This window comes from Nocardia sp. CA-129566 (assembly GCF_050956075.1).
Lineage (GTDB): Bacteria > Actinomycetota > Actinomycetes > Mycobacteriales > Mycobacteriaceae > Nocardia.
In genome coordinates this window covers 7172702-7287107 of sequence record NZ_CP192085.1, presented here as the reverse complement: position 1 = coordinate 7287107, position 114406 = coordinate 7172702, and the positions used below count along the sequence as shown (strand labels likewise).

The 114406-nt window shown below is 65.4% G+C and carries 108 protein-coding genes and 1 tRNA gene (1 of these 109 only partly in view); 55 read left to right on the top strand and 54 right to left on the bottom strand.

The genetic code is table 11. The features are described from left to right. On the top strand, positions 1 to 208 hold the final stretch of the coding sequence (locus ACQP0C_RS32245) for an HAD family hydrolase (protein ID WP_433726117.1). It extends 608 nt beyond the left edge of the window; the window shows 208 of its 816 coding nt (coding positions 609-816); its start codon lies off the left edge, out of view; its stop codon occupies positions 206 to 208. Between the two features lie 178 nt (positions 209 to 386). On the opposite strand, the gene ACQP0C_RS32240 is transcribed toward ACQP0C_RS32245, so the two are convergent. After that, entirely contained in the window at positions 387 to 794 is a 408-nt protein-coding gene (locus ACQP0C_RS32240) for a VOC family protein (protein WP_433726115.1), read from the bottom strand. 98 nt (positions 795 to 892) lie between these two features. Here ACQP0C_RS32240 and ACQP0C_RS32235 point away from each other — a divergent pair, with 98 nt between their 5' ends. After that, a complete protein-coding gene (locus tag ACQP0C_RS32235) occupies positions 893 to 1834 on the top strand; it encodes a helix-turn-helix transcriptional regulator (protein ID WP_433726113.1) in 942 nt (313 codons plus the stop codon). A gap of 178 nt (positions 1835 to 2012) precedes the next feature. Further along, complete coding sequence (locus tag ACQP0C_RS32230; RefSeq protein WP_433726111.1) at positions 2013 to 2453, top strand: hypothetical protein; 441 nt, start codon at positions 2013 to 2015, stop codon at positions 2451 to 2453. 88 nt (positions 2454 to 2541) lie between these two features. On the opposite strand, the gene ACQP0C_RS32225 is transcribed toward ACQP0C_RS32230, so the two are convergent. Together ACQP0C_RS32225 and ACQP0C_RS32220 are read right to left on the bottom strand one after the other, a co-directional pair. Beyond that, complete coding sequence (locus tag ACQP0C_RS32225) at positions 2542 to 3234, bottom strand: SGNH/GDSL hydrolase family protein (protein ID WP_433726109.1); 693 nt, start codon at positions 3232 to 3234, stop codon at positions 2542 to 2544. Between the two features lie 8 nt (positions 3235 to 3242). Continuing rightward, a complete protein-coding gene (locus tag ACQP0C_RS32220) occupies positions 3243 to 4664 on the bottom strand; it encodes an MFS transporter (RefSeq protein WP_433726107.1) in 1422 nt (473 codons plus the stop codon). A 106-nt stretch (positions 4665 to 4770) separates the two neighbouring features. On the opposite strand from ACQP0C_RS32220, the gene ACQP0C_RS32215 reads away from it, so the two are divergent. Beyond that, entirely contained in the window at positions 4771 to 5382 is a 612-nt protein-coding gene (locus ACQP0C_RS32215) for a TetR/AcrR family transcriptional regulator (protein ID WP_433726105.1), read from the top strand. 53 nt (positions 5383 to 5435) lie between these two features. Here ACQP0C_RS32215 and ACQP0C_RS32210 read toward each other — a convergent pair whose 3' ends face one another. Then, a complete protein-coding gene (locus ACQP0C_RS32210) occupies positions 5436 to 6386 on the bottom strand; it encodes a helix-turn-helix domain-containing protein (protein ID WP_433726103.1) in 951 nt (316 codons plus the stop codon). 218 nt (positions 6387 to 6604) lie between these two features. Between ACQP0C_RS32210 and ACQP0C_RS32205 the strand changes: the two genes are divergently transcribed. Further along, on the top strand, positions 6605 to 7009 hold the full coding sequence (locus tag ACQP0C_RS32205; RefSeq protein WP_433726101.1) for a hypothetical protein: 405 nt from the start codon (positions 6605 to 6607) through the stop codon (positions 7007 to 7009). A gap of 25 nt (positions 7010 to 7034) precedes the next feature. Next, a complete protein-coding gene (locus ACQP0C_RS32200) occupies positions 7035 to 7346 on the top strand; it encodes a hypothetical protein (RefSeq protein WP_433726099.1) in 312 nt (103 codons plus the stop codon). Positions 7347 to 7423: 77 nt separating this feature from the next. On the opposite strand, the gene ACQP0C_RS32195 is transcribed toward ACQP0C_RS32200, so the two are convergent. From ACQP0C_RS32195 to ACQP0C_RS32170, 6 genes are all read right to left on the bottom strand, one after another. After that, positions 7424 to 8245 (bottom strand): sirohydrochlorin chelatase, encoded by an 822-nt coding sequence (locus tag ACQP0C_RS32195; protein WP_433726097.1) that lies wholly within the window; start codon positions 8243 to 8245, stop codon positions 7424 to 7426. Positions 8246 to 8300: 55 nt separating this feature from the next. Next, on the bottom strand, positions 8301 to 9590 hold the full coding sequence (locus ACQP0C_RS32190) for a sulfate adenylyltransferase subunit 1 (protein WP_433726095.1): 1290 nt from the start codon (positions 9588 to 9590) through the stop codon (positions 8301 to 8303). A 465-nt stretch (positions 9591 to 10055) separates the two neighbouring features. After that, on the bottom strand, positions 10056 to 10985 hold the full coding sequence (cysD, locus tag ACQP0C_RS32185) for a sulfate adenylyltransferase subunit CysD (RefSeq protein WP_433726093.1): 930 nt from the start codon (positions 10983 to 10985) through the stop codon (positions 10056 to 10058). Next, complete coding sequence (locus ACQP0C_RS32180) at positions 10982 to 11716, bottom strand: phosphoadenylyl-sulfate reductase (RefSeq protein ID WP_433726091.1); 735 nt, start codon at positions 11714 to 11716, stop codon at positions 10982 to 10984. Before ACQP0C_RS32180 ends, cysD begins: the two co-directional genes overlap by 4 nt. A 14-nt stretch (positions 11717 to 11730) precedes the next feature. After that, entirely contained in the window at positions 11731 to 13530 is a 1800-nt protein-coding gene (locus tag ACQP0C_RS32175; RefSeq protein WP_433726089.1) for a nitrite/sulfite reductase, read from the bottom strand. 135 nt (positions 13531 to 13665) lie between these two features. Continuing rightward, positions 13666 to 13758, bottom strand: a complete 93-nt coding sequence (locus ACQP0C_RS32170; RefSeq protein WP_354952854.1) for an Ms4527A family Cys-rich leader peptide — start codon at positions 13756 to 13758, stop codon at positions 13666 to 13668. Between the two features lie 212 nt (positions 13759 to 13970). On the opposite strand from ACQP0C_RS32170, the gene ACQP0C_RS32165 reads away from it, so the two are divergent. Beyond that, positions 13971 to 14375 carry an SgcJ/EcaC family oxidoreductase gene (locus ACQP0C_RS32165; RefSeq protein ID WP_433726087.1) on the top strand — a complete coding sequence of 135 codons (405 nt, stop codon included), beginning with the start codon at positions 13971 to 13973 and terminating at the stop codon, positions 14373 to 14375. 181 nt (positions 14376 to 14556) lie between these two features. Continuing rightward, complete coding sequence (gene hemW / locus ACQP0C_RS32160) at positions 14557 to 15759, top strand: radical SAM family heme chaperone HemW (protein ID WP_433726085.1); 1203 nt, start codon at positions 14557 to 14559, stop codon at positions 15757 to 15759. A 146-nt stretch (positions 15760 to 15905) separates the two neighbouring features. Here hemW and ACQP0C_RS32155 read toward each other — a convergent pair whose 3' ends face one another. Continuing rightward, positions 15906 to 16517 (bottom strand): DUF3558 domain-containing protein, encoded by a 612-nt coding sequence (locus ACQP0C_RS32155; protein WP_433726084.1) that lies wholly within the window; start codon positions 16515 to 16517, stop codon positions 15906 to 15908. A gap of 253 nt (positions 16518 to 16770) precedes the next feature. On the opposite strand from ACQP0C_RS32155, the gene ACQP0C_RS32150 reads away from it, so the two are divergent. The 5 genes from ACQP0C_RS32150 to ACQP0C_RS32130 all read left to right on the top strand — a co-directional run bounded on the left by ACQP0C_RS32150 (position 16771) and on the right by ACQP0C_RS32130 (position 20873). Then, on the top strand, positions 16771 to 17475 hold the full coding sequence (locus tag ACQP0C_RS32150; RefSeq protein WP_433726082.1) for a hypothetical protein: 705 nt from the start codon (positions 16771 to 16773) through the stop codon (positions 17473 to 17475). Between the two features lie 29 nt (positions 17476 to 17504). Then, on the top strand, positions 17505 to 18755 hold the full coding sequence (locus ACQP0C_RS32145; RefSeq protein ID WP_433726080.1) for a hypothetical protein: 1251 nt from the start codon (positions 17505 to 17507) through the stop codon (positions 18753 to 18755). Next, positions 18752 to 19213 carry a hypothetical protein gene (locus tag ACQP0C_RS32140; protein WP_433726078.1) on the top strand — a complete coding sequence of 154 codons (462 nt, stop codon included), beginning with the start codon at positions 18752 to 18754 and terminating at the stop codon, positions 19211 to 19213. Before ACQP0C_RS32145 ends, ACQP0C_RS32140 begins: the two co-directional genes overlap by 4 nt. Positions 19214 to 19423: 210 nt before the next feature. Next, on the top strand, positions 19424 to 19642 hold the full coding sequence (locus tag ACQP0C_RS32135; protein ID WP_433726076.1) for a hypothetical protein: 219 nt from the start codon (positions 19424 to 19426) through the stop codon (positions 19640 to 19642). 427 nt (positions 19643 to 20069) lie between these two features. Continuing rightward, the gene (locus ACQP0C_RS32130; protein WP_433726074.1) at positions 20070 to 20873 is read left to right on the top strand and encodes an alpha/beta hydrolase; all 804 of its coding nucleotides are present in this window, start codon (positions 20070 to 20072) and stop codon (positions 20871 to 20873) included. Positions 20874 to 20975: 102 nt separating this feature from the next. On the opposite strand, the gene ACQP0C_RS32125 is transcribed toward ACQP0C_RS32130, so the two are convergent. The 12 genes from ACQP0C_RS32125 to ACQP0C_RS32070 form a co-directional block, all read right to left on the bottom strand. Beyond that, positions 20976 to 21752, bottom strand: a complete 777-nt coding sequence (locus tag ACQP0C_RS32125) for an ESX secretion-associated protein EspG (protein WP_433726072.1) — start codon at positions 21750 to 21752, stop codon at positions 20976 to 20978. Between the two features lie 28 nt (positions 21753 to 21780). Next, a complete protein-coding gene (locus ACQP0C_RS32120) occupies positions 21781 to 22929 on the bottom strand; it encodes a WXG100 family type VII secretion target (RefSeq protein ID WP_433726070.1) in 1149 nt (382 codons plus the stop codon). Then, positions 22926 to 23402, bottom strand: coding sequence for a hypothetical protein (locus ACQP0C_RS32115; protein ID WP_433726069.1), 477 nt, complete (start codon positions 23400 to 23402; stop codon positions 22926 to 22928). Before ACQP0C_RS32115 ends, ACQP0C_RS32120 begins: the two co-directional genes overlap by 4 nt. A gap of 39 nt (positions 23403 to 23441) precedes the next feature. After that, on the bottom strand, positions 23442 to 24020 hold the full coding sequence (locus ACQP0C_RS32110; protein WP_433726067.1) for a DUF3558 domain-containing protein: 579 nt from the start codon (positions 24018 to 24020) through the stop codon (positions 23442 to 23444). A 228-nt stretch (positions 24021 to 24248) separates the two neighbouring features. Then, positions 24249 to 24581, bottom strand: coding sequence for a hypothetical protein (locus ACQP0C_RS32105; RefSeq protein WP_433726065.1), 333 nt, complete (start codon positions 24579 to 24581; stop codon positions 24249 to 24251). Positions 24582 to 24784: 203 nt separating this feature from the next. After that, the gene (locus ACQP0C_RS32100; protein WP_433726063.1) at positions 24785 to 25195 is read right to left on the bottom strand and encodes a hypothetical protein; all 411 of its coding nucleotides are present in this window, start codon (positions 25193 to 25195) and stop codon (positions 24785 to 24787) included. Between the two features lie 2 nt (positions 25196 to 25197). Next, a complete protein-coding gene (locus ACQP0C_RS32095; protein ID WP_433726061.1) occupies positions 25198 to 25977 on the bottom strand; it encodes a hypothetical protein in 780 nt (259 codons plus the stop codon). Positions 25978 to 25992: 15 nt separating this feature from the next. After that, positions 25993 to 26304: a hypothetical protein gene (locus ACQP0C_RS32090; protein ID WP_433726059.1), complete on the bottom strand. Its 312-nt coding sequence runs from the start codon at positions 26302 to 26304 to the stop codon at positions 25993 to 25995. Between the two features lie 187 nt (positions 26305 to 26491). After that, the gene (locus tag ACQP0C_RS32085; protein ID WP_433726057.1) at positions 26492 to 27142 is read right to left on the bottom strand and encodes a hypothetical protein; all 651 of its coding nucleotides are present in this window, start codon (positions 27140 to 27142) and stop codon (positions 26492 to 26494) included. A 1154-nt stretch (positions 27143 to 28296) separates the two neighbouring features. Further along, positions 28297 to 28509 carry a DUF397 domain-containing protein gene (locus ACQP0C_RS32080; protein WP_433726056.1) on the bottom strand — a complete coding sequence of 71 codons (213 nt, stop codon included), beginning with the start codon at positions 28507 to 28509 and terminating at the stop codon, positions 28297 to 28299. Continuing rightward, the gene (locus ACQP0C_RS32075; RefSeq protein ID WP_433726054.1) at positions 28506 to 29390 is read right to left on the bottom strand and encodes a helix-turn-helix domain-containing protein; all 885 of its coding nucleotides are present in this window, start codon (positions 29388 to 29390) and stop codon (positions 28506 to 28508) included. Before ACQP0C_RS32075 ends, ACQP0C_RS32080 begins: the two co-directional genes overlap by 4 nt. A gap of 28 nt (positions 29391 to 29418) precedes the next feature. Continuing rightward, a complete protein-coding gene (locus ACQP0C_RS32070; protein WP_433726052.1) occupies positions 29419 to 29841 on the bottom strand; it encodes a hypothetical protein in 423 nt (140 codons plus the stop codon). A 26-nt stretch (positions 29842 to 29867) separates the two neighbouring features. Here ACQP0C_RS32070 and ACQP0C_RS32065 point away from each other — a divergent pair, with 26 nt between their 5' ends. Continuing rightward, positions 29868 to 30086, top strand: a complete 219-nt coding sequence (locus ACQP0C_RS32065; protein ID WP_433726050.1) for a hypothetical protein — start codon at positions 29868 to 29870, stop codon at positions 30084 to 30086. Next, positions 30083 to 30505, top strand: coding sequence for a DUF4254 domain-containing protein (locus ACQP0C_RS32060; RefSeq protein ID WP_433726048.1), 423 nt, complete (start codon positions 30083 to 30085; stop codon positions 30503 to 30505). Before ACQP0C_RS32065 ends, ACQP0C_RS32060 begins: the two co-directional genes overlap by 4 nt. Before the next feature lie 77 nt (positions 30506 to 30582). Here ACQP0C_RS32060 and ACQP0C_RS32055 read toward each other — a convergent pair whose 3' ends face one another. Beyond that, on the bottom strand, positions 30583 to 30738 hold the full coding sequence (locus ACQP0C_RS32055) for a hypothetical protein (protein ID WP_433726046.1): 156 nt from the start codon (positions 30736 to 30738) through the stop codon (positions 30583 to 30585). Between the two features lie 360 nt (positions 30739 to 31098). Here ACQP0C_RS32055 and hrcA point away from each other — a divergent pair, with 360 nt between their 5' ends. The 3 genes from hrcA (at position 31099) to ACQP0C_RS32040 (ending at position 34166) form a co-directional block, all read left to right on the top strand. Continuing rightward, positions 31099 to 32130: a heat-inducible transcriptional repressor HrcA gene (hrcA, locus tag ACQP0C_RS32050; protein WP_433726044.1), complete on the top strand. Its 1032-nt coding sequence runs from the start codon at positions 31099 to 31101 to the stop codon at positions 32128 to 32130. Positions 32131 to 32270: 140 nt separating this feature from the next. After that, a complete protein-coding gene (gene dnaJ / locus ACQP0C_RS32045; protein WP_433726042.1) occupies positions 32271 to 33422 on the top strand; it encodes a molecular chaperone DnaJ in 1152 nt (383 codons plus the stop codon). A 3-nt stretch (positions 33423 to 33425) separates the two neighbouring features. Then, on the top strand, positions 33426 to 34166 hold the full coding sequence (locus tag ACQP0C_RS32040) for a 16S rRNA (uracil(1498)-N(3))-methyltransferase (RefSeq protein WP_433726040.1): 741 nt from the start codon (positions 33426 to 33428) through the stop codon (positions 34164 to 34166). Between the two features lie 2 nt (positions 34167 to 34168). Here ACQP0C_RS32040 and ACQP0C_RS32035 read toward each other — a convergent pair whose 3' ends face one another. Further along, positions 34169 to 34783 (bottom strand): class I SAM-dependent methyltransferase, encoded by a 615-nt coding sequence (locus ACQP0C_RS32035; protein ID WP_433726038.1) that lies wholly within the window; start codon positions 34781 to 34783, stop codon positions 34169 to 34171. Positions 34784 to 34863: 80 nt separating this feature from the next. On the opposite strand from ACQP0C_RS32035, the gene ACQP0C_RS32030 reads away from it, so the two are divergent. After that, a complete protein-coding gene (locus tag ACQP0C_RS32030; protein WP_433726036.1) occupies positions 34864 to 35319 on the top strand; it encodes a MerR family transcriptional regulator in 456 nt (151 codons plus the stop codon). Here the strand turns inward: ACQP0C_RS32030 and ACQP0C_RS32025 are convergent. Together ACQP0C_RS32025 and ACQP0C_RS32020 are read right to left on the bottom strand one after the other, a co-directional pair. Next, entirely contained in the window at positions 35290 to 36477 is a 1188-nt protein-coding gene (locus ACQP0C_RS32025; protein WP_433726034.1) for a hypothetical protein, read from the bottom strand. The two genes, ACQP0C_RS32030 and ACQP0C_RS32025, sit on opposite strands and share 30 nt — an antisense overlap. After that, complete coding sequence (locus tag ACQP0C_RS32020; RefSeq protein ID WP_433726032.1) at positions 36477 to 37412, bottom strand: metal-dependent hydrolase; 936 nt, start codon at positions 37410 to 37412, stop codon at positions 36477 to 36479. The genes ACQP0C_RS32025 and ACQP0C_RS32020 overlap by 1 nt, the downstream gene beginning before the upstream one ends. Positions 37413 to 37660: 248 nt before the next feature. Between ACQP0C_RS32020 and ACQP0C_RS32015 the strand changes: the two genes are divergently transcribed. After that, positions 37661 to 38287, top strand: coding sequence for a TetR/AcrR family transcriptional regulator (locus tag ACQP0C_RS32015; RefSeq protein WP_433726030.1), 627 nt, complete (start codon positions 37661 to 37663; stop codon positions 38285 to 38287). Positions 38288 to 38355: 68 nt separating this feature from the next. Here ACQP0C_RS32015 and ACQP0C_RS32010 read toward each other — a convergent pair whose 3' ends face one another. Together ACQP0C_RS32010 and ACQP0C_RS32005 are read right to left on the bottom strand one after the other, a co-directional pair. Beyond that, on the bottom strand, positions 38356 to 38910 hold the full coding sequence (locus ACQP0C_RS32010; RefSeq protein WP_433726028.1) for a hypothetical protein: 555 nt from the start codon (positions 38908 to 38910) through the stop codon (positions 38356 to 38358). Positions 38911 to 39100: 190 nt separating this feature from the next. Continuing rightward, the gene (locus ACQP0C_RS32005; protein ID WP_433734717.1) at positions 39101 to 40363 is read right to left on the bottom strand and encodes an MFS transporter; all 1263 of its coding nucleotides are present in this window, start codon (positions 40361 to 40363) and stop codon (positions 39101 to 39103) included. A gap of 80 nt (positions 40364 to 40443) precedes the next feature. Here ACQP0C_RS32005 and ACQP0C_RS32000 point away from each other — a divergent pair, with 80 nt between their 5' ends. From ACQP0C_RS32000 to ACQP0C_RS31965, 8 genes are all read left to right on the top strand, one after another. Beyond that, the gene (locus tag ACQP0C_RS32000) at positions 40444 to 41361 is read left to right on the top strand and encodes a LysR family transcriptional regulator (protein WP_433726026.1); all 918 of its coding nucleotides are present in this window, start codon (positions 40444 to 40446) and stop codon (positions 41359 to 41361) included. A 220-nt stretch (positions 41362 to 41581) separates the two neighbouring features. Further along, entirely contained in the window at positions 41582 to 42670 is a 1089-nt protein-coding gene (locus tag ACQP0C_RS31995) for a PhoH family protein (RefSeq protein WP_433726024.1), read from the top strand. Positions 42671 to 42692: 22 nt separating this feature from the next. Further along, positions 42693 to 43247: an rRNA maturation RNase YbeY gene (gene ybeY / locus ACQP0C_RS31990; protein ID WP_433726022.1), complete on the top strand. Its 555-nt coding sequence runs from the start codon at positions 42693 to 42695 to the stop codon at positions 43245 to 43247. Continuing rightward, on the top strand, positions 43244 to 44596 hold the full coding sequence (locus tag ACQP0C_RS31985) for a hemolysin family protein (RefSeq protein WP_433726020.1): 1353 nt from the start codon (positions 43244 to 43246) through the stop codon (positions 44594 to 44596). Before ybeY ends, ACQP0C_RS31985 begins: the two co-directional genes overlap by 4 nt. Then, positions 44589 to 44948: a cytidine deaminase gene (locus ACQP0C_RS31980; protein WP_433726018.1), complete on the top strand. Its 360-nt coding sequence runs from the start codon at positions 44589 to 44591 to the stop codon at positions 44946 to 44948. Before ACQP0C_RS31985 ends, ACQP0C_RS31980 begins: the two co-directional genes overlap by 8 nt. Next, positions 44941 to 45852, top strand: a complete 912-nt coding sequence (gene era, locus ACQP0C_RS31975; RefSeq protein ID WP_433726016.1) for a GTPase Era — start codon at positions 44941 to 44943, stop codon at positions 45850 to 45852. The genes ACQP0C_RS31980 and era overlap by 8 nt, the downstream gene beginning before the upstream one ends. A gap of 205 nt (positions 45853 to 46057) precedes the next feature. Then, on the top strand, positions 46058 to 46366 hold the full coding sequence (locus ACQP0C_RS31970) for a hypothetical protein (protein WP_433726014.1): 309 nt from the start codon (positions 46058 to 46060) through the stop codon (positions 46364 to 46366). A gap of 118 nt (positions 46367 to 46484) precedes the next feature. After that, positions 46485 to 49337 (top strand): ABC transporter substrate-binding protein, encoded by a 2853-nt coding sequence (locus ACQP0C_RS31965; protein ID WP_433726012.1) that lies wholly within the window; start codon positions 46485 to 46487, stop codon positions 49335 to 49337. Positions 49338 to 49339: 2 nt separating this feature from the next. On the opposite strand, the gene ACQP0C_RS31960 is transcribed toward ACQP0C_RS31965, so the two are convergent. Further along, on the bottom strand, positions 49340 to 50770 hold the full coding sequence (locus ACQP0C_RS31960) for an amidase (RefSeq protein WP_433726010.1): 1431 nt from the start codon (positions 50768 to 50770) through the stop codon (positions 49340 to 49342). 163 nt (positions 50771 to 50933) lie between these two features. On the opposite strand from ACQP0C_RS31960, the gene ACQP0C_RS31955 reads away from it, so the two are divergent. Together ACQP0C_RS31955 and ACQP0C_RS31950 are read left to right on the top strand one after the other, a co-directional pair. After that, entirely contained in the window at positions 50934 to 51800 is an 867-nt protein-coding gene (locus ACQP0C_RS31955) for an alpha/beta fold hydrolase (protein WP_433726008.1), read from the top strand. Next, complete coding sequence (locus tag ACQP0C_RS31950; RefSeq protein ID WP_433726006.1) at positions 51787 to 52386, top strand: TetR/AcrR family transcriptional regulator; 600 nt, start codon at positions 51787 to 51789, stop codon at positions 52384 to 52386. Before ACQP0C_RS31955 ends, ACQP0C_RS31950 begins: the two co-directional genes overlap by 14 nt. A gap of 260 nt (positions 52387 to 52646) precedes the next feature. Here the strand turns inward: ACQP0C_RS31950 and ACQP0C_RS31945 are convergent, their stop codons facing one another. Genes ACQP0C_RS31945 through ACQP0C_RS31935 form a run of 3 tightly spaced genes read right to left on the bottom strand, consistent with a single transcriptional unit; the run spans position 52647 to position 53992 of the window. Beyond that, the gene (locus tag ACQP0C_RS31945; RefSeq protein WP_433726004.1) at positions 52647 to 53423 is read right to left on the bottom strand and encodes a M15 family metallopeptidase; all 777 of its coding nucleotides are present in this window, start codon (positions 53421 to 53423) and stop codon (positions 52647 to 52649) included. Positions 53424 to 53459: 36 nt separating this feature from the next. Beyond that, entirely contained in the window at positions 53460 to 53789 is a 330-nt protein-coding gene (locus tag ACQP0C_RS31940) for a type II toxin-antitoxin system PemK/MazF family toxin (protein WP_433726002.1), read from the bottom strand. Beyond that, a complete protein-coding gene (locus ACQP0C_RS31935; RefSeq protein WP_433726000.1) occupies positions 53786 to 53992 on the bottom strand; it encodes an antitoxin MazE family protein in 207 nt (68 codons plus the stop codon). The genes ACQP0C_RS31940 and ACQP0C_RS31935 overlap by 4 nt, the downstream gene beginning before the upstream one ends. A gap of 107 nt (positions 53993 to 54099) precedes the next feature. Between ACQP0C_RS31935 and recO the strand changes: the two genes are divergently transcribed. From recO to ACQP0C_RS31905, 6 genes are all read left to right on the top strand, one after another. Then, positions 54100 to 54885 carry a DNA repair protein RecO gene (gene recO, locus ACQP0C_RS31930; protein ID WP_433725998.1) on the top strand — a complete coding sequence of 262 codons (786 nt, stop codon included), beginning with the start codon at positions 54100 to 54102 and terminating at the stop codon, positions 54883 to 54885. Positions 54886 to 54928: 43 nt separating this feature from the next. After that, the gene (locus ACQP0C_RS31925; protein ID WP_433725996.1) at positions 54929 to 55753 is read left to right on the top strand and encodes an isoprenyl transferase; all 825 of its coding nucleotides are present in this window, start codon (positions 54929 to 54931) and stop codon (positions 55751 to 55753) included. 13 nt (positions 55754 to 55766) lie between these two features. Next, positions 55767 to 56195, top strand: a complete 429-nt coding sequence (locus tag ACQP0C_RS31920) for a hypothetical protein (protein ID WP_433734716.1) — start codon at positions 55767 to 55769, stop codon at positions 56193 to 56195. Positions 56196 to 56286: 91 nt separating this feature from the next. After that, on the top strand, positions 56287 to 57249 hold the full coding sequence (locus ACQP0C_RS31915) for an ABC transporter ATP-binding protein (RefSeq protein ID WP_433725994.1): 963 nt from the start codon (positions 56287 to 56289) through the stop codon (positions 57247 to 57249). A gap of 1 nt (position 57250) precedes the next feature. Beyond that, positions 57251 to 59419 (top strand): histidine kinase, encoded by a 2169-nt coding sequence (locus ACQP0C_RS31910; protein WP_433725992.1) that lies wholly within the window; start codon positions 57251 to 57253, stop codon positions 59417 to 59419. A 111-nt stretch (positions 59420 to 59530) separates the two neighbouring features. Beyond that, the gene (locus tag ACQP0C_RS31905; RefSeq protein WP_433725990.1) at positions 59531 to 60136 is read left to right on the top strand and encodes a response regulator; all 606 of its coding nucleotides are present in this window, start codon (positions 59531 to 59533) and stop codon (positions 60134 to 60136) included. A gap of 119 nt (positions 60137 to 60255) precedes the next feature. Here the strand turns inward: ACQP0C_RS31905 and ACQP0C_RS31900 are convergent, their stop codons facing one another. Continuing rightward, positions 60256 to 60876 (bottom strand): TetR/AcrR family transcriptional regulator, encoded by a 621-nt coding sequence (locus ACQP0C_RS31900; protein WP_433725988.1) that lies wholly within the window; start codon positions 60874 to 60876, stop codon positions 60256 to 60258. 102 nt (positions 60877 to 60978) lie between these two features. Between ACQP0C_RS31900 and ACQP0C_RS31895 the strand changes: the two genes are divergently transcribed. After that, complete coding sequence (locus tag ACQP0C_RS31895) at positions 60979 to 61959, top strand: hypothetical protein (protein WP_433725986.1); 981 nt, start codon at positions 60979 to 60981, stop codon at positions 61957 to 61959. Between the two features lie 83 nt (positions 61960 to 62042). On the opposite strand, the gene ACQP0C_RS31890 is transcribed toward ACQP0C_RS31895, so the two are convergent. The 3 genes from ACQP0C_RS31890 to ACQP0C_RS31880 all read right to left on the bottom strand — a co-directional run bounded on the left by ACQP0C_RS31890 (position 62043) and on the right by ACQP0C_RS31880 (position 63904). Next, complete coding sequence (locus tag ACQP0C_RS31890; protein WP_433725984.1) at positions 62043 to 63002, bottom strand: hypothetical protein; 960 nt, start codon at positions 63000 to 63002, stop codon at positions 62043 to 62045. Between the two features lie 114 nt (positions 63003 to 63116). Continuing rightward, positions 63117 to 63551, bottom strand: a complete 435-nt coding sequence (locus tag ACQP0C_RS31885; protein WP_433725982.1) for a Fur family transcriptional regulator — start codon at positions 63549 to 63551, stop codon at positions 63117 to 63119. Between the two features lie 2 nt (positions 63552 to 63553). Next, positions 63554 to 63904 (bottom strand): ArsR/SmtB family transcription factor, encoded by a 351-nt coding sequence (locus ACQP0C_RS31880; protein WP_433725980.1) that lies wholly within the window; start codon positions 63902 to 63904, stop codon positions 63554 to 63556. Between the two features lie 242 nt (positions 63905 to 64146). On the opposite strand from ACQP0C_RS31880, the gene ACQP0C_RS31875 reads away from it, so the two are divergent. After that, entirely contained in the window at positions 64147 to 65538 is a 1392-nt protein-coding gene (locus tag ACQP0C_RS31875; RefSeq protein ID WP_433725978.1) for a glycine--tRNA ligase, read from the top strand. A 192-nt stretch (positions 65539 to 65730) separates the two neighbouring features. Next, positions 65731 to 81186 (top strand): amino acid adenylation domain-containing protein, encoded by a 15456-nt coding sequence (locus ACQP0C_RS31870; protein WP_433725976.1) that lies wholly within the window; start codon positions 65731 to 65733, stop codon positions 81184 to 81186. A gap of 2 nt (positions 81187 to 81188) precedes the next feature. Here ACQP0C_RS31870 and ACQP0C_RS31865 read toward each other — a convergent pair whose 3' ends face one another. Together ACQP0C_RS31865 and ACQP0C_RS31860 are read right to left on the bottom strand one after the other, a co-directional pair. Next, positions 81189 to 81590 carry a DUF1707 domain-containing protein gene (locus tag ACQP0C_RS31865; RefSeq protein WP_433725974.1) on the bottom strand — a complete coding sequence of 134 codons (402 nt, stop codon included), beginning with the start codon at positions 81588 to 81590 and terminating at the stop codon, positions 81189 to 81191. A gap of 26 nt (positions 81591 to 81616) precedes the next feature. Further along, positions 81617 to 82342, bottom strand: coding sequence for a DUF899 domain-containing protein (locus tag ACQP0C_RS31860; RefSeq protein ID WP_433725972.1), 726 nt, complete (start codon positions 82340 to 82342; stop codon positions 81617 to 81619). 156 nt (positions 82343 to 82498) lie between these two features. Between ACQP0C_RS31860 and ACQP0C_RS31855 the strand changes: the two genes are divergently transcribed. Then, positions 82499 to 83419 carry an NADP-dependent oxidoreductase gene (locus ACQP0C_RS31855; protein ID WP_433725970.1) on the top strand — a complete coding sequence of 307 codons (921 nt, stop codon included), beginning with the start codon at positions 82499 to 82501 and terminating at the stop codon, positions 83417 to 83419. Between the two features lie 2 nt (positions 83420 to 83421). On the opposite strand, the gene ACQP0C_RS31850 is transcribed toward ACQP0C_RS31855, so the two are convergent. Further along, entirely contained in the window at positions 83422 to 84048 is a 627-nt protein-coding gene (locus ACQP0C_RS31850; RefSeq protein WP_433725968.1) for a TenA family protein, read from the bottom strand. Between the two features lie 72 nt (positions 84049 to 84120). Between ACQP0C_RS31850 and ACQP0C_RS31845 the strand changes: the two genes are divergently transcribed. Next, complete coding sequence (locus tag ACQP0C_RS31845) at positions 84121 to 85389, top strand: phthiocerol/phthiodiolone dimycocerosyl transferase family protein (RefSeq protein ID WP_433725966.1); 1269 nt, start codon at positions 84121 to 84123, stop codon at positions 85387 to 85389. Between the two features lie 22 nt (positions 85390 to 85411). Here ACQP0C_RS31845 and ACQP0C_RS31840 read toward each other — a convergent pair whose 3' ends face one another. Continuing rightward, complete coding sequence (locus tag ACQP0C_RS31840) at positions 85412 to 85807, bottom strand: PPOX class F420-dependent oxidoreductase (protein ID WP_433725964.1); 396 nt, start codon at positions 85805 to 85807, stop codon at positions 85412 to 85414. Positions 85808 to 85855: 48 nt separating this feature from the next. Here ACQP0C_RS31840 and ACQP0C_RS31835 point away from each other — a divergent pair, with 48 nt between their 5' ends. Beyond that, positions 85856 to 86278, top strand: coding sequence for a MarR family winged helix-turn-helix transcriptional regulator (locus ACQP0C_RS31835; RefSeq protein ID WP_433725962.1), 423 nt, complete (start codon positions 85856 to 85858; stop codon positions 86276 to 86278). 95 nt (positions 86279 to 86373) lie between these two features. Beyond that, a complete protein-coding gene (locus tag ACQP0C_RS31830; RefSeq protein ID WP_433725960.1) occupies positions 86374 to 87825 on the top strand; it encodes a molybdopterin-dependent oxidoreductase in 1452 nt (483 codons plus the stop codon). 251 nt (positions 87826 to 88076) lie between these two features. Here the strand turns inward: ACQP0C_RS31830 and ACQP0C_RS31825 are convergent, their stop codons facing one another. Both ACQP0C_RS31825 and ACQP0C_RS31820 read right to left on the bottom strand, forming a co-directional pair. Continuing rightward, a complete protein-coding gene (locus ACQP0C_RS31825; RefSeq protein ID WP_433725958.1) occupies positions 88077 to 88895 on the bottom strand; it encodes a MerR family transcriptional regulator in 819 nt (272 codons plus the stop codon). Positions 88896 to 88939: 44 nt separating this feature from the next. Then, positions 88940 to 90922 (bottom strand): TPM domain-containing protein, encoded by a 1983-nt coding sequence (locus ACQP0C_RS31820; RefSeq protein WP_433725956.1) that lies wholly within the window; start codon positions 90920 to 90922, stop codon positions 88940 to 88942. 31 nt (positions 90923 to 90953) lie between these two features. On the opposite strand from ACQP0C_RS31820, the gene ACQP0C_RS31815 reads away from it, so the two are divergent. Then, the gene (locus tag ACQP0C_RS31815; RefSeq protein WP_433725954.1) at positions 90954 to 91628 is read left to right on the top strand and encodes an MBL fold metallo-hydrolase; all 675 of its coding nucleotides are present in this window, start codon (positions 90954 to 90956) and stop codon (positions 91626 to 91628) included. A 12-nt stretch (positions 91629 to 91640) separates the two neighbouring features. Here ACQP0C_RS31815 and ACQP0C_RS31810 read toward each other — a convergent pair whose 3' ends face one another. After that, positions 91641 to 92561: an NAD(P)-dependent oxidoreductase gene (locus tag ACQP0C_RS31810; protein WP_433734715.1), complete on the bottom strand. Its 921-nt coding sequence runs from the start codon at positions 92559 to 92561 to the stop codon at positions 91641 to 91643. A gap of 131 nt (positions 92562 to 92692) precedes the next feature. On the opposite strand from ACQP0C_RS31810, the gene ACQP0C_RS31805 reads away from it, so the two are divergent. From ACQP0C_RS31805 to dnaG, 3 genes are all read left to right on the top strand, one after another. Beyond that, complete coding sequence (locus ACQP0C_RS31805; protein ID WP_433725953.1) at positions 92693 to 93376, top strand: YdcF family protein; 684 nt, start codon at positions 92693 to 92695, stop codon at positions 93374 to 93376. A gap of 6 nt (positions 93377 to 93382) precedes the next feature. Next, the gene (locus ACQP0C_RS31800) at positions 93383 to 94645 is read left to right on the top strand and encodes a deoxyguanosinetriphosphate triphosphohydrolase (protein WP_433725951.1); all 1263 of its coding nucleotides are present in this window, start codon (positions 93383 to 93385) and stop codon (positions 94643 to 94645) included. Between the two features lie 67 nt (positions 94646 to 94712). Beyond that, positions 94713 to 96638, top strand: coding sequence for a DNA primase (gene dnaG / locus ACQP0C_RS31795; protein WP_433725949.1), 1926 nt, complete (start codon positions 94713 to 94715; stop codon positions 96636 to 96638). 417 nt (positions 96639 to 97055) lie between these two features. Here dnaG and ACQP0C_RS31790 read toward each other — a convergent pair whose 3' ends face one another. Beyond that, entirely contained in the window at positions 97056 to 97301 is a 246-nt protein-coding gene (locus ACQP0C_RS31790) for a hypothetical protein (protein WP_433725947.1), read from the bottom strand. 216 nt (positions 97302 to 97517) lie between these two features. Here ACQP0C_RS31790 and ACQP0C_RS31785 point away from each other — a divergent pair. Continuing rightward, a tRNA-Asn gene (locus ACQP0C_RS31785) sits at positions 97518 to 97590 on the top strand. Positions 97591 to 98249: 659 nt separating this feature from the next. Here the strand turns inward: ACQP0C_RS31785 and ACQP0C_RS31780 are convergent. Beyond that, positions 98250 to 98852, bottom strand: coding sequence for a DUF6461 domain-containing protein (locus ACQP0C_RS31780; protein WP_433725945.1), 603 nt, complete (start codon positions 98850 to 98852; stop codon positions 98250 to 98252). Positions 98853 to 99491: 639 nt separating this feature from the next. On the opposite strand from ACQP0C_RS31780, the gene ACQP0C_RS31775 reads away from it, so the two are divergent. Then, on the top strand, positions 99492 to 99995 hold the full coding sequence (locus ACQP0C_RS31775) for a nitroreductase/quinone reductase family protein (RefSeq protein WP_433725943.1): 504 nt from the start codon (positions 99492 to 99494) through the stop codon (positions 99993 to 99995). A 27-nt stretch (positions 99996 to 100022) separates the two neighbouring features. Here ACQP0C_RS31775 and ACQP0C_RS31770 read toward each other — a convergent pair whose 3' ends face one another. Together ACQP0C_RS31770 and ACQP0C_RS31765 are read right to left on the bottom strand one after the other, a co-directional pair. Beyond that, positions 100023 to 100409, bottom strand: coding sequence for a hypothetical protein (locus tag ACQP0C_RS31770; RefSeq protein WP_433725942.1), 387 nt, complete (start codon positions 100407 to 100409; stop codon positions 100023 to 100025). A 26-nt stretch (positions 100410 to 100435) separates the two neighbouring features. Next, the gene (locus ACQP0C_RS31765; RefSeq protein WP_433725940.1) at positions 100436 to 101275 is read right to left on the bottom strand and encodes a MerR family transcriptional regulator; all 840 of its coding nucleotides are present in this window, start codon (positions 101273 to 101275) and stop codon (positions 100436 to 100438) included. Between the two features lie 272 nt (positions 101276 to 101547). On the opposite strand from ACQP0C_RS31765, the gene ACQP0C_RS31760 reads away from it, so the two are divergent. Continuing rightward, complete coding sequence (locus ACQP0C_RS31760) at positions 101548 to 102318, top strand: hypothetical protein (protein WP_433725938.1); 771 nt, start codon at positions 101548 to 101550, stop codon at positions 102316 to 102318. Between the two features lie 114 nt (positions 102319 to 102432). Here ACQP0C_RS31760 and ACQP0C_RS31755 read toward each other — a convergent pair whose 3' ends face one another. Beyond that, positions 102433 to 103305: an aldo/keto reductase family oxidoreductase gene (locus ACQP0C_RS31755; RefSeq protein WP_433725936.1), complete on the bottom strand. Its 873-nt coding sequence runs from the start codon at positions 103303 to 103305 to the stop codon at positions 102433 to 102435. Between the two features lie 126 nt (positions 103306 to 103431). On the opposite strand from ACQP0C_RS31755, the gene ACQP0C_RS31750 reads away from it, so the two are divergent. Then, positions 103432 to 103875: a winged helix-turn-helix transcriptional regulator gene (locus tag ACQP0C_RS31750; protein WP_433725934.1), complete on the top strand. Its 444-nt coding sequence runs from the start codon at positions 103432 to 103434 to the stop codon at positions 103873 to 103875. Positions 103876 to 104538: 663 nt separating this feature from the next. On the opposite strand, the gene istB is transcribed toward ACQP0C_RS31750, so the two are convergent. Together istB and istA are read right to left on the bottom strand one after the other, a co-directional pair. Then, positions 104539 to 105330, bottom strand: coding sequence for an IS21-like element helper ATPase IstB (gene istB, locus ACQP0C_RS31745; RefSeq protein ID WP_433722103.1), 792 nt, complete (start codon positions 105328 to 105330; stop codon positions 104539 to 104541). Then, positions 105327 to 106826 (bottom strand): IS21 family transposase, encoded by a 1500-nt coding sequence (istA, locus tag ACQP0C_RS31740; protein WP_433722101.1) that lies wholly within the window; start codon positions 106824 to 106826, stop codon positions 105327 to 105329. Before istA ends, istB begins: the two co-directional genes overlap by 4 nt. A 282-nt stretch (positions 106827 to 107108) precedes the next feature. Between istA and ACQP0C_RS31735 the strand changes: the two genes are divergently transcribed. Beyond that, complete coding sequence (locus tag ACQP0C_RS31735; protein WP_433725932.1) at positions 107109 to 107387, top strand: hypothetical protein; 279 nt, start codon at positions 107109 to 107111, stop codon at positions 107385 to 107387. A gap of 13 nt (positions 107388 to 107400) precedes the next feature. On the opposite strand, the gene ACQP0C_RS31730 is transcribed toward ACQP0C_RS31735, so the two are convergent. After that, a complete protein-coding gene (locus tag ACQP0C_RS31730) occupies positions 107401 to 108960 on the bottom strand; it encodes an AMP-binding protein (RefSeq protein ID WP_433725930.1) in 1560 nt (519 codons plus the stop codon). A 53-nt stretch (positions 108961 to 109013) separates the two neighbouring features. After that, entirely contained in the window at positions 109014 to 109694 is a 681-nt protein-coding gene (locus ACQP0C_RS31725; protein WP_433725928.1) for an alpha/beta hydrolase family esterase, read from the bottom strand. A gap of 420 nt (positions 109695 to 110114) precedes the next feature. Between ACQP0C_RS31725 and ACQP0C_RS31720 the strand changes: the two genes are divergently transcribed. Further along, positions 110115 to 111149 (top strand): GAF domain-containing protein, encoded by a 1035-nt coding sequence (locus ACQP0C_RS31720; protein ID WP_433725926.1) that lies wholly within the window; start codon positions 110115 to 110117, stop codon positions 111147 to 111149. Between the two features lie 782 nt (positions 111150 to 111931). Further along, positions 111932 to 112366 (top strand): hypothetical protein, encoded by a 435-nt coding sequence (locus ACQP0C_RS31715; protein ID WP_433725924.1) that lies wholly within the window; start codon positions 111932 to 111934, stop codon positions 112364 to 112366. A gap of 64 nt (positions 112367 to 112430) precedes the next feature. Here the strand turns inward: ACQP0C_RS31715 and ACQP0C_RS31710 are convergent, their stop codons facing one another. Further along, positions 112431 to 113039, bottom strand: a complete 609-nt coding sequence (locus ACQP0C_RS31710; RefSeq protein WP_433725922.1) for a TetR family transcriptional regulator — start codon at positions 113037 to 113039, stop codon at positions 112431 to 112433. Here ACQP0C_RS31710 and ACQP0C_RS31705 point away from each other — a divergent pair. Further along, positions 113026 to 114066: a DUF1295 domain-containing protein gene (locus ACQP0C_RS31705; protein ID WP_433725920.1), complete on the top strand. Its 1041-nt coding sequence runs from the start codon at positions 113026 to 113028 to the stop codon at positions 114064 to 114066. The genes ACQP0C_RS31710 and ACQP0C_RS31705 overlap by 14 nt on opposite strands. The last annotated feature ends 340 nt before the right edge of the window (positions 114067 to 114406 follow it).

Below are 114406 nucleotides of genomic sequence, written 5' to 3'. Positions count from 1 at the left end.
GCGTCTACGCACCGCACTCTGCATCCCCCGCGCCGCCACCCTCGCCATCGGCGACGGCTACAACGACCGCGAAATGTTCCACTGGGCAGGCCATTCCGTAGCAATGGCAAACGCCCCACACGAAGTCCGCGACTGGGCAGACGAAGTAGCCGACGACGTAACCGACGACGGCGTAGCCAAAATCCTGGAACGCTGGTTCACCCCCTAACCCACCCCCAACCTGGACAGTCGCTCACCATGCGCTGGTGCTGGTAAACGTCGAGAGTGCACTGCACCAGAGCATTCTCGAGCGCTGGGGGTAGGTGCGAGTGGCGCTGACGTGGGCGGCGGGGTGGGTCTGCGTCAGCGCATTTCGCGGCAATGTGAGCTTCGGGGGCGCGGAGGGTCTAAGCGGGTTGGGTCTTGGCCAAGATGTCGAGGTAATGGGGGTTTTGCATGATGCCGAGGATGTTGCCGAAGGGGTCTATCACCGATGCGGTGATGAAGTCTCCGTCGCCGCGGGGGGTGATCGGGTCGTACTCTTTGGCCCCGAGTGCCAGGAGGCGGTCGAAAGTTGTCCGGAGGTTGTCGACGTGCCAGTGGAGGATGGCGCCGCCGGGGTGATTCTGGGCGCCGGCGGGGGCGAATTTGCGGTTGATGATTCCGAGTTCGTGTTGGTAGTCGCCGATGCGGAATTCGTAGTAGGCGCCGGGGACGGCGTAGTAGGGCTCGACGCCGAGTACCTCGGTGTACCAGGTCTTCGCGGCCTCGAGGTCGTCGGCATAGAACGAAACGGTGGCCATTCCTCGCAACATCTCGGTCTCCTCTGATCGGGTCTTGTTTGCCTTGTGCGATCCATCATTGCGTCCAAAGTGCTCAACGAATGAGCACTTTTTTCGGCAGAATTGTTCGCATGCGAGCGGACCGATTGGTGGCGACCCTGTTATTGATGCAGACGCGGAGACGGGTGACGGCCGCCGAGATCGCCGCCGAACTCGAGGTCTCGGTCGCGACCGCGCGCCGCGACCTGGAGGCGCTATCGGCCGCGGGTGTTCCGGTCTATCCGCAGCCGGGGCGAGGTGGTGGCTGGTCGCTGGTCGGTGGCGCGCGCACCGATCTCAGTGGGCTGACCGAACCGGAGGCCCGGGCGCTGTTCCTGCTGGCCGGACCGTCCGCGAGTGCGGTGCCCGAGGTGAAGTCGGCATTGCGAAAGCTGGTGCGGGCCTTGCCGCACACCTTCCGAACCGATGCCGCGGCCGCGGCTGATGCGGTGGTCATCGATCCCGCGCGCTGGGGTGAGCATGATCAGCAGCGGCCGAAACTCGTCGAGATGCTGCAGCGCGCGGTCGTCGAACGGCGCAGGGTGCGTATGGAGTACGAGCGGGCGGGGGAGCGCAGCCAGCGCATCGTCGACCCGTGGGGCCTGGTCGACAAGGATGGCGTCTGGTACCTCGTCGCTGGCACCGATCGCGGTCGTCGCACCTTCCGCGTCGACCGCATCGTCGGTGCCGCGATCATCGATGAAATCGCCCACCGTCCAACGGATTTCGATCTGTCGACCGCATGGGAGGAGGTGGTCGGCGAGGTCGAGCAACGTCGCGCCGCGACCTGCGCCACCGCACTCATCGCGCCACGACTCCTGCCGATTCTGCGCAAGCAGCAGGGCCGACACTGCGAGGTGGACGGTCCGGTCGCCGACGGTCGCGTGCAGGTCCGCGTGACCGCTCCGACGCCGCGCATGATCGCCCAGCAATTGGCGGGCTGGGGCGCCGACATCGAGGTGCTCGCGCCGCGATCGGTCCAGGCGGAGCTCGCCGTTCTCGGGGCGGAACTGGTCGAACGATATGGCGGGTGACGCGCGACGGATCGAGCTTGCAGATCGATTCGTGCACGGCGAATGATCACCGTGCGAGCCTCCTTGCTAACACATGAACAGTCCGCTATGAACTGGGATCGGCTGGTTCCCGATGAATCGGCCGGTCGATTCATAGGCCGTTCGAGTGATTCGGGATCAGGGAGGAGTGGGTATACATATGGTCCGTCGGACCTTCGAGAACGCAGGCCGCAAGATGATCGCCGGAATGCTGCCGCTGGCAATGGCGGTCGCACTCGCCGGGGTGGCTTCGGCCGACCCGGGAACCGCCCCTGCGCAACAGGCACCGGCCGCGGTAGTGCGGCTGGTCTCGGAGTCGGCTCCGGTCCTCGAGCCGATCGCGGCGGGGATCCCGCTGAAGGACGTCGCAACCAACCCGGATGCGGAGAACAACGATCCGCTGGCCAACGGAGCCGCCGCGGGCGCGCTCGCGGGCGCTGTCGGTTCGGGAGTTCTCGGTGCTGCCGCTTGCCTGCCCGGATTGTTCATGGTGGTTCCGTGCGGTATCACCAGTGCGATCGTCGGTGCGCTGTGGGGCACCGTCATGGGCCTCCTGGTCGGCGTCTTCGATCCGAATGCGGTGCCGCAGGTGCTGCCTTGATCGGGGTCTATTAGGGATTCGGCGATTGCGAACGAACACCGCCGGGCCGCGCCCCGAGCACATCTGCTCGGAGGCGGCCCGGTGTCGGTCAGTGTGCCGGTTCTCGCGTAGGCAGACGTTCGGCCAGCGCACGGACCATCTCGGTGGCCACCACCGCATGTCCGCTCATCGCGAAGTGAATGAGGTCCTCGCTCATGACCTCGGGGCGCAGTCGCAGCGGATGGTCCCAGAACTCCACCAGGATCGCGTCATAGCGCACGGCCAGTTCGCGCACGATGTCATTGAGCGTCGACATTCGTTCCCGCATCGGCCGCATCGGCGCCATCCGCTCCACTTCCCACACATCGGCGAGGGTGAAGGTGCTGATCTGGGCCCCGCCGCGGGCCAATGCGGCGAACAGCGCGTCGAGATTGGCGCGCAGCTCGTCGAGGCTGCCGCCCGGTACGAACAGATCGTTTCCGCCGCAGCTCAGATGCACCAGGTCCGGTGCGAATTCGAGCACGAGTGGCAGTTGGTCGGCGAGTACCTGCGCGGATGTCGCGCCGATGCGGCCGGTATTCAGATATGCCAGTTCGGGATTCGTCGCCCTCAGCACGCCGGCGATGCGATCGGCCCACCCGACGGTGTCATAGCCGGGACTCGGGTCGCCGACGCCCTGGGCGATCGAATCCCCCAGCACCGCATAGCGCTGCCATGGGGCATCGGCAAGTAGCTCGCGTGCCGCTGCGGTCGACAGCAGCATCGGATCATTGGCTTCGGTACGAATATCGTTGTGCGTCAAGATAACTCCTAGGTCTGGCTGGGAACGGCGACGGGAGCCGCGATGCGCGCCGGAATGGCCATCACCACCGCGGCCACGACACCGATGCCCGCACAGACGGCGAACAGCGTGTGGAAGGCGGTCAGCGCATCGTCGGCATTGGCGGCGAATACCGCGGCAAGTACCGCGACACCGAGCGCGCCGCCCACCTGCCTTGCGGTCAAATTCATTCCGATACCCGCCGCAAAGCGTTGCGGCGGAAGCGAACTCGCGGCCGCTGTACCGAGGACGGTCACGACGATGCCGACGCCACCGCCGCCGAGCAGTCCGGCGGGCACCCAGGCCGACCACAGAGCCGGTGTCGCGCCGAAGGAACCGGTGCTCATCCAGACGGTGGTGCCGGTGTACATCAGCGCGCCGAGCACGCCGAACCAGCGCCGGGTGGTCGGTGCCGTGATGCGTCCGGCGACGGTCGCGGTCACCATCGAGGACACCGCCCCCACGGTCAGCGCGGCCGCCGAGCCGAGCACCGAATACTGCCAGATCGCATCGAGGAACAGCGGACCGGCGAGCAGCCAGGCGAACATGGTCGCGCCGAAGACGAATGAGGCGGCATTGGCCAGCGCATAGGGCCTGCTCTGCCACAGTTCGACCGCGATGGCCGGATTGTGGTGGCGCGCCGAACGCAGCAGCGCCGCCAGAATCAGCAGTGCGCCGACGCCGAGTGCGGCGAGCGTGCCGGGCGCGGCCCAGCCCCACTGCTGGCCCTCGGTGACACCGGCGACCAGACCGCCGAGGCCGAGGGCGATGGCGACGGTGCCGAGCGGGTCGGGCAGCGCACTGCCCGGCTGTCGGGTATCGGGCACCGGAATACTCAGCCCCGGTGCGATCAGCACGATCGCCACCGGAATATTGATCACGAATACCGCCCGCCAGCCGAACGCCTCGACCAGCGCACCACCGATCGCCGGACCCACCACGGCGGCGAAACCGCCTGCGGCGGACCAGGCTCCGATGGCCGCGCCGATTTTCTCGCGCGGCGTGACGCTGAGCACCAGTCCCAGCGCGGACGGCACCATCAGTGCCGCCGTCGCACCTTGCAGCAGACGACCGGCGATGAGCCAACCCGCCGTGGGGGCGAGCCCGCACAGCAGGGAGGTCAGCGCGAAACCGGCCAGTGCGATCAGGAACAGCCTGCGCCGTCCGAGGGTGTCGGCGAACCGACCCGCCGGGGTGAGCAGGGCCGCGAAGGCGATGGCATATCCGCTGACGACCCAGGTGAGCGTGGTCGTCGCGGTATCGGGGAAGTCGCGCGCGATGGAGGGAAAGGCGATGTTGACGACGGAGAGGTCGAGAAAGGCGATAAACGCGGCACCGCAGGCGATTACGAGCGTTCGCACGGCGGCTTTCGCGGTCGGCGGACTATCGGTCCGCGTGGACACTTCGGTCATGGGGAGATCCTTCGGCAGGAGCGGCAAACAAAGCGTACGATCGTTCGTGCAATTAACGTACGACCGTACGTTCGTATTTGCAAGAGCCGAATGGAAGAATGTGGTCATGGCCGAGTCGACGAGCACCCCTGAGCAGGACCAACGCTTGGCGAAGGGTGCGCGATCGCGGGCATCGATCGCCAGACGCGCCGCCGATCTCGCCTCCGTCGAGGGGCTGACCGGCCTGAGTATCGGCAGGCTGGCCACCGATCTCGGCATCAGCAAGAGCGGCATCGCCACCCTGTTCGGCACCAAGGAGGCGCTGCAGGTGGCGGCGGTGAAGTCCGCCCGTGCGGCCTTCATCGAGCGCGTCATCGTTCCCGCCATGAACGAACCCGGTGGCCTGACCCGCCTGCGCGCTCTCATGGACCGCTGGTTCGACCACATCACCGACCCGACCTTCCCCGGCGGCTGCTTCCGCGTCGCCACCATTGCCGAGTTCGACAGCAAACCGGGCCCTGTCCGCGACGTCATTGCCGAAGACCACGCCGACTGGCTCACCTTCCTGGCCAAACAGATTCGCCACGCCCAAGACGAGGGGCACCTCACCGGCCGCACCCCCGACGCGGTTGCCTTCGAACTGGACGCCCTGCTCAGTGCCGCCAATACTGCTCAGCAGATGGGCGATGACCGCGGCGTTACTACCGCACGCGCCATTGTCGACGGCCTGCTCGCCTGAAGCGCAATAGCTTTGCGGTGCAACCGATTACCAGCGCATTCGCCGGGGCCGGGTCAGGATCGACGGATATCGCGCGGGGTGGCGCCGAAGTGGCAGCGGAAGGCGGTGCTGAAGGAGCTGGCGGAGTTGAATCCGAGTCCAGCGGCGACGGTGGCGATGGACCAGTGGCGGTATGCCGGATTTCGCAGCCGGGCGTAGGCGATTCGCAGGCGTTCTTCCCTGATGAGTTCGCGCGGCGTGGTGCCGCCGTGTTGCAGCGCGAGTTGAACCTGGCGCAGCGACCAGCCGAGGGCGCGGGCGACGGCGACCGGGGTCAGTTCGGGGTCGTGGGCATGGGTGCGAATGTAGTGGCGGACTCGGGATTCCACATCGGTGAGATGACTGTGTTCGGTGGGGTAGTCGCCGACGATATGCATGCACAGCAGCTCGACCAGCCGCTCGGATACCGCGTCGAACTGATGCGGGGTGAGGGTGTCGCGCTCGGCGACCAAGCCGGTGGCGAGGTCGGCGACCACGCGTCCGAGCCCCGAGGTGAGGTCCACCAGCGGTGCGGGTGGTGCGGCGCGGCTGAGGCGGTGGTCGACCTCACCTCTCGGGATGGTCATGGTCAGGCCCTCGGTGCCGTCGACCTGGGTGAATGCGAATGGTTGATCGATGGTCACCAGGGCGCCGATACCGGGCGGCATGGGTACGTGCTGGTCGTCCTGCCAGATGGTGACGTGTCCGGTCGTCGGCAGCATCAGGCGGTAGTCCCCGTCGGCGTCTTCGCGCACATGTCCGGCAGTGCGGTAGTAGGTGACGGCATCGGCGTGCCAGCCGACGATCTGGTAATTGTCCGTGCGGCGCAGCGCCACCCGCCCTTGGAAGTCGCATCGACGGGGGAATGCGTACCCCACGCGTCGGCGGTGGCACAACTGGATCAGTTCGCTCCAGTAGTCGGTGCGCTCATGGGGCGCGACGGCGCTGGTGGCGGCGGTCTCGATGAGGTCGATTCCATCTTTCATCGGCATCGTCTCCCGCCCATCGCGATCCATCGGTGCGCCAGATACCGGTTGGTCTGGTGCCTCCATAGAGTTGGCTCGCCCCGCTACGCGCTAAACGTGGTGCAGGACACCGACGACGTTGCGCTGGGCGACAACTTTGCTGCGCTCACCGGCAATCGGCGCCCGCCGACCGCCCCTAGCATCGTGATCTCACGATCACAGCAATAGAGGAGTTCTGCGTGAGCAACGCACTGAAGATTGTCGCGTCCGGTGTGGCCGCGGCCGGAATTGCCACCGGGGCGGCGTTTTTCGTTCCCGGTACCGCTGCGGCGGCGACGTATGGCAATCAATGCGGTGCCGGATACAACGTGATCGATACCCACGATCTGCGGGGCGGCACGATCTTCCTCACCTATAACGGCGAGAAGAACTGCGTGGTCACCGTGCGGGACCAGCCCGGTGCCGCGATGCGCATGGCGGCCGGATTGGAATTGTCCGAAGGCAAGAAGGACGTGACCATCGACGAGGGTCAGTTCACCGAATACGCGGGTCCGGTTTATGTTTCGGCGAAGGGTCGCTGCATCGACTGGGGCGGAATCATCGGCGACGACAAGTGGCAGATCTTCAACGTGCACTGCCAGTGAGCCACTGATTTCTGGAAAGGTCATCATGCGCAAAACGAATAGGCTCCTGGCGGGAATCGCCATTGCCGCCGCCTCGATCGGAGGCACCGTCGCGACCGCCGCCACCGCCTCCGCCGAACGCGGCGAAAGCGGTTGCTTCTCTTACTCGTACGAGCCCGGAACCTTCACAACCACCGTCTACTACCACAACCGCTGCGGAGTAACTCGCAAACTCACCATCTACCGCCAAAGCAACTCGCCCTGCAACGACGACAAGATCGAGCTCTACGTCGACGGCGGTGCGAAGGGCGATGAGGTGGTCCGCTGCGGCGATATCACCCAAGTGATCGGTGAGTGACCCGACTCGCACTCCGGAACGCGGGCGGCGTCAGCAGTTCGACGCCGCCCGCGGTCGGCCAGCACCCTGCCGCCTGCTCAGGCAGACAGCGCCAGGTCGTTCGCGATCGCGGCATCGTAGCGATCCCACACTACGTCGGTGAGCGCCGGATGCGGCCCGATAACGTCCGCGTGGACGAGCTCGGCCGCTGCGGCGATGAGGCGATCGGTGAGAAGTCCGGGTGCGAGGAACCAGGGTGCGACGAGCACGCGATCGGCCCCGCGCGCGTGCAGTCGAGAAATCGCCTGTGTGACAGTCGGTTCGGTGGTTGCAAAGCAGATCTCGGTGCGCCATCCGGTCAACGCGGCGAGTCGGCGGGCAACCTCGGCCGTGCGCGCGTTTGCCGCCGAGGACGACGACCCCACCGCTGCGACGGCGATCCCGATCCGGTCGTTGCGACCGAACGCTTGCCCACCGGGGATGCGATCGGTGTCGCCATCGCGCTCGACTATCGCGTCGAGCACGCGATCCCGCAGTGCCTCGATCAGCTGCGGATCCGGTCCGAGCACATCGGCTTGCGTCAGGCGCAGCTGCGGGTGGCGGGCACGGGCGGCAGCGAGTATTCCGGGCAGGTCTACCCGGGCGTGGAAGGCATTGCCGAGCAGCAGCGGAGCCACCACCGCATGTGTATATCGCTGTGCGGCAACGGCATCCACGACCTGTTCCACTGAGGGCGCATTCAGGTCCAGGAAGGCCGGTCGGACGTCGAGATCGGGCCTGGCCGCTGCGATGTCCGCGACCACGGCCGACATCGTCTCGGCCGAGCGCGGATCACGACTGCCGTGCGCAACGGCGATCAATACGGGCCGTTCGGTGCCGCCGTCCGACCCGGACTGGAGCAGTTCGAGCTCCGCCCACATCGATCGAGCGCTCGGCAACCGAGCAATCGAACCGATTTCGCCGGGCGAATTCACCTCAGGCACCGACCTCGACGGCGGTCAGCACATCGCCGACCAGACCGGCGGCCAGGGTATTGCCACCGGCCGGGTCGATGAGCAGGAAGCTGCCGGTGTGCCGGTTGACGCGGTAGTCATCGGCCGCGATGGGTTCGGCGACGCGCACCGAGATCCGGCCGATATCGTTGAGCTCCAACGACTCCGGATTCGCTGCCGCGGTCAGGTTCTGCTCGTCGAACCGCTCGACGAGCGCGCCGACAATGGCCTGCGTGGTGCGCGTGCCGTGCTTGAGCAGCAGACGCGCGCCGGGACGCAGCGGCTTATCGCCGAGCCAGCAGACGGTCGCGTCGAACGAGTCGATCGGCTCCGGGGCGTCGGTGGGCGAGGCGATGATGTCACCGCGCGAGATGTCCACATCGTCGGCCAGGATCAGCGTCACGCTGCGGCCCACCTGCGCGACGGCGAGCTCACCGTCGGGTGTATCGACGCGCTCGACGGTGGAGCGAATTCCGGAGGGCAGCACCACGATCTCATCGCCGGGCGAAACCGAGCCCGCCGCGATCTGGCCCGCATAGCCGCGGTAGTCCGGATATTCGGCGGTGCGCGGCCGGATCACGTACTGCACCGGAAAGCGCAGGCCGATCGCGTGCGCGCCCGAGCTGTCGGCATCGACGGGCACCGATTCCAGGTGCTCGATCAGCGACGGCCCGTCGTAGTACGGGGTGTTCTCCGAACGCGACGCGATATTGTCGCCGTGCAGCGCGGAGACCGGAATCTCCAGCACATCCTCGCTCGACCAGCCGAGAGTGCTGGTGAGCGTGTTGAATTCGGCCGAGATCTGCGCGAAGACGGTCGCCGGATCGTCCACCAGGTCGATCTTGTTGACCGCGAGCACGAGCTTGGGCACGCCGAGCAGTGCGAGCACCGCGGCATGCCGACGGGTCTGCTCGATGACGCCCTTGCGCGCGTCGACGAGCAGGATCACCAGCTGCGCCGTGGACGCGCCGGAGACGGTATTGCGGGTGTACTGCACATGCCCGGGGGTGTCCGCGAGCACGAAGGACCGCTTGGGCGTTGCGAAGTAGCGGTAGGCGACATCGATGGTGATGCCCTGTTCGCGTTCCGCGCGCAGCCCGTCGACGAGCAGCGAAAGATCCGGTGTGGCAAGGCCCTTGTCGACCGAGGCGCGGGTGACGGCGTCGATCTGGTCGGCCAGTACGGATTTCGTGTCGTAGAGCAGCCGTCCGACCAGGGTGGACTTACCGTCGTCGACAGAACCGGCGGTGGCCAGCCTCAATAGGTCGGACATATCAGAAATAACCCTCTCGTTTGCGGTCTTCCATTGCGGCCTCGGACACTCGGTCGTCGCTCACCCCGGATTCGACACTGTGCGCTGCGTTCGGTCCGGTGAGTGGCTCGGAACGCATCAGAAGTAGCCTTCTCGTTTGCGGTCTTCCATTGCGGCCTCGGACACTCGGTCGTCGCTCACCCCGGATTCGACACTGTGCGCCGCGTTCGGTCCGGTGAGTGGCTCGGAACGCATCAGAAGTAGCCTTCTCGTTTGCGGTCTTCCATTGCGGCCTCGGACACTCGGTCGTCGCTCACCCCGGATTCGACACTGTGCGCCGCGTTCGGTCCGGTGAGTGGCTCGGAACGCATCAGAAGTAGCCTTCTCGTTTGCGGTCTTCCATTGCGGCCTCGGACACTCGGTCGTCGCTCACCCCGGATTCGACACTGTGCGCCGCGTTCGGTGCGGTGAGTGGCTCGGAACGCATCAGAAGTAGCCTTCTCGTTTGCGGTCTTCCATTGCGGCCTCGGACACTCGGTCGTCGCCACGGGTCGCGCCGCGTTCGGTCAAACGGGACGCGGCCACTTCGGCGAGAATCGCCTCGTTATCGGCCGCATCGGAAAGAATTGCGCCGGTGGAGGATCCGTCGCCGACGGTGCGGTAGCGCACCGAACGGGTCTGCAACACCTCACCGTCGCGCGGACCGCCCCAGACGCCGGGCGTCATCCACATGCCGTCACGCTGGTACACCGGACGCTCGTGCGAGTAGTAGATGCTCGCCAGATCGACATCCTCGCGGGCGATGTAGCGCCAGATATCGAGTTCGGTCCAGTTGCTCAGCGGGAATACCCGCACATGCTCGCCCGGAGCGTGCTTGCCGTTGTACAGGTTCCACAGCTCGGGCCGCTGCCGCTTCGGATCCCACTGCCCGAAGGCGTTGCGCAGCGAGAAGATTCGTTCCTTGGCGCGCGAACGCTCCTCATCGCGGCGGCCGCCGCCGAAGACCGCGTCGAAGCGGTGTTCGGCGATGCCGTCCAGCAGCGGAACGGTCTGCAGCGGATTGCGGATACCGTCCGGGCGCTCGGTCAGGCGACCGTCGGCGAGGTAGTCCTCGACCTTCGCGACATGCAGTCGCAGGCCGTACTTCTCGACCACCTTGTCGCGGAACTCCAGCACCTCGGGCAGATTGTGCCCGGTGTCGACGTGCAGCAGCGCGAACGGCAGCGGCGCGGGCCAGAAGGCCTTGAGCGCCAGATGCAGCAGCACCGTGGAATCCTTGCCGCCGGAGAACAGGATCACCGGCCGCTCGAATTCGCCCGCCACCTCGCGGAAGATGTGGATCGACTCCGATTCGAGCGCCGCGAGGGTGTCGAAATCGGTGATGCCGAGGGAACGTGTGCTGATGGTTTCGGTCATGACTGATGCAACCCGCATTCGGTCTTGGCGAGGCCGGCCCAGCGGCCGCTTCGCGGATCGGATCCCGGCTCCGGCTTCCGTGTGCACGGAGCGCAGCCGATGGACGGATATCCCTCCTCCACCAGGGGATTGACGAGGATGCCGTGCTGTTCGATATAGGCCTGCATCTCGTCGTCGGACCAGGCGGCGATCGGGTTGATCTTCACCAGTCCGAACGCCTCGTCGAACGAGATGAGCGGGGCGTTGGCCCGGGTCGGGGCCTCCACGCGGCGGATGCCGGTGACCCAGGCGTTGTAACCGACGAGCGAGCGCTTCAGCGGCACAACCTTGCGCAACCGGCAGCATTCAGCGGCATCACGCGCGAACAAATCCTTGCCGAGCAGCTGATCCTGTTCGGCCACAGTATTTTCCGGCCGCACGTTGATCACGTTCACCCCGTACACGGCCTCCACCGCATCGCGGGTGCCGATGGTCTCGGCGAAGTGGTAGCCGGTGTCCAGGAACAGCACGTCCACACCCGAACGCACTTGGGCGGCAAGGTGAACCAGCACACCGTCCTGCATATTCGAGGCGACGATGTAGCCGGTGCCGAAGGTGTCCTCGGTCCATCGCAGCAGCTGCGCCGCCGAAGCGTCGGGTCCGAGTTCGGCCGCGCCTTTTTCGGCGATCGCCCGCAATTCTTCTTCGGACAGCTTCGCGGGCAGGTCCGCCGTTACTTGATCTGTTGTCACGCTTGATCTCCCGTTCACCTGAGGTCGGCCTCGTCGGCGCGAACAGCCCACTGAGCGAACCGTTCGCCGTCCTCGCGGTGCTTGATGAAGTTGCGCACCACCCGCTCGATGTAGTCGCCGAGTTCGTTGGTGGTCACCTTGTGCTGACGCAACTTTCGACCGAAGGCGCTGTCGAAGCCGAGGCTGCCACCGAGGTGAACCTGGAAACCCTCGACATGATTCCCGGAGCCATCGTCGATCAGCTGACCCTTGAAGCCGATATCGGCGATCTGCGAGCGCGCGCAGGAGTTCGGGCAGCCATTGATATTGATGGTCACCGGAACATCGAGCTGCGCATTGAGATCCGCGAGCCGTTCCTCCAACTCCGGCACCAGCGCCTGGGACCGTTTGCGGGTCTCGGCGAAGGACAGTTTGCAGAATTCGATGCCGGAGCAGGCCATCAGGTTCCGGCGCCACAGCGACGGACGTGCCTGCAGGCCAAGGGGTTCCAGCTCGTCGATCAGCGCGTCGACCTTATCGTCGGCGATATCGAGCACGATCAGCTTCTGGTAAGGGGTGAACCTGATCCGATCCGAGCCGTACTTCTCCACCGCCTCGGCGACCTTGGTCAGCACGGTGCCCGACACGCGGCCCGCGATGGGGGAGAAGCCGACCGCGTTGAGCCCGTTGCGCAGCTTCTGCACGCCGACGTGATCGATCGGCTTCTTCGGCTGCTCCGGCGCGGGACCGTCGATCAGCTTGCGCCCGAGATACTCGTCCTCGAGCACCTGACGGAACTTCTCGATGCCCCAGTCCTTGATCAGGAACTTCAGCCGTGCCTTGGTGCGCAGGCGACGGTAGCCGTAATCGCGGAACACCGAGACGACGGCCTCCCACACATCGGGCACCTCCGCCAGCGGCACCCACACGCCGACGCGCTGGGCCAGCATCGGATTCGTCGACAGACCGCCGCCGACCCACAGGTCCAGACCGGGGCCGTGCTCCGGGTGATTCACCCCGACGAACGCGACGTCATTGATCTCGTGCACCACATCCTGCTGGCCCGAGATCGCGGTCTTGAACTTGCGCGGCAGGTTGGAGTACTCCTTCTTGCCGATGTAGCGGCGCACGATCTCATCGATCGCGGGCGTCGGATCGATGATCTCGTTCAGCGATTCACCGGCCAGCGGCGAACCGAGCACCACGCGCGGGCAGTCGCCGCACGCTTCGGTGGTCTCGAGCCCGACGCCTTCGATCCGCTTCCAGATCTCGGGGACGTTCTCGACCTCGATCCAGTGGTACTGGACGTTCTCGCGGTCCGACAGGTCGGCGGTATCGCGAGCGAACTCGGTGGAGATCTGGCCCAAGGTCCTCAGCTGCGCGACATTCAACGCGCCCCCATCGCAGCGGATGCGCATCATGAAGTACCTGGCCTCGAGAATGTCGATGTTCTCGTCGCCGGTCCAGGTGCCGTCGTAGCCCTGTTCGCGCTGGGTGTAGAGACCCCACCAGCGGAACCGGCCGCGCAGATCGCCCTTGTCGATGCTGTCGAAACCCTGTTTGGAATAGATGTTCTCGATCCGGGCCCGGACATTGAGCGGGTTGTCGTCCTTCTTGGACTGCTCGTTCGGGTTCAGCGGCTCGCGGTAGCCGAGCGCCCACTGGCCCTCGGCCTTGCGGCGCACCGGCTTACCGGTGCGGACACGCGGGCCGGTCGGCGCCTCGCTGCGGGGACGGTCCGGGCGGACGCGCCGCTCGGAGGCCGGACGCTGCGGGCGCGCGTGCGGCCCGGAACCGGGCTGATCCGTGTGACCGGCGTCGGTGCTCGACGTCATGGGGGTCGCTCCTGCTGGGTGGGGGTACATCCGTGCTGAGGGCGTGAGGGTCTGACTCACGCCTGCGGTGTCAGCGGGCCGATGTCCGTCGAAATCGGGAGATGACCGGGAAATCCGGGAATGGGCGCCGCTGAGCTACCGGGAGGAACCGGGCAGACAGCAGGCGCTGCACACGCGCTTGTAGTCGACGTGGCGACGTGCCACAAGTCGTACTCCAGATCCGCGCATGCGCCTATTGTGCCATGTCAGGATGGCCGTTCCGACCGCGAGGCCGTATTTCCCGCGAAATCTAGGGAAATTCCCTGGACCGTGGGTGTCGATTGTGATGGCGGTCATAGTTAGTGGGCTGAATGCGTCGCATGATTCGTCATGATCACCGTCGGTGACCCGTCTCACGGCAGCTTGACCTCGAGCTACCTCGAGGTTGCACGCTCTGTGTCATGAGTACTACAGCCGCCGCCACCGATACCGACCTCGACGCGATCCGCGAGGTCGTCGCCACCGTCCAGCACGCACAGCAGAACGAACTCGTCGACGAATTCGTCGGCCTGTTCCGCGAAGACGCGATCTGGACCACCGGGGGCGGTAAGCGGCTGTTCGGCCGCGCGGCCATCGCCGAATTCACCGCGCAGGTGCTGCCGGGTGCGATGCGCGGCGGCACCGCGACCTACGAGGTCGAACATGTGCTGTTCATCCGCCCGGATGTCGCCGCGGTCAAGGTGGTCCAGCGGTATTTCGACGGTGACGGTCAACTGTCCGGGCAGGGGTCGCCGATGTACGTCATGTCGAAGGAGGACGGGCGCTGGCTGCTGACGGCCAACCAGAACACCGTGGTCGCTGATTGAACCCGCTCGCAACAGCCCGGGGAGTCGCAGTCACCGAAGCAATACCGATTACTGAACAGGGCTGGTTTCAACCCTGCTGGTGTCGAGAACGTAGGACCAGCGCGCTCGCTGAGCGTTCCGGCAGTTGAGCCAGGAATCCCCCGCCGTCAGCTTCAGGCGGGGGAGGGATCAAACTGGTGGGGTGAGTTCCGCCGCCCCGATCGAAGCCGAGACGCCCGCCCTGGTGCTGCGCGACTTCGGCGGCGGACCCTTCGGTATCTACATCCACGTGCCGTTCTGTGCGACACGCTGCGGATATTGCGATTTCAACACCTACACCGCGGGCGAGTTGGGCACGTCGGCATCGCCGCAGTCCTGGCTCGAGGCGCTGCGCGGTGAGTTGGCGACGGCGGCCGACGAGTTCGCGCAGCTGCCGACCGCGACGCCCGAGGTGGCGACGATATTCGTCGGTGGTGGCACGCCGTCGCTGCTCGGCGGTGACGGTCTGTCGGCCGTGCTGGACGCGGTGCGCACGAACTTCACCCTCGCCGCAGATGCCGAGGTGACCACCGAATCCAATCCGGAGTCGACCGCACCGCAGTTCTTCGAACGCATCCGCGCGGCCGGATTCACCCGGGTCTCGCTCGGCATGCAATCCGCGGCCCAACACGTGCTGAAGGTGCTGGATCGGACCCACACGCCGGGCCGTGCCGTGGCCGCGGCGAAAGAGGCGCGCGCCGCCGGATTCGACCATGTGAACCTGGACCTGATCTACGGCACCCCTGGCGAGCGCGACAGCGATCTCGACGCGAGTTTGGACGCGGTGCTGAGCGCTGGCGTGGACCACGTCTCGGCGTACTCGCTCATCGTCGAGGACGGCACCGCCATGGCGCGCCGCGTCCGCCGCGGTGAACTGCCCGCCCCCGATGACGATGTGCTCGCCGCCCGGTACGAGCGCATCGACTCCCGGCTCCGCGCGGCGGGCCTGACCTGGTACGAGGTATCCAATTGGGCCGCAAGCGATGCCGCCCGCTGCCGCCACAACCTCGGCTACTGGGACGGCGGTGACTGGCTCGGCGCCGGCCCCGGCGCACACAGTCATGTCGGTGGTGTGCGCTGGTGGAATGTCAAACACCCGGCGCGCTATGCCGATACGGTCGCTCGCGGCGGACTGCCCGCGGCCGGCTGGGAAACCCTCACCGCCGACGAACAGCACACCGAACGCGTCATGCTCACCGTCCGCCTGCGCACCGGCCTACCACTGAACGAGCTGGCCCCGGCGGAATCCGCCGCAGCGAACCGAATCATCGCCGACGGTTTGGCAATTCGCTCGGGCGAGCGGTTGATCCTCACCGACCGCGGCCGTCTGCTCGCCGACGGCGTCGTCCGAGACCTACTGACCTGAGCGGACATCCGCATCTATCGCTGCGGACAGGATGATCACCCAGACTGCACCGGCCTTGATGACGATTCGGCCGATGCTGCCCTGTAGGTCTGCCTCGCCCGATCCGAATCGCCCGCAGTCATTCTCAGGGTGCAACAGGGCGTTGTCTATTTGTCGCCGAGAACGGTGGCGAACTTTTCGGCCACGCCGCGAACCTGATCGCACGACGAGGGGGCCGGAGTCGATCCGGGGATGGCACTGAGGACGATCTCCAAGACTCCATCGGTCGAGGATATTGCCGCATTACAAAAATTGGGGAATGCATCATCAGTGAAGAGCACAGCCGGGCGGCCATCGACGGGATCTCTGTTTATTACCGTGTGGTGGCTGGAAGTGGCTGCCTCGGCGATGGGAGTGTTCTTCGACCTGACTATGACATCGCCGGTAACTTCACCACCGGCATTTTTTGGACGTTCGAAAGAACAGCCGATAACTACCACATCTCCGGTTACGAGATCGCTTCGCGTGCGGGTTTTCGGATCGAATCCAGCGCTGGTCACCATGGCATCATCAATTTCGAAGCAAGGATCGAAGCGGACCGGATTCTTGATGCCTTCGGGCTGTTTCGGCGCCGGAGGAATCTCTCCTGCCTTGGTGGTCAGCGAGGACGGTGAAGGCGAGGATCGGCTTGTGCCGCGATCATCCGCGTCGTCGTTCGCGCATGCGGTTAACAGTCCGATTGTGACCAGCATGCATCCGGCGGTGAGGGATCTGTTCATCACTGAGAAACTCCTGCTGCTTTGCGATTCGGTATGCCAAGAAGCGCTCGGGCAGCGAGGAGTATGCCACCTGCGCGGGCGAGTTTCATAGCGGTACCTTTTGACATGTCGGGCCGATCGTCGTAGTGTCGCCCTGTTCACAGGGGGAGGTTGAAGTCTGCGATTCGTCAAGCTGCTGCACCGCCACGGGATAATCATTCAACTGGGGAAGATTGCGCTGTTACTCTGCGTAGCCGCTGCGATCCTGCTGGTGATGACGTGGATCGGCAACCCGTACGCGGATGACGTGGAATCACCGGCCAAGGCGACGTCATCATGGGTTCTGCCCCCAGCGGGGCGACTCGATCCGTCGCCGCCATCCGGATTTCCGTCCCAGGAGTTTCCGCCACCTCTGGTCGAAGTGCCAAAGGGGCAGCCGCAGCCGGTACCCACGAGATTTGGGCTGACCTATACCGTGCCATCGAGTAATGGGTGGCGGCCCAGTAACGACACGGTAATCGGCTGGTCGGACAAGGACGGATCCGTCATTGCCGGATACGGTGCCGTGAGTGATTACGGCTATCGCTACTGTCCCCAGAACAAGAGTTCAACCCTTGCTGCAGTCGGCGTAAGAGGCCGCAATGGTATCGATATCGACGCAGCCGCCCGCGAGGAGGTCGGTAAGGCGGAGCGAATATTCACCGATGACAGCACTGGGCACCGACCGAATGTGGAAATTCGTGGTCCGTCGCAGTTCGAAATATCGGGACGTCCAGCGGTCCGGTACACCGCAATGGTCACGGGAGTACACCAAGAGTATTCGTGCGACCCCTCCGAACTGGAATTCGACATAGTAGCGACCGCGGCCTATTTCACTTCCGAGGTAGCGGTCTTTATGGTCGAGCATGTCACCGGGTCCGTGAAGGCGCTGCCCAGTAGCGACATCGACAGCATCATCAAATCATTTCAGAGAACATAGCTGAACAACCGAGTGGACGTGGATATTTCATGGGTGAAGAATTTCTGGCGAAGCCGTCTGAAATAGGAGGCCTGGCTAAAATTGTCTCCGAAATCGGCAATGATGCTACGGAAGCTGGAAAATTCATTAGCCGGCATGGACCGGCAGCGGACTGGCTCAGCGGTCCGATCATCGACCAACTACTCGCACCGGTTCGCATCGCCGCCGAAGCGACCCAGCGGCGAATGGGAGATATCGGCATCAAGACGATAGAAACCGGCAGCGAACTCAACAAGGCGGCCTGGCTGTATCACAACCAGGATCAACACACCTATGAGGCCCTCAACCAGCACAAGGTCAACCTCGGCCACCGAGATGTACCGGTGCCCGTGTATGCGGACAGGGAAGCTGACGGGCATGCGGTCGACTACGAGTCGGCCGCCGTCTATTCGAAGCCGGAAGAGTTCAAACTCGATGTGCCGCAAGCGAACAAGGAGGACACGGCGGCACTCATCACCGAGGTTGCGCCGGTGCTCGGCAATGTCAACGAGGCCATCAAGAGCATCACTCGCATGGCGGGTCATGAGGTCGATCCACTCGGCGAGGCGCTGAAGCCGATCCCGGGTAACTGGAACGAGGTGCGGCGCATCGGCGAGGCTTACAAGGCCGCCGGCAACGGTATGGAGGCATGCGGGAAGAACCTTGAAGCAGGCGTCAGCCGCGTCGATCAGCATTGGAACGGCAAGGCCGCCACATCATTCAGCGAGTGGGCACAACTGCAGATCGCGGCAATGAAGTGGGAGGGACCCGTGGGTCGCGTCGTCAGTGACGCTCTCGGTGTGGTCGCGGACAAGATCAGGGAGGCCGTCAAGACCATCCTCACAAAGGTGTGGGAGATGCTCGAGGAACGCGTCGATTTCAGGAGCGTCAAGGGCGCGATCAAGACGATCGCCCACAAGATCCCGGGAGCCGGCACCGCCGCGGAGATCGCCGATATCGGTCGCAAGTTGATCGAGATCATCACCACTGCAATAGATCTCGTAAAGAAGGTCGAAATACTGAGAGACCGCGTCAAATCGCTTCTCGAGATCGTCTCCGATCCGCTCGGAACCGCCCGCGACAAGGTCAAACAGAAGCTCGACCAGACCCTCGAGCCGATCACGTCCGCGATCGATGATGCGACCAAGAAGGCGGCGATCGCCAAGGACGTGTCGGAGATCGCTCAGCTCGATCACACCTTGGACCGGCCACAGCAAGACTACGAAATCGGCTCGGGCAACCAGCCGTGGGAGAACGCATGAATCCGATGTGGGGATCCAACCGCGAGCCGAACCTCGACCCCGAGGTGGACGCTGCTGTCCGCAACCTCATGGCCGCCGTCGCTGACCTGGACACCGCGCGTATCCAATTCGAGAACCTCGATATTTCGGCGCTGTTCGGCGAACCCACCACGGTTGACGAGGAATTCATGTCAGATCTCGCAGCCGTACCCACCGCCTCGCCGGAACTCCAGGCGTTTGCGGCTCGCGTCCATCACGGCGAGTGCCAGTGGCGTGAGATCGAGCAGCTTGCCCGTCCCCTGCCTCCAGAGGTCGCAGAGTTGAAGATCTCGCCGCGGTTCACTTGGCAGTGGGATCCGCAGCCGCCGCCACCGGCGGTGGAGCCTCGTCCGCGGCGACGGGACAACAACACTGTCGGGCCTTCGGACTGGCCCGACGATTTCGACGAATACCCGGCGAGCAGGTCCTGGTTGGTCTGATGCAGTCTGCGACGCAAGTCGAGATATGCGCCGGATGAGCCTGCGTCGACGAGGCAGTGCCGTATGCCCTCGGTCGGGTACCGGGCCGAGGGGGTGGCATCCGGTCTTGTGAGTTCTCCGAATGTCTGCGGTAGGCCCGCCGAATGATGTCGATTGCACTATCACAGATCGGTAAAGGCGCGTAGGCTGCGCAGCAACCCAAGGAGTCTTATGCCACCGGCACGACACATCACGCTGATCTCCGAACAAGGTGAATTCGCCGAGTCCCGCGCCGCTGAAAAGGCGGAAAACGCACGTCAGAGTGCGATTGCCGCGCGCACCGTGGCCAGCCATGCCGAGAATGCGGCAGACTGTGTGGCCCTACTGGCCATGCTCGGTCTGGACGCGATGGCGGGCAAGATGGCCAAGAGCGCGCAGGCCCCGCTCTAACCTCCAGCGACCGCGGCCGCCTGCCGTCATTCGCGCGGCGACATGCCAATATGCCGCGAGATCAGCGGGCGCTAGGCGATGGGTCGTGCACGCGCCAGCGGCGCGCGATCATCGCGATGGACCGATGTCTGCTGTCGGGACCGGTACGGAGCGCATCCGGTCCAACCGCTGGCTGATCATCCACTGCTCGAGCCGGTATCCGACGGGACGAGATCTCTTTGGCTCTCGGCTGTCCGCTGCACCACGATGGCGAGAACCGGCGCAGACATCTGCTCGGAGTGGGTAGATTGTCAGTCCAGGATCGTGCACTGTTTGTCGGACCGTTCCGCCGACGCGGAGCTCTCAGGCTTCGAAAGCAGTCATCGTTGATCGTCTACAGCCCGAGGGGGGCGAAGAACGACTAATCAGCGAAAGGGTAGGACTCCGAATGAAGATCACCCGCAGCCTGCGCGCTGGTATCGCGGCGCTCATCCTCGCTTTCACGCCCGTCCTGACGGCCGCCCCTGCGACCGCCGCACCTCTCCCGACGATCGTGCTGGTGCATGGCGCCTTCGCGGATACCACGAGCTGGAACAGCGTCGCCGCGATGCTGCGCGACCGCGGTTATCAGGTAGTTGTTCCCGACAATCCGCTGCGCGGTCCGGCCAACGATGCCGCGGCCGTGCAGCGAACCCTGGACACGATCTCGGGACCCATTGTCCTGGTTGGTCATTCATATGGCGGTTTCGTCATCAGCAATGTGCACGACCCGAAAGTCCAAGCGCTGGTCTACATTGCGGCCTTCGCCCCGGTGCAGGGTGAATTCGGGCTGCTCGAACTCGACCCGATCCGCTTTCCCGGCTCCCAACTGCTGCCTCCGGCGCTGCAGTTCCGCCTCGTAGACGATCCAAGTGGCTTGGCGGGCAGGAATCTCGACAGCTACATAGCACAAGACCACTTCAACGCTGTCTTCGCCCAAGACGTGAGCGCCGACGTCGCGGCCGATATGTTCGCCCACCAGCGCTCGCTCGCCGTCGCCGCCAACGTCGAACCCTCCAGCGCACCCCTATGGTCCTCGGTCCCGAGCTGGTACCTCGTCTCGGCCAATGACCATGTGATTCCCCCTGCCTCTCAACGCTTCATGGCGAATCGCATGGGCGCACACACCTCCGAAATCGCCTCCTCCCACGTCTCCCTGGTCTCCCATCCCGCCGAGGTAGCCGCCGTAGTGGAGGCCGCCGCCGGTCAGTGAAACAGCCGACCGCTGGCGCGCAGTGGCCGTGCAAGCCACTGATCCGATGTCCTCGGTTCCTGAGGGCGGCGATACGGCTCCGGTAGGGCTCGGGTTGTAGCGCTACCAGGTGTTGCTGCGCTGCTCCTCGAGGCGTTGGAGGGCTCGGTCGATCCACGTGGTGAATTGGGTGGTGAGGTCAGCGGGTGTGGTGGGGCGAACGGTGATGTGGGCACCACGGGTTTCGGTGTAGCGGCCGTCGTCGGTGATGTCGTACCACTGCAGGACCTGCGACGGCTTCGAATGGGTGTGGATGGGGCCGGTGAGTAGGGCCGCGGTGCCACCGCCGTCGGCTTGGCGGCCGAGTAGGCGTCGGTATTGCTCGTGGGGTGTGTTGCGGGCGACGTCCTCGAAATAGTTGCCATGCAGCGGGCGCAGTTCATCGGGATGAAAGGTGGCGGGCTTCGCGGTGCCAGGCCGACATGCGGGTACCGCCGCGACAATCCGGGTAGGCAGATTGTCGGTGATGGACATACACAACCGGATCCGCCCGTGTTCGGTGGCGTTGCCGAACTGGGTCAGCGTGACCGAGCGGTGCGGCGTTCTGGCACCGACGATCCGGTACTCGCGCAGATCATCACGACTGGTGCTCTGCTTGTGTTTGCAAGTGCCGCCAAGGATTTCGATTCTGATATCGGAATCGCCGAGGGTGCGCAGAGCTAATTGAATCTGCTCCAGTTCATCGGCCGAGTAGCGCGCGCGCACCGCGATGCGGTGCGCGGCGAACTCGTTGCGATAGGCGAACCGGCTGGTGTAGCGCAGCGGGCTGGGGAACCGGTCGTGTGCTTCGCTGTACCAGAGCGCGGCGAAATCGTCCGGTTCCCAAGTCCATTCGGCCATTCGAGTCCAATCTTACTGCGCCGCGATCTCAGTCGGTGTCGGCGTTCCCGCCGATCACCCCTCCAGCCACCGTCGTCGGCATGTCGCCGAGCAGTTCGTCGGTATTCTCTTGGTTGATCAGGTATTCGGGGATCTTGTGCTCGGACCCATCGTCTTTGCCACCGGAGCGTCCGCCACCCATACCGCCCATGCCCGCCATACCGCTGGCGCCGCGACCAGCCGCTGTGGTCGAGGACGTTGCGGTGCCCGCGGTGCCGGTCATACCAGGAACGCCCTGTGTTGTGCGGCCCGGACTTTGCTGATTCGGCGAACCCGTGCCGGTCGGCGAACCCGGAGATCCTGGGCTGGTTGTGGTGCCGAGTCCGGTTGGCGTCGTCTTGCCCGGGTCGGTCGAGGTGAGGGACGACGGAGTCGTCTGCGCCGGATCGGTTCCCGTGGGCATGGTAGATGAGATGGTGGGGTCCGTTGAGCTGGATTGCGTCTGCTCCGGCTTCGTCTGTTCGCCCTGTTCCTCGGTGGTGTCGGGCCTGCCGTCGCCGTCGGTGCCCCCTGTCGTACCAGAACCCGTTGTGCCGGGGGAGTTTCCGGGACCGCCCGAGCTCGTACCACCGCCATCCCCGCCGGGCCGTGGCGCCGTGATGTCGACCGATTTGGTCGGGCTGGTCGGTGCCGCGAGCACGGGAATTTTGCCATCCATGGCACTGAATGGCCGAACGTAGTACTCGTCCATCGCTTTACGAGCCTTCTCGGCCTCCTCGCTCTGCTCGCGCTGCAGGTCCCAGCGGTGCGGTGGCCAGGCCCATGAGGTCCAGGTGACGACGACCGGATCAGGGAGGGCCTTTTTGGTTTCGGAGATGGCGACGGCGGCGTCGCTGACCCGCGAGTACAGCTCGGCGAGAGCAGGTGTCAGATTGCGGGCGTCGTTGGTGTAGTTCTGGATCGACTCTTTTGATTTCTCGGCGGCAGGGCCGGACCACGCCTGCGCGATGGAGTTCTGGATCGAGCGGGCAAAGGTTTCGACGCCCTGCTCCCAGTCCTGGTGCACCTTCCAGTACTTCTCGGCCTGATTGACCGCGTCGGTGGGATCGAGCGGATTGAAAGCGTCCTTGATATCCGGATGCTCCCAGCTGTCCGAGTGTTCGCCGTCGTTGATCCGGGTTGGTTCGTAGCCGCTCATTTGGTGCGCCCACCGGGGAGGATGTAGGGGCCGGTCGGGAGTGATACCGGGGGACGCTCCGGCAAGGTGGTTTCGAGGCTGGTGAACTCGGCGGCGAAGTCGCTGTCGGCCTGCATCATTCGTTCGCGGATGGTGCGGTGGACTTGTTGGATGTCCTCGACGATCTTGTAGTGCTGCTCCATGATCTCCCACACGGAGTTGCCGTCGTCTGCGCCCTTCGCCTTCTTCTTGAAGCGGTCGACCAGGGTGCGTGCTGAGACCAAGCGGTCGTTGTTTTCCCCCAAACCCCAATGCTGCTGTTCCGATACTTCCCGCATCGTTCGCTGGATCTTCCGGATAGCATCCTTGAAGTACTGGCAATCGCGATCGATGTAGATGAAGTCCTCAGGCTTCATCTCAATTGCCAACTGCCCTTCATTGGCGGCGGTGATCATGTTCGCCATCGGCCGAGGCGCTGTGGTGTCATCAGCCATGTGCTCTTCCCTCCCTGTTTGTCGGACCAGAAGCTGCGGTCAAACGTTCGCGGGCATCGTCGGCACGACCTTCTCAGCCAAGGTTCTGGCGAGTTCGCATGTATCGAGTTTCCCGGTCTTCCGGTTCGACGGAGGATTATCGAGGAAGAACTCGAGGCTGCCACCCTTCATCTCGACGTTCACCACGCACATTGATTCAGGATGATCATGGGCCTGGCGCGCTGAGATTGCTTGGCGACCGCTGATCGTGAACTCGTGAGCATCGTGAAACTTCTTGTCCCGCACCATGTCAACGGTGATGTTCGTCGTCCGAATGCTTGGCGAGTACCCATCCGGTTGAACCCAGCCGCAGCCGCGCCACTTGATTCCGCCGGAGGCATTTGAATCGTCCTTATCTTTGCCACGCAGGTTCTCCGAGTCCAAGACGCTTTGCGGAATATCTTTGCAAGGGTCGTAACCGGCAGGCACATCCGCAGCGAGACTCGCCGTCGAACCCGACGATCCGCTCGCGCCACCGCTAGGCCGGGCGTTCCCCTGATCGGAGGACCCACAACCTGCCAGCACAGTGACACCGACACCAATCACCGCCAGCCGCAACGATTTCGAACTGCTCGTCATCGGTCCCTCGCAGCCGGTGCCCGCACTTGGCCTGCCGGGACCGGACCGGCTCCTCCGCCCCCTGTCGGCATGTCTGCTGACGCTACCGGCGCCGCACTGGCCGTGCAAGCTCGCCATCTCTAAAATCCCTGCCATCGTCGAAAGAGCTGAACTCTGAGCCCATCTGGTGCGTCGGCACAGCTACCGTACTTCGTTTAGTTAGCAATCGATAGGGACCAAAGCGAGCTGCTATTTCATGCGGCTTAACCGAATGCTGAGCTCTGCGGTTTGTCGCAGCTGTTCTTCGGTCATTCTCAGGGGGCCACTCGATGTCGTTGTTGATTCTTGGTTGATTTGGATCGTGACGTTACAACCGTCCGACTGCGTGATGAGTCCGATCAGGCCGTCTGGGCGAGTGTTGCGGATCCACACGGGCGCGGATGTCCCATTCATGGGATGAAAAGTCGGATCCTTGGGCGTCGGATCGCCATATTCGTTTCTGGAAAAGGCAACCCACCCGACCCAAGCGGAGTCTGAATCCACATAGCAGTTCCCGCTTTTATCGATCGACAATTCCAGCATTTGCGTCTCCCTTATCCTCGTGTCCAGTGCTTGCAGGTCGTGTGCGAAGAATTCGGCTAGCGGATTGCACAGATCTCGCAATGTGCGCTGAGGTGCGGAGCTCGGGGTCGTTGCGGCTGGCGTCACAGTTGGCGGAGGGTTTTTGCATGCTCCAGCAGCGGTTGATATCACAACTACGGCAAGAATAGACTTCAGAGATTGGATCATTTTCCGAACGCTTCAAATCGTTGGACGCAGCGTTCATATAGAGCGTGAAGAGAAAAAATCAGCGCTAAGTAGATCGGGATTGCCAAGATTTCCCCGTTCTCGTCCAGGACAGCGAGAACCGCTGCTACCGCCACCGCTGCATACGTAGTGAAAAACGCGCTGCGAACTGCGACCAGGAGTCGCCCCTCAGGGGGCTCTCGTCGGCTGATTGCGATCGCCAGCAGCAGCACTGCCAACGCGAATCCGATCGCAACTCGCTGGATGAGACCGACTCTCGCCCAATCGCCGACGAACGTGAACAAGAGTCCAGACCCGATCAGGGTGGGCGGGGTCGCTACGACAACGAGCCCGAACAGGCGCACCCGCCGTTCCCATTCAGTCCTGCTCTGGATCTCTTCATCAGACACGATTACGCGATCTTCCAGCCAGATTTGTTGTCCCTTTCAACCGACGCATCACTAAAAGTCGACGCCTGCGAGTCCGGCCACTTTCCTTCGGGGAAAGCCCTATCCAGCTCGCGAAATGCTTTGTACTGCGTTCCTAGGAAGGTCGACAGCGCAGCGACTGCACCCCAAATAGCTGCTGTGGAGATCCCAGAAGTTGCGGCAATATCGGCGATGCTGATACCTGCCCCAACGCCGGAGAGTAGCTCGCCGATTGCCCTCGCGAGACCGAGAAGGAATTCAGCACAAATCGTGAGTACCCCAACATAAAAGGCGAGGCCCCCCACCGCGCAATCCATCATCGCACTACTCGCTTTCTCGGCGATGTCAGAAAATGTTCCTGCAGCGCCACTCTGGCTGCCGCACGTCTGCAAATATGATGTTCGCGCCGTACCTTCCCAGTTTCGAAGTGCTTGCACATTGTTGCCGTCGAGCGCCTGCTTGACCCCGGTTGCGGTATCCCGCACGTCCGACCAGTCCTTGCTTCGCAGGTACATTTCGTACGGTGCGCGTACTCCATGGTATATTTCTTTAATCTTTTCCCATATCCATTTGCAAATCTCGATAATCTTGTCTGCGCAAGCCTTGATAACCCGCTGAAGCGTGGGAAGTAATCTCACGTAAGGGAGGTCGAGAGCGTCGTCCTTGGCGTTCGGGACATCGATTCTAATTGCGTTGTCAACCTTGTCGAAGAACTTGTCCAACCCATCGAGAACCGAATTGTATTGAGAAATATCAAAACTCATTATTGGCTTCCTGGTTTACCAAACATTGTCGATGCGATGCTTGCCAGCTGCATCCTCGGCCTCGTAAGTGTCGGCGCAAACGCGCAGCACGTTGGCCACCTCAGTGAAGCGCTGGGAAGCTTCGCCTGATCGGCTGGCCAAGTCCGCGACAAGTTCATCGTTCGCGTTGACGATGACCTGGAACAATCCCGCTTCAAGGCGGGTGAACGTCAGTGTCTCGATCTTTGTCTTGAGCTCCTGCATTGTGGTTGACTTGCTATCCCAAAGACCAGCGTCGCTACGTAATGAGCCAGTCGCAACCTTGAGCTTCTGCGGATCAGCACCCATTAGTTTCCCCCGTCGATTGATTTTGAATGTTCAGTAGAGCCATCTGTGATCGCGTTGACAGCTGCTAGCCAAGGTCAATATTGGTCGATGTGTCGTAGCCGGTTATTGTCGAGTTGACTCGCCGATCCAAGCGCCTGCATCGGTTCGTAGCGCGTCGAGGCAACCTTGAACTCCTGTGCAGTGGGGATCACCATTTCTCCTTAGGCGATTGAATCTGGATGTTGACAAGGGCTTGAAGCGCATCGTTGATCAGTGTGCCGAATGTGCTGTCGTTTTCAGTTTCGGCCCGGCGACGATGGGCCTGGTCATATGATTCTTTGACTGCCCACGCAATCGAGCCGCCTCCGGCATCCATTCCCCACGGTACGCGGACGATGCAGTCGACAATACTGTTTCGGGTCAACGTGACCGACGCATAGAGTTCGTCCTCCGAACCGGTCGTCCCCACGAATTCGCCGGACTTCGCTTCGTTGGGATTGCCGTTCAGCATTTGAAGCGCCTCCTCTAGCAGTTGCTCGGTGCCGACGGTGGGGGAGGCGGTGGGTTCTGGTGAGGTGAACTTGGTTGGTACGACGTCATCCATGCTCAATGTTTCGAGCCTATCGATTGTGCCGTTTTCGACCGCGGTAGTACAGGTCGATTCGAAACGTTGCTGCTCGGCGTTCTTGACGGCGTTGACAACTGCTGTACCGATGCAAGCCGGATCGAGATGTCGTCGCCAGTTGTCTGAAACGATAATTCGAGCGAGTTCTCCGGTGTTCGTGAGAATGACCTCCACCACCCCTGTGCTATCGCGACCTGTAGCGTAGGACGGCCCGGCAGAAAAGACCTCTTGCATCAGACCGGATATTGCTTGGGTATACCCATGGAACTGGGCAAGATCGTTGAGTAGCTTGTCGAGTCCACCCGAGTCTGGTGCGTGAGGAGGCGCCGCACGAGGTGCGGAAAAAGGCGACCCCCGTAAACTCGATGTCGGCGAAGGATCGGGATCTGCGGGGACGATGGGAGGAGGCGGGTTGAATGGGCGATGTGGGGTCAAGGGACGAGCGGGCGTTGCCGGTGGAGCCGGACTCAACGAAGGAGGCGGGCTCAGGGGATGGTGTGGAGTCGGCGCCGCAGGAGAGGTTTTGGGCCTCGGTTCAAGGGGTTCTTCGTCCCAGAATTCGTCGGGATCGTCGTAGTGGTTGTAGTGGCCTCCGGCCATCATTGCACCTCGCGGTAACCGCTGGCCGGTGACGCGGACAGCGCTATCGTCTCTGAAATCTGCATCAAACCCCCATTTGCGCTAGCTCCACCATAAGGCGGACGCCACCACATTGTCTGGCATAGTTCATTTGTCAAACGGGGAAGCTGTCGTGCGGACAACCATTTGCCGGACGACAGAACTCGAGAAAACTGCTCCCCAGTCGCGAGTTGATAGGCGCGGAGCAACTCCTTACCTGTCTCATGCGGTTGCGCGTAGCGGTACCAACCGTCGCTCACGCGAATCTGAATGGGCAAGAAGCCGGAGTCGAGTTGCATTGTGGCGAACGATGATCCCGATGGAGTGGTCGTCGCCTGGGGAGTGAGAGGGCTCGGAACCGGCGGGCGCGGCTCAGGAACAGCGGGTGCAGGCTTAGGAACGGCCGAGTACTTGATCTGAAGAGGCTCATCGTCCCAGAACTCGTCGGGATAGAACCCTTGATTCGCCGTCACGGCACCTCGCGGCAAGGGCTGGTGCCCCGTGCGGGCAGCATTAACTCATTGGGAATTGGCATCAAACCCCCCGCTCGCGTCTGACCGGCCGCCACAGTGGCAGCCGTGACCACCCTCTCTGGCCTTGCAGTTCTTGTCAACCCGGCAATCGACAACAGCCCCGCAGCGTTGTCGGCTGCGGGGCTGTGATCTGCATAGGTTGGGCGACAAGCTAATTGGGTTGGCTCAGTTGAGGTGAGCTGTCATACGACCAATGTCTGGAACGGCCCGACCGAGTGCCACTGGTCGGGCCGCTGCTCAGGTGGATGGGATGCTGAACTCGCCGCTGGCGACACCGGCGGTAAAGGCATCCCATGCGCCCGGAGTGAAGACGAGTGCCGAGCCGCTCGGGTTCTTCGAGTCGCGGACGCCGACCATGTCATCATCGAGGAACGCGATTTCCACGCACTCCCCATTGGGAGTGCTGCGGCTGCTCTTGAACCAGTTGGCTCCGTTCAGGTTCGCTGTCACTGAGCTAGCTCCTTCGCAATGCTCACGATGAGAGCGCGGCTCTTGACCCCATCCAACGCCGAACGTTTGATGTCGGTGAGTGCACCGCGGTACTGCTCGATCTCTTCTGGTTTCTCAAGATAGAGACTACCTGTGTATCCGTCACAGTGAACTATCGGCGGTTCGGTTAGGTGAGCTGTTGGGTGTGTCGGAAACTCCAGGAGCACAAAGGGACCGACGACCAGTCCGCGATGTGCGCCAACCGCCGTCGGTACGGCGCGGACTGTCACGTTGGGACGCTTGCTCATCTCGGCCAGGTGCCACAATTGGTCTGCCATCACGGCTGGGCCGCCGATCGGCAGTCGAAGAGCCGTCTCGCTCAGTGTCACGTCCATGATGAGCGCGTCATGAGGGTGGGTCACCCGAGTTTGACGCTTGATCCGTAATTCGATGCGAGCCTCGACTTCCGCGGTGTCGAGATTCGGATACCAAGCCCAGGTCAGCGCGCGAAGATACTCCGGCGTCTGAAGCAGACCGGGGATGAGCTCGGCTTGATATGTCGTCAGTCGGACAGCCGAGGTCTCAAGGCCGAGATACAGGTCCAGAAACTTCGGAAAGGTGCTGTCGAAGGCGTGCCACCAACCTTTTTGCTGCGCTTCCTCGGTCAGGTTCAGCAGGATCTTTATCTCGTCCGGCGTCGCCCGGTAGACCTGCCCCAGCTTCTCGATGTCGTGCGGGCGCAGGCGAACTGATTGGCCGGTCTCCATCCGCCACAGGGTCTGGGCGGAGCAGCTGATCGCCCGACGCGCGACTTCCACTCCGAGCCCGGCGGATTCGCGAAGTCGGCGCAACTCGCGAGCCAGGAGTCGTCTGGGGAGCGTCGAACCGACTGCACTGTCCATGTGACCACTTCCTTAATGATTCGAACGATCAAGTTCCGAACTGGAATAACTTGCTGCCAACTCTTGGAAGATGAATGTTTTCAAGCGAATAGCGAGTGCTGGAAGATTGAAGCATGCAGGTGAGGGATGGTGTGCTGGTTTCGCACCAGACGACCGGAGAGTTCGAAACCTGCTCGGCAACAACGAGTCTTGGTCGGCCGATGCGATCAACGACCATCAATGCGATTCGAGGCTCCTCATGGACCAGCAAGTGTTCGCCGATACACCTGCTTCGCGTTGCGCCTTCTATCGGCGCATCTGTGGCCTGCCCGCCGGAATTCACCCGGAGATCGGCCGGATCGTCGTGAAAGTCGGTGTCGTCGGAGCCATCACCATGCCCGTGAGATTGGGTCGAATCATTCGGGACGACATGCTGTTTCGTGGACTCCCCCTCGGGCCGATCATCGCCCATATCCGCTCGAGCAGATGGACTTTTCTGTGCCGACCGACCTGCCGGACGATATGGCAGTGTTCGCCGAACTATTTCGAATCGACGTGTCGATCGTGCCGTTCGGCGGCGAGATCGCGCTGCCGTCGCCGGTCGATGCCGATGCCTATCGGAGTTGGGTTGTCCCGCCACGGGACACGTTCCGTCCTTCGGGCGCGGTGATTGTGGCGGCGGTGCGTGCTTGCGTTGGTCGCGGGGTGACACGGTGAGCGATTCGCTGCCGACGAGACTGCAATTGCTGCAAGCCTGTCGGGGCTACGTCACCAACCATCCGCTGCTGCGCGCGGCTCGCGAACTGACCATGCTGCATGAGCGTCGCCTCGGCGCGGCACCAGGTATCACGACCGATATCGACGAAGACCGTGCCCGCTTGGTCCGGGAGATCGGCCGCTGGGCCGAAATCCATTTACCTCCAGCCCATGACGCGGTCTATCTCCACACCGAGACCCTGGGCGCTGTGCTGGATCGCTTGGCGCAGTTCACCGCCTGCGCTTACGCCGCTCTGGCCGCCGATGACCAGTGGGACTTGTGGCACGCGTGGGATCGCTTGGCCGAATTGGCCGTCGCCTACGAGGATTTGGCCACCGAACTCACTGCCGGCCGCCGTCGCCTCCCCGGCACCCCTTGACAGCGCCGCCTCCGGAACATCTCCTCGACATTTTGTCCGCGCGGACAATCTGGTGGTGTCGCTCAGGTCAGGTGCGGTCATTGAGATCGGGCGACCAGGATTCGTCGGTCGATCAGTTCGGTGGCGAAGCGGGCGTTGTGGACCGGCACCAGCCGGTATCGGCTGTCGGCGCGGAGCACGACGGCGTCGCCCGGATCCAGGCGGGTGCGGCCGTGAACATCTGGTGCTTTCACGACCGTCAGTCGTGCTCGGTTCTCCTCGGGCCACGTAGGTCGCGTCCTATCGATGTCGGTGAGCATCAGTTGCGCGAGCGTTCGGCGCTGGTGCAGACCAATCGGTCGGGAAGAAGCTGACTGTGCAGCCGCTCAGGGGAGGACGGCGTGGTGCGAATTCGGGTCGATCCGGCAACAGGTCTCGGTGTACTGGGGCAGGTTTCGAACTGGCACTGCGGAGTTCGTGGCGGGCGGCGCGGCAGGGGTGGGACCTGGATCACAGGGGACCCGGTAGTTTGCTGCCGTGGGAACGGCAATTGCCGGGCGGGCAATTAGACTGGATAAATAGACGTACCCGAGGACGAGCGAGGAGGTGGGGCCATGTCGAGTACCGAGGATCGGCGCTTCGAGGTCCTGCGGGCGATCGTCGCGGACTATGTCGCGACCAAGGAGCCGATCGGGTCGAAGACGCTGGTAGAGCGGCACAACCTCGGGGTGTCCAGCGCGACGGTCCGCAACGATATGGCGGTGTTGGAGGCGGAGGGCTATATCACCCAGCCGCACACCAGTTCCGGCCGCATTCCCACGGATAAGGGCTATCGGCAGTTCGTCGACCGCATCTCCGAGGTGAAGCCGCTCTCGCCCGCCGAGCGCCGGGCGATCATGGAATTCCTGGAGTCCGGTGTCGATCTTGACGATGTGCTGCGCCGCGGTGTGCGCCTGCTGGCCCAGCTCACCCGGCAGGTCGCGGTCGTGCAGTATCCGACCGTTTCGGCCTCGACGGTCCGCCACATCGAGGTGGTCGCGCTGAATCCGGCGCGGCTGCTACTGGTGGTGATCACCGATACCGGCCGCGTCGACCAGCGTCTCGTCGAACTCGGCGCGCTCGTCGATGACCAAGATCTCGCCGCGCTGCGCGGCATGCTCGGCGGCGCGATGGACGGCAAGCGACTGGCCGACGCCTCGGCGGCCGTCTCCGAACTACCCGAGCGGGCTCCGGTGCGACTCAAGGACGTGCTGGTGCGCGTTTCGACCGTACTCGTCGAGACCCTGGTCGAGCATCCGGAAGAGCGTCTGGTCCTCGGCGGCACCGCCAACCTGACCCGCAATGCCGCCGACTTCGTCTTCCCCGGTTCGCTGCGGGATGTGCTCGAGGCGCTGGAGGAGCAAGTGATTGTGCTGAAGCTGCTCGCGGCCGCCCAGCATCCCGGCACCGTCACGGTGCGCATCGGCGAGGAGACCCAGGTCGAGCAGATGCGCGGGACCTCGGTAGTGTCGACCGGCTATGGTGCGGCGGGTGCGGTTCTCGGCGGCATGGGTGTGCTCGGCCCGACCCGAATGGACTATCCGGGGACCATCGCATCGGTCGCGGCCGTTGCCCGTTATATCGGTGAGGTGCTCGCGGAGCGCTGAGGGGCGGCGCCCGGCCGTAGCGATTGCTTGCAGGTCGCTCGAAACGGTCAGCCGGTGTCGCTGTTACCCTCGACCTTTCGGCGGATAAAGTTGAGTGCATCCGACTAATGCTGTTGCAAACCAAGGACTAGAGAACTCAAGTGGCACGGGACTACTACGGACTGCTCGGCGTCGCGAAGAACGCGACCGACCAGGAGATCAAGCGCGCCTACCGCAAGCTGGCGCGGGAACTCCACCCCGACGTCAACCCCGACGAGGCGGCGCAGGCCAAGTTCAAGGAAGTGTCGACCGCCTACGAGGTGCTGTCGGACCCGGAGAAGCGGCGCATCGTCGATATGGGCGGTGACCCGCTCGAGTCCGGTGGCGGTGGCGCGGGCTTCTCGGGTGCCGGATTCGGCGGGCTCGGCGATGTCTTCGAGGCGTTCTTCGGCGGTATGGGCGGCTCCGGTGCGACGCGCAAGGCGCGCGGCCGGGTGCAGCCCGGTGCGGATTCGCTGCTGCGGACCCGGCTCAGCTTGGCCGAATGCGCGGTCGGCGTCACCAAGCATCTGACCGTCGACACCGCCATCCTGTGCGATATCTGCCACGGCGCCGGCACCAATGGCAAGTCCAAGCCGGTGCGCTGTGAAACCTGTGGTGGTGCCGGTGAGGTCCAGTCCGTACAGCGTTCGTTCCTCGGGCAGGTGCTGACCTCGCGTCCGTGTCCGACCTGTCGTGGTGCGGGTGAGACCATCCCCGATCCGTGCCACAAATGCGGTGGTGACGGTCGGGTGCGGGCGCGCCGCGAGATCGCCGCGCCGATTCCGGCGGGTGTCGCCAATGGCATGCGAGTGCGGTTGGCCGCGCAGGGTGAGGTCGGTCCCGGCGGCGGGCATGCGGGTGATCTGTACGTGGAGATCGTCGAGCAGCCGCACGATGTCTTCGTCCGTGACGGCGACGATCTGCACTGCACCATTCGGGTGCCGATGGTCGATGCCGCACTCGGCACCACCGTCGTCGTCGACACCATCCTGGACGGCCCGACCGAGCTGACCATCCCGCCGGGCACTCAGCCGGGGGAGATCTCGGTGCTGCGCGGCCACGGTATGCCGCGACTGCGCTCGGGCGCGCGCGGTGATCTGCTCGCGCATCTGGACATCGTGGTGCCGACCAAACTCGACGCCAAGTCGACCGACCTGCTGCGCAAGTACAAGGGCATGCGCACCGGTGAACGCGCCGAGGTGATGTCGGCGCAGTCCGAGCACAACAGCGGCCTTTTCGCCCGGCTGCGGGCGTCGTTCAGCGGGCGATAGCCGTTGGCCGCCACGGTCTTCTACCTCGACGACATACCCGAGCCCGGCGCCATCGCGATCCTCGACGGCCCGGAGGGGCGACACGCCGCGACGGTGCGTCGCATCCGGGTCGGTGAGGCGATCACGCTGTCCGACGGGAACGGTCTGCTGGCCGAATCGGAAGTCGTTGCGGCACAGAAGGACCGGCTGGAGTTGACGGTCCTGAACCGGGTGCTGTCCGACCCGCCGCGGCCGCGGGTGACGGTCGTACAGGCACTGCCGAAGTCCGACCGTTCCGAGCTGGCGGTCGAGCTGATGACCGAGGCGGGTGCCGACGTCATCGTTCCCTGGCAGGCGCATCGCTGCGTCGCGAACTGGGAAGGCAAGGCACACAAGGCCGTCGAGAAATGGCGTGCCGCCGCCCGTTCGGCCGCTCGGCAATCGCGGCGGGCCTACATCCCCGAGGTGGCCGATCTACATCACACCCGCGACCTGCTCGACACCGTCCGCGAGATCGTCGCAGCGGGCGGAATCGTGGTGGCCCTGCACGAATCCGGCGCCGCCCGCTTCGTCGAACTGCCCTTCGACAAGGCCACCGAGATCATGCTGATCGTCGGCCCCGAAGGCGGACTGGACGATTCGGAACTCGCCGCCTTCGCCGACGCGGGTGCGGACGTGACCTTGCTCGGCCCAACCGTTTTGCGCACCTCGACCGCGGCCACCGTCGCCCTCGGCGCCCTGGGGGCATTGACCTCCCGTTGGTGAGGTCAGGGCCGGACGGCGCTGACCACCCAGACGGCACCTCGTCCGGTCCCGTGGCTTTCGGTGCGTATGTCGTCGAAGCCGCCAGCGCGGCAGCACGCCGCGAACGATTCGGCCTGCTGTTCGGTCCACCCATGGGTGGCGAGGCCGGTGGCGTCGGGAAGTACCCGGCGCTCGATCGCGAGAAATCGCCCGCCGGACAACAGCACTCGGTGCACTTCGGCCACCCCTGCGGCGACATCGTGCCAGTGGTGTATCGAGGCCATCGACCAGACAACCGTCGCGGCACCGTCTTGGGCCGGGATGTGCTCGGCAGTGCCTTCGGCCCAGGTGATGCGGGGGTCGCGGGTCAAGCGCCGCGCGAGCCGCAGCATGACCGGCGCCGGATCCACGCCGGTTACGCGCGCGCCGCGGCGGGCGGCCGCCCTGGCCGCGGTGCCGGGGCCGCAACCGATATCGATGACCTGATCCGCATCCGATACCGCGGCCAGATCCACTACCAACCGAGCCTTGGCGCGCCCCATCACCGCCATCACGAGTCCGAAAAATAGTCCGGTGGCCCCGGCGAAACCTGGGTGGTCGGCGTGGTGGTTGGCGGCAGTGGCCGGCGAAATGTCCATCGGTCGTCCCTTTCGGTGAAACCTGCTCGTAGGTACCACCGACCTTGCCGCTTCAGGTCGACTTGAAGTCAAATGGCGGCATGGAACTGATTCCGATCGGTGCGGCCGCGGCTCGGCTCGGGCTGAGCCAGTCGGCGCTGCGGTACTACGACGAGCGCGGTTTGGTGCACCCGCGAACGCGGCAGGCGGGCCGCCGCATGTACGGTCCCGAGGAACTGCGCCGCTTGGCGTTCATCAAGATCGTGCACCGGCTGGGTCTGCCGCTGGATACCGCTGCCGCCGTCCTCGACGCTCCGGGCACGCAGTGGCGCGAGACCGTCCGTGCGCGGATCGCCGAACTGGATCAGGTCATCGAGCAGGCGCGCAGCGCGCAGGAGTTCCTGAACCACGCGCTGCACTGCCCGGCCGACCATCCCGCCCGCGAATGCGCGACGATGATGGGCGGGCTGGACCGGCTCGTCGAAGGTACGACCTTCGAACAACTGGCCGCCGAGCACGGCGGTCGGTCACGATCCGACGAGCCCGCCGCGGGCTGATATTCCGTCGCCGTCGCCTTGGGCGCGGTGACCTTCCGCTGGTAGCGGGTCGGATGCGTTGTGTGGCACCGTGAAGATGGCGACCACACAGACGATCGCGACCGTGAAGCACGCCAGCGTGTACCAGAGATTCCCGATGGGATCGCCATTGCTCGTCGCACCGTCCACGGCGTCGAAGTAATCGGGCAGTGCGGTCACCCAGAGCAACGCCATTACGCACAGATACACCACGCTGTAAATTCGCACGAAGCCATTCGTGTAGTGCGGTGTGTCCGAGTCATTTCGGCGCAGCCGCAGCCACTGGCGAATGAGAATCGGGATCGCGACAATAGTGACGGCGACCAGTTCGGCCGCATAGAGGAATCCCCGCAAGGGGGTGTTCCCGACGCCGAACAGCGTTGCCGGGATGGGCAATACGGCCGTCCCCAAAGACCCGAGTATGCCGATAACGGCAGTGCGCCAGACCAATTGCGGTCCGGAGAAGGTGCGACCCTGGTCGACGTGGCGACCGACGATCAACTGGACGAAGAACGCGAGCGACATCGGCCACAGCGCGGCGAAAACCACCACGCTCGGCAGCGGTACCGAATCGAACATCGGTTGATTGAGCGGGTTTTCGGTCGACCATTCCCACCAGCGCAGCTGCGGTCCGAGATGGTCGAAGATCTCATAGCAGCCGTGGTGGACGAAGCCCACGCAGACGGCGCCGACGAGAACTCCGTACCGACGGAAAACGCCCAGCATTCTGACGATTTCGAAGGCCAGTGTGGCCATCAGTGGGTAGATCGCGACGATATAGAGCGGGAGTCGGCCCCAGAGGAAATCCACGGTGAAGACGTTGTGCGCGAACATGGTGTCGACGTGTGCGTCGATACCGAAGGCCGCGGGAAAGTACAGCGGCGGTTCGATAATGAACAGGTAGGCCGTCGCGCCGAACCAGACCACGAGGTTGGTGGGATCGCCGTGACGGCGCAAGCGCACGATCGCGTAGATCAGCGCGAGTACCGCGCCGAGGACGATGGTGAACTCGAGAACCGGCAGCGTCCAGTTCTCCAATGCGGCAGGGTTTCGCACCTCGACGAGTCCACCGGCCTCCTGACACGAAAAGCCGAGCGCCTTCGCGAGTTGGTCGAAGGTGGGTGCGCAATGATCGGCCATCAGTCCCCCTGTGGCGCCGCGGCGGTATCGGCGGTGTACCAGTGCGATACGTCGTAACCGGCGTTATAGCGCTCGAACCACACATCGGCGAGTGCGGGCAGCTTCTCGTGGTCCGGGTTGTGCTTGGGCAATTGACTGCGGACGATCCCTACCAGCGCGATGAGTTGTTCGCCGAGCCGTAGATCATCGAATGCGCGTGACATCGGACCGTTGTCCTCGATGGGCAGCCGCAACCACTTGCGCAGCTTCTGCTTACCCCGGTGCGTCGCGAACATGGCCAGTGCATCGATGCGCCGATCTTCCTGCGGCACATGCTTATTGAAGCCTGCGCATGCCAGCCGGATGACCTTCATAACGTGTCGGAAGATCGACGGTGCCATGCGCATCCGGTAAACGTCGCTGCCGACAATGGAATCGAAGATGATCAGCGCGGAGCTTCGATGTTCGACTTCCTCGACGAAGTGCCAGATGAACAGCGATGCGACACGGTCGTCTCCCGGCCGGAAAAGCGCCGCATCGTTGTCGAGCATCAGTTTGAACACCGGGGTGAAGGTTGCCTCCAGATCGGCGGTGTAGGCGAGCCGATATTCCAGGCAGGTGTGCACGGTGAGGCGGTCGAATTCCGCGATCACTTCGTTGAGTGTCTCATGGAGACCGGGGTATTGCCTGATCAGAGCGTTGGCGTGCTGGCGGTGGGCGGTCGAGTGCTGCCCCTCCTGACGCACGAACGCGTCCGCCTCCTCCGCGACCGCGGGATCGGTGATCCGCGGCATGGCCTCGCGAATCATATTGACGATCATCTTCTCGAAGCCGATCGCCAGGAAGGACACCGCGTTGGCCATGGACGAGAAGGCCGGATTCGTTTCGTTCCACAGGAACGGTACGTCGTAGTCCGCGAATGCGAATCGCATCTTTCGGACTTGCAGATCGGTCACTTGGCTATACCTCGTGTTTCGGAATTGGTCTGGTAGCCGTGTTCGGACGCGCCGAAGCCTCGATGCGGCTGATCATACACAGATCGATGTATGTGTATGATCTAAATCGTATTTACTGGCCCGAACTGGGACAACGGCGACGGAACGACCCTGTGGTAGCGTCGAGCCCCTGATCCGGACAGTCGGCGGGCTTGGCCCGCAGTCGGTTTCGCACGCGACGGACATGGTTCGAGCCGAGGAAGCGAGCAGTGGCAGGAAGGCGCGGGTGGGGCGGGAGTCCACCGACCAGCGATGAGGAAGCATCCCGTCGCATAGTCACCGCCGCGGTGGAGTTGATCGGGCGAACCGGTTCGGAGATCAGCATTGCCGACGTCGCGGAGTCGCTCGGTGTCATCCGTCAGACGGTGTACCGATACTTCCCCAGTGCGGACGCGCTGATGCGGGCAGCGGCGATCGCGTCGGTGGATGGTTTTCTGGACCGGCTGACACGGCAGGTGAGCGGCATCGAGGACCCCGTCGAAGCCATGACCGAGGGTGTGGTCTACACCCTTGCCGAGGTACGTCGGACGCCGCACCTGGGCATTCTGCTCTCGAGCACATATTCGAATGTGCACCCCGAAAGCCTTACTTCCGAAGAGGCGCAAACCTTCGGAATGACCATGATCAAACGCTTCGACGTCGACTGGGAGCAGTACGGGTACGACGACGCGTCTCTGCAGGAACTCGTCGAGTACATCCTGCGAACGATGCAGTCGTTCTTCATCGCTCCGGGTAATCCGCCCCGCGGCGACGATGAGCTGCGTCGATATCTACGACGCTGGATGGGGGCCGCGATCATCGCGCAACCGAGGCCGGACGGCCGCCCTGCGGGCTGAGGCGGTTGTCGGCGGAGCCGCAAGACGCTATTCGTGCACGGTCGCGCGAGCGTGCGCCGCTCGGGTAGCTACTGCTGCCAGTGATTGTCGGGTGCGCCGGGAGCGGGCTGCTGGTGCTGGGCGTTGGGTCCGCCCGGGGCGGGCTGCTGCCAATGGTTGTTCGGTGCGCCGGGCGCGAACTGCTGCTGGCTATTGGGAGCGCCAGGAGCGGGCTGTTGCCAGTGGTTGGGTGCGCCGGGGGTGGGCTGCTGGGGCCACTGGGCATTGGGCGCGCCGGGGGCAGGTTGCTGCCAGTGGGGGTTGGGCGTGCTGGGAACGGGCTGCTGCCAGTTGGCGTTGGGTGCGCCGGGGGCGGGCTGCTGGTTCTGGGCGGTGCCCATGGGCTCGCCGTTGGCGCGGGCGAGGAGATCTTGGACCTGAGGTGCGGCGACAGGTGAGGACGCACCGCACCACGTGCATTCCAGAGTGTGCTTGGTGCTGATCGGGAACAGTGGGATGAAGAAGAGCGTGAACTTGGTGACGAGTTTGCGCACCGCGTGTGCGGCGGGATTGCCGCAGCGGCCGCAGACCAAGGTGATCATGGCGAGCGTGTAGATACGCTTCTGCCAGCCCCAGATGAGCATGAGAAACCCCCAAAGATCGAGAACCGGATGTCGGTCACAGTAGTAGATCGGCCAGGTGGCTGCTCTAGTTAACAGATGGCCACCTTTGACGGTCGCCGCATATGGCCAGAATCCTGCGATTAAATCCGGGAAGCGGTATCCGTTAACATCGCTATCCAATTGCTGAAGATTCGGAGGCGACCGCCGGACATCAAGCCGTCTGCGATGCACACACTCGGGACGCGGCTTCGATTCCGTGGCGAGCGTGAATCGTCAAGTACCACACCAGAACCGCGGCCACGGCCACGAGCGCGCCGACGCACCCGGCCAGGGCGATCCACCCGCCCCTCGCGTAGGCGATGCCAGCGGCGCTGCCGATGACCGCGCTACCGAGGTAGTAGGTGAACAGGTACAGCGATGATGCGGCACCACGGTTACCGGGCGCCATCGAGCCGACCCAGGCGCTGGCCACCGCGTGAGCGCCGAAAAACCCTGCGGTACACAGCGATATCCCCACAATGACAGCGATCAGCTGGTCCGGGATGGTGACGAGAACGCCGACGCCCATCAGCGCGACCGATGCCGCGAGCACCCGGTGCTTGCCGATGCGATCGGCCATGCGTCCGGCGGCGGCCGAGGCGAACGTGCCGGCCAGATATAACAGGAACACCGACCCCGCAACGGCGGCGGGCAATTCGAAGGGCGGCCGGGCCAGCCGGTAGCCGAGGAAGTTGTAGATCGAGACGAAGCCGCCCATCAGTACGAACGCCAGCGCGAACAGTGCGAGCAGTCCGCGGTGGCGCACCGACGTGCCGAGATCGCCGAGCACGGTACGCATTCCGGCGGGTCGGGCGACGAATCCGCGCGAGGGCGGCAATCCGCGCACGAACCAGATCGTGCAGATGGCCGCCGCGATCGCGATCGCGGCCTGGGCCACACGCCAGGACGTCAGCTCGAGGGCGAAGGCCGGAATCAACCGCCCGGCCAGCCCGCCGATCGAGGTGCCCGCGACGTATACCCCCATCGCGGCGCCCAATCCGGCGCTGCCGACCTCCTCGGCGAGGTAGGCCATCGCGACGGCGGGTACTCCGGCCAGCGCCACTCCCTGTACGGCCCGGCCCACGAGCAAGACGTCCAGCGACGGGCTCAGCGGCAGCAGCAAACCGACCACCGCCGCGAGCACCGCGGATGCCGTCATGACGCGCGTGCGTCCGAACCGCGAGGACAGTGCGCCCGCCGGGATGATCGCCAATGCCAGAAGTCCGGTGGTCAAGGAGACCGCCAATGCCGCGTGCGCCGGATCGACGCCGAAGGCCGCCGACAGGCTGGGCAGCAATGCCTGCGCGCTGTACATCGAGGCGAAGGTGGTCAGGCCCGCGGCGAACAGCGCGGTGGTGATCCGACGTTCGTGCGATGTGCTCGAAACACTGGTCGAGTGGGTATCCGTGCTGGTCATGGCACCTCCTGCGTCCAGGATCGGCAGCCGGATTCAAGAAAGGAAATGAATAGTAATCTGGTATCTAATGCCTCAGACGCATAAGGAGAGGTCCGATCGTGCTGGGTGACGACCTGCTGTGGTTCACGACACTCGCCGAACTGGAGCGCGTCGGCGCGGCCGCCGACCGGCTGCACATCGCCCAGCCGACGCTCTCACGCATGCTGGCCCGCCTGGAACGCCGCCTCGGCGTCGAACTGTTCGACCGCCACGGAAAGCGCATCGAACTCAATGACTTCGGTCGCATCTACTACGAGCACGCCCGCCGCGCACAGTCCGAACTCGACGCCGCCGCCCAGGCCGTTGCCGACCTCACCGATCCTGCGAAAGGTGTTGTCCGCCTGTCATTTCTGCACTCGTTCGGCCGCTGGCTGGTGCCGCAGCTGATCGGTGGCTTCCGGCGCGGCTCGGCCCGCATCTCGTTCACCCTCTGGCAGGGTGCGTTCGACGCGGTGATCGATCAGATACTCGACGGCACAGCGGATTTGGCGATCGTGTCGCCCCGGCCGTCGGCCGCCGGATTGGGCTGGCACAAACTGCTGGACCAGCCGCTGGTGCTCGCCGTCCCCGCCGAACACCGGCTGGCCGCGCGTCGGCATATCCGGATCGCCGATCTCGCCGATGCGGAATTCATCACGATGCCAACGGGTTTCGGGATGCGCCGGATACTCGAGGAATTGTGCGCGGCCGCGAATATCCGTCCGCGCATCGCCTTCGAGTCGACCGATCTGGTCACGGTCGCGGGCCTGGTCGCGGCCGGGCTCGGCGTCGCGGTGCTGCCGCTGGAGGATCCGACTCCGGCCGCGGGCGCACTATCGGGTCTGGTGACCGTACCGCTCGCCGATACGGGAGCCGTACGCGATGTCGGGCTGATCTGGTCGGCGACCGTCCCGCCATCGGACGCCGTGCGTCGATTTCGTGACTTCACCGAGGATTGGGCCCGGCGGCGCGGGGGAATCCAGATGCCACGGCGATAGCGAGCGATCGGCAGGCAATCGCCGGCGCCGAACGGCTGGCCGTTTCGAGCGATCTGCGCGCGGTCGTGTCGGGCGGGGTAGCCGTTTATTCACTGCGTGTTGTCAGTGGGGCGCGTTAAACTTTCATCAACGACGCAGCAATTCGAGACCGGAAAGCAGGCTATAACCACTTTTGAGAACACAAGGCGAGATCGGCGACCCAACTACACCCGCGGCAGGCATGAGTTCACCCACCTCGGCTTCCATCCCCGGTGGAGCAGATAACGGCTCGGGCCCCGCAGCACGCACCGTGCGTTCCAGCATCGAACTCGCTCCCGAATCTGTGTTCCCGTTCCTTGGTTCGGCCGACCAGAACCTGCGTGAGCTCGAGCAGCTGCTGGATGCGGATATCCACGTCCGCGGCAATTCCGTCACACTCACCGGCAAGGCGGCCGACGTCGCCTTGGCCGAGCGGGTGATCGAACAGCTCGTCGCGCTGACCGGTCGCAATCGAGTGGTGACTCCGGAGGCGGTGCGCCACACCGTATCGATGCTCACCGAGGGTTCCTCGGAATCCCCGGCCGAGGTGCTGAGCCTGGACATCCTGTCCCGGCGCGGCAAGACCATTCGGCCCAAGACGCTCAACCAGAAGCGCTATGTCGATGCGATCGACGCCAACACCATCGTGTTCGGCATCGGCCCCGCCGGTACCGGCAAGACGTATCTGGCCATGGCCAAGGCCGTGCAGGCGTTGCAGACCAAGCAGGTCAACCGGATCATCCTCACCCGTCCCGCGGTCGAGGCGGGCGAGCGGCTCGGCTTCCTGCCCGGCACGCTCAACGAGAAGATCGACCCGTACCTGCGCCCGCTCTACGACGCACTGCACGACATGATGGATCCGGAAGCCATTCCGAAGTTGATGGCGGCCGGTGTCATCGAGGTCGCGCCGCTGGCGTATATGCGCGGTCGCACGCTGAACGATTCGTTCATCATTCTCGACGAGGCGCAGAACACCACGGCCGAGCAGATGAAGATGTTCCTCACCCGGCTCGGATTCGGTTCGAAGATCGTGGTGACCGGTGACGTCACCCAGGTCGACCTGCCCAATGGCGCGCGTTCGGGTCTGCGGGCCGCCAGCGAGATCCTCAACGGTATCGAAGATATCCATTTCGCCCAGCTGACCAGCAGTGATGTGGTTCGGCACCGGTTGGTCTCCGACATTGTCGATGCCTATGAGCGGGCCGAAGCCGAGCGGGTCACCCAGGTCGGGCCGCACTATCCGGGCAATCGCGCCCAGCGCCGCGCCGCGAGCCGGGGAGATCGGCGCTGACGTCGGCTTATAGGCTGATGCGGTGAGCATCGAGATCGCCAACGAATCGGGTATCGACGTACCCGAAGAAGACCTGGTCAGTGTCGCGCGATTCGTCATCGGTCGGATGGACGTACACCCCGCGGCCGAGCTGTCGATGGTGCTCGTCGATCTCGACACCATGGCCGATCTGCATATGCGCTGGATGGACCTGCCCGGCCCGACTGATGTGATGTCGTTCCCGATGGACGAACTGGAGCCGGGCGGTCGCCCCGACAGCGCCGAACCGGGTCCGTCCATGCTCGGCGATATCGTGCTGTGCCCGGAGTTCGCCGGGGCCCAGGCCCGCAAGGCCGGCCATTCGCTCGATCACGAACTCGCGCTGCTCACCGTGCACGGCGTGCTGCACCTCCTCGGTTACGACCATGCCGAGCCCGAGGAGGAGAAGGAGATGTTCGCGCTGCAGGCCCGGCTGCTCGAGGAGTGGTACGAGAGCCTGCGCGAGGCGCAATTGCGGGCCGAATTGGCCGAACGCGATGCCAGGCTGCTGGGGAAGGCGGGCTTCACCACACCGGGTGAGGCGCTGGGCCCCGCGTGAATTCGCTGACCCTCATCCTGCTGGCGGTGCTGCTCGTCCCGGTGGGCGGGGTATTCGCAGGTGTCGATTCGGCGCTGAACACCATCTCACCGGCACGGCTCGACGATATGGTCCGGGCCGAACGGCCGGGTGCGGTGCGGCTGAGCAGAATCGTGGCCGACCGGCCGCGGTATGTGAATCTGCTTGTGCTGCTTCGTATTCTGTGCGAGATCAGCGCGACGGTGCTGTTGGCGGCCGCGCTGATCCCGCTCTGGGACGACGATTGGGCGCTGCTGTTCACCGCCGTCGTCATGGTGCTGGTGGATTATGTGGTGATCGGGGTGGGTCCGCGCACGCTCGGCCGCCAGCACGCCTACTCCATCGCACTGGCCTCGGCGCTGCCGCTGCAGTTCATCGGCACGGTGCTCGGTCCGGTCAGCAGGCTGCTGATCCTGATCGGCAATGCGATCACCCCCGGTAAGGGATTTCGCAACGGCCCCTTCGCATCCGAGATCGAATTGCGCGAAGTGTTCGAGATGGCCAGCGAACGCGGTGTGGTGGCCGATGACGAACGCCGGATGATCCAGTCCGTCTTCGAACTCGGCGACACCCCGGCCCGCGCGGTCATGGTGCCGCGCACCGAGATGGTCTGGATCGAAGCGGATAAGACCGCGGCACAGGCGATGTCGCTCGCGGTGCGCAGTGGGCACTCCCGCATTCCGGTGGTCGGGGAGAACGTCGACGATATTCTCGGCGTGGTGTATCTGAAAGACCTTGTGCCGTATGCGGATAGGAGTCGCAAGGTGCAGGTGCGCGATGCGATGCGCTCGGCCGTGTTCATGCCCGACTCCAAACCGCTGGACAGTCTGCTCGACGAAATGCAGCGCAGGCGAAACCATATGGCGCTGCTGGTCGACGAATACGGCGGCATTGCCGGACTGGTCACCATCGAGGATGTGCTCGAGGAGATCGTCGGTGAGATCGCCGACGAGTACGACACCGACGAGACCCCGCCCATCGAGGATCTCGGCGAGGGCCGCTACCGGGTCTCGGCGCGGCTGTCGGTCGACGATCTGGCCGAGCTGTACGGCCTGGAGATCGAGGAGGAGGACGTCGACACCGTCGGCGGACTGCTCGCTCACGCATTGGGTCGGGTGCCGCTGCCCGGCTCCAAAGCCGTTGCGCACGGCTTGGTACTGCGCGGTGAAGGCGGCGCGGACGCGCGCGGGCGGGTGCGGGTGCACACCGTTGTCGTGCGCAAGGCGCCGGAGAAGTCGCATGCCGAGAAATCCAATGGCAGGCGCAAAAGTAACGGGTCAGAACGGGATATCCCGAACGATCGTGATCAGAACGGAGACAGCGATGACTGAACTGGACGCCGAGGACAACAAGCTACTGGTGCTGGCCAAGGGCGCGCTAGGCCGCACCGATGGCAGTTCGGGCGCGGCCATCCGCGATACCGACGGCCGCACGTACGCCGCCGGTGAGGTTTCTCTGCAGTCGCTGCGGCTGACCGCTCTGCAGGCCGCCGTCGCGGCCGCGATCTCCAGCGGCGCGGAGGGATTCGAGGCGGCCGTGGTCGTCGGGGGCAGGTTGTCGGACGCCGGGGTCTTCGCGGTACGCGAGGTGGCGGCCGAGGCGCGCATCATCTTCACCGACCGTTCGGGCGCGGTCTTCGAGATCGTCGACGATGCCGAGGGCGCGGAGGTACAGGGTGGCTGAGGGCACCACCGAATTCCGTTCCGGCTTCGTCTGTTTCGTCGGCCGCCCAAATACCGGCAAGTCGACGCTGACCAATGCCCTGGTCGGCCAGAAGATCGCGATCACCTCCTCGCGCCCGCAGACCACCCGCCATACCATCCGCGGCATCGTGCACCGTGACCATGCCCAGCTCATCCTGGTCGATACCCCCGGCCTGCACCGCCCGCGCACCCTGCTCGGCCAGCGCCTGAACGACCTGGTCCGCGATACCTATTCCGAAGTCGACGTGATCGCGCTGTGTATTCCGGCCGACGAGAAGATCGGTCCCGGCGATAAGTGGATCCTGCAGCAGATCAAGCAGATGGCACCGAAGACGACGCTGCTCGGTGTGGTCACCAAGATCGATAAGGTGAGCCGCGACCAGGTCGCCGAACAGCTGATGGCGTTGTCGCAGCTGCTCGGTCCGGACCACGATGTGGTGCCGGTCTCCGCGGTCAAGGGGGAACAGGTCGAGGTTCTCGTCGATGTCATCGCCTCGAAAATGCCGGAGGGCCCGGCCTTCTACCCCGATGGCGAGCTCACCGACGAGCCCGAGGAAACCCTCATGGCCGAGCTCATCCGCGAGGCCGCCCTGGAAGGTGTCCGCGATGAACTTCCGCACTCGCTCGCGGTGGTCATCGAAGAGGTGCTGCCGCGCGAAGAGAACGAAGACATGCTCGACGTGCACGGCCTGCTGTATGTCGAACGTCCGTCGCAGAAGGCCATCGTCATCGGCAAGGGCGGTGCCCGCCTCAAGGAGGTCGGCACCAATGCGCGCAAACAGATCGAACACATCCTCGGCGTCCGCATCTACCTGCATCTGCACGTCAAGGTTGCCAAGGATTGGCAGCGCGACCCGAAACAGCTTGGCAAACTTGGGTTCTGACCTCGAAGCCATGGGATGTGATATCCCGGAGCCGCTGCAATAGCCGGTCTGTCGGCGGCAGTCCATGCCGAGAACCCGGAATACCGGGTCAGATTCCTGCGCGAGGCCGAAATCGCCGCGCGGCTGCAGCATCGCAATCCGGTCGCCGTGCGGGATCAATGGTGCGGATGCTGGCCGAGACTCCGGCGGACAGCGGCTGTCAGGGATGCGATGTGTCGCGGTCGACGCGGACAAGCGGCCGATCGATGTGAACCAGGCGGTGGGTACGACGACCCACCTATCGTGCGCCGGCGATCGCAATCCGCTGGAACTGCTTGTCGTGGAACGCAATTCCAATCGAGTGGCGAGCGCGATACAGCCCTATACTAATGCGGCCGTAGCCGGTGATGAGCAATGGGAACGCGCATCGGGCCGCGGCCGGTTGATCTGGCAGGACTTCATCGGGTCGTCCGGCGATCCGGCGGGCGCGCTGCAGTCGAATTCGCCGACGGCGGCCGAAGCTATTGCCGGCTGAGGGTATTCGGCGGTAACTCGGGCCTGGATCTGCTCGACCGGTGCTGGCCGAACGCTCCGATCAAGCGGCGGAAGTTCTTGTACCGTCGAACTACTCATCCACGGGGGAGGTCGTGACGATGCCGGGTTCGAACGATATCGGCAAGCTCCTGGAGTTGTTGCGGACGCTGTATGTGCCGCAGGAGCGGCCGCGAGTGCTGCGGACCCTGGTGCGCGGGCGGCGGAAATTGCCTCGGCCGCTGGTGTGTTTGGTCGGCCCCGCGGCCAACGGTGATCTGTTGACGGAGATCTACCGGTGGCTCGGTGAATCGGGGGGACGTCGCGCGGTGCCGCGTGCTCGGGTCGAATTGCACAATCTGCCACCGGATGCCATTACCCCCGACCCGAATGCGACGGGGCCGGAGGTGGATGCGCACTGCATGCCGATTCTGCAGCGTTTGGTCAATGGATTCTCCACCGATGACACGGCCATGGGCCCGATCTCGTTCCCCCGCTATCGAACCGCGGACTGGCTGACCAGACAGCGGGTCACCAGTGACGAGACCGAAGCCGCGGTCGAGTTGCGGGCTCGGCTGCCGAAGCTGCTGCGGCTCGGTTCGCGCGATTCCGAGTCGATGGGCGGTGAGGTCGGGGATTGGATCACCAGGGTGGTCTTCGCCGTACTCGCGCTCTGGCCGGTGCTGCGGCTGTGGATGTGGGTCAGTGGTCGGGTGCCCGGGTTGTCGAAGGAGACCCGGTGGTTCATGCGCCAGCGGTACATGGCACCCGAATTGTCGGACAGCTTCCTGGGATTCGCGATGCGGCTGACCGCGTCGCTGCGCAATGACGAGAACGAGGACCAGGTCGCCAAGCTGTTGGTGCACGCGTTTCTGGAGGATCTGCGAGACGCCTATCGACAGCGCATCTGGCGCCCGTCGAGCTGGCGTCGGACCGCCTATCCGGTGGCTTTGCTGGACACGGTCGCATTGGGCAGCGCTGGCGCCGAACTGTTGCGCCGGATCAACGATATCCGCAATGAGACCGGGATATTCGATCCACTGGTGGTGGTCGCCGCACTCGACTACGACCCGCGCGATCTGGAACCCGCGCAGCCCGTGCACGAACTCGCCACCATCGGCGATCTGCGCAGTCTCGGCAACCTCGAGAGTCTGGTCGACAGGCCGCGGTCCGGGCCGGAGCCGGATCCGCTACAGCAGTGGCTGCGCGATATCGACAACAGCCGGACCAACCGACTGCCGGATGCCTGGTACCTGCCGCTGGCACTGCCCGACCCGGCGCACGGCCGCATCGACGACCCGAACCGCACGCATCTGGCGGTACCGCCCCCACCGCCGCTGGCCGCGCGCAAATGGTTCGTCGCGATATGCGTGCTGATCCCGGTGGCGGCATTGGCGGCGACGGCGCTGGTATATGTCCCGGCGCTGCGCGGTGCCCCCTGCTCGCACTGGCCGTGGACCTCCGGCATCGCGGTGGCCGAGCGCGGCGGCGAATGCGTCGGCTACAGCGATAATGACCGGCAGGTCTTCGCCGACGACCGGGAATTGTCGGCAATGCAGCGGGAAGTGTTCCGGCAGAACGAGATTGCCACCGATATCCGCCGCGCCAATCCGCGCCGCCCGCTGATCTCGCTGGTCTACTTCGCTGGAATCAGCTACTCCGACAGCAATGTTCGGTATCCGCATGCGCAAGTGCAGGAGTTGGCCGGTTTGGCCGTGCGGCAGCGCCGTGCCATCGGCGCACCCGACGAGTCGGAGCCGCTGCTGCGCATTATCGTCGCCAACGGTGGTTCGAATATGCGCGAGGCATCGTGGGTGGTCGATCATCTGCTGGCCGATATGCTGCGCAAGGACGCCGGGGTGCTCGGTGTGGTCGGGATGGACCGCAGCACCGCGGGGACGGCCAGGGCGATCGGCAAATTGGGCGATCTCGGGGTACCGGTCGTCGCCACGACACTGTCGGCCGACGGGTTGGAGGCGGCGTCGCCGATGTTCTTCCAGTCCGTGCCGAGCAACCGGGTCCAGGCCAGGCTGATCGCGGATTATGTCGAGGGAGCCCGTTATCCAGGCGGTACACCGGCAGCCGGACAACGACGCTACGACCGCGTGCTGGTGTACTACCCGAAGGTCGCCGACGATGTCTACGTCAACACCCTGGTCAGCGACCTGAACGCCGAACTCGACCGACGCGGGGTGCCGCGCGAGAGCCGCAGCTGGGATGTGCAGCAGGAGCTGTACGGCTTTCCGGCGCCGTGCGAGACGCCGGGCTTCGACCGCCGCACCCTGCTGTTCTTCGCCGGGCGCAACGACGACTTCGCGACCTTCGGCAATGCGGTCACCCGGGGTTGCCTGGCCACGGAATCGCCCGCGATCCTGGGCGCCGATACGGTGACCCGCCTGATCGCCGATCCCAAGGCGATGGCAGCGCTACCGGCGAGCCTGACCGTGCGCTATGTGGCCAAGGGGGTGCCCGTCATTCTGGGCGGCACGGAGTGCGTGCGCGGCAACGGTGTGATCGGCATCGAGGCGCCCACCCTCGACTTCCAGGAGCTGTGCGGTGAATTGTTCAGGCTCGTATTGGATCTCGCCGCCTATCCCGATCTGGCGTCCTATCATCCGTCGTGGCCGGGCGACCGCACCGGACTGGCCTACGACGTCGCCGGTGTGATCCTGCAGGCGGTGCGCGTCAATCGCGCCCGGCCCGAGCGTCCTCGCGATGTCAATCGTGCCGCCATCGCGCTGCAACTGCGCGGTACCGACTATCTCGGAGTCACCGGGACGCTGTACTTCTCGCGCGGCCGAGTGGCCGACGACTCCACCATCGGCATCCTCGTCGCCACCGGCCTCGGGAAGTCCGGCCAGCCGCAACAGTGCCTGCTGATGTATCCGCAGGGCGTCGTCAACGGCCGGGGTCCGGACGGGTGCCCGGCGGGCACCAAGAGCGATACCGAGGTCTGGACCCCGCCCGAACGCTGAACTCACCACCAGGGTTCGGGGCGATGACGATCCCAGCGCAGTTCCGATTCCAGTTGTGCCGCAACGGAAACCAGTAGTGGCTCCGAGTTCGCGGTCCCCATCAGCTGTGCGCCGACCGGGAGCCCGGCGTCGGTGAAGCCCGCGGGGACATTGACGGCGGGCCAGCCGAGCACATTCCAGGGCCAGGTGTAGGGGCAGGCCGCGGTGATGAGGTCATTGGTGGCGTTGACGCCGATGCCATCGATCTCCTCGGCGCGCGGCGGGGGAGTCGCGGTGGTCGGCGCGAGCACCAGGTCGTAGTCGCGGAAGAACCCGCCGATTCGCCTGTGCAGCAATGGTTCCGCCTGGCGCGCCGCGAACAGTGCCGGTCCGCTGAGGGCCCGGCCGAACCAGACATTGGCGCTCGTGCGCGGATCCACTTGCGCGCCCGGCATTCTGTCGTAGCTGGCCCGGATGCCGGCCATCGAACGCGGCAGGAAGGATGCACCGATCATGATGCCGTAGTGCAGATCCGCCACGGTCACCGAATGGCCGAGGCGGCGCAGCGTGGCGGCGATGTGCCGGACCGCGACCTCGATCTGCGGATGCAGCGCGGTCTTGGTGGCGGTGAACGGAATTCGCAGCGACAATGCGATGCGCAGTCGCCCCGGGTCACGGCCGACGGCATCGGAGACGGTGATTGGTTCGGGAGTGTGCAGATCGCCCGCATGCGGTCCGGCCGCGGTGTCCAGCAGCAGTGCCGCATCGGCGACGGTGCGCGCCAGCGGTCCGTTCACGGTGAGGCCCTGGAAGGCCTCCGCCTCCGGCCAGGTGGAAATGCGGCCGCGCTGCGGTTTGATGCCGACGAGATTGGTCCACGCGCTCGGAATGCGCACCGAGCCCGCGCCATCGGAACCCAGTGCGGCGGGCACCAATCCGGCCGCGACGGCGGCCGCGGAACCGCCGGACGAACCGCCGGGGGTATGTGCGGCGCCCCAGGGATTGCGGGTGTGCCCGAAGGCGGCGCCGCTGGTGAACGGCAGCTGACCGAGTTCACAGGTATTGGTCTTGCCGACGATCACCGCACCGGCCGCGCGCAGCCGCCGCACCGATTCGGCGTCTTCGGTTTTCGGCGGCAGATCGCCGCCGCAGCCGAATGCCGTTGGCGCACCGGCGATATCGGTATCGTCCTTGATCGCGATCGGCACGCCGAGCAGCGGGAGTCGTGCACCAGCGGCCAAGCGCTCGTCGGCCGCGGCCGCCTCGGCCAGTGCCTGCTCGCGCCGGACGACGCGGAAGGCGTTCAGGGTCGGTTGGCTGGCCTCGATCCGGTCCAGCGCGGCGCCGACCGCGGCCACGGAGCTGATCGTGCCCTGCGCGAGTGCGGCGGCGAGGTCGGCGAGTCCGAGTTCGGTGGTCGCGGCCGGGCGCAGGGTGGGGTCGGACACCATCATGTGAACTCCGTCTTCCTTTGTTCTTTCGTTGCACGGTAGCGCGGAGCTGGTCAACCGTCCACGTCGGCTCGCAAATCTCCACCCCTGGTAGGAGGCCGGACTATGGACATACATACGGTATGTATGTAACAGTGGACGCGTACCGCGAACACATGGAGGAACCATGGGAATCAGTACGTCACTCGGCCGCGCGCACGAGGTGGATCTACCCGGCGGCCGCATCCGATATCACGACACGGGCGAGGGCGCGCCGGTCGTGTTCGTCCACGGGCTGCTCGTCAACTCCGACCTCTGGCGCAACGTCGTGCCCACCATCGCGGCGGCGGGCTATCGCTGCCTCAGTCCGGACTTGCCGCTCGGCTCACACGAAATCCCGGTCCCCGCAGCGGATCTCACACCCACCGGGATCGCCGATCTGATCGCCGACTTCCTGGAGCGCCTGGACCTCACCGACGTCACGGTGGTCGCCAACGACACCGGCGGCGCGATCACCCAGGTGTTGCTGACCCGTCGACCGGAACGCATCGGCCGCGTCGTGTTGAGTTCGTGCGACGCCTACGAGGCATTCTTCCCGCCTGCCTTCGCGGCGCTGCCCGTGCTGGCGCGGGTTCCCGGCTCGCTCCGGCCGCTGACCGAATTGATGCGCATCCGTGCGCTGCACCGTCTGCCGATCGCCTTCGGTTGGGTGACCAAACGCCCGGTCCCACCGGAGATCGCCGACTCCTACCTGCTGCCGAGCCGGAAGTCGGCGGCGATCCGCAAGGATCTGCGCCGGTTCCTGAAGAGCGTGCATCGTCGCTACACGCTCGATGCCGCCACCCGGTTCCCGTCGGTGCGGGTTCCGGTGCTGATCGCCTGGGCGCGCGAGGACAAGATCTTTCCGGTGAAGTTCGCCGAGCGCCTGGCCGCCGAACTGCCGAATGCCACCCTGAAATTCATCGACGACTCCTACACGTTCATCTCCGAAGACCAGCCCGAGTTGCTCTCCGAAACGATCCTGGAGTTCACTCGGCTGCATGCAACGCCGTAGTCAGGAGGATCGCTCCCGCGCCACCCGAGCCGCGCTCGAGCAGGCCGGTCGCCGGTTGTTCGCCGAGCGCGGGTTCGCGGCGACCTCGGCCGAGGAACTCGTCACCGAGGCGGGGGTCACCCGCGGTGCGCTGCACCACCACTACGGCGATAAGCGCGGTCTGTTCCTCGCGGTGCTCGAACAAATCGAGATCGAGAGCACCAAGGAAATCGAAAATGCCATTGGCGCGGTGAATCCCGATGACATTCTTACTTCGATGGCCATCGGCCTCGGTGTCTTCCTGGAGATCTGTCAGCGTCCGGAGATGATTCAAATCACCCTGTACGACGGTCCAGCCGTGCTCGGCTGGCAGGCTTTTCGCGAGTTCGAGGCGCGCCACGGGCTGGGACTGGTCATCGCCGAACTGGAGCGGGCCCGCGATGCGGGGCTGATCGCCGACGCACCGATCCCGGTACTGGCCCAGCTGATCTTCAGCGCGGTCACCGAGGCCGGTCTGATCGTCGCGCACGCCACTGACAAGGAGGCGGCCAGAGCCCAGGCGCAGCAGTCGCTGATGCTGCTCATCGGCGGCATCCTGCGCACCTGACGTGTGATCGCGAGGGATGTCGCATAACTAGTGGTCTCCACGGACAGGTTGCAGAGCCTGTTGCCGAATTGGCGCGGGTTTTGGCCGTGACGCAGATCACGTGCCTATGTGGACGGCTGAGGCGCAATCATGCCTGCCGCTAGGTGATTTGGTCTGTCGCTGTGACGGCGGTGTGACGGCACAATCGCATGTTCGGCGTATTCGGCAACAGGCTCTGCACCGTGTGCGAGGAGGGCAATGGTTGTGCGAGGTCGGGCGGGTTATTGGATGGGGAAGTCGAAGTATGTGTTCGGGAAGGGTTCGTTCTTCAGGGTGAAGTGCCACCACTCTTCGGCGAGATTCTTGAAACCGTGCTCGTCCATGAGGTTCACCAGCAGCTCCCGGAGTGCCCGCTGGTTACCACTCGGTGCCGGGTTGGCGGTGTGCGCGAGTGGATCGAAGCAGTCGTAGCCCGTGCCGAGGTCGAGGCTGTTGTCCCGGAATCGCTGATCGGCGGGCAGTGTGCAGGCGCGCAGCGGATCACCGCTGTGGTACTGCTCCTGATCTGCCGCCGGTAGCGCGACGATTGTGAGATCCAAGGTGCTGCCGCGACTGTGTCCGGACTTCTCCGCGATATACCCGTCCCGGAACAGATTCGCCTTCTCCACCGTCGGATAGAACTCCGCCCGCATCTTGGTGTCGCCGAGATCCTTTGCCCAACTGACGAATTGGTCCACCGCGCGCTGCGGTCGGTAGCAGTCGTAAGTCTTGAGCCCGAGCCCCATCGGCCGCAGTTCCCGCTGCACGTCGGCCAGCGCCGCGGCCGCCTCCTTGGTCAGCAGACAGTTCGGCGCTTCGTACCCATTGATCCGCCCGCCGATGAAGTTGTGCTCCCCGAAATACCGTGCATCGACGACGATCGTCGAATCGACCTCGGCCACCGATACGAACGCCGACTCGTCGGCCTTGGGCGAACTCGATTTCGTGTTCCCGCAGGCCGCTAGCCCAACCGCGCCCACCACAGCCAATACCGTTGAGCAGAGCCGCATTCTGCGCATTCTGCGATGGTAGCCGTGCAGTCCATCGCGGGTGGCTCAGTCCGCGATGCCGAGGAATACGACGAGGTATCGGTCTATTCGCAGCATGTCTTGTTTCGATGCCTGCCCGATTCGGTCGCCCAACTTTTCGCGCGGCGCGGTCGTGACCTTGTCGACCATCACGTAGCTGGGCTGGCGTAAGCCATTGTCCTCGGTCGGTTCGAGCATTACCCGCGCCAGCGGTGCGTCGACATCGTTGTAGGTGATCGGGCAAACCGTCACTGATGCGGTGCTGTCGAAAGCGTCGCTTTGGACGATGATCACTGGTCGGGGTTTACCTGTGGAGCCGCTCCCGGTGGCGATGGTCCAGAGCTCGCCTCGTTTCACTCGTCATCCAGCGGGTAGCTGATGGCGTCCACGAATGCCTGGTCCTCGTCCTCGTGTGGATTGTCGGCGAGTAGCACGGATTGTCGGTGTGCTTCGGCCAGGAACTGCGGGCTGCGGGTGTCGGGCACCCAAATCTGTATGGGCCGCAGCCCCTGCTCTCGCATCCGGTCACGGTGCGCGCGCACGCGATCCCTTGTCGCCATGCGTTACATGTTACGCGCGCCGGGCGGGACGCGCGGCAACCTCGTGAGTCGGCGCTGCTCGGCCTTGCCTGGAGGTGTGCGTCGCCCATTCGTGAAAGGATGACGGTGTGCGTTTGTATCGGGATGAGGCGGTCGTGGTTCGCCAGCACAAGCTGGGTGAGGCGGATCGCATTGTCACGTTGCTGACGCGCCAGCACGGGTTGGTGCGGGCGGTGGCCAAGGGGGTGCGGCGGACGAAGTCGCGGTTCGGGGCGCGGCTCGAGCCGTTCGCCTACGTGGACGTGCAGCTGCATCCCGGGCGCAATCTCGACACGGTCACCCAGGTGCACACCATGGAGGCGTTCGCCGCCGATATCGTCGACGACTACGGGCGCTACACCACGGCCTGCGCGGTGCTGGAGACCGCGGAACGGCTGGCCGGTGAGGAGCGCGCACCCGCACCGAAGCTGCACGCGCTGACCGCGAGCGCGCTGCGGGCGATCGCCGCCAAACAACGTCCGCACGAGTTGATCCTCGATGCATACCTGTTGCGCGCCATGGGTTTTGCGGGTTGGGCCCCCGCGCTGGACGAATGCGCGCGCTGCGCCACACCCGGCCCGCACCGCGCGTTCCACGTCGCCGCCGGTGGCGCTGTTTGCGTGCATTGCCGCCCGCCCGGCTCCGCCACCCCGGCCCCCGGCGTCCTCGATCTGCTGATCGCTCTGCGGAAAGGCGAATGGGAGTACGTCGAGCAGGTCCCCGAACAGGTCCGCAGACAGGCCAGCGGCTTGGTCGCGGCACATCTGCAGTGGCATCTCGAGCGTCAGCTGCGCACCCTGCCGCTGATCGAGCGGTCGCACCCGACCGATGGCCCGGCCGTTTTGGCGTCCTCGACCGCGGGACAAGCTGGCTGACCTGCACACAAGCTCTCCACAACCATCAGGCAGGATAGGTGCCGTGATCCTCCGTCGAGACTCCGCCGCGCCGACCAGATCGACCAGCGCACGGTCGGGTGCCGAACGCACCATCCGTCCGCCGTCGCCGCACCCGTCGGGGGCGACGCCGCCGGAACTGCCGCCGGAGTTGGTGCCCAAGCATGTGGCGCTGGTGATGGACGGCAATGGGCGCTGGGCGCAGGAGCGCGGGCTGCCGCGCACCGCGGGCCACGAGCGCGGCGAGGCGGTTTTGATGGACACCGTCGAGGGCTGTATCGAGATCGGGGTGAAGTGGCTCTCGGCCTACGCCTTCTCCACCGAGAACTGGCGGCGCAGCCCGGAGGAGGTGCGCTTCCTCATGGGGTTCAACCGGGATGTCATCCGCCGCCGCCGCGACGAGATGAACGAGATGGGTGTGCGGGTGCGCTGGGCGGGGCGGCGACCGCGGTTGTGGCGCAGCGTCATCAACGAACTGGAGACCGCGCAGGAGCTGACCAAGGACAACACGGTGATGACCCTCACCATGTGCGTCAACTACGGCGGTCGCGCCGAAATCGCCGATGCCGCAAGGGAAATCGCGCGTCGGGTGGCGGCGGGTGAGATCGATCCGGAGAAGGTGAACGAGGCGACGGTCGCCAAGTACCTGGACGAGCCGGATATGCCGGACGTCGATCTGTTCCTGCGCCCCTCCGGCGAATTCCGCAGTTCGAACTTCCTCATCTGGCAGTCCGCCTACGCCGAATACGTCTACCAGGACACCCTGTTTCCCGATTTCGACAGGCGCAACCTGTGGGAGGCCTGTCTCCAGTACGCTTCGCGTGACCGTCGCTTCGGGGGGACCAAGTGAACGGCGGCAGCAGATGAACGGCGGCACCGATATGGACGCAGCAGTGACCCCCGAACAGGAGCTACAGGCCAGGGCGGGTGCCTGTCTGTCGCTCTACGACGTCGCCGTGCGGGTCGACGCCGACGGTTCGCTCGGTTTCGAATACGAGGGCGCACTGTGCTCACTGCGCGCGGTCACCTTGGCGCCGGGCCTGGATGTGCTGACGCTGACCTGCGTGCTGGCCTGGGACCGCCCGCTGAAGCCGCAGCTGCACAAGCGGGTCGCCGAGCGCAATGGCGCGATCCAGTTCGGCTCGATCACGCTGATCAGTCGGGGCAGCCAGGCCGATGTCATCCTGCGCTACACCTTCCCGGCCGCGGGTCTGGACGATCAGGCGCTGGCCACCATGCTGCTGCTGGTGCTCTCCGGCGCCGGTAAGGCCAGGCAGGGCCTGCTGCCCTGAGCCGCGCCGCGTCGACGCCATGACAGATGTCACGGGAGGTTCGTGACACTCGTGCGAGGTGTCGGTCCGCCGATTGCGTGACCGTTGAGTCATGACATCGGCACTGACATCCACGGCCATCTTCGCCGCGGCGGGGGGCTCGGGCGGGCACCGGGCGTCGTCCGCGATCGAACTGCGCGATCTGCGCAAGAGCTTCCGGCTCCCGGGCGGCGGCGAGGTGCGCGCCGTCGACGGACTCGACCTGGTGGTCGCGCCGGGGGAGATCGTCGCCTTCCTCGGGCCCAATGGTGCGGGTAAGACCACCACCATCGATATGCTGCTCGGCCTGGCGGCACCGGACTCCGGCAGTGTGCACGTTTTCGGCGGCACACCGGCCGAAGCCCTTGCGGCAGGCAGGATTTCGGCGGTCCTGCAGTCGGGTGGGCTACTGCCCGATCTGACCGTCGCCGAGACCGTGCAACTGGTGGCCACGCTGCACGCGCGGCCGCGCTCGGTCGAGGAGGTGTTGGCCCGCGCGGGTATCGCCGATATCGGCGCTCGCCTGGTCGGCAAGTGTTCGGGCGGACAGCGGCAGCGTCTGCGATTCGCGCTGGCCCTGCTGCCGAATCCGGATCTCATCGTCCTCGACGAGCCGACCACCGGCATGGATGTCGAGGGGCGGCGGGAGTTCTGGAATGCCATGCGCGAGGACTCCGACCGCGGCCGGACCGTACTGTTCGCCACCCACTACCTCGACGAGGCCGATGCCTATGCCGACCGGATCGTGCTGGTGCGCGCGGGCCGGGTGGTCGCCGACGGCAGCGCCGCCGAGATCAAGAACCTGGCCGCGGGTCGCGCGGTGAGCGCCACTTTGCCCGGCGCGGATCCGGCCCGGCTCTCGGCGATCCCCGGCGTCGACGATGTCGAACTGCGCGGCGACCGAATCATCCTGCATACCAAGGATTCCGATGCGATCGCCCGCCATCTGCTGACCGAGACCGCCGCAGTAGATCTCGAAATCACCTCGCACAACCTCGAATCCGCATTCCTGGCGCTCACCACGGGAGACAACTGATATGACCGCCCTCGCCCCACAAGCGGTTTCGACGCGCGTCCCACTCGGCGGTTTCAGCCTCGGCTTCCTGCGGCTGGAATTGCGCCGCATGCTGCGCAACCGGCGCACCATGATCTTCACGCTGATCATGCCGCCGCTGTTCTTCGTCATCTTCGGGCTGCAATCCGACTTCCGGACACAGTCTTTCGGCTCGGGCAACGTCACCGGCTATGTCATGGTGTCGATGGCGGTGTACGGCGCGATGCTGGCGACCACGAGCGGCGGTGCCATGGTCGCGATCGAACGCGCGCAGGGCTGGAGTCGCCAACTGCGACTCACCCCACTGCGTCCGATCGCCTATATCGCCACCAAGGTTGCCGTCGCGATGGTGCTCGGCCTGGTCTCGGTCGCCGCGGTCTTCGTCGTCGGCGGGATCTTCGGCGCGCATCTGACGGCCACCGCCTGGGTGAGCTGCTTCCTGCTCGCCTGGATCTGCTCGCTGGTCTTCGCCGCCTTCGGCCTGTTCGTCGGCTACCTGCTGCCCTCGGAGAATGTCATGCAGCTGCTCGGTCCGGTCCTCGCGGGTCTGTCCTTCGCGGGCGGTTTGTTCATGCCGTTGCACGGCTGGTTCGAGACGGTCTCCAAGATCTTCCCGACCAATGGCGTCGCCACCCTGGCGCGCATGCCCTGGCGGCGGGCGGGGACGCCCCACCACCAGGCGCATCTGGCGGGGACGCCACACCAGCTGCGGCGGGCAGGGACGGACCGCTACCTGGTGCGGCGGTGGGCAGGGGCGGACCGCCACTTGGTGCGGTGGTGGGCAGGGGCGGACCGCCACTTGGTGCGGTGGTGGGCAGGGGCGGACCGCCACTTGGTGCGGCGGCGGGCAGGGAGGGACCGCCACCAGGCGCGCGATATCGGCAGCATCGGCAAGTTCGGTAGCGTCGGTGCTCGTGATCAGCCATTCCGCGTGCGACCGGTATCGGGGTTTCGCGTGCGTGGGGGCGTGGCGATGGGTATGAGGTCCGCGCTCGATGCGCTGCGGGGCGGGGCGGCATCCGAACTGTTGGACCGGGTGGTCCAGGACGGGGGATATGCGGCGGAGGGGAAGCGGCGCGGGTGGTTCGGCGGATTCATGTCGGTGGCCTGGCTGTCGTATATGGTCGGGCCGGTTATCCAGAGGTGGGTGAGCGGGGACCAACCGACGGCAATTCTGGCCACCGCGACACTGCTGGCCTATGCGGCATTGATCGTCGGATCCTTCATCGTTTTCCGGCGGCCCAGTCGCAGCGACCCGCTGGTGGACCGTCCGCTCGACCGGCGCATGTGGCCGGTGCTCGCGGCCATGACATCGTGCACCGCGGCGCTGATCGCGATGCTCGGCCCCGTCGCCCTGCCGACCTTGATCTATGTCGGCGTGATCGCCGTCTTCCATATGCCGCCGCGCGAATCGGGATATGTGGCCTTCACGGTCATGCTCGCGATGCTGCTCGTGCCGGTGGCGCTGCCGCGCCTGTCCGGTGTGCCGTTCTACGTATCGTTCGTGCCCATCGTGATCTGGGTGGCCAGGCAGCTCGGGGTGCGCGGTGAGCGGTTGGCCGAGCTGACCCGACGCCAGCAGGCCGAGCTCGCGATTGTCGAGGAACGCAACCGCGTCGCGCGTGACGTGCACGATATCCTCGGCCATTCGCTGACCGTCATCACGGTGAAAACCGAACTCGCGCAACGCCTCATCGATGTGGATCTGACGCGGGCCAAGGCCGAGATGGCCGATGTGGAGCGGTTGGCGCGGGAGGCGCTGGCCGGGGTGCGCGACACCGTCGGCGGCCTGCGCGAGGTATCGCTGCGCGGTGAATTGGCCAATGCGCGAACGGCGTTGACGGCCGCCGGTATCGATGCGGCGCTTCCGGATGCAGCGCACCTGCCCGATATCCGCGATAGTGAATTGTTCGGCTGGGTACTGCGCGAGGCGGTGACAAATGTGATCCGGCACAGCGCGGCCCGGCACTGCACGGTCACCGTGACCGGTACCGGCATCGAAGTGGTCGACGACGGTCGCGGGCTCGGCCATCCCGAGTCCGGATCGGGACTGTCCGGTCTGCGCGAACGGGTTCGGGCCGCCGGGGGAACATTGACGCTGTCCTCGCCTGAAGGAGGTGGAGTTCGTGTGCATGCCACCGTGCCCGAGTGATCCGGAAATGGGTCCGAGCGTGCACTTTTCGCGCTCTCGCGGCGCTTTCCGCCACGATTCGATCGAAAGCGCACGGGCCATCCCGTTCCTGTCGCCGAAGGGCCGCGCCGCATGATCCGACTCCTGCTCGCCGACGATCAGGCGCTGGTCCGCGGCGCGCTCGCCGCACTGCTCGGCCTGGAGACCGACCTCGAGGTGGTCGCGGAGGTCGGTCGCGGTGACGAAGTCCTGGACGCGGTCGCGCGCACCACACCCGATGTGGTGCTGCTGGATGTGGAAATGCCGGGCCTGGACGGCATCGCGGTCGCCGCGCAACTGCACGCCGCCCATCCCGATATCCGCATCCTCATGGTCACGACCTTCGGCCGCCCCGGCTATCTGCGGCGCGCAATCGATGCGGGCGCAAGCGGATTCGTCGTGAAGGACACCCCGGCCCGCGAACTCGCGGATGCGGTGCGCCGAGTCCACATGGGCCTACGCGTTGTCGATCCCGCCCTGGCCACCGAAACCCTGACCGTCGGCACCTCGCCACTGACCGCCCGCGAACGCGAGGTCCTCGCCGCCGCGGCCGACGGTGCGACCGCGGGCGCGATCGCCAAACAGCTGCACCTCTCGGAAGGCACTGTCCGCAACCACCTTTCGTCCGCCATCGGCAAAACCGGCACCACCACCCGCGCCGAAGCCGTACGCACCGCCGAACGCCTCGGCTGGCTCTGACCACGTCAACGTTCCCCCTACGGCCTGCACCCGTTCGCGCAGGCCGGTCAGTCCACACAAGCAGTGACTGCCTCGCACAAGGTGTGCCTTATGCGAGGCAGTGACCAGATATGCGACACCTAGGTTTCGACCGGCTGGGCGGCGGGCTCGCCGTAGGGCATGAGGGTTGCTACGCCACGAGCGAGGGTTTCCGGATCCACGTCGCCGATGATCAAGTGCTGCAACATGAATCCCGGCACCAGGCCGATGATCGCCGTCGCGACCGCGTGGATGTCGGTATCCGGGGGTAACCAGCCGACCTCCACCATGCGCTCGGTGTACTCGTACCAACTTTCGCGCATCCCGAGCACGGCGGTCTTGACGTATTCGGCCGCCTCCGGGCGTACCAGCGCCAGCGCCCACGCCTGTGGTGCGAGCCGGATCCGACCATCCGGACCGCTGTGCGCGACCACATGCTCGGCGATGACTCGGAGGACCTGAGCCGGGGTCGGCAGCGGATCGGACCGAATCGCCCTGACCAACGCGGCGCGCACCTCGACGGTTGCCTCGGTGGCCAGTGCGGCGGTGATGTCGTCCTTGCTCTTGAAGTACCGGTAGATCGCCCCGGCCGAGAGGCCCGATTCGGCGAAGATGTCCTGCATCGAGGTCTCGTAGAACCCCTTGCGGGCATAGCAGAGCTGTGCCGCGTCGAGGATCTGCTGTCTGCGGCGTTCCAGGTGTTCATCGCTGACTCGGGGCATAGTTTCAAAATAAAACGAATGATCGTTCTTGACAAGTGTGATCGGGAGTGCGACGGTATCCACATCGAAAGAGAACGATCATTCGATTTTCGGGAGAACGTCATGAACACCACCCAGCGGGCGCTCGCCGTAGGCGTCGGCGCGGCCCTGCTCCAGGCATTGATGCTGATCGCCTTCGCCTGGCCCGCGGCCCACATCGCGCCACGCGATCTGCCCATCGCCATCAGCGGCCCACAGGCCGCGATGGTCGCCGACAAATTGGCCCAGCATTGTCCTGGCGCCTTCGATATCACCAACCCGGCCGATGAAGCGGCGGCCCGCGATGCGATCGAGAACCGCGATGTCTACGGCGCCGTCATCACCGGCGGCGGCGCCCCGCGGGTATTGGTCGCCTCCGGCGCGAGCCCGGTAGTGGCCCAACAACTCACCGGGATCGCCCAGATGTTGTCCGGGGAGCAGGCCGCGCCGGTCGAGGATGTGGTCGCCGCCGATCCCGACGATCCGCGCGGTACCGCCTTCGGTGCGATGGTGTTGCCGCTGGTTATGTCCGGTATTGCGGCGGGAGTCGTACTCAGCCTGTTGATTCCCGCGGTCGGTGGTAGGGCGATCGGCCTGATCACCTTCGGTATCGCGGGCGGGCTGCTGAGCATGGTGATCATCCAGACCTGGATGTCGGTGGTGCCCGGTCCCTACCTGACTCTGGCCGCGGTCGCCGGTCTGGTGTCGTTCGCGGTCTCCGGCGCGGTTGTCGGGCTCGCCACCGCGGTCGGCCGCGCGGGTATCGGCATCGCCGCGTTGACCATGCTCCTGGTCGGCAACCCGTTCTCGGCCGCCACCTCGGCCCCGGAAGAGCTGCCGCAGCCGTGGGGAGCGATCGGTCAGCTGCTGCCGCCCGGCGCCGTCGCCTCGCTGCTGCGCTCGGTTGCCTTCTTCGACGGGGCTGGCGCCACCAAACCTCTTGTGGTCCTGATCATTTGGGCCCTCGCCGCCTTGGCTCTGCTGGGGGTCGGCGCACTCCGCGGCCGCCGCTCGGCCGCCGCGTCAACGCCGGTTCGGTCCGCTGATCCGGTTGCCGCAGTCTGATCCGCGGCGCTCGAAATCGACCGCAGGCCACCATCGTCGGCTGATCCGACGGAGGTGGCCTGCGGTGCTGCCGCGGACGGCAGTCAGCTGATGGCGAACTGGATGGTCGGGGCGGGACCCGCTCCCTTCTTCGCGTCGTAGGTCAGTTCGTAGGTGCCGGTAGCCGGAGCGGGAACCACGAAAACAACGTAATTCTTTGCGTTGTCGATCGTTTCGTTCCTGTTGAGCAACTCATTGATCGGACCGCGGATATCAGCGGGAACGGTCTGGCCATTGGGCGTCTTCACCGTGAAGTAATCGTAGAAGACATTCAGGCCGCCGTCTGAGATCCCCGGCCCACCAATGATCTTGACGTGCAGCGAGAGATCCATCTTGCCGCGCTCGTTCTTGGTGTAACTCGGAGCGAGGGTGCCGCCGCTGATATCGATCGTCGTCTGATCCTGCACGAGTTGGACATTGACATTCAGTGTCTTCGGCGCGACGCCCTCGACCTGGGCGGAGGCCTTCAGCGGAATCTTGGTCTGATTGTCCGAGGCCTGCCCGTAGACCACCGTCATGGTGTCGAGCAGGTGCTCGGCATCATGCAGTGTCTTGACCGATGTGGTGACTTTGCCGGTGGCCGAACCCTTTCCGGGCACGGTCGGGGAGTCGAAGCTCGCTCCGGCGTCGATCTCCTTGTCGACCTGCAGGTAGGTGTTATTGCTGATCGTCTTGTTGTCGGGGGTGGTGTTCTTGTAGGTGATGTCGATCAGCACCTTGGCCCCGCCGAATTCGTCGGGCACCACGGTCGCCTTGTCCACCGTGATGTCGAAGCCCTCGTACCAGCCGGTCTTGCCGATGGTCCGAATGGTCGATCGGCCGTTATCGGCCCCCGGTTGTCCTTGGCCGACAGTGCTTTCCGCGGCGGCCGTCGCGGCCGGTCCCGCTTTGGTGTCCTTGTCATTGCACGCCGTCATGAGCACGGCGGAGCTGCCGATGAGTACGGCCGCCCCAATTGTGGTGAAATACCGCCGTTTACCGGACGGAAAAACCGATGATCGCACGCTGCCTCCCAGGAGATTTGCCATCTCAGTGCGCGACGCCCGGAACCTCCGGGCGCTGTCTGATTCGCAGGGAAATCTTCCTCGCGGGCGGCGGCGTTAACTATGTGATCGGCATCACATCTTGGTGTGGTTCGCCTTCGCGCATTCACAGCAGGTGCCGAAGATCTCCATGGTGTGGCTGACCTCGGTGAATCCGTACTCGCCCGCAATGGTTTCGGCCCAGGCCTCCACGGTGGGGCCCTCCACTTCCACGGTGCGTCCGCAGTGTCGGCACACCAGATGGTGATGGTGTCCGGTGGAGCACTGTCGATAGACGGACTCTCCGGTGTCGGTGCGCAGCACGTCGACGAGTCCGGCATCGGCCAGTGACTGCAGGGTGCGGTAGACCGTGGTCAAGCCGATCCCCTCGCCGCGGCGGCGCAATTCGTCGTGTAGCTCCTGCGCGGAGCGGAACTCCTCGATATCGCGCAGTAGTGCGGCGATCGCACTGCGCTGTCGGGTGCTGCGGATGCCGACCGGCTTATCCGGCAAGACCGTTTTATCTGGCACGTTCACCCTTCCTCGGCATGCGCCACGGCGTCGACAACTATATGCGCCAGGTGGTCGTCGACGAGTTCGTACAGCACCTCGCGGCCGGAACGTTCTCCGTGCACGACGCCCGCGGACTTCAGAATCCGCAAATGCTGGCTGACCAGCGGTTGAGTGACGCCGAGGACATCGACCAGTTCGTGCACACAGCGCGGCGATTCGCGCAACTGCAGCACAATGGCGATGCGCACCGGGGCGGCGAGGGCGCGTAACAGCTCGCCCGCGTCCTCCAGGACGGTCCGCGCGGGCACCGGCGCCGGTGCGGGGGACCGGTACGGGTTGTGCGGATGGGCGGTAGCGGTCTCGGCGGTCATCGAACCAACTCCTTAATGGAAAGCATTACCATTTTGATATGCACAGGTGCGCATGTCAAACGCGCGTCATGGAGTGTCGATTCGAGTGATGCGTCGGATGCCGGGGTCGGTTGGCCTGTGCGGTGCGAAACCGATTGGCGGGTGCCGATAGGCTGGAGGGCATCTTCAGCGCGGTGCATTGAATGCAGTGCAGTGTATTGCGCTATACCCAACCCGATTCGTAGTGGATGGAGAATTCTCGAGTGGCACCCAAGTCGAAGGTGGACACCGTTGCCAACCTCGCCAAGCGCCGGGGTCTGGTGTACCCGTGTGGTGAGATCTACGGAGGCACCAAATCGGCGTGGGACTACGGTCCGCTGGGTGTCGAACTCAAGGAGAACATCAAGAAGCAGTGGTGGCGTTCGATGGTCACCAGCCGCGAGGATGTCGTCGGCCTCGACTCATCGGTGATCCTGCCGCGTCAGGTGTGGGTCGCCTCGGGCCACGTCGGCGTATTCAACGATCCGCTGGTCGAATGCCTGAACTGTCACCATCGGCACCGGCAGGACCACCTGCAGGAGGCCTACGCGCTCAAGCACAAGATCGACGACCCGGACTCCGTCTCCATGGAGCTGGTGGCGTGCCCCGACTGTGGCACCGTCGGTCGCTGGACCGAGCCGCGCGATTTCAACATGATGCTCAAGACCTACCTCGGCCCGATCGAAGCCGAAGAAGGTCTGCACTACCTGCGTCCCGAGACCGCGCAGGGCATCTTCGTCAACTTCGCCAATGTGATGACCACCGCGCGCAAGAAGCCGCCGTTCGGTATCGCGCAGATCGGTAAGAGCTTCCGCAACGAGATCACCCCGGGCAACTTCATCTTCCGCACCCGCGAGTTCGAACAGATGGAGATGGAGTACTTCGTCAAGCCGGGCGAGGACGCGGAGTGGTACAAGTACTGGATCGACACTCGGCTGTCCTGGTACACCGACCTCGGCATCGATCCGGAGCACCTGCGGCTGTTCGAGCACCCGAAGGACAAGCTGTCGCACTACTCGGCGGGCACCACCGATATCGAGTACCGCTTCGGCTTCCAGGGCAATGAGTGGGGTGAGCTGGAGGGCATCGCCAACCGCACCGACTTCGACCTGAAGACGCATTCGGAGCACTCCGGCACCGACCTGACCTACTTCGACCAGACCACCAATGAGCGCTACACCCCGTATGTCATCGAACCCGCGGCCGGTCTGACCCGCTCGCTGATGGCCTTCCTGGTCGACGCGTACACCGTCGATCAGGCGCCCAATGCCAAGGGTGTGATGGAGGAGCGGATCAGCCTGCGCCTGGATCGCCGGCTCGCGCCGGTCAAGGCGGCCGTGCTGCCGCTGTCGCGCAATGCGGATCTGACGCCGAAGGCGAAGGATCTCGCCGCGCAGTTGCGCAAGAACTGGAATGTCGAATTCGATGATGCGGGCGCCATCGGCCGTCGCTACCGGCGTCAGGACGAGATCGGCACGCCGTTCTGCATCACCGTCGACTTCGACACCCTCGAGGATCAGGCGGTCACCGTCCGCGAGCGCGATTCCATGGCGCAGGAGCGGATCGCGCTGGACAAGGTGGAGGGCTACCTGGCGCAACATCTCATCGGCGCCTGAGTTAGGTAACGATTAACGCCCGGTCGGGCTGCGGCCGGGCGTTTTCACAGGTCGATGACCCCATAGAGTCCGGGTCACGGTAATTCGGGTACCCGACTACTCTCCCCGTGTCGTCGTCGCCGCTTTCACACTGGGCTCACGACGGGCGACCTCGCCCGTCGCGCACATACCGGTGTGATGGGGTGAACGAGCATGGCCGATACCGTGACGATGTTTCCGCTGTCTCCGGCGCAACTCGGCATGTGGTACGCGCAATTGCTCGATCCCGGCGTACCGCTGTCGGAGGCGCAGTACATCGAGATGCGCGGTCGGCTCGACCTCGATCAACTGCGCCGGGCGGGGGTGACAGCGGCCCGGGAATTCGGGTCCGGGGTGCTGCGATTGCTCGAGATCGATGGGCGGCCGCAGCAGGTCGTCGACGCGCGGTTGGAACCGACGGTGGAATACCTGGATCTGCGGGATCGGCCGGATCCGTTCGCGACCGCGCTGGCCTGGATGCGCCGCGATGTCGCCGCTCCGATCGATCTGTTCGGTGCTGGTGTCGGCATTTCGGTGGTGATCCATATCGGAGTCGATCACTATCTCTGGTACACCCGCGCGCATCACATTCTCATCGACGGCTTCGGTTCGGTCACCATGCTGTACCGGGTCGCCGAGTTGTACAACGCGACTGTGCGCGGCGAGCTGGCGAAGCCTGGGACCGCGGCGTCGCTGCTCGAGGTCCACGAAGCCGAGATGGCGTATCGGGATTCGACGCGGGCGCAGACCGATGCACGGTACTGGCGCGAGCAGGTCGCGGGCATGCCGCGCCGGTGCAGCCTGGTATCGACGACCGCGCCCGCATCCGTGCTCGGGCGTGAGCAGCGCGGTGCCTTGTCTCCAGAGGTCTCGGCGCGCCTCGATATCACGGCGCGCCGTTTCGGAACCACTTCGGCGACGCTGGTGATGGCGGCGGTCGCGCTCTACTACGCCCGGCTGACCGCGAGCGAGGATGTGGTGCTGAGCCTGCCGGTGTCGGGCCGCACGACCGCGATGCTGCGGCGTTCCGGCGGAATGGTGGCCAATGTGGTGCCGTTGCGGATTCCGGTGCGGCGCAATGGAACTGTCGGCGAGGTGGTCGATGCCGTGCGAATGGCGGCATCGGGGGCGCTGCGGCATCAGCGGTATCGGCATGAGGATATGCGCGAAAGGGAGGGGGATGGGCAGGAATACGGACGCGGATTCGTCGGGCCGGTCGTCAATATCATGTTGTTCGCGACGCCGATCGACTTCGTCGGGTTGGAGTCGAGCATGCATGTGCTCACCTCGGGGCCGATCGAGGATCTGTTCGTCAACTTCTATCAGTACGGTGCCGAGGCGCCGATCCACGTCGACTTCGCGGCGAATCCAGTTCTTTACGAACAGGATTCGCTGGTTCGGCATCATCGGCGGTTCATGACACTGTTCGATTCGCTGCTCGCGGCATCTCCGGAGACCGCGGTGGCGCAGTTGAACTACTTCACCTCGGACGAGGCCGAATTCCGCCATGGTATCCGTGGGGTGGAGCCGCCAGCGCCCCGGTTGCTGTCGGAGATCCTGGCGGCGGGGGCGCGGCGGGCAGGTGATGATGCAGTCGCGGTGGTGTGCGGTGCGCGGGAGGTCACCTACGGGGAGCTGGAGGTGTTGTCGAATCGGTTGGCGCGCAGGCTGATCGGTGCCGGGATCGGGCCGGAGTCGGCGGTGCTCGTTGCGCTGCCGCGGTCGGTGGCGGCGATGGTGGCGATCTGGGCGGTCGCCAAATCCGGTGCTGCGTTCGTGCCGGTGGGAACCGGGTTGCCGGGGGAGCGGGTGGCTCGGATGGCTGCCGAGTGCGCAGCTTCGATAGGGCTGACCTCGACGGAAAGTGTTGCTGGTCTGCCTGATTCGGTGGTGTGGCTGGCGCTGGATGAGCCGAGTTTCGCGATCTCCGGTGATGGGCGACCACCGCACCTGTGGCCGCGCGATATACCGGTGGGCCCGATCGCGGCGGCCGAGCGCAATGGCACGCCGCGTATCGATAACGCGGCCTATATCGTGTTCACCTCGGGATCGACGGGGGTGCCCAAGGGAGTCATGGTTACCCACGCCGGGCTCGCGGGGCTGGCTGCGGCAGTGGCGGATTCGTATCAGGTGATGCCCGATGCGCGGGTATTGCAGTGTCTGAATCCGAGTTTCGACGCATCGATCCTGGAATGGTTGATGGCATTCGCATCCGGTGCGACGCTGGTGGTCGCCGCCGCCGATCCCGTTCTCGGTGCGGATCTGGCGGCACTGATCCGTGATTACCGTGTCACCCAGCTGTGTTCCACACCTGCCGTGCTGTCCACCGTGGCGGCGGGAGCGCTCGACGGGGTGCGGGCGGTGTCGTCGGGTGGTGAGTCGTGCCCGCCGGAGTTGGTCGCACGCTTCGGGGTCGGGCGCACGCTACTGAATTCCTATGGGCCGACCGAGACCACCGTGGCCGTCACCTTCACCGATGGCCTGGTGCCGGGTGAGCCGGTCGGAATGGGTGTGCCGGTGCCCGGTGTCGAATTGCTGGTGCTGGACCGGTGGTTGCGGGCGGTGCCGACGGGCATCGTCGGTGAGCTGTATGTGCTCGGACCCGGTGTGGCGCGCGGATACGCCGGTCGGCCCGGACTGTCCGCCGAACGGTTTGTCGCCGCGCCTTCCGGCGCGCGGATGTACCGGACCGGAGATCTGGTGCGTCGCAAGGAAACCGGTGCGCTGGAGTATGTGGGCCGCAACGATTTCCAAGTGAAGCTGCGCGGAATTCGCATCGAACTGGGAGAGATCGATGCGGTGCTCGCGGCGCACGCCGCGGTGGAGATCGCGGTCACGGTGGCGCGACCCATCGGCGCGGCGACAATGCTGGCCGCGTACGTGGTGCCCGTCGTCGATGCGTCGGTGACCGAGGCGGAGTTGATCGAGCATGTCGCGCAGCGGCTGCCCGCCTATATGGTGCCCGCGACGGTTTCGGTGCTCGGGGCACTGCCGCTCACCGGCAATGGCAAGATCGACCGTGGTGCGCTGCCCGAACCCGTTGTCGACCGATCGGTTCGGGCGCTCGATGCGATAACCGCGGCCGAACGCGCCATGTGCGCGCTGTTCAGCGAGGTACTCGGCACACCGGATATCGGCCCGGATTCCTCGTTCTTCGCACTCGGTGGCGATTCGATCATGGCCATTCAACTGGTCGCCGGTGCGCGCGCCGCGGGCTTGGTCTTCTCGGCCCGAGATGTCTTCGAACGCCGGACACCCGCCGCGCTCGCCGCCATCGCCACCGAGCTCGAGCGTCCAGCGACGCTCCCGGAACTACCCGGTGGGGGCGTCGGCTCGATGCCGCTCACTCCCATCGCCGCCTGGCTACTGGCACGTCCCGGCTGGGAACGATTCGCGCAGTCCATGGTCGTGCGCCTGCCGGTCGGCATCGAGCGGGAGCAGGTGGTGCGCACTGTACAGGCGGTCTTCGATCGCCACGACATGCTGCGCAGTCGGCTGGTCGCGGCCGAAAACGGTTGGGAGCTATCGGTATCGGATATCGGTGCGGTTGATGTGGGCGCACTGCTGACGCGAGTCGAGTGCGATGCGGTGAACATGCCCGACAGGGCTGGCGTCGAGCCCGGTGGCGCACGCGAGGATGGCTCGAGTGCGCAGGGAGGCCGGGACTGCGCGCCCGGCGGCGCTGAAGTGTCCGATGACTTGCACGTATCCGGTACTGCAGGCCTCGCGGACGTTACGGCTGGCAGGCCAGACCTCGCGACCGACAGTGCCGAGGCCGCGGCTGAGGGTGCTGGTGTCGTTGGTGGGAGTGCTGGTGTCGTTGGTGGGAGTGCTGGTGTCGTTGGTGGGAGTGCTGGTGTCGTTGGTGGGAGTGCTGGTGTCGTTGGTGGGAGTGCTGGTGTCGTTGGTGGGAGTGCTGGTGTCGTTGGTGGGAGTGCTGGTGTCGTTGGTGGGAGTGCTGGTGTCGTTGGTGGGAGTGCTGGTGTCGTTGGTGGGAGTGCTGGTGTCGTTGGTGGGAGTGCTGATTTCGGTCCGGGCCGCCCTGGAACTACCGCAGTCGGCGGTGCACCGGGGGTGACCGATCAGGCGCTCGCGGCCGCGGTGCAGCGGCTCGATCCCGTCGGCGGGGTGATGGCGGCGTTGACCTGGTTGGACGGCGGGGCGGAGGTTTCGGGGCGGCTGGTGATCGTGCTGCATCACCTGGTCTGTGATGCGGTGTCGTGGCGGATTCTGCTGCCCGATCTGATGTCGGCGTGGGCGCAGGCGGATGCGTCGGGTGAGCCGTATCTGCTCGAGGTCGGGACCTCTGTGCGGACCTGGGCGGATGCCTTGCGGCGGGCTGCCGAAAAGCCGGTGTGGACCGAGCAATTCGAGTACTGGCGTGGTGTGCTGGCTGCTGATCCGGTGCTCGGGCGGCGCAGGCTCGATCCTGCGGTGGATACCCAGGGGAGTGCGGGGCAGATCGAAGTAGACCTACCCGTCGCGGTTTCGACGGCGATCGTGCAGCGGATCGCGACGAGCTATCGGTGCGGTGTCGAGGAGGCATTGCTCGCGGCGCTGGCCGTGGCAGTGAGCCGATGGCGGCGCGTGCGTGGGGAATCCGATGCGGCGACCGTCGTGACGGTGGAGCGGCACGGGCGGGAGGAAGCCGCGGTGCCGGGTGCGGATCTGTCCCGTACGGTCGGCTGGTTCACCGCACCGGTCCCGGTGCGGTTGGGGCCGATCGGGTCGATATCGGTTCCTTCGGCACTCAAAATGGTCAAGGAGCAGGTGCTTTCGGTGCCCGACGGCGGTTTCGGGTTCGGGCTTCTGCGGTATGTGAACGCCGAGGCAGGGGCTGGGCTCGCCGCCGAACCGGTGCCGCAGATCGGCGTGAACTATCTCGGCCAGCTTCCCGGCGCTGCCATCGAGGGCGATTGGATGCCGGTGTCGGTGGCAACGCGACTCGGTGGTCATGCGCACCCGGATTCGCCGTTGGCCGCGGTCGTTTCGGTGGACGCGGCGGCAGTGGAGACGGCACAGGGCGTGCGGATCACGGCGCTATGGCAGTTCGCATCGGCGGCTCTCGATCGGTCATCGGTCGATAGTCTTGTGCGCGAATGGGTTTCGGCGGCAACCGAGATCGCGGAGCATCTGATGGAATCCGATGCGGGTGGGTTGACACCCGCGGATGTTCGGCTGGTCGAGATCACCCAGTCCGAGATCGATACCTGGGAGAAGCGGTACGGGCGGCTCGATGACATCTGGCCACTGAGCCCGCTGCAGCGCGGCCTGTTCTTCCTGGCTCAATTGGCCGAGGGCGGACCCGACGGGTATTCGGTGCAGGCGGTGATCGATGTCGAGGCCGAACTGGATGTGGACCGGATGCGCGCCGCGGCCGCCGAACTGCTGCGGCGACACGATGCGCTGCGCGCCGCATTCGTCCGGTCCGCCGATGCCGCAGTGCAACCGATCGCCGCGGCGGTCGAACTGCCCTGGACCTACCTCGATGCGCCGAATGCCAGCGCGGCCCAACTGGACGAACTGGCTGCGGCCGACCTGCGCACGCCCTTCGCGGTGGATCAGCCCCCACTCATCCGGTTCACCTGTATTGCGCTCGGCAGCAACCGGTTCCGGCTCGTTATCACCAATCACCATCTGGTGCTCGACGGCTGGTCTATGCCACTGTTGTTCGGCGAACTCGTCGCACTCTACGAAACCGGGAGCGACAGTACAGGATTCGGCGCTCCGGTGCCGTACCGCGACTACCTGGCTTGGATATCGACCCGGGATACCGCGGCCGCGCGCGATGCGTGGGCAAAGGCGCTGGCTGGCTTGGCTGGCCCAACCCTGGTCGCGCCGAGCGCACCCCGTGCCGAGCGGGCGGCTGCTTCCGTCGATCACGAAGTGCCGCTGCCGCAGGATCTCGCGGAGAAATTGCGCGACGCCGCCGCCGAATACGAGATCACCGTCAACACCATCGTGCAGGTGGCCTGGGCATTGCTACTCGCCGAACGCACCGGCCCCGCCGACATCGTCTTCGGTGCGACGGTCTCCGGCCGTCCGCCCGCGCTCCCCGGCGCAGAGCGCATGATCGGCATGCTGGTGAACACCATCGCGGTCCGCATCACCCTCGATCCCGGTGAGCCCATTGCCGAGTTGCTTGCTCGCGTGCAGCGCGAACAGAGCGCACTGGCCGAACACCACCTGCTCGGCCTCGATGAAATCCAGGCCCATGCGGGTCTCGGCCCCCTTTTCGATACCGCGACCGTCTTCGAGTCCTATCCGATCGACGCTGCCGCGCTGGCCGAGGCCACCAGCCGAGCACGGCTGTCGGTCACCGGCTTCCGGGGCCATGACGGCACGCACTACCCGTTGTCGCTGGCGACCTACGCGGCGTCCGGACTGCGACTGGTGCTGACCCGCTCGCCGCGGTATTTCGAAGCGGCCGAGGCGGCGGCCATGTCGGCCCGTCTGTCCCGGATCCTGTCGGGTATCGTCGCCGATCCCAGCGCTCGCACGGCACGGGTGCCGGGGATCGACGGCGGCGTCGGTTGGGACGGTCCCCCATCGCTGCCCCCGACCCTATTGCCGAATCTGCTGCGCGGAAACCCGGAATCGGCTGCCCTGAAGGATGATCGGGAGACCCTGACCTACGCCCAACTCGATGAGCGGTCGAACCGGTTGGCGCGGTTGTTGATTCAGGAGGGTGCCCGGCCGGAATCTGCCGTGTTGATCGGTCTGCCGCGGTCGGTGAGCTGGATGGTGACGGCGTGGGCGATCGCAAAGACGGGCGCGGCATTCGTCGCGGTGGATATCGCCCAACCGGCGGCCCGCATCGCGGCGATCGCGGCAGAATGCGGTGCGCGCCTCTGCGTCACAGTTGAGGAGCACCGGGCGTTGGCGGAGGCGCTCCCGTCATCGGTTCCGATGTCATGGGTGATTCTGGACGAGATCTCCACTCGTTCGCGGATGGAAGCGGCGGCCGCGGGGCCAGTGACCAGCACTGAATTGCTCGGCCCGGTGCGGACGGATCAGGCGGCCTATCTGGTCTTCACCTCGGGCTCGACCGGAACGCCGAAGGGGGTCGTCATCACCCATGCGGGCCTGGCCGATCTCGCCGCGGCAGCCGCGGACCGGTGTGCGATCGGTCCTGGTGCGCGTGTATTGCACTGCCACAACCCGGGTTTCGATGCGTCCATCCTGGTGTGGCTGGCCACCTTCGCGGCGGGCGCCACACTGATGGTGGCGCCGCCGGAGGCGAATGCGGGGACGGAATTGGCCGCGGCGATCCGCGCGGGCGGGGTGACGCACATCTTCTCCACCCCTGCGGTGCTGGCCACACTGCCGACCGATGCGCTGCGCGGAGTCGAGGTGGTCGTCACCGGCGGTGAGTCCTGTCCGTCCGCACTGGTCACGCGCATCGGCACGGGGCGGATGCTGGTGAATTCGTATGGACCAGCGGAAACCACGGTTGCCGCGACCTTCACCGGTCCCATCCGGGTCGAGGCGGTCGCCGCAATCGGCGCGCCGGTGCCCGGTGTGACATTGGTGGTCCTGGACGGGTGGCTGCGCCCGGTCACTGCGGGTATGACCGGCGAACTCTATGTGCGCGGGCCGGGGCTTGCGCGCGGCTACGCCGGGCGCGCGGGACTTTCCGCGAACCGCTTTGTCGCCGATCCGTTCGCGAGCGGTCAACGCATGTATCGCACCGGCGATCTGGTGCGCAGCCTCGACGGGCCGGAGTTCGAGTATGTGGGGCGCGGCGACGCTCAGGTCAAGGTGCGTGGCATCCGGATCGAGCCGGGCGAAATAGATGCGGCCTTGCTGGCTCATCCGGATATCGATGCCGCGGTCACGGTTGCTCGCCGTGACCGAACCGGAGCATTGACGCTGTGCTCTTATGTGACGGCCCAACCGGGGTCCGCGCCTACGGCGGCGCGGCTCACCGCATGGCTCACGGCCCGGTTGCCGCGCTATCTGGTGCCCCAGAGCATCCGAGTCCTTGCGGCGCTGCCCCGCACCCGCAGCGGCAAGATCGACCTGCACGCCCTGCCGGAAGTCGAGGTCGCACACGCGGAGTACATCGCGCCGGTCGGCACCGAAAGGATTGTCGCCGCCGCATTCGCACAGGTACTGGCTGCGCAACGGGTCGGTTCCGCCGATGACTTCTTCGCGCTCGGCGGGGACTCGCTCTCCGCCACCCGGGTGGTCGCACGGATCGGCGGTGAGTTGGGAACCACCGTGCCGGTGCGTCTGCTGTTCGAGGCATCGGTGGTGTCCGACCTGGCGCGCAGGCTCGACACCGATCGTTCCCATAGTGCTCGACCCGCTCTGGTACGCGCGCAGCGTCCGGAGCTGATTCCGCTGTCGCCGGCCCAGCAGCGAATGTGGTTGATCAACCGATACGATCCGGACTCGCCCGCCTACAACGTGCCCGCCGTACTGCGACTCACCGGAGGACTCGATATCGCGGCACTGCGCATGGCTTTGGCGGATGTGCTCGATCGGCATGAGTCGCTGCGCACCATCTACCCGGATACCGATGGTGTCGGCAGCCAGTATGTGCTCGACGCGGATGCTGTTGCGGTGGAGCTGGCTCCGGCACCCGTGCGGCCGGAACAGGTGCCGGAGGCGGTGCTCGCGGAGATCACGGTCGGATTCGATGTCACGGCCGCGGTTCCCGTGCGGCTGCGCCTGTTCCGGCTCGCTGAAGACGAGCATGTCGTCGTGGTGGTCGGCCACCACATCGCCATCGACGGCTTCTCGATGGGACCGCTGACCAGAGATCTGGCAATGGCATACGCGGCCCGGTCGGCGGGTCGAGCGCCCGAATGGCAGCCACTGACAGTGCAATATGCTGACTACACGCTCTGGCAGCACGCCTGGCTCGGCTCCGAGCACGATCCGGATTCACCGCTGGCGCGCCAGCTCGACCACTGGTCGCACACCCTCGCCGAGCTGCCCGATCATCTGGAACTGCCCACCGACCGGCCCAGACCCGCGCACGCTTCGCACCGAGCCGCCGAAGTGGTCCGACGGATCGACGACGATCTGATCGTCGCCATCGAACGATTGGCCAGCGATCACAATGCGACGCCGTTCATGGTCATGCACGCGGCCCTCGCACTGCTGCTCGGTCGTGCGAGCGGCGCCTCGGACATCGCGATCGGCACCCCGGTCGCCGGACGCGGCGCATCCGAACTCGACGACCTGGTCGGCATGTTCGTCAATACTCTGGTGCTGCGCACCGGTATTCGTGCCGCGGAGAGTTTCTCCGACCTCCTCGACCGCGTGCGCGGCATCGATGTCGACGCCTTCGACAATGCCGATGTGCCCTTCGAACGACTCGTCGATCTGCTCGCGCCTACCCGGTCAGCGGCGAGGCATCCGCTGTTCCAGGTCATGCTCGTGTACCAGAACCTGGGCCATATCGAGCTGACCCTGCCCGAATTGACCGTCGCCCCCATCGAACTCGACCGCACGATCTCGCGATTCGACCTGAGCGTCACCGTATCCGGGAGCGACGTCCGAATCTGCTACGCCACAGACCTTTTCGATGCCCCCACGGTCGAGCGATTTGCAGAACGCCTGATCCGAATCCTCGTCGCGGTGACGACCGACCGATCCCGGGCTGTGGGAGATATCGATATCCGCACGCCCGATGAGCGAATGAGCCTGCTGTCAGCCGGTGTTCCGGCGGCCGGGCGTCCCAAGGTGTTGGCGGATCTATTGGCCGAAGCCGTCGCGATGAATCCCGATGGAATCGCCGTCGTTGCCACCGGGAAACCGGAAACCGAGATCGGCGGCAACACCGACGAAGCCGCGCCGATTGCTGGCCAGGCAACCGACAGCACTGCCGATGCGCTGAACGACCGCACGCCGAATCGTCGCCAATTGACCTACCGTGAGTTGGATGAGCAGTCGAACAGGCTCGCGCGCGGCCTGATCGATGCCGGTGCCGGCCCGGAAACCCTGGTGGCCGTCGGCATTCCGAGGTCGATCGAATCCATTGTCGCGGTGTGGGCCATCGCGAAGTCCGGGGCGGCGTTCGTACCGGTCGACCCGGCATATCCACCCGATCGCATCGCCCGGATCGTCGACGTTTCGGGCGTGAACCTGGGGCTGACCGTCACCGACCAGCTCCACCGGCTACCCGATGCGGTCAGCTGGTTCGCGCTCGACGACCCCGCAACGGTGCAACGACTTGCCGCAGTACCGGATTCGCCCATTGCCGACGCCGACCGAATCCGCCCGCCACATCCGCAGCATCCGGCCTACGTCATCTTCACATCCGGTTCGACCGGCGCACCGAAGGGCGTCGTGGTCACCCATACGGGATTGGCGAATCTCGCGGTGGCGCAGCGTGATCGCAATGACATCACCGCCGAATCCCGCGTCCTGCACGTCGCCTCACCGAGTTTCGACGCCTCCGTGCTCGAACTGCTGCTCGCCGTCGGCGCGGCCGCCTGCCTCGTAGTCGCCCCGCCCGAGATCTTCGCGGGCGCGGAACTCAGCGAACTGGTATCTCGGGAACGCGTCTCCCATCTTTCGATGACCCCGTCGGCACTGGCCACGGTGGACCCGACCGGGCTGGACGAGCTGCGCGTGATCATTACCGGCGGTGAGCCCTGCCCACCGGATCTGGTGGCCGCCTGGGCAGCGCCGCGACGGCGGCATTTCAATGACTACGGCCCGACCGAAACCACCGTCTGGGCGACGGGAACCGCACCGCTGGTTCCGGACCAGCCAGTGACGATCGGCGCACCGGCGCCCGGATTCGGTGTGCTGGTCCTCGACGAACGGCTGCACCCGGTACCCGACGGTGTGCCCGGTGAGCTGTATCTGTCCGGCAGTGCCCTGGCGCGTGGATATCACGGCCGCGGTGACCTGACGGCTGCCCGCTTCGTCGCCAACCCCCATGGCGGGCCGGGGGAGCGGATCTACCGCACCGGCGACCTGGTCCGCGCGCGGCGCGGCATGGGATCAGCGGTACTCGAATATTTGGGGCGCACCGATAACCAGGTGAAGCTGCGTGGTCTGCGCATCGAACTCGGCGATATCGAAGCCGCATTGACCTCGCAACCCGCCGTCGGCCGAGCCGCCGCCCTCATCCGCGAGGGCGGTCGCGGCAACGCGTTGCTCGTCGCCTATGTCGTTGCGGCGTCTCCTATTGATCCCGGTCACCTGAAAAGGGCTGTCGCGCAAAAGCTGCCGTCGTACATGGTCCCGTCGGCCATCGTCGTCCTCGACGCCCTGCCCCGCACCGCCAACGGAAAGCTGGATCGAGCGGCGCTCCCCGCCCCCGACACCACGCCTGGACCTGAACGGCCGCCGACCACACCGCTCGAACGCGCCGTAGCGGCCGCTTTCGAGGCGGTACTCGACATCGAACAGATCTGGCTCGACGACGATTTCTTTGCCCTCGGCGGCAATTCGCTCATCGCGACCCGACTGGTGGCCCGGCTCGGCGCCGTACTCGATGTGAGCGTTCCGGTGCGCGCCCTCTTCGATGCCCCGACGGTCGCCGAACTGGCGGAGCTGGTCGGCTCGGGCGGACTCGGCGCGCGCTCGCGCCCGGGTCCGCGGCCGCGACCCGAGCGCATTCCGCTCTCGGCCGCGCAGCAGCGGATGTGGTTCCTCAATCGCTACGATCCGCGATCACCTGTCTACAACATCCCAGGCGCCTTCGAAATCCAAGGTGCACTGGATATTTCGCTGCTGCGTGCCGCCATCGACGATGTGGTCACCAGACACGAGACACTACGCACCATCTACCCGGTCGGTCCGGACGGTATTCCGTATCAGCGGATTCTGCCCGCGGCCACGGGCTCGACTCCGGTCACCGAATCGGCCGTGCAGCCAACTGAACTCACCGCGCTACTGGCCGCCGAGATCTCGCGCGGCTTCGATGTCACCACCGAGCCGCCGCTGCGAGTGACCGTACTGCGTCTCGCAGCGGAGCACACCGTGCTGGTGCTCGTCGCGCACCACATTGCCGCGGACGGCTGGTCGATGGCTCCGCTGGCCCGAGATGTGATGCACGCCTTCGCCGCTCACGCCGTTGGCCGCTCACCGGACTGGACTCCGCTGCCATTGCAGTACGCCGATTACGCGCTGTGGCAGCACGACCTGCTCGGCGCGGACGACGACCCGGACAGCCTCGCACACCGTCAACTCGACTTCTGGCGGAACACTTTGCGCGGCCTGCCCGAGGTACATGCGCTGCCGACCGATCACCCGCGCACGGCGACGCTCTCGCGCCGTGGCGACCGCATCGATTTCGACATCCCCGCCGCCGCCCACGAACGCCTCCGGACGCTGGCACGCCAGCACGGTGCGAGCGTCTTCATGACCGTGCACGCCGCGCTCGCGGTTCTGCTGGCGCGGCTGTCCGGCGAAACGGATATCGCCATCGGCTCGGTGGTGGCGGGGCGCGGCGACGGCGAACTCGATGATCTCGTCGGCATGTTCGTCAACACGTTGGTGCTGCGCTCGTCCATCGATTCGGCACAGAGCTTCGCCACGATACTCGATGCGACGCGCCGATCGGACCTGACCGCCTACGGCAATATGGACGTCCCCTTCGAGCGCATTGTCGACGCGCTCGCCCCGACCCGGGCCACCGCCTACCACCCGCTCTTTCAGGTGCTGCTGGCCTTCCAGAACGTTCCGCAGCAGCGAATGAGTCTGCCGGGCCTGGATATTCGACCCGTGCCGATGTCGGCATCGGGTTCGAAATTCGACCTCGAGTGGATGCTGGTGGAGCAGTTCGACGATGCGGCCGCACCCGCGGGCATTACCGCGAGCCTCACCTACGCGGCCGATCTGTTCGAACACGAGACCGCAGCGGCCATGGCGCACCGCTTCCTTCGGCTCATCGAGGCGGTGGCCGCGGCACCGACGACCGTGGTCGGCGATATCGACCTGCTCGGTTCCGAGGAACGCGCCGCCGTGCTGCACCGGTCCCGCGGCGCGACCCGGGTGCTGGCACCCGCCACGCTGGTCGATCTCTTCGACGAACAGGTCGCCCGCACGCCCGACGCCACAGCGTGGATCTTCGTCGACGCGACGATCACCTACCGCGACTTCGACCGCCGCGTCACCAGGCTGGCTCGGCTGCTCATCGAGCGCGGCATCGGTCCGGATGCGGTGGTGGCCGTGCCGATCGGGCGTTCGATCGACCTGATGACGGCCCTGTACGCGGTACTGAAGGCGGGCGCGGCGTATGTGCCGGTGGATGTCGACCATCCGGCCGAGCGCATCGCTCAGATCATCGAAAGTGCCGCACCCGCATGCGTGCTCGTCTCCTCGAAGGACCGGGTCGTCCTCCCGGAAACCGTCCCGCTGATCGAGGTCGATACGGCGCCGACCGACCGATTCGATGACGGCCCGATCTACGACGGTGAACGCACGCGCCACCTTCGTCCGGCGGATTTGTGCTGGGTCGTCTACACCTCCGGATCGACGGGAACACCGAAAGGCGTTGCCGTGACCCATGCGGCAATGGCCAACCAACTGCGCTGGATCCAGCAGACCTCGCCGCTGGGCGCGGGCGATCGGCTACTGCACAAAACGCCGATCACCTTCGATATCGCGGGCTGGGAGATCTTCGGTCCGCTGCAGACCGGTGCCGCGGTCGTGGTCGCCGAACCCGGCGGCCACCGTGACCCGCACTACCTGGCTCGACTGATTCGTGAGCAGCGGGTCACCGCAGCGCATTTCGTCCCGTCGGCGCTCGCGGCCTTCCTGGCCGATCCGAGCATTCGGATCGCTGGATGTCTGGAGCACGTCTACTGCGCGGGTGAGGCGCTGCCCGGCGATCTCGTCGCGCGCTTCGCCGCCATTTCCAGTGCGCGGGTGCACAATCTCTACGGCCCGGCCGAGGCCACCGTGGCGACCGCGCGTTCCGATATCGCCGACGATGCGGGCCCGTTCGCGCCGATCGGGCAGCCGGTGTGGAATTCGACTGCGTACGTGCTCGATTCGCGTATGCATCCGGTGCAGGACGGCTGTGTCGGTGAGCTCTATCTGGGCGGGGTGCAGATCGCCCGCGGCTACTACCGCCGCGCCGGGCTCACCGCCGAACGCTTCGTCGCAAATCCTTTCGGCCCCAATGGATCGCGGCTCTACCGCACCGGCGATCTCGCGCATTGGACCACCGGCGGCTCGCTGGTCTACGACGGTCGCGTCGACTTCCAGGTGAAGGTGCGCGGCCAGCGCATCGAACTCGCGGAGATCGAGCACGCGCTGGTATCGCTGGACGTCGTGCGCGACGCCGTCGCCATCGCTGCCCGAGACGACCACACCGGCGATCGCATCGTGGCTTACCTGGTGCCGCAACGGAACACAGCCATCCTTGATGGCGTGGTCGACTCGGGCGCGCTGAAAACTGGCTCGGGAGTGATGGCAGCTGGCTCGGTGGCGGCAGCTGACGCGGGCGCCGCAGATCTCGGTGCGGTGGACGCCGCCACCGTCCGTGCCGCAGTCGCACGGCTCCTGCCGCCCTACATGGTGCCAGCCGCCATCATGATCGTTCCCGAATTCCCCTTGAACGCGAACGGCAAACTGGACCGACAAGCACTACCTGCTCCGATATTCGAGGCCGCACAGCGCCCCTACCGCGCCCCGGAGTCGGCGGCCGAATGCGCCCTGGCCACAGCCTTCGAAACCGTCCTCGGCACAGCCCGAGTCGGACTGGACGACAACTTCTTCGACCTCGGCGGCAACTCGATGGTGGCCACCCGACTGGTCGCCGAGGTCCGCGAACGGACCGGCCTGGATATGCCGGTGCAGTGGATGTTCACCGAACCGACACCCGCCGCCTTGGCGCAGCGGCTGACCGAGGCGGTCCCGCAATCCGACATCGACGCCGCGATGCGCGTACTACTGCCGATGCGCGGCACGGGCAGCGGACCTGCACTCATCTGCGTGCACCCGGCCATCGGACTCGCCTGGTGCTATACGGGATTGCTGCGATACCTCGATGACGACCACCCCGTCTACGGCCTGCAATCACCGGGCGTGGTCGACGGCGGCACCGCCGATCGCACCGTGCGCGAACTCGCGCTGCGCTACCTCGAGGAAATCCGCCGGGTGCGACCACACGGTCCGTATCGGCTGCTCGGCTACTCCGCGGGCGGACCGATCGCCCACGCGATGGCGGTCGAATTGCGCCGCCGCGGTGAAGAAGTCCCGGCCCTGATCATGCTGGACAGCCGTGCCGATGTCGAAGTCACCGACGACGCCATGCCGCCGCCGGAACTACTGCTCGCCGAATTCGGTGGGGTGGTGGTGCCGCCGGACGGCGAAGCGGAATTCACGCCCGAGCGCGCCGCGCAACTGCTGCGCGAAGCCCCCGGCGCCTTCGGCGGTTTCACCGCCACCGACCTCGGGAACCTCTACCGCGATTTCGGCCATCTGCTGCGTCAGGTCGCCGACTACCGGCCGGAGGTTTTCGATGGCGACCTGCTGTTCGTCGGCGCCGATACCGATTACGGCGACGAGCAGCCGAACGTCTCGACCTGGCGACCCTACATCGGTGGCCGAATCCATGATCACCCGGTGGATTTCGGGCACAACCGGCTGACCACGCCCGAGGCGTATGCGGTGATCGGCCCGCTGATCGCGGACTACCTGCGCCGCAGGTGAATTCAGCGACTATCCGGCTTCCGTTGACTCGACTGGACGATCATCCCGATCGCGGTCGGGATCAGCAGCGCGCATCCCCATGGCACCGCCACCCAGAACGGCCAGAAGTAACCCGCGCCGGTCGCCACCCAGATCGTGAGGCACAGCGCATTCACCGCGGCCCAGGGAATCCACATGATGATGACCCACTGCGGCACCCGCTGTGTCACCGTCGCCGACTTCCGTGGCACGGGCAGATCCGACAGCAGCGGACTCAGCTCGCCATAGGTCTTCGCGGCGTAGACCTGTTTCAGCCGATCGTCGTATTCGTGCAGCGACAACCGGCCGTCGTTCATCGCCACCCGCAATTGTTCGGCGATCTTCTCGCGGTCTGCGTCCGATGCCCGCAGCCTTTCCTCACCCACGGGTGTCAGCTTAGGGCCTGATGCCGTTAGTGGCAGTGCGATTCGGGGCTGTCGTAGCGATCATGGTGCACCGCCTCGCCGACATGCTTCTGCCTGCCCAGCGGGGTGAGGTCCAGGAAATTGTGGGTGCCGATATGGATGTCGCCGCCCCGGGCATAGGACGAATAGGTGTGGAATACCGAAGCATCGTCATCGCGCCAGAACACGCTGGTGCCCGGCTGTTCGCCGTCGGTGAAGTAGCTCTGGCCCGCCGCCTCGAGTTCGGCCTTGGTGCGGTAGTTGTATTCCACGGGTGCGACGGATTCGTCCTGGGTGACGTGGAAGTCGTAATTGAAGTCGCTGCCGAACGAGGAGTACATCGGGAAGGTCCACCCCATGCGTTCCCGGTATCGGTTCAGCGTCTCCCACGGCCCGCGGGAGATCACCGCGAAACTGGTGTCCTGGGCATGCAGATGGGCCAGAGGCCCCACGTTGTCGAGGAACATGGCGCAGCTCGGACAGCCCGCGTCCAGATCCCAGCGCCACATCATGTGGTAGACGATCAGCTGGCGGCGCTTGTCGAACAGGTCGGCCAACTCGACCTTGCCCGCCGGACCCTCGAAGACGTACTTCTTATCGATCGCGACCATCGGCAGCGCGCGGCGCTTCTCGGCCAGCGCGTCCATGCGATGGGTGAGCTCCTTCTCCTCGGCCAGCAGGCCCTTGCGGGCGGTCAACCATTCCTCGCGGGAAACAACGGCCGGACGATTCATGATCATCTCCTAGTTTCGGTGAGACCGGTCCACGTAGGTAGACCGGGCAGCCGCGCGGAAATCATCGGTCCGGTGCGAAGGGCATGGAATTTTCTGCTGGGGTTACTCCGTTGACGGTCGATGTGCCGTATGTCACCTACTAGGCGGGAGCCGGACATGGCTAGAGCTGTGAAGTTCGATCGTTACGGCGGAATCGAAGAACTCCAGGTAGTCGAGGTACCGACGCCGAAGGCGGGCCCGGGACGGGTGGTCGTCGAGGTCGTCGCAGCGGGGATCAATCCAGGGGAGGGCTATATCCGGACGGGCGCGCTGCACGAGCGCTGGCCCGCGACATTTCCCTCCGGCGAGGGCACCGATTTCGCGGGTCGCGTCGTCGATATCGGGTCCGGTGTCGGCGGGGTCGCGATCGGCGACGAGGTGCTCGGTTTCACCGACGAGCGGGCCAGCCACGCCACCCACGTGGTGGTGCCCGCCGAACAGGTCACGCCGAAGCCCGCGGGGCTGGACTGGGATGTCGCGGGTTCGCTCTATGTCGCTGGCACAACGGCTTTCGCCGCGGTGCGCGCGGTGGCCGCGGGACAGGGCGATACGGTCGTGGTCTCCGGCGCCGCGGGCGGTGTCGGCTCGATCGCGGTGCAGCTCCTGCGGGTCAGGGGCGCAACGGTTCTCGGTATCGCGAGCGAGGCCAACCACGACTGGTTGCGCAAGGTCGGGGCGCTCCCCGTGGCCTATGGCGTGGGGCTGATCGACCGGATCCGTGCGGCCGCCCCCGATGGCGTCGACGCGTTCATCGATACCTTCGGAGCCGATTATGTCGAGCTAGCAGTCGAACTCGGCGTGCCGGTCGAACGCATCGACACCATCATCAACTGGGCGGCCGCCGAGAAGTACGGGGTGAAAACCGAGGGCAATGCCGCGGCGGGCACCATCGATGTGCTGGCCGAACTCGCCGGGTTGGCGGCCGCGAGCACGGTCGAGGTGCCCATTGCCGCCGTCTACCCGCTCGACAAGGTCCAAGAGGCCTATCGCGAGCTGGAGCAGCGTCACACCCGCGGCAAGATCGTGCTGCACCCCTGACGTCACAGCGGTACGTCCCAGAAGTCGTATTCGTGGCGCATCCCCTGAAGGAAGAGCTGCTCCGCGCGCGCCGGATCGCCGCCCGCCTCGTCGAGCATCTGCCCGCAGCGACGGGTCAGCGCGGCGAACCCCGGATCGGCGTAGGTGTCGACCCAGCGCCGGTACCGGGGCTCCGACGGCGGGTTCTCGGCGAGAATGGCGCCGAGCGTCGAGTATCCCCACATGCACGGATACAGCGCGGCGAGTCCGTCGGCATAGGACGCGGCCGACTCCAGCAGGAACGCGGTGTAGGCCGCGCACGGTGCACCCTTGGTCGCACCGTCGAGGTCCGCGCCGAATTCGGCGGCCAGCGAGCGGTGCAGCGACAGTTCCTCGTGGTAGGTGGCGTGCGCGAGGTCCACCAGATCGCCGAGGTGTGCCGCGGGCGCCTGCCAGGCCAGGCGGGCGAACACCCGGACGTAGTCCAGCAGGAACAGATAGTCCTGTTCGAGCCAGGATCGGAACACCGGCTCGGGCAGCCGGCCGGTGGCGATGCCCACCACCGTCGGGTGCCGCAGCTGGCTTTCCACCAGCGGAAAGCCCAGCTCCTGCAGATGTGCCGTAAGACTGATGTGTGCCGCGGGACTCATGTGGGCAGTCTCTCTCAGTCGGAGCGAGTTCTGGTTTGCGCCCCGGTCTGCGTTTGTCGCACGCTGGGCGATGTGTCGTGGGATGAGGAGGAATTGGTGCGGGTGTTGGGTGCCTCGGAACAACGTTTCGTACGCGCGGGGACCTACACGGGACGATCCGTCACGGTTGTCGGTGATCTCGATACGACAGTGTTGGGGGCGGCCTTCACCGCGCTACAGCGCGCCTATCCGGTGGTGACCTGCCGGATCTCGGAGGACAGCACGGGCCGGGGCTATCTGCTGCGGCCGGGCGAACGGCCGGTGGTCGGGATGACGGCGAGTCAGGGCGATCCGGATGTGGTCCGGATTCCGGATTCGATCGATCCGGCCGGACAGCTCGCGTACCTGGATGTCGTGCTCTCCGAGCGGGGCCGGTCGCGCGTCACATTATTCGTCCACCACAGCATCGCCGATGCGGGCCACTGCGTCGAATTGCTCGCCCGGCTATGGGACTTCTACACCGATTACGTCGAATTCGGTACGACGACGGTCGTGGCGCACGACTACCCGCAATCGCTGGAATGGCATGTGACCGCACGCGGCATCACCCGTGGCTCGGTCTCCGGATTCGAGGATGTGACCCGGCCACCGGAGGTCGTGGTCGTACCGCCCGCGCCCGCTATCCCCGCGCCGGCATCGATGGTCCGACCCCGGCGCATCATTCTGGACGAACCGGCGACCGCGCGCATCATCGGCCGCGGGCGGGTTCCGGGGGTGACGGTCAACGGATTGGTCACCGCGGCCCTGCTGCGTGCCTTCGCCTCGGAAAAGGCCGGGGCCACCGGGGATCCGGTTCCGCTCGGCTGCCTGTATCCGGTCGACCTGCGCACCCGCCTCGAGCCGCCGGTCCCGCGCGCCGAGGGCACCAATATGGCGGGCCTGGCGTCCTTCGCTGCTCAGGTCGACCGCTCCGCGGACATTCTCGAACTGGCCGAGCGCATTTCGTACCGGCTGCGACGCGACCTGGCCGAGGGCATCGTCCAGCAGTCGGTCCTGCACTTCCCGAATTACTACGGCTCCACCAGGATCCACTCCCTGGCCGGGCACGTCGCGGTCACCAATACCGGTGCCGTCCCCACCTTCCGGATTCCGGCGACCATCGCGCTGACCGATTACGAGATCGTCTACGTCTCTGCGCATCCGCGTCCGTCCGCGGGTGCTGCCGCGGCGGTCACCTTCCTTGTCTACACCTTCGAAGGTCGACTCACCGTCGGCGTCCTCGGCGGCGGTGATGGCGACCGGCTCGTGACCGCGGTGCGCGGCGAGTTGACCGCCCTCGCGGAGGAAGCCGTCACCTCCTGACGGCGCGGCGGCTTTCGCCGCGCTATTGGAAGGTGGCGTGCGTCGGTCGCATCACCATCACGACACGGCGCTGATGGTCGGCGACGGGGCGCTGATAGGGCAGGTCGTAGCGGCGGGCGAGCACATCGAAGAATTCGCCGTTCGGATCGGGCTCGATGGCCTCGATGACGCCGCGGACCTCGAGGTAGCGATAGGGCTTGTCCGGGTCGTTGATGCTCACCGCGACGTCGGGATTCTGCTTGGTATTGACGGCCTTACGTCGATCGATAGTGGTGGTGAAGCGCAGCCGCCCGCCGTCCCAGACCTGCCACACCGGAGTCACCTGCGGGGTGCCGTCGGGGTTGAGCGTGGCGAGGTGGGCGAACAGCGGCCGCGATAGTAGATCGGCGTGGCTCTCGGGGATCACGGGATTGTCCATGCCTTTAATATTATCAAAGCTTTGATAGATGTCCTATCATTGACACTCATGGAAATGCCCGCGCACGAGCGGCTCGGTCTGGATGTCAAGCGCGCCGAGCAGGAGCTGATGGCCGTCAAACATGAGGCGGTCAAACCGCTTACGGTCCCGCAGTACGCCGCACTCTACGCATTATCGGACAATCCGGGCGTCTCCGCGGCCGCGTTGGCGCGCGCGTGTCTGGTTACGCCGCAAGCGATGACGGTTGTGCTCAAGAATTTGCAAGAGCGCGGACTGGTGGAGCGAACGCCGCATCCCTGGCATCGCGGTGTGCTCGAAACCAGGCTGACCCCGGCGGGCCGCAAGGCCTTCGCCAAGGCGGATGCGAAGGCCGCGGCCATCGAACGCCGAGTAGCGGAAGCGTTCACCGCCAAGGAGCGCGAACAGTTGCGGAAGTTGTTGACCCGCTTCACCGAGGCACTGCAGCAGTGATGCCGGTCGGCATGGGAATGCGCATGCCGGATCGGTAGGTTCGTAGGGAATGCTGATGGCGCGGCTGGTGATCGACGAAAGCGGGTGTTCGGACGGTGCGGACCAACGGAGACCGGGAACGCGGGGGTGGGCTCGCGGCCGCGGCGATCGGTATCGCGGCGCTGGGAGTCGGCGAGTTGATCGCCGCGACTCGCGGCGATTCCCTGATCGACGCCATCGGCCGGGTCATGACCGATACCGCGCCCGTGCCGGTGGTCGAGACAACGGTCGCGCTGTCGGGCAAGCACGACAAGGTCGTGACGCGGATCGGCGTCGGGGCCGGTGCGGTCGCCGCGACGGTCGGGCTCGGGGCGCTGTCGGATCGCGCGCGTACGCCCGCGGTCGCCGCCTTCGGTGCCGCCGCGGCCGCGCTGGGTTTGCGCCGACCGACCCGATCGCCCGCCACGGTCACGGGTGCGGCGGCCGCCGCCGGTGTGCTCGGCATCGGGCTGCGCAGGCGGCCCCGTGGGCTGTTCGGGGCGCTGGTGTCGGCGGGGGCCGGTGCCGGACTCTTGGCGGCGGCGCGGGCGCTGAATCGCGATTACGACCGCAGGCAGCACGAAGCGATCAATCGCGTCGGCCCGATGGGTGGCATCTCGGTGGTGCCGCAGGACGGGTTGGAGGATGAGCCCGGACTGTCGTCGCTGATCACCGCGAACCGGAGTTTCTATGTCGCCGATGTCAATCTGAGTCCGCCGCGCATCGATCCGGCCCGCTGGCGGCTGGCGGTCACCGGTAGGGTCGCGCATCCACTGCGGCTGTCGCTGTCCGAATTGGCTGCGGACGCGGTCGAATTCGACGCCGTCATGGTGTGCGTGCACAACCGTCCCGGCGAACGTCGCGCGGGCAATGGCCGCTGGTACGGGGTGCCACTGGCCACGGTGCTCGAACACGCGATCCCGGAAACGGGGGCGACCCGACTGGTCACCAGGGCCGTCGACGGTTACACCATCTCGCTACCGGTCGAACCGCTGCGCTGCGGCGAGTGGCCCGGGTATGTGGTGATCGGAGTGAACGGTGCGCCTCTCGCCCCGGAGCACGGCTTCCCGGCCCGTGTCTTCGTGCCCGGTCTCTACGGTCAGTACACCGGCGCGAAATGGCTTGCGGAACTGGAACTCACCGATGACAGCCACATCGACTACTGGTGGAAGCGCGGCTGGCCATCGGAGCCGATGTGGGTGACGCCACAGGCGCGCATCGATGTGGCCACGCCGGGCCGCGCGGCGGCGGGCAGCACCAGCATCGCCGGCGTCGCCTGGGCGCCGCCGCACGGCGTCGACGGCGTGGAACTGCGCATCGACGGGGGCGACTGGCGCCCGGTCGACCTCGGCACCGAAACCGCACCCGCCGCATGGCGTCGCTGGCGCACCACGGTCGACCTGCCCGCAGGCGAACACACCCTGCAGGCCCGCGCCATCAGCTGCTCGGGCGAGGTTCAAGACGGCACCGCACGCTCACCCTTCCCCTCCGGCCCCTCCGGCTTCCACACCCTCACCATCAAGATCTGACCGGCTGCGGCCGCTCCGCTCGCGCTGCCGCGGCGCTGTGCTGCATCGCGCGCCGTTTTGGACCCGGCGTCTCGTTGAATCGCGTGCGACGTTGGGCTGCCGCACTGCATTGAGCCGAGACCTCGTGTTGGACCGCGGCGTGCGTTGCCACGGGGCGTTGGACTGCCGGGCCGTCTTGTGCTGCGGCCTCGCGCTCCCGCACCCGTGTCGAGATCACCTGCTGGCCATGCGGGTGCGGGAGTGCGGGCTCGTCAGGCGGTGTGGATGGGCTCCTGTAGTTCGGTGACCCAGTCGCTCGGGTCCTCGGTGAACTCGAGGGTTACCTCGCGGGCGGGGCCGGCGGAGCGGTATCCGTTGGCGTCGATCCACTTGCCGAGGGACTGCCAGGGTTCGAGGACCTCGTCCATGCTGCCGCGGTGCACCACCGTCGCCGCCTGCGGCACCGCGGGCAGGTCGACGATCGTGAATTCGTGGGCGCCGGCGGGGTCGACATTGACCGGCATGGCGGCGTGCACGTTCACCGAACCGTCCGGCTGCTCCTCGTAGTAGGCGATCCCGGGACCGACGATATCGATGCTCGCCTGCGCCAGCCGGGCGCACAGCTGCTCGAACAACGGCCCGACCACCGGGCCGATCGTCTGCGGCTCGAAGTCGCTGGCGACACCGGTCAATTCGGCGACCCGCACGGCCGCAATGGACTTGATGACCACATCATTGGCGGGCATGGCGCCCTCCTTCTCGATAATGCGGAGCCTCGTCTCGACCTGGACCAGCCGGGCGCGGTCGCCGGTGATCCGCTGCTCCAGCTCCGCGCGGCGCAGCGCGAGCATGCCGCGCAGTTGCGCGGTGCCGACCTTGTCGTCGAGGATGCGGCCCACCTGTTCCAGGGTGAAGCCGAGATCCTTCAGCGCGACAATGCGATTGAGCCGAGCGAGCTGGCCGCCCTCGTAATAGCGATAGCCGGTGGCGGCGTCCACCCGGTCGGGCCGCAGTAGGCCGATCGCGTCGTAGTGACGCAGCATCCGCACCGATACCCGTCCGTGTCTGGCGAAGTCTCCGATACTGAACATGACGACTCCTGGTCTATGGCCTCACACGGTGTCAGGGTCAAGGTTCAGAAGCGACCACCCCGACTGATGCGGCGGGATCCGCTGGAGCCGCCGTACGACCCCGGGGTGTAGCCGCCGCCGGACCGTTGCCGGGCGGCGGTGCCCGCGCCCCGGAGCAGTCCCTCGATCAGGATTCCGCCGAGTACCGCACCCGCCTGCGCCGTCCCCGACGGCGGCTGGCTGCTCTCCCAGGCCCGCACGCTGGACTGCGCTTCCCGCAGTGCGCGACCGCCCAGATCCGCGGCGGCTCGAGCGCTGGCCAGGGCCCGGGTCGGATCTGTGGCGGAAAGCTGTTGTGCCGCATCGAGATTGCGTTGCGCCTCGGACAATCGGGTGCGCGCCTGCGCGTCGATACCGCCGCGTCGGGTGGTGATGTAGTCGGATGCCGCATCGATCCGCGCGCCGGCATCGGCGAGCGCCCGGTCGAGTCTGCGCCGCAGCTCCTCGGCGGCGAGTTTGCGGTCGGTGGCCGCCGCAGTGGCGAGGTCGAGCGCGCCATCGGCGGCCACCGCGGTGTGAAAGGCGTCGAGCGGATCACTGGTCGCGGTGGCGGCGGCGCTGGTCAGGGCCGCCTCCGCCGCGGTGATGGCCGCTTGCAGCTCGGCTCCGCCATAGCCCGTGAGCGCCTTCGCGCTGACGATATCCGCGCGCAGTTCCGCCAGTGCGGCGGGCAGCCCATCGGTCGCCTGCTGGATATTCGTGGCCGCATTGTCGACGGCGTCCAACAACGTACGCGCCTGTCCGATCGCACCTTCCGCGGCTCGGATCGCCGCGACCGCACCGCCCTGCTTGCCGACCGGTTGGCCAACGGCATCGCGACCCGCATCGACGTTCTGTTCCGCGAAGGTGATCCGCTCCCGCGCCATGGTCACGTTATCCCGCACGGGTGCGAGCACACTGGCCGGAAAGGCGGTGGTGAGCCGGGTGAGCTCGGTCTCCGAATTCGGTACGCGACCGGTCAACTCGACCAGATCCCTGGTCAGCCCGTCCAAGCGAGTGGCCGCATTGATGAGCAGATTCCGCATGGCATCGAATTCGGCCACCTGGCTGTCGAGTTCCCGATCGGCCCGCCCGACCGTACCGATCAGGTCGACCAGCATGGTGCGCTGCTGATCCGGCGTCTCGGGAATATCGTCATCCAGCTGCTGCCGGATCGAGAATGCCCTGGCGGCAGCGGTTTTCGCAGTCGCCAGGGCGGTGCTGAACGGGGTGACCGCGGTCGCGCCGAATTCGCCGGTCGCCAGCTCCAACTCCTCGGCACTGGTGCGCACCGCATTGTCGATCTCCACCAGCACCTCCTTCGACCTGGCCTGCAGCGCCTCGAGCGATAAGGCCGCGAGCGCGGTGGAATTGTCCGGGTCCAACTGCCGCGCCGCCGCCAATTCGGCACGTCTGCGGTCGCCGCGCCGCTTGCGCGAGTACAGCACCAGCCCACCGACGACGACCCCGATCACCACCGCGACGATCAGCAGTGTCCATCCACTGATGCGACCGCTGCGCATCGCCGAATCCAACCCATCCGCCATCGCGACCCCGGCCTCGGCCCACCGGCCGTCGCGTAGCGCGGGCTCCACATCGCGCGTCAGCACCGCGTCCAGCTCGGAATCGCTGACACCTCTCGGCAATTCGCCATGGAACGAATACGCCCGATCCTGCGTCGCGACCGCCAGCAACACATCACGGCCGCCGAATCCGGACAGCGTCGCTGTGCGGTCGGCCCATTCCGGCGGCCTCATCCCATTGAAATCGCGCACATAGACAACCCAGAGCCGCAGCTGATGATCGGCGTACAGGTCGTCGACCGCCGCCGATACCCGATCGAGCTGTCCCTGATCGAGCACCTGGGCCGCGTCGACCACATACGGTCCCATCCGCAGCGGCGGATCCGCGCCGACCGGGCCCGCGACCAGCGCGACACACAGGAACGCCACGCTCATTACCACCGAGGCGGCCCGGCGGATCGGACGAATCGGCGCTAACAACGGCATGGGATGAATCTAGCTGGCTAGCATCGATCCCGTGATCACGATCGACCTGCCGTACACCGGTCACGTGTCCCCTGGATCGAATCCGCAACAGCGGGACGTCCCCGGTGCCCGCATCATCAAAATGTCCGTCGGCGGGATGGACAACAATTGTTATCTAGTGCAGTGCGGCGTCACCGGTGCCGCACTGCTCATCGACGCCGCCAATGAACCCGACCGCATTATCGAACTCATCAACCAGGAAACGCCGGACCGCGTCGCCCTGGTCGTCACCACCCACCAGCATCGCGACCACTGGTGGGCCCTGGAAAAGGTCACCGCGGCCACCGGCGCACCGACCGCGGCGCATCCGCTCGACGCCGAACCCCTCCCGGTGCGCCCCGACCGATTGCTCACCGATGGCGATCTGATCGAGATCGGCGAGCTGGCCTTCGAGGTGATCCACCTGCGCGGACATACTCCAGGCTCGGTTGCCCTCGCGCTCGTGGACGGCCCGGGCGTGCACCTGTTCAGCGGTGACTCGCTGTTTCCGGGCGGAGTCGGCCGCACCACCAACTCGGAGGATTTCACCTCGCTCTACACCGATGTCACGACGAAGATCTTCGACCGCTATCCCGACGACGCCATCGTCTATCCCGGTCACGGTGACGACACCACCCTCGGCACCGAACGTCCGCACCTCGCGCAGTGGCGGGAACGCGGCTGGTAGGGCGAGGCCGGCTCAGGCCGCCCGGTCGCCGCGCGGATGCAGGCTCTCGAACATTCGCTCGCTGCTCTGCGCGCCGTATCCGTCGGCGACCTGGCGATCGACGAGATTCTTGATCGCGCCGATAACGTCCAGATCGACGCCCGCGTCGCGGCTGGCCGAGACGATGGCATCGAGGGCGGCCTTGGTGAAATCCAAGGGCTGGAACGGTTTCGAGTAGTCGCCGGAGTCGATGGTGGCTCCGGCCCTCGGCAACGATCCGGCCATCGCGGCCAGCCAGCCCGCGGTCCGGTGCCCGAAGTCCTCGGCCGAAATGCCGATCGTGCGGACCATGGCGGCGCCGTGGTAGAAGCCCGCGAACATGGTGTACATCCCGGCGAGCAGGGCGAAGTCGACGAGTGCGGCCTGCCCGGCATCCGCGCCGAAATACTCGGCGCTGCCCAGTGATTCGAGGGCGGCGCGGTGGGTGTCGAAGACCGATCGTGAGCCGCTGTACAGCAGCGACGAGCCGGGCTGCCCGATCATCGGCGGGGTGGCCATGATGCCGCCATCGAGGAAGTCGATGCCGTGACTCGCGGCCCATTCGGCCAGTTCGCGCGAGCCGCGCGGCTCGGTGCTGGTCAGATTCAGCAGCGCACGGTCGGCCAGGATGTCGGCCACCGGATCGAGGACCCCGTGCACGCTGCGGTGGTCGAGCAGGCACACCACCACGAGGTCGCTCGCGGCCACCGCTTCGGCGACGGTCCGCGCCGACTTCGCTCCTGTCGCAATCAGTTCCGCATCCCGGCCCGGGCTGCGATTCCAGACCGTTGTCGGATGTCCGGCGCGCACGAACGCTGATGCAAGCGCCTGTCCCATCGCGCCGAGCCCGAGCACCGTCACCGATGTCGTCATGTATCCACTCCTGAACGTTGTCGAAGGGTCTGGCGCCGGAATCCATTCTCGATTTGCACTGTACGAAGGACAAGTACTTACAAATAAGTATAGTACTTACCAAAAGGTAAGTATGGACAGTCGGTATCTGTCGGTGACGTACTCGCGGCTGATGACCTGGCAAACTTGGTGAGGTGAATTCGGCGTCCCTGGCCTCGGCTCCCGGATCCGCCCCGCCGCGCGCTGCCGGAGGCGGACTACTGCGCTGGGCTAGACGGCTGGTCACGGGCGCGATCTTGATGGGTGCGGTGCTGGTCGGCGGCACCGCATTCCGGGTGTGGCAGGTGGCGCGCATCGACGACTACACCAAGGCCGACGCGATCGTGGTGCTCGGCGCCGCGCAATACTCCGGCACACCGTCAACGGTTTTCGAGGCGCGACTCGACCAGGCCTACAAACTGTTCAAGGCCGGTGTCGCGCCCACGGTGATCACCGTGGGCGGTAAGCAGCAGGGCGATCTGTATACCGAGGCCGCCTCCGGCAAGAACTATTTGGAGGAGCGGGGGATACCCGCCGACCGGATTCTCGCGGTCGAGACGGGTTCGGACACACTGCGCAGTATCGAGGCGGTCGCGACGGCCATGAGTGCCCGGGAGATGTCGTCGGCGGTGCTGGTCAGCGATCCATGGCATTCGCTGCGCACCAGAACCATGGCCCGCGACGCCGGACTGGACGCATGGACCGCACCCACGCGCACCGGCCCCGCCGTCTACACCAGGGAGTCGCAGGCGCACGGAATCGCCAGGGAGACCGGCGCTTTGCTCTGGTATCAACTCACCCACTTCTCGTCGGACTTCAAATACTCAGCGGGGCAGTGAGATCCGATGGGCCATCGCTATACTGGGCACGACCGCGAGCGCATGGTGGTCGAGGGCGCCAAGACCGCCGGACTCGGCCCGCCGCGCAGTGAATTCGAAACCGGTCACCGCACCGAATTCGCCCGCGACCGCGCCCGGGTGCTGCATTCCGCGGCACTGCGCAGACTCGCCGACAAAACCCAGGTCATGGGGCCACGTGACGGTGACACCCCGCGCACACGCCTGACCCATTCGATCGAAGTGGCGCAGATCGGACGCAGTATCGCCGACGGTCTCGGCTGCGATCCGGATCTGGTCGATCTGGCCGGATTGGCGCACGATATCGGCCACCCGCCCTATGGCCACAATGGTGAGCAGGCCCTCGACAACTTCGCCGACGCGTTCGGCGGATTCGAGGGCAATGCGCAGAATCTGCGCATCCTCACCCGGCTGGAACCGAAGGTTCTCGATGCGGACGGGACCAGCGCTGGTTTGAATCTGACCCGCGCCGCTCTCGACGCGGCCATCAAATACCCTTGGGGCAGAACAGGTTCGGGCACCAAGTTCGGTGCCTATGATATCGACCTGGACCGCCTGGAATGGGTGCGCAAGGATGCGCCGGACGGGCGTAAGAGCCTCGAATGCCAGATCATGGACTGGTCCGACGATGTCGCGTATTCGGTGCACGACGTGGAGGACGGCGTGATCGCGGGGCGCATCGAATTGCGGGCCCTCGCCGATCCCGCGGAACAGGCCGCCTTGGCCGAGCTCGGACATGGTCAGCACCCGTCGCTTTCGGTGGACGACCTCGTCGGCGCCGCCCAGCGGCTCTCCGAACTGCCGGTGGTATCCGAAGCCGCGTCGTATGACGGAACCCTCGCCAGTTCGGTTGCGTTGAAGCACCTCACGAGTGAACTGGTCGGCCGCTTCGCCACCGCCGCGATCATGGCCACCCGGGCGGTCGCCGGGGTACGCGCACTGTCCCGATATGCCGCCGACCTGGAGATTCCGCCGATCGTCGCCGCCGAGGTGGCAATGCTCAAGACGGTCGCGCTCCGCTATGTGATGTCCGATCCGGATCACAAACAGCGCCAAGCGGTGCAGCGCGAGCGGATTCTGATGGTCGCGAACCGGCTGCTGGCGACGGCACCGCACGGTTTGGATCCGCTGCTGCTGCCGTGGTGGCATGCCGCGAGCGACGACACCGCGCGGGTCCGGGTGATCGTCGACCAGATCGCGTCGTATACCGAGAGTCGGCTCGAACGCATATCGCGATCGCTGGCCGAATAGCCCGCTGGTTCAGACGCGTGACCAGCCGCTGGGCGTGTCGAGGCCGGACTAGCCTAGACTGACCGCCGTGGCCGGACGACTCCCTGATCGCGATATCGCGGCAATACGCGAACGCGTCCGGATCGAGGATGTGGTGGGGGAGTACGTCGCCCTGAAGCGCGCGGGCGCGGACTCCATGCGGGGCCTGTGCCCGTTCCACGACGAGAAGTCGCCGTCGTTCCATGTGCGGCCCAACCATGGCCTGTACCACTGCTTCGGCTGCGGTGAGGGCGGCGACGTGTTCGCCTTCCTGCAGAAGGTCGAGCACATCGGTTTCGTCGAGGCCGTCGAGCAGCTGGCCGACCGGATCGGCTATCAGATCAACTACGAGGGCGGCGGCACCTCGGTACAGCGCGATCGCGGCACCCGGGCCAGGCTGGTCGCCGCCAACGCCGCCGCGCACGAGTTCTACATGGCCAAACTGCGCGAGCCCGACGCCGAGGCGGCGCGCAAGTATCTGACCGACCGCAACTTCGACGGCAATGCCGCCCAGCTGTTCGGCTGCGGCTACGCCCCCGCGGGCTGGGATACGCTCACCAAACATCTGCTGCGCAAGGGTTTCGACGTCAAGGAGCTGGAGGCGGCCGGGCTGTCGAAGCAGGGCCAGCGCGGCCCGATCGACCGGTTCCACCGGCGGCTGCTCTGGCCGATCCGCAATCTCGGCGGCGACGTCATCGGCTTCGGCGCACGCAAACTCTTCGACGACGACACCATGCCCGGCAAGTACATCAATACGCCGGAAACGTTGCTGTACAAGAAGTCTCAGGTGCTCTTCGGCCTGGACCACGCCAAGCGCGAGATCGCCAAGGGGCACCAGGCGGTGGTGGTCGAGGGCTACACCGATGTGATGGCCATGCACCTGGCCGGGGTGAAGACCGCCGTCGCCTCCTGTGGCACCGCCTTCGGCGACGAGCACCTCGCTCTGCTGCGCCGCCTGCTCATGGACGACAACTTCTGGCGCGGCGAAATCATCTACACCTTCGACGGTGACGCGGCCGGACAGGCGGCGGCCCTCAAAGCCTTTGCGGGCGACCAGAAACTGGCCGGACAGACCTACATCGCCATCGCCCCCGACGGTCAGGACCCGTGCGAACTGCGCCAGCGCTCCGGCGACGGCGCGGTGCGCGATCTGGTCGCCCGGCGAACTCCGTTGTACGAGTTCGTGATCCGCGGCCTGCTCGCCGACCACAACCTGGATACCGCCGAGGGGCAGGTGGAGGCGCTGCGCCGGGCCGTACCGGTGGTCGCCCAGATCAAGGACAACGCACTGCGCAAGGCGTACGCGACGAAACTGTCCGGATGGGTCGGTTGGGACGATATCCAGACCGTGGTGCGCCGGGTCGGCGAGGAAGCCAAACGCCACCGCAATGGCGGGCGCCCGGGTGGTCGTGGCTCGGTTGCCAGCGCGGCACAGCCCAGTACGGTCGTCGCCGAACACCCCGCCGCCCGTCCCAACCCGAACGACCCGACGCTGCTGCCGCAACGGCAGGCACTCGGCGCGGCACTGCAATACCCGGCAATGGCGGGCGCGGTCTTCGACTCGATCGAAACCGAGGCCTTCACCCATCCGGCCTATGCGGCCGTCCGCGCGTTGATCGCCGACGCAGGTGGCACCGCGTCCGGACTCGGCGGCGCGGAGTGGGTCAACGCCGTTTCCGACGGCACCGATGACCTGACCATGCGCGCGCTGGTCTCCGAACTGTCCGGCGAACAGATGCCGGTCAAGTCCGCCAACGACATTCCCCGTTTCGTCACCGGCGTCCTGGCCCGCGTCCAGGAAGCCTGGGTCGGCCGTCAGATCGCCGAACTGAAGTCGAAGCTGCAGCGGGTGTCCTCAACTGAGCAGGCCGAGGCCTACATGGCGCTGTTCGGTGATCTCGTCGCGCTGGAGCAATACCGCAAGAGTCTGCTCACCCAGGCAATGGGTAATCACAACGATTTCGCGGCGGGCTGAGTACTACTGCTGTTGCGGTACCAGCGCTGGTGCGGCGATCCGTCGTGACCCGAGGCAATTCCCGCGGGCTCGGTTTGCGCCATGACAATGTCCGGCTCGCAGATGCTGGGGCAGTTCATGCGCCAGCCCACCGCCATCGGCGGTGACGAGTGCCCGCCCAGCAACGGCCCGAGCATCCGGCGGTACGGCACGAGCACCTGTGGATGTCGGCCGGGCGGGATCGGCGGCATGTGTCGGACCCAGCGTGTTGGCTGCGTCGTTCCCCAGTGGGCCGTGCTGGGACCGGCGCTGCGGCGGGGATCTAGGGTAGGGACTGGCGGCGCGGCAGGACATAGATGCATGCCAGCGATGTTCCATGCCGAACGTCCATGAGAGCCGACTGTTGATCGGCAGGTGCTCCGGTTCGGCTACGCGAACTCAGCGACGCAGTTGATCCTGCGGTACCAGAATCGTGGTCCGCTCATCCAACGGCACCATCGGCTCCAACTTCGCCCGGGTGCTGAGCTTGTCCGACAGCTTCTGCCTGCCAACGAGCACCAGCTTGCGAGTCACCGGACTCCCGGTCACCGCACGGGTAGCCGCACTGATCTGCTCATAGCGACCCCGCCCGGCCTTCGTCCCGAGCACGTAACCGGCCGCAATGCCGATGATCAACCGCAGCATCTCGTAGAGCTCCTCCCGAAGTACCTGTGCGCGCGGCTACCATCCTGCCCGACGCCCGGTACGCCTGTCGATCCGGATCCACCCCACCGCGCGCCACCCCCAGACACGCCGACACCCTCACATGTCTCCAGGTAGAGACGCGATTTGGGAACCCGCCAACCGATACGCTAAAGTTTCTCCTCGGCCCGCCCAGTACGGACGAGCCACCCAGGATAATCCCCTATAGCTCAATTGGCAGAGCAGCCGACTGTTAATCGGCAGGTTTCTGGTTCGAGTCCAGATGGGGGAGCAAGAATAAGCCCCTGACCAGGAAATATGGTCAGGGGCTTCGTTCGTTTGGTCCACTGATCGGACCTCGCCAAGAAAACGCCAAGAATTCGCCGCCGAACGTTTCGTCGACCGGTCGTGTCGAAACCTGACCGAGTCGTCCAACGGCGGCACCATGATGATTCCGAACGGTGACGCGTTCGTCCCGGTTTCGTCGGTTGTGCGGTGCTGGGGGCCCGGCAGGCACTGCCTCGGTGTGAGATCGATGCTGTCTACGACGAGTGTGATGAGCCGAGGTTCCGGTACGAAAATCACAACGAGATGATTTCTGTCGCATGGCATCTCGACCGTTCGAGCTGGGCGGTCTTGGGGGGCCGGCTATTTCGAGGAGGGCTGGGTCTGTATCGCCCCCGGAGTGCTCGGGGTTCGGATCATCTTCGGCGGCGTCTATTTCCATGCTGGGGCCGGACATGGGTTCGGCAATGCTTCTGGGATCTCAGCCCTCGTCGATGCACTGCGGGGCGGCTACGTAACGCGTTGATTCGGAAGTGAACGGCTCTGGACGGTGGTCGTCGTAGCCGCTGGCTCCAGCCAACTCAAGTGCGCGATCATGCCGATTATTATGTGATGGTCCGTCTGCATCACACGAAACGTCGGCACGCGTGTTGGGTGACTCGGCAGCTACCGCGAGGCTGGGGGCAGGAGCCGGCCGCTGAGGACGGGACGGTTGTTGAGGTCATCCAGAGGCACCCCGACGCCGAGGTTCTCTGCAAGCCTGTAGAACATTCCGAGGGACCCCAAGGGACCGTATTCGTCTTCTTCGGGTCGGGCGCCGAGGGCCTGCATCTCGGTGTCGAAGCGGTGCGGGTCGCTGCCTGTCCGTGCGAAGCTGTTCGTGGTGTCGAGTCCGGTGATGAGGCGGCCGTCCTCGGCGTACCGGAACACCTCTCCCGGTTTCTCGCTGGCGTGCAGCTCCAGTGCCGCGGTTCCGATCGAGGCGCGCAGCACCATTCCTTGGTCTTGGATGCCTTTCCAACTGCCGTGCTCCCACGCCCAGGCCCAGCTTCGGTAATGCCCTGCGCTGACCACATATCCGTCGTCTGCGTAGAGAAGGCCGCCCAGCTCGTTGCGGAAGTCATTCGGCCCGCGCACCGCCACGGTGTTGTGGTCGACGCCCATCCGCTCCAATAGCTCCTGGGCGTTGATCTGACGCGCGAAGGTGAGGTTGACCAGCGGCAGATCCGTGTCGTACATCCACCCAAGGCCACCGGTCGTGGTGTTCACGACGCCCCCGGTTCGTTGATCGCGATCAAGGTCGGGAAACACAGTCCATGATCATGAAACCAGGCGTAGTCATCAGCTGAAGCAGTCACAGCGGCTGACACTGCCATGAGCCACCGACATCCATGGCCGCGTCCCCGCCCGGGACCGTCGTCTAGTAGCGACGGCCGCTCCGGCGGACAAGCCGGTTCCACGCGCCGGGCTGTTGCGGGACTCGATGGAAGTCCAACGTCCGGAAATGCCGCTGATCGCGCGGGCTGCCCGGGCCTTGGGAGTGCAGAGTCGGCCCCGCTCGCCGGGGTGACATGTCGGTTATGCACTCCTCAAATGCCCGCTTGCGGGAGGGAGACGACGATGTCACCTCTCCCTACAGCAGCCCCATGATTCGGCGCGGCGAGAGCACGAATCCTGATGGATCGGTTAGGCAGTGGTGGAACTGCTGCCGCCGGTCCGCAGACCCGGGACAGGCGCGGACGGATGTCCCCAGATCGGTCTTCGACCACATCGCTACCACCAAGTCGGCAAGCATCCTGAAATGCCGAATACACGATGTTGCCGTGGACGAACTGTCGGAGCGACAGCTTTGCCGCCCGAACTGGTGGAGGCTTTTAGGCCACGCACGAGGAGTAGCTGTCGTGTGTAATGAACCGCGTGGGGATTCTCGGCAAGTTGGTGCTTTCGAATTCGGAGCGGATGAACCGTCGCGGTCTCTTTCTCGGCCGCCGGTCGACGAAAGTGCATGTGGTGCTGTATCGATGGTCGAAGGGCAGAATCGGTGGGCGGGTTCCGGGGTGGCCGGCGGCTCGCATCCTGTTGCTCGATCACATCGGTGCCCGCAGCGCGATTCGCCGCATCTCTCCGGTGATCTTCCATCAAGACGGCGGTTTGCTGGCCGTGGTGGCATCCAAGGCTGGTCAGCCGGCCAATCCGGCCTGGTTCTACAACCTCCGGGCCAACCCGGAGACGACCGTCCAGATAGGTGCCGAAGTCCGCGTGGTCCGTGCTCGGGTGGCCGGGGAGCCCGAGCGGGAATGCTTGTGGCCCCGCTTCGTCGAGGCTTTCCCGGCTTTCGAGTTCTATCAGCGCAATGCCGGCCATCGCAGGATCCCGATCGTCATTCTCGACGCCACTTCGCCGTCTCGATGAGAGATCCTGCTGCGGCGCTGTGCAGGATCAGCCGATGAAGGGATTGCCCCACCCGTCGAGGCATGCGCTGATGATCGCCGCTATGCCGATGTAGCAGGGGATGATTCCGAACCCGGCCAGGAATCGAATCCTTGTGGCGTTCCGGCCTCGATGGTGCATGCATATGGTGCTGATGGTCACGGTCACTGCCCAGACTGCCAGTGCGAGGATCGCTCCCACCGGGAGGGCCCAGAAGTACAGCACTCCCGCCAGCGCCAGCACACAGAAGACGAACATTGCGAACCCGGCCAAGGCGCCCCCGATCACGTGCCAGCAGTACCCGAACCAGGTCCAGGCCATTCTCCCGATACCCCCGTGCATGCCAGCCTTACCCAGTGGCACTCGTTCGCCCAGTTCTTGGTCAGTTCTTGTCATTTGGGGGTCGGGGTGCGGATTCATCACTACTCCTGGGCATGATCGGCGGCGAGGAATTGGTCCACGTCTTCGCTGTCGTCCTCGCGGGCTTCGAGCAGGCGCTCGTTGAGTACGGGAATCGAGTGGTCCAGCCAATCGGGCCGTTCGCCGCCAACGGGCAGTAGCTCGTGTCGTTCGACGAATTCTTCGGCGAGGTGCCGGACCGATTCACGCAACGCGCTGACGACTACTCCCTCGGCCAAGCTGGTCAGCTCCTGCAGCAGGGCGCGAGTCCGGTCGAGTTGGTCGGTCTCGGTGCTGCCGACTTGGATTCGGGGCCACAGCGTTCGCTCGAAGATGTCGCCGAAATCGGCTGCGATTTGATCGATATGTGCACGCAGCCGGACAATCTGATCGAGCACCTCGCTCGGCGGCAAGTCCAGTTCGGCGACCCGCAGGCCACTGCTGAGTGCCCAGCGTCGCGTCTGCGGACGGCCGCGCCGCCACCGGATCAATCCGAGCTGAGTTGCCTTGCGCAGCAAGGCAGGTCGCAGTCCCTTCGGCTTGATCATCAATCGGATATCGCCCAAGCCGAGTGGTACCCAATCCTCAGGCCCGCCCGGCAACGCGAGCAAGTCGGCGACTGTCGCCCCCTGCTCGCGCGCGGTCAACAACTCGGCGATCGAGGCGAGTGAGAAGCCTCGGTCCTGCAGACGCTGCACCAGTTCGAGACGTTGTAGGTGGGAGCTGTCGTAGCGCGCGGTGCGTCCGACTCGGCGCGGCGCATGCAGCAACCCCTTTGACTGATACATCCGCACGGTGCTGATGGGCAGACCAACTCGCGCGGCCAGCTCTTCGACGGTGAGGTTGATATCTGCCGTTTGCATAAGTCGAGCATGCGCGGCATCAATCTTGCTAGTCAATACTATTCTAGTAAATGCTCGAATCGTCGCGGCGGCGGAGAGGATCATCCCGGGTATGTGGACCTCGATGCCCGCTTACCTCCAGTAGTTCGATCAGCATCAAACGTCCTGACATGCCGCTGTGCGCGCTGAGCGAAGCGGCCACGCCGTGGGGTCGACGGGCCAGAGCTGTTGCGGCTCAGAACATCCGCTTCTGCCGATTATCGAGTGGTGGGCGTCGAACGGACGTTGCTACCGTGCAAGCGTTCGGTGATCACGAAGGGACGAATATGCCCGTGGTGCGGCGATTCTGGATCGAATTCGATCGGCACCGCGAACCGGCTTGGCCCGGATCGTACGTCGGTGTGACCGGCTACGGCGAGCAGGACTGTCTGGCTATGGTGGCCGATCTGCTCCCCGACGGCGTGGAGTTACGCCCGGTGCGCCGCATCACGCCGGATATCGTTGTGGACGAGAACCTTCCGGTGAACATTCGCGCTCTCGGAGTCCCGGTGTGGCGCGGCGTCTGGTATCCGCCCAGCAACCTCCGGACCGGGCCGACGTGGCGTCCCCGTGGCGTCGGCCGAAATCCTGCCGCACCCGCGTCCGGCCCGGAACGCCGCACGGATTCACCCACACAGCCAGGGGCCGCCGTGCGCCCCGACCCACTGCCGGAGTGGTGGGACGAAATCCCGCATGTCGACAGTCTGCTGTGGCCGGTCGGCAAGATGCCCTACACCTATCTGGGCGATCAGATGTGGCGGTACGCACCAGAACTGCGCCGCGCCATCATCGAGGAGCCGAGCTATGGGGACATGGTGCGCGAAGCCCTCGACTACGTGATCGCGCGACGTCCGACACCGAGCGATTGGTTCGACCCGAACACGACCACGTTCCTCGATCAACAGCATCAGAACGAATATCTGCGAACCTTCCGCGACTACTTGTTCGGACACCAACCGGAGCCGATCTACCCTCCCCGCAAACGACTTGCACCCGACGCGGACACCACACCGTTCGACGAATGAGCACGGGCCATGAGGGCTCCGAACAACCTGTAGCCGCTGGGCGCGCGGTTAGGAACGTCCGCAACTGCCGAGTTGAGTGTGTTCGTTGGTCACGGTCCGCGAGACGGAACTGGTCTAGTGGCCGATTTTTTCCAGTTCGTCGATGTCTTTGTCGGACAGCGACAGTCCTGCGCCGAGGAGATTCTCGCGTAGGTGGGTCGTTGAGCAGGTGCCGGGGATCAGCAGGATGTTCGGTGATCGGTGCAGTAGCCAGGCCAGGGCGACCGACATCGGTGTCGCATTCAGGCGGGTGGCGACGGCCGACAGTGCTGCGGACTGTAGTGGGTTGAAGCCGCCGAGCGGGAAGAAGGGGACGTAGGCGATGCCCTGCCCGGCGAGGGTGTCGATCAGTTCGTCGTCTCGGCGGTAGGCCAGGTTGTACATGTTCTGCACGCACACGATCGGCGCGATCGTCTGGGCCTCGGTGACCTGTTCGGCTGTCGCGTTGCTCACGCCGAGGTGGCGGATCAGCCCTTGTTGCTGGAGTTCGGCGAGGGTCTCGAACGGTTCTGCGAGTGAACCGGACTGTGTCCCTGTGGCATTGCCGAGCCGGAGGTTGACCACGTCGAGCACCTCGAGGCCGAGCGCGGCCAGGTTCTCATGGACGGCGTGGCGCAGTTGTTCGGGTTGCCGGGCCGGGGGCCACCCGCCCTGCTGATCGCGGGTCGCACCGACCTTGGTCACGATGTGCAGCGATTCGGGGTAAGGGTGCAGTGCTTCGCGGATCAACTGATTGGTGACGCGTGGCCCGTAGGCGTCGGCGGTATCGATGTGGGTGATGCCCACGTCGACGACCTCGCGCAGGACGGTGAGCGCGCCGTCGCGATCGGCAGGCGGACCCATGACCCCGGGGCCGGCGAGTTGCATTGCGCCGTAACCGAACCGGGTGACAGTCACGTCACCCAGGGGCCAGGTTCCGCCGGGAAGCAAAGGGGAGGGTGTGTTCATATTTGTCTTTCCTCTCGAGCTGGTGGGTACCTATCGGTGTCTTGATTCAGCATTGATGTGTAACTTCCTGATAGGAAGTAGGCACTTCAAGGTGCGTAACTCACCCGCAGGTCGAAGGAGCGGCTAATGGCGACGACGACGGCAGCCCAGAAGAGAGCGCAGTCCAAGGCCGAATACGACGCTTTCCTGGCGGCATGTCCGAGCCGCAAACTGCTGGAACGGATCTCCGACAAGTGGGTCACGCTGATCGTGACCGCGCTCGGCAGCGGTGGATCACCTCAGCCCGGCGACCCCTGTATCGGTGAGCCGGGTTCGATACGCTACTCGGAGCTGGCGCGCCTGCTGGCAGGCGTGAGCCAGAAGATGCTCACCCAAACCCTGCGTTCCCTGGAGCGAGACGGTCTGGTAACCCGCACCGCGACACCGACCGTGCCCGTGACGGTCTCCTACGAACTGACCGAACTGGGCCTCTCACTGCACCGATTGGTCCGCGAGATCAAGGGCTGGGCCGAGACGCACATGGACGACGTACTCACCCACCGCGCGGCACACGACACCCGCGTCGACTGAACCACTCAACGCAGACCCACCCACTTTCCTCGCACCAGCAGGATCGCTGCATATAGTCAGCGATAGTGAGCTCTGATGCCGCTGATCGCGCGCTTCGTATCAGTTGGGGCCAAGTCTGGAAGGGCCAACAGGCCGAGATCATCTCGGCGCTCTGGTTTTGGACGGTGCCGATCTTGCGTCGTCGAGCACTGACCGCCTCGGACACGCGATCAGCAGCCGGTGCGCTCGCAATGTGTTTCACCGATCGACTGCAGGCTGGCGGTACGGGGTGCTGGTGTCGATCACGTGCCGCTCGTCCGCTGTTCGGCGTGGTCGGCGGCGCGCGTTCGGATTCGACCCCTCCCCACATATTCGCCAGAGATTCGAGTCGGTTCTGGGGGGCTGTGTGCGAACCTGCTGGGTACATAGGGCATTTCGTGCGTTTCAACTCGACCCCCTAAGCGCACAATGCCTTCAATGCTTGGTGTGACCAGCGCCTTTCTGTAGCTCGTTATCGGCAGGTTTCTGGTTCGAGTCCAGATGGGGAGCTTTGACCAGGGCGAACGCTAGAGTTCGACCCTGGTTTTCCTTTTGATGCCCGTGAGTGTCAATGGCCATTTGTGGGTCGCCGCTGGTGGCCAGGGGTGAAGTCCCCACCCCCTTGTCGGGGGTGGGGTGGTTAGTTCAGGGGCGTTCACCTCGCTTGTCGCGGTGTTTCATGCGGTAGGAGTCGCCGTCGGTGATGATGACGGTGGCGTGGTGCAGGAGTCGGTCGAGGATGCTGGCGGCGGTGGTGTGTTCGGGTAGGAACCGGCCCCATTGCTCGAATGGCCAGTGTGACGCGATGGCCAGTGAGCGGCGTTCGTAGGCGGCCGCGACGAGCCGGAACAGCAGTTGGGTGCCGGTGTCGTCCAGGGGTGCGAACCCGATTTCGTCGAGTATCACCAGGTCCGCGCGTAGCAGGGTATCGATGATTTTGCCGACGGTGTTGTCAGCCAGTCCGCGGTAGAGGGTGTCGATCAGGTCGGAGGCGGTGAAGTAGCGGACTTTGTGCCCGGCGGCGATGGCGGTGTGGCCGAGTCCGATCAGGGTGTGGCTCTTGCCTGTGCCCGGTGGCCCGATCAGCGCGAGATTGTGTTGTGCGCGAACCCATTCCAGGCTCGACAGGTAGTCGAAGCTGGCCTGTGGGATGGACGAGGCGGCGACGTCGAAGCTGTCGAGGGTCTTGGTGACGGGGAACGCGGCGGCTCTGAGCCGGTTGCGGGCGTTGGAGGCGTCGCGGGCGGCCAACTCGGCCTCGATGAGGGTGCGTAGCACCTCTTCCGGGGTCCACCGCTGAGTCTTGGCGACCTGCAGAACTTCCGGTGCGGTGCGGCGGACCGCGGCCAGTTTCAACCGCCGCAGCCCAGCATCGAGATCGGCTGGCAGTTCCGGGATCGATTTCGGGGCAGCAGTTTTCGATCGAGTCGTGGTCATGAAGCGCTCCCGTCGCGGGTGATTTTGTAGGCGTCGAGGGAGCGGGTCGGTGCGGTGGGCAGGTCCAGCACCAGTGCGTCACCGGCCGGGCGGGGCTGCGGGGTGCCGGTGCCGGCGGCGAGGATGGAGCGGACGTCGGCGGCGCGGAAGCGGCCGAACGCCACCGCCCGCCGCAACGCTGCCACCAATACCGGCTCGCCGTGGGCGGCGCCGAGCGCGAGCAGAATCTCCAACTCCTGCCCCAGGCGGGTGTTGCCGATCGCGGCCGCGCCGACGAGAAACGCTTCGGCGTCTTCACCGAGCGCGCAGAACTGTTGCTCGGCAGTGGTTTTCGGACGCGGCCCGCGGCTGGGCGCCGGGCGGGGCCCGTCGTAGTGGTCATCGAGGATCGATGCTTCACCGGGTGCGACGAGTTCGTGCTCGGCCACGATCACCCCGGTGGCCGGTTCGAGCACCAGCAGGGCACCGACATCGATGATGATCGCGACTTTTTCGCCGATCAGCCGGGTCGGCACCGAGTAGCGGGCCGACCCGTAACGAACACACGAGAGCCGGTCGACGGTGCGGGTCACCGCTGGTGCGCCGATCTCGAGCCGCAGTGACGGCAACGGCCCCAACAACTCCCGCTCGAGGGCCAGGCGTTCGTCCGGGATCGCGCAGATCTCCGAATGCATCAGCGAGTTCACCTCCGCGCACCAGGTTTTCGCCGCTGCGTTGGCCTCGGCCAAGGTCACCGCCCGCCCGGTCATCGCGGCCTCGGTCAGCAGCGGGACCGCCAGATCCCGCTGGGCATAGCCGCATAAGTTCTCCACGATGCCTTTGGACTGCGGATCGTTGGCATGGCACCAATCTGGTGAGAATCCGTAATGTGTTGCGAACCGAACATATTCGGCGGTCGGGACGACCACGTTCGCGACGACCCCGCCCTTCAAGCAGCCCATCCGGTCGGCCAGCACCCTGGCGGGGATCCCGCCGATCGCGGCAAACGCTTCGGCGATCAAGGCCAGCGTCGTGGACTGCTTTTGATCGGCGGCGAACGCGGTGAACCGCCACCGCGAGAACGCCAGCACCGCGCAGAACAACTGCAACCCGGGCGCGACCTGCGCCCAGTCGATCACCAGATACTCACCCGGCGACCACACCGCGGGCCGACGACCCCGATGATTATCCTTGCGCCACAACGCTTTCTGTTCGGCAACCAGCCGACGGAAATTCCGCGGCGACCCCTCGTAACCGGCGGTCCGCGCCGCCGGGAGTAGTCGCTTGGCCGAGATCCGGCCCTTCGACTTCTCGACCCGCTCGGCGACCAGCTCGCGCACTGAATCGTAATTGCGGGGCCGCGGCGCCCGCTCCGGCGGCCGACCGCCGGACTCGACACGCTCGATGACCCGTTTCACAGTCTTGTGCGTAGTGCCGCACAACTCAGCGGCCCCACGATAGGTTCCGACCTCTCGATAGGCGGAAATGATATCCATTCGCTCCCTCGCAGACTTCAATGGAACTCCCTGGGTAGTGACGGATGACAGTTGGCGCTATCACCGTCACTGCCCAGGCCACGAGCTCCGGGCATGACACGACGAGCAAGGGAATGGGGACTTCTACCTGGCCGCCAGCGGCGACCTACCGGCGACCACCAGCGGGGACTCTGTCATGGCCACGGACAGTGAGCGTCACGGAAACGTCGCGCTTCAGCTCACAAACCTGTCCGGCGTGGCCGTGAAATCGGGAACCTCGGCCGACTGGTCGATGTAGTGCCGCTTGATGGTGGCAGTGTTCGCATGACCGAGTTGCTGGGCTGCGGCCTGTGGGCTGTGTTGGTCGGCGCTGAGAGACGCAACGGTCTTGCGAAAGGTCTTTGCGGTGACCCACACAAACTTCTCGCCGCGTGCCTGACGCCACAGTCGGTTGAAGTTGTGCGGGTCCTAGATCCCGCCGTCGCGGTTCGGGAAGACCAGATTCAACGTATTGTCCACCGCTTCGGCTTTGACGCGCTCGAGCGTGTCGACGACGAACTGCAGCAGGATTACTGTCCGGAATCGGTCTTCGTCCACTCCTGACGGATCAACCCCTTCATCTCTGATACTGGGCTTGCAGCTGCCGTTTGTAGATCTTGCCCGAGTCGTCACGCGGCAGCATGCTGACGATGCGGATATCGGCCGGAATTTTGTAGTTGGCGATCTGTCCTGCCAGGCTCGCCCGGATGTGTTCTTCGGTGAGCTGGATGCCGGGTCGGGGGACGATATGGGCGGCAACGGATTCGCCGAGGTCTCCGGGGTGGGGGATGGCGAAGACAGCGACGTCCTCGACACCGTTGACCGCGGTGATGGCTGCTTCGATTTCGGCGGGGTAGATGTTGACTCCACCGGAGATGATGATCTCGCTCGAGCGGCCGGTGAGGTACAGGTAACCGTCGTGGTCGAGGTATCCGGTGTCGCCGACGGTGATGAATCCGGGGACCGAACTCGCAGGCGCGGTGCCCTGGTTGAGGTAAGTGAAACTCGGCCAGTAGTCGGCGCCCCGGACGAACACTTGTCCGATTTCCCCTGGGGGACAGGGGGTTCGATCCTCGTTGACGACCACCGCGGCTGAGCCGTCGGCGCCGCGGCCGACACTCCCGGGGTGTGCGAGCCATTCGGAGGCGGTGATCCAGGTGATAGTGCCCGCTTCGGTGCAGCCGTAGAACTCGATCAGGGCATCGCCGAACCAGTCGATCGCGGCGCGTTTGACCGCCGGCGGACAGGGGGCGGCGGAGTGGATCACATGGGTGAGGCTGGAAACGTCATAGCGGCTACGGATTTCGGGAGGAAGCGACAGGAGCCTGGAGAGCATCGTCGGGACGACCTTGGCCTGGGTGATGCGACGTTCGTCGACGAGTTGGAGGAATCGCTCGCCATCCCAGCGCGGCATGATCGTGATGTTTGTGCCCATCCGCAGCGCGAGCACCGCGACCGCGTTCGGACTGGTGTGATACAGGGGACCGGCCACGAGCATCTGCCCGCCGGGCGCGAGTCCCATGCGGTTGGCGGTGCCGCCCGCGATGGATAGCAGTTGATGCGGTGTCATGCGTTCGCGGAGAACGCCTTTGGGCGTGCCGGTGGTGCCCGAGGTGTAGATCAGTCCCATCGAATCCGCGATGGCACCCTCGAGGTAGCCCAGAGGTTCGAGATGATCCCCGATCCGCTCCTCGAGGGTGGAGTGGCGGCGTGTCGGCTGCACGAGCGCCCGGTCGAGGCCCGCTTCATCGAGGAGTTCGACCGGCATGGCGACTTCGATGATGTGCGCGTCGACGCCGGATCGGGCGATTGCCCGTTCGATCGTGTCGATGAACTCGGTGTGAGCGATGATGACTCGCGCGCGGCTGTCGGTGAGGACGTGGGCGACCTCGGGTGCCTGCCATCGAGTGTTGACCGGGACGGGATTTGCTCCGCATGCCGCGATGGCGAGGGAAGTCTCCAGGAACTCGATGTCGTTGCGCAGCATGACCGCGACGCGGTCGCCGCGGTTGATGCCGTCGGCGACGAAGGCGGCGGCGAGGCGGCCGGCTCGATTGTGGGCGTCGTGCTGGTTACGTGTACGGGCTCCGCAGGCGATGGTGGGGTTCGTCGGGTCGTTCGGCGAGACGTCATCCATGAGCCGCAGTGTGCCACTACCGGCGCGAGGTTGCGGTTTGCGCTGCTATTGACTCAGCCGGGAGTGAGGCCGAAGAAATCGGCGATCGCGCCGGGAGCGTCGAAGCCCGAGACAGGGTTGCCGAAAACCCATCGCATTCCAGTCGAGGCACCAGGAATCTGATGTCCGCCGCCAACGACTGTGTAGAGGGTGACCGGTGCGTGACCGGATTCTCGATGGTCGGTCCGACACACCTGGCAGTCGCCCGCGATCGCGTCGTCGGCATTCATCCAGTGAAATGACGGCGGCGCGGTGATCCCATTACGGCGTGCGAAGTACGCCGCCGTTTGCGCGGCCGACAGATGTGGCCCCTTGGGGAACCATCCCCGGAAGCTGACGTAGCCACCGTTGTAGGGCGCGAGAGGGTCTTCGGTGCCATGGATGAGCACCACTGGCACTGCCAGCGGTGGTCGAGATGATGCCGTGAGGTTTTCCGCAGCAGGCTGGTTACTGGCGATGAGTGCCGCCCCCGCGAGCAATTCGGGCGCGTCGTGCAGCAGCCGAATCGTCATCTGCCCGCCGAGTGAAAATCCGACCGCGTACACCCGGCGCCGGTCGATCGACGAGACGGTGGAGATCTCGTCGACCAAAGCGCCGAGGAAGCCGACGTCATCGATGTTCTTCACATTGCGGGCGAGCATGGTTGCTTTGCGCGCCCCGTTCCATTCGCGCTGAACAGCGTTGGGGTAGGCCACGATTGCTCCCCTCGACTCGACGAGAGAATCGAAGGCTCCGGAAGCGAATTCGCGGATCGAATCACCGGTTTGGAGGGTGCCGTGCAGAACCATCATCAGTGCGGCGTCGGCGCGTAAGTGCCGGGACCGAACGAGGGTATAGGTACGCCGTCGTTGCGAATGGGTCAGAGTGTGGTGGCTGACGATAACGTCCGGCACGTCCTGCGTTCGAATCCCCACAACTGATGAGTGTGACCCACAGCGCGACCCATGACCAGCTGCCACCGTAGCGCTGAGGGTGCCAATGCGGCTCGCCGGAAACAAATTTGCTGGTTGTAGACTCCGAATTCGACTACCGCGGAGGCCCAGTCGGATAGTTGCGACGTGTGACCACAGCAGGCGACGAAGGGCCGCCGGACAGTCGAATGAACAGGGGAGAGCATGTGGTATCTGATCGATGCCGCGACACCGGGTATGGTCATCCGCCACGTACCGGAGGAAGGTACGCCCCGAGAGCGGACCCTGCATCGCGCGATCCGTCCGAACTCGTTGGCTGCTATTGCCTCTTCGGCCATTACGGACGCCATCGCATCGAACCATATGTGCGCCCGCGAAATCCGGATCCGCGGCAAGGCACACAAGGTCTTCGCGCTGCCGGTGCCCGGACCAGACGGAGGGCCTCTGGCGGTTCAGATGTGGGTCGGTCCACAGGCTGATACCCCTGTGGACCCTCCCGCGATCGACGTCCTGGTGTGGGACGGCAAGCAATGGACCGTGCTGAACAGCGGGCGGGGTGGGGCGGTGCTGCCCAAGGGATTTCCACTGCTACATGGGGCGTGGTTTCTGTCGCGGATCATCGAGTGCGAGGAACGCGACCGGCTGATAACCGCAGCGCTCGACGCGCAACCAGGAACGCAGTGGCAGGGACCGATGCGGGTCCTGACCGCCGACGACGAGAAGACAACCCGTGTCTTCGGATTCTTCCGGTACCACTCACCGCATTCCCTGCGCGGGCTGCTGCTCCAAGTGGAGCAGGATCGCCAACCCGGCATCGTGCTGCCGACCTATCACGGCGACGCGGCTGTCGGGCTGCTCGGCGGAACCATCGCCTTGATCGATACCGAAACCCTGCAGATTGTCGAGTGGCTGACGCCGCCGCTAACCGGCATCGCCTGGCGGCATCATCCAGCATCGCGTGGCACCGACCCGTCGGCGGATCGCAAGGAATTCAACTTGACCACCACGCATCTCATCCACCCCGACGATCTTGCGTACTACCTCACACCGCTCTTGGACCTGGTGAAAGACCGCATCAAATCGGCCCGTTCGGTCGTTCGGCTGCTCACCCTCGAACACGAGTGGCAACTCGTCGAGCTTTACTGCATACGACTACCCCACGGGCTTCCCAGGTTCCTGACGTGCCTGATCCGACCAGTGGGAGACGACATGCGGCCGGGGCTCGTTTCCGAAAACTGACTCCCACCGAGACATCGCCGGCACGCATCGTCGAGGCCACGCGATCAGCTTGCGGAACGTATATAGGCTGATGTCGTCGGGCAGCCCCAATGCCTCACGTACCCGTTGCTACTGATGGTTGACGTTGGCCGGATCCCGCAGCGTCCATTCGAATGACGGAAAGATAAGGTCCACGTCGCAGTTGTCCGGTGGTGGAAACTCCCGCTTCCGTGCTTCCATTCGCTCCCAGCGCCGGTTGAGAATCTCCACCGCGAAGTCCGGGAGTGCGAGTGTGCCCTGAGGATTCTTCGGATCCGTGTCCTTAACCTCACGGATTCATCGAAATTGGTGACAGTGTGTGCCGGAGCCGAAGAAGGATGCTCCGAACTACGATAATCCTGTTTGCTGAAAGACAGAATTTCGTGGGTGAACAGCACCCTTCTGGTGCGGAAGTCCATCTCGGCGTATCCGGCGTTGGCCGTGGACGCCGCCAGATCCAGCACGATCTTGCCCGGGTCGTGTCTCGCGACGGGCTTACGCCGGCTGATGACCATAGATAAGGACAGCCCGCTTCAACACCCTGTTCGGCAGAAATCGCGTCGAATTTGTCGGCGGATTCTGCAAGGCATTTACCGACAGCCAGGGGATTCGAATCCGTGCCGCGATTCGGGTGTTATTTCTGATTCGTTGTGCGACTGTCCCAAATCACTGCTCAACGACATGTCCGGTGAGATGATGGGCGGGCACGATGAGCAGACATGACCGCCACAAGGCCGACACTGCGGCCGAGAGGAGCGATGTCGATGAGCACTCACGAGCGCACGATCTTCCGGGCGACAATCATCGCCGCCACTATCGCAGCCGCAGGCGCGGGGGTTCTCGCGGCCCCATCCGCCTCGGCCTCGTGGTCCGACACCTCGGGGACGCCGGCCGCGATGGTCAGCGACTGTGGGGGACCCTATGTCGTCGAACCGCCCTCACTGACCCTGACCTGCGCCGACGGGAACAATATGATCAACGACATCACCTGGGATATGTGGAGTGGCGCTCAGGCCGTCGGTCATGGTACCCAGCATCGGAATGACTGCAGTCCGGACTGCGCCGCGGGGAGGTTCATCGACAGCCCGGCGATGCTCGTGCTGGATGACCCCCGCCCGTTCGCCGACGCCGCCGGCGACTACTTTGCCCGCGCAACGGTCATCGGTACCCATGGCGTCCAAAGCTTCACCCTTCGCTAGCCTCCGCCATTCGCCGAAATTGATGGCCGCTTGCGCTATTCCACGCGATGCGCACGGAATCCGACTACGGCGACGGGAGTGAGGCTGTCAGCCGGTCGCGGAGTGTGGGCCAGTCCAGGTGGGCCTGTTCGCCCCCGGGTACCGCCAGGAGTGCGGTGCCGCGCAACGTGGCGAGAGTGGTGAGCAACCATTCGTGGAAGCCGTTTCGCGCCGCAACCTCGGGAACAAGCTCATCAGCCAGATCGCAGACGGCGGTAGTCGCCAGGTTCGCCATCATGGCCGCAACGTCGGCGACATCCACATCGTTGTGGGCGACGGCGTACAGCTCGAGCAGCGCACGGCTTATCGGCAGGTTGTGGACCTCCCACAACAAGTCGAGCAGCGCCTCGAACCGCCCAGCACCTGGCGGCAACGGGCCGACCTCGGCCTGTACATCGGCTACGTAGCGTTCGACGATGCGCTCGAGAGCGGCCTTCACCAACGCGGCCTTCGTCGGGTAGTAGTGCTGCATCGCGCCCTGGCTGACGCCGGCACGAGCGGCCACCGCTGCAGCGCTCAACGCGACGAACCCCTGCTCGACGAGCATCGATACCGTCGCCCTGAGCAGCCGATCCTGGGTCTGTGCTCGTCGTTCGGCTTGGCTTCGCCGTGGCGTCGTCTTGGCTCTGGTCACAATCCGAAGGCTAGTATCACCACTTGCAAGTTACCAACTTATATCTTACCGTTTGCGCATGCCGCCCCCATCGAGCAATGCGCGAGGACTAGCGAACCGCGCTCTCCCGTCCCTCGCTTCCCTGGTCGTCCTCGGCGCCCTGCTCACCGAGTCAGCGCTGCGGGATTTCCTGCTGGTGAACCTCGGCGTCCAGTTCGTCATCTTTGTGGGCGCTGCCTGTATCCCGGGGTGGCGCACTCTCCGGATGTCCTATGTCGACATCGCATGGCCCTGGGGACTCGTTGCCCTCGGCGTCTCGGCGCTCGCGATGAGTGACAGATCCCCGCTCGCCGTGGCTGTGGCCGTCGTCTTTCTGGTGATGGGCGGACGCATGGGTATCGCTGCGCTCGTCCTTTGGCGTCACGGCGAACTCGACCGTGAGCTGCCGCGCTACCGGTTCCAGCGCAAGCGGTGGGCAAAGGCCACCCTGGGCAGCGAGCGGCTCGACATCGTAGCCGAGATCCTGGTCCAGGCAATTTCGAACATCACGGTCATGGCCGTACCGGCAGCGCTGGTGATCGCGATCGACGGTGCCGGAGTGAGCGCGGTCGCAGCGGCAGGCATCATCCTGTGGGCGGTGTCGTGGGTGCTGGAGTCGGTCGCCGACTTTCAGAAAATCCGTTTCGTCCGGTCGATGTCGACGACGAATACGCGGGGGCATTGCGACGTCGGACTCTGGAACTACAGCCGACACCCCAACTACTTCTTCCAGTGGATGCAGTGGAACGCGATCATCGTCCTGTGCTTGCCGGTGCTGCGCCGAGCATTCGACGAATTCACACCCGTCGCGGCGATCGGCGCCGGCCTCGGACTGTTCGCGCTGTCGGCGATCATGTATTGGTGTCTGGTGTTCTACACCGGCGCTGTCCCGGCCGAGTACTACAGCGCGCAGAAGAGGCCGGGCTACCGTGACTACCAGGCACGGACCAACCGATTCATGCCCGGGTTCAGTCGCCACAAGCCATCCGCCAGCCACACTGTGAGCTGAGGGCGCCAACTTTCGGCTCGGCGGTGGCGGGACTCGGCGCCCACCCTCGTCCGACCCGAGGCCTGCGCGGTACTGGCCATCGCCCCGACACCGGCCGCCCGGCCGAACTGACCAAAGCCCGAATCGCTGCTGCGCTGCGTCGCGCCGGCCGCAGCCGCGGAATCGACCGGACCGCCACCGAAATCCACCAGCGAATCCGAGAGCGTCAGCTGCACCATCCCAACACTTGTGGGGAACGCATTCGGCCATCAGGTGCTCGCTCTACTGGCGATGCTCAACGCTGCCTGCGCCGGTGCCGCCGCTGAGCGGTCGCACGCGAGGAGCGTCGGGCTCAGCGCAT

Coding starts and splice junctions, on each gene's coding strand:
- ACQP0C_RS32170 (WP_354952854.1), bottom strand. CDS start 13,758: ATGCGCGGATCTGGAGTACGACTTGTGGCACGTCGCCACGTCGACTAC.
- ACQP0C_RS31855 (WP_433725970.1), top strand. CDS start 82,499: ATGGCTAGAGCTGTGAAGTTCGATCGTTACGGCGGAATCGAAGAACTC.
- ACQP0C_RS31895 (WP_433725986.1), top strand. CDS start 60,979: ATGAACACCACCCAGCGGGCGCTCGCCGTAGGCGTCGGCGCGGCCCTG.
- ACQP0C_RS31820 (WP_433725956.1), bottom strand. CDS start 90,922: ATGCCGTTGTTAGCGCCGATTCGTCCGATCCGCCGGGCCGCCTCGGTG.
- ACQP0C_RS31900 (WP_433725988.1), bottom strand. CDS start 60,876: ATGCCCCGAGTCAGCGATGAACACCTGGAACGCCGCAGACAGCAGATC.
- ACQP0C_RS31945 (WP_433726004.1), bottom strand. CDS start 53,423: ATGCGCAGAATGCGGCTCTGCTCAACGGTATTGGCTGTGGTGGGCGCG.
- ACQP0C_RS32095 (WP_433726061.1), bottom strand. CDS start 25,977: ATGAGTTTTGATATTTCTCAATACAATTCGGTTCTCGATGGGTTGGAC.
- ACQP0C_RS32035 (WP_433726038.1), bottom strand. CDS start 34,783: ATGGACATTTCGCCGGCCACTGCCGCCAACCACCACGCCGACCACCCA.
- ACQP0C_RS31750 (WP_433725934.1), top strand. CDS start 103,432: ATGGCGACGACGACGGCAGCCCAGAAGAGAGCGCAGTCCAAGGCCGAA.
- ACQP0C_RS32115 (WP_433726069.1), bottom strand. CDS start 23,402: ATGGCTGATGACACCACAGCGCCTCGGCCGATGGCGAACATGATCACC.
- ACQP0C_RS32235 (WP_433726113.1), top strand. CDS start 893: ATGCGAGCGGACCGATTGGTGGCGACCCTGTTATTGATGCAGACGCGG.
- ACQP0C_RS31800 (WP_433725951.1), top strand. CDS start 93,383: ATGGGCCATCGCTATACTGGGCACGACCGCGAGCGCATGGTGGTCGAG.
- ACQP0C_RS31920 (WP_433734716.1), top strand. CDS start 55,767: ATGAACGGCGGCACCGATATGGACGCAGCAGTGACCCCCGAACAGGAG.
- ACQP0C_RS32195 (WP_433726097.1), bottom strand. CDS start 8,245: ATGTGGGCGGAGCTCGAACTGCTCCAGTCCGGGTCGGACGGCGGCACC.
- ACQP0C_RS32240 (WP_433726115.1), bottom strand. CDS start 794: ATGTTGCGAGGAATGGCCACCGTTTCGTTCTATGCCGACGACCTCGAG.
- ACQP0C_RS32175 (WP_433726089.1), bottom strand. CDS start 13,530: ATGACGTCGAGCACCGACGCCGGTCACACGGATCAGCCCGGTTCCGGG.
- ACQP0C_RS31860 (WP_433725972.1), bottom strand. CDS start 82,342: ATGAATCGTCCGGCCGTTGTTTCCCGCGAGGAATGGTTGACCGCCCGC.
- ACQP0C_RS32120 (WP_433726070.1), bottom strand. CDS start 22,929: ATGAGCGGCTACGAACCAACCCGGATCAACGACGGCGAACACTCGGAC.
- ACQP0C_RS32105 (WP_433726065.1), bottom strand. CDS start 24,581: ATGCTGGAATTGTCGATCGATAAAAGCGGGAACTGCTATGTGGATTCA.
- ACQP0C_RS31770 (WP_433725942.1), bottom strand. CDS start 100,409: ATGACAAGAACTGACCAAGAACTGGGCGAACGAGTGCCACTGGGTAAG.
- ACQP0C_RS32215 (WP_433726105.1), top strand. CDS start 4,771: ATGGCCGAGTCGACGAGCACCCCTGAGCAGGACCAACGCTTGGCGAAG.
- ACQP0C_RS32230 (WP_433726111.1), top strand. CDS start 2,013: ATGGTCCGTCGGACCTTCGAGAACGCAGGCCGCAAGATGATCGCCGGA.
- ACQP0C_RS31915 (WP_433725994.1), top strand. CDS start 56,287: ATGACATCGGCACTGACATCCACGGCCATCTTCGCCGCGGCGGGGGGC.
- ACQP0C_RS31765 (WP_433725940.1), bottom strand. CDS start 101,275: ATGCAAACGGCAGATATCAACCTCACCGTCGAAGAGCTGGCCGCGCGA.
- ACQP0C_RS32010 (WP_433726028.1), bottom strand. CDS start 38,910: ATGCTCATCTGGGGCTGGCAGAAGCGTATCTACACGCTCGCCATGATC.
- cysD (WP_433726093.1), bottom strand. CDS start 10,985: ATGACCGAAACCATCAGCACACGTTCCCTCGGCATCACCGATTTCGAC.
- ACQP0C_RS32200 (WP_433726099.1), top strand. CDS start 7,035: ATGCGCAAAACGAATAGGCTCCTGGCGGGAATCGCCATTGCCGCCGCC.
- ACQP0C_RS32210 (WP_433726103.1), bottom strand. CDS start 6,386: ATGAAAGATGGAATCGACCTCATCGAGACCGCCGCCACCAGCGCCGTC.
- ACQP0C_RS32085 (WP_433726057.1), bottom strand. CDS start 27,142: ATGCAAGAGGTCTTTTCTGCCGGGCCGTCCTACGCTACAGGTCGCGAT.
- ACQP0C_RS32145 (WP_433726080.1), top strand. CDS start 17,505: ATGGGTGAAGAATTTCTGGCGAAGCCGTCTGAAATAGGAGGCCTGGCT.
- ACQP0C_RS31735 (WP_433725932.1), top strand. CDS start 107,109: ATGACCGAGTTGCTGGGCTGCGGCCTGTGGGCTGTGTTGGTCGGCGCT.
- ACQP0C_RS31715 (WP_433725924.1), top strand. CDS start 111,932: ATGAGCACTCACGAGCGCACGATCTTCCGGGCGACAATCATCGCCGCC.
- ACQP0C_RS31995 (WP_433726024.1), top strand. CDS start 41,582: ATGAGTTCACCCACCTCGGCTTCCATCCCCGGTGGAGCAGATAACGGC.
- ACQP0C_RS32155 (WP_433726084.1), bottom strand. CDS start 16,517: ATGAACAGATCCCTCACCGCCGGATGCATGCTGGTCACAATCGGACTG.
- ACQP0C_RS32220 (WP_433726107.1), bottom strand. CDS start 4,664: ATGACCGAAGTGTCCACGCGGACCGATAGTCCGCCGACCGCGAAAGCC.
- ACQP0C_RS31825 (WP_433725958.1), bottom strand. CDS start 88,895: ATGTTCAGTATCGGAGACTTCGCCAGACACGGACGGGTATCGGTGCGG.
- ACQP0C_RS31905 (WP_433725990.1), top strand. CDS start 59,531: ATGATCCGACTCCTGCTCGCCGACGATCAGGCGCTGGTCCGCGGCGCG.
- ACQP0C_RS31980 (WP_433726018.1), top strand. CDS start 44,589: ATGACTGAACTGGACGCCGAGGACAACAAGCTACTGGTGCTGGCCAAG.
- istB (WP_433722103.1), bottom strand. CDS start 105,330: ATGACCACGACTCGATCGAAAACTGCTGCCCCGAAATCGATCCCGGAA.
- ACQP0C_RS31850 (WP_433725968.1), bottom strand. CDS start 84,048: ATGAGTCCCGCGGCACACATCAGTCTTACGGCACATCTGCAGGAGCTG.
- ACQP0C_RS32070 (WP_433726052.1), bottom strand. CDS start 29,841: ATGGGCGATGATCGGCCCGAGGGGGAGTCCACGAAACAGCATGTCGTC.
- ACQP0C_RS32140 (WP_433726078.1), top strand. CDS start 18,752: ATGAATCCGATGTGGGGATCCAACCGCGAGCCGAACCTCGACCCCGAG.
- ACQP0C_RS31835 (WP_433725962.1), top strand. CDS start 85,856: ATGGAAATGCCCGCGCACGAGCGGCTCGGTCTGGATGTCAAGCGCGCC.
- ACQP0C_RS31755 (WP_433725936.1), bottom strand. CDS start 103,305: ATGAACACACCCTCCCCTTTGCTTCCCGGCGGAACCTGGCCCCTGGGT.
- ACQP0C_RS31870 (WP_433725976.1), top strand. CDS start 65,731: ATGGCCGATACCGTGACGATGTTTCCGCTGTCTCCGGCGCAACTCGGC.
- ACQP0C_RS32190 (WP_433726095.1), bottom strand. CDS start 9,590: ATGTCCGACCTATTGAGGCTGGCCACCGCCGGTTCTGTCGACGACGGT.
- ACQP0C_RS32165 (WP_433726087.1), top strand. CDS start 13,971: ATGAGTACTACAGCCGCCGCCACCGATACCGACCTCGACGCGATCCGC.
- ACQP0C_RS31910 (WP_433725992.1), top strand. CDS start 57,251: ATGACCGCCCTCGCCCCACAAGCGGTTTCGACGCGCGTCCCACTCGGC.
- ACQP0C_RS31950 (WP_433726006.1), top strand. CDS start 51,787: ATGCAACGCCGTAGTCAGGAGGATCGCTCCCGCGCCACCCGAGCCGCG.
- ACQP0C_RS32075 (WP_433726054.1), bottom strand. CDS start 29,390: ATGGACAGTGCAGTCGGTTCGACGCTCCCCAGACGACTCCTGGCTCGC.
- ACQP0C_RS32135 (WP_433726076.1), top strand. CDS start 19,424: ATGCCACCGGCACGACACATCACGCTGATCTCCGAACAAGGTGAATTC.
- ACQP0C_RS31790 (WP_433725947.1), bottom strand. CDS start 97,301: ATGCTGCGGTTGATCATCGGCATTGCGGCCGGTTACGTGCTCGGGACG.
- ACQP0C_RS31965 (WP_433726012.1), top strand. CDS start 46,485: ATGCCGGGTTCGAACGATATCGGCAAGCTCCTGGAGTTGTTGCGGACG.
- ACQP0C_RS32030 (WP_433726036.1), top strand. CDS start 34,864: ATGGAACTGATTCCGATCGGTGCGGCCGCGGCTCGGCTCGGGCTGAGC.
- ACQP0C_RS31775 (WP_433725943.1), top strand. CDS start 99,492: ATGAACCGCGTGGGGATTCTCGGCAAGTTGGTGCTTTCGAATTCGGAG.
- hrcA (WP_433726044.1), top strand. CDS start 31,099: ATGTCGAGTACCGAGGATCGGCGCTTCGAGGTCCTGCGGGCGATCGTC.
- ACQP0C_RS31960 (WP_433726010.1), bottom strand. CDS start 50,770: ATGATGGTGTCCGACCCCACCCTGCGCCCGGCCGCGACCACCGAACTC.
- ACQP0C_RS32090 (WP_433726059.1), bottom strand. CDS start 26,304: ATGGGTGCTGATCCGCAGAAGCTCAAGGTTGCGACTGGCTCATTACGT.
- ACQP0C_RS31880 (WP_433725980.1), bottom strand. CDS start 63,904: ATGACCGCCGAGACCGCTACCGCCCATCCGCACAACCCGTACCGGTCC.
- ACQP0C_RS32150 (WP_433726082.1), top strand. CDS start 16,771: ATGACGTGGATCGGCAACCCGTACGCGGATGACGTGGAATCACCGGCC.
- ACQP0C_RS32110 (WP_433726067.1), bottom strand. CDS start 24,020: ATGACGAGCAGTTCGAAATCGTTGCGGCTGGCGGTGATTGGTGTCGGT.
- ACQP0C_RS31840 (WP_433725964.1), bottom strand. CDS start 85,807: ATGGACAATCCCGTGATCCCCGAGAGCCACGCCGATCTACTATCGCGG.
- ACQP0C_RS31935 (WP_433726000.1), bottom strand. CDS start 53,992: ATGGCGACAAGGGATCGCGTGCGCGCGCACCGTGACCGGATGCGAGAG.
- ACQP0C_RS32125 (WP_433726072.1), bottom strand. CDS start 21,752: ATGGCCGAATGGACTTGGGAACCGGACGATTTCGCCGCGCTCTGGTAC.
- ACQP0C_RS32025 (WP_433726034.1), bottom strand. CDS start 36,477: ATGGCCGATCATTGCGCACCCACCTTCGACCAACTCGCGAAGGCGCTC.
- ACQP0C_RS31720 (WP_433725926.1), top strand. CDS start 110,115: ATGTGGTATCTGATCGATGCCGCGACACCGGGTATGGTCATCCGCCAC.
- ACQP0C_RS32130 (WP_433726074.1), top strand. CDS start 20,070: ATGAAGATCACCCGCAGCCTGCGCGCTGGTATCGCGGCGCTCATCCTC.
- ACQP0C_RS31730 (WP_433725930.1), bottom strand. CDS start 108,960: ATGGATGACGTCTCGCCGAACGACCCGACGAACCCCACCATCGCCTGC.
- ACQP0C_RS31955 (WP_433726008.1), top strand. CDS start 50,934: ATGGGAATCAGTACGTCACTCGGCCGCGCGCACGAGGTGGATCTACCC.
- ACQP0C_RS31970 (WP_433726014.1), top strand. CDS start 46,058: ATGCGATGTGTCGCGGTCGACGCGGACAAGCGGCCGATCGATGTGAAC.